Origin of the sequence: Undibacterium sp. 5I2, assembly GCF_035019605.1 — a bacterium.
In the GTDB taxonomy this organism is placed as follows: Bacteria; Pseudomonadota; Gammaproteobacteria; order Burkholderiales; family Burkholderiaceae_D; genus Undibacterium.
Genome location: NZ_JASJVS010000012.1, coordinates 1 through 83,837, shown reverse-complemented (window position 1 = coordinate 83,837; position 83,837 = coordinate 1). Strand labels below are relative to the sequence as shown.

Below are 83,837 nucleotides of genomic sequence, written 5' to 3'. Positions count from 1 at the left end.
GACGAAGGTTAACAGCATGCCGTAACGTTTACAACCACTAAATAAAAATGCCGTTCAGTCTTAACTGAACGGCATTACGCGCGATGCGGGCATTTTTGTTTGGGGCGGGAGTACAGCTTCCCGTTAACGCTCCCAAGCTCACGTGCTGCCTGGTATAGAAACAATCAGGACAGGTGGCCGGAAATGAGTTTAGTCATTTCGAACATCGAGACTTGCGGCTTGCCATCAAAAACGGCTTTCAGCTTGTCATCGGCGTTGATGTTGCGTTTGTTTGCAGCATCTTGCAGGTTGTGCTTCTTGATGTATTCCCATACTTTTTTGGTTACTTCAGTACGCGGAATCGGTGCGGCACCGATGACTGCTGCCAGAGTTGGGGAAATCGTCATCGGCTTCATGAACGCGGCATTCGGCTTGCGTTCGGCTGCCGGTTTTGCAGCGGCTTTCTTAGGTGCTGCTGCGGCTGCAGTTGTTGCTTTTGCTGCGACAGGTTTTTTTGCTGCTGCTGGTTTTGCTGCCTGGGTCTTTGGTGCTGTTGCCATAAATAGCCTCCTTCACAAATTTCGTGGACGGAGCTTTGATCATTTTGAAAAGCTCCTGCATTGCGTCACTTCACGCATCGCTAATAGTGGTGGGGTTTTTACAGTCATGCAAGTGTTTTTTGCCAGTTTTTACAGAAAAAGCCCCTGAATTTGCGCTTCGTTGGATTCCAGACCAAAAAAATGCCGGATCAGAGGGGGAATCTCTGCGCTCCGGCATTTTTTATCGCTCTTGCTGTGCGCTGAAATTCAGCGTTTTCCGGGCATCATGCCCTTCATTCCGCGCAACATTTTCATCATCCCGCCGCCGCGCAATTTTTTCATCATCGTTTGCATTTGCTCGAATTGATTGAGCATACGATTGACTTCCTGGATCTGTACTCCCGCACCGGTGGCGATGCGGCGCTTGCGCGAAGCTTTGATCAATTCCGGTTTGGCGCGCTCGAGTGCGGTCATGGAATTGATCATTCCTTCCATACGGCGCACTTGTTTCTCGGCATTGTCCATATTGGCACCGGCAGCCGCTTGCTGCATTTGTGCCGGCAGTTTATCCATCAGGTTAGACAAGCCGCCCATGTTTTTCATCTGCGAGATTTGCATCTTGAAATCATTGAGGTCAAATTTTCCGCCATCTTTGATCTTGTGCGCCAAATTTTGAGCTGCCGCAACGTCCATGCCTTTCTGTGCCGATTCTACCAAGGCCAGAATATCGCCCATGCCGAGTACGCGATTGGCCATGCGGGTGGCATCGAAAGCTTCGAGGCCATCGAGTTTTTCTGCCACACCGACGAATTTGATCGGCTTGCCGGTGACATAGCGCACCGACAGGGCGGCACCACCACGGGCGTCACCATCGAGCTTGGTCAGCACCACGCCGGTCAGCGGCAGGGCATCATTGAAGGCCTTGGCGGTATTGACGGCATCTTGACCGAGCATGGCATCGACCACGAACAGGGTTTCGATGGGATTGAGAGCCGCATGCACCGCGGCGATTTCTTGCATCATCGCTGCATCGATACCCAAACGGCCGGCGGTATCGACGATCAGCACTTCATGATGGTGTTTCTTGGCGTAATCGAGTGCGGCCAAGGCAATATCGACCGGCTTTTGCTGCGCTTGCGAGGGGAAGAAGTCGGCCCCGACTTGTTCGGTCACCGATTGCAGCTGCGCGATCGCGGCTGGACGGTAGACGTCGACTGAGACCGTCAAGACTTTTTTCTTTTTTTGCTCGCGCAAGTATTTGGCCAGCTTACCGACCGTGGTGGTTTTACCGGCACCCTGCAAACCAGCCATCAGGATGATGGCTGGCGGTTGACAGGCAAAGCTCAGCAGTGAGGCTTCGGGGCCGAGATCGGCACCCATCAGGGCCGCCAATTCTTTTTGCACCACGCCGACCAGTGCCTGGCCCGGTGTCAGCGAGGCCATGACTTCTTCGCCCAGGGCTTTTTCTTTGACGCGGGCGATCAGTTCGCGCACGGCCGGCAAGGCCACATCGGCCTCCAGCAGTGCCATCCTTACTTCGCGCAGCATGTCGGCGGTATTGGATTCGGTCAGACGGGCTTCGCCGCGCATGGTCTTGACCACTTTGGCGAGACGTTGGGTGAGATTATCGAGCATAGTGAGAATTTCTGTGAAAGATGCAGTGTATGCAGCGACCAGAGCGGCCGGGTATCCGGCATTTTAACCGATTCGAGCCGATCATAAATTGCCGTTTTGTCTGATGTGCGGTGATATTTTTCATTCCGATCGGGCAGAAAGCAGGTATATTCACAGCATGTTTTGCCCGCCGCGATCGGCGCGCCGGCAGCGTATTGCAGCCCACTGCAGACACCCAGAGGAGACGTGAATGTTTAAAAAAATATTACTGGTATGGCTAGCCTGTGCCGGTGCCGCCCAAGCCGATGAGACGATACGGCTGGGTAATCTGAAATTTGCCCACTATGGTGCGGTGTCATATATCAAAGAAATCGCGCCGAAATGCGGTATCAAGGTCGATGAACGGGTGTTCCCCAAAGGCCTCGATGCGATGCAGGCGGTGATTGCCGGTGAACTCGATATCGCGGCGGTGTCGTCGGAAGCGGTGATTTCAGCGCGCGCCTCTGGTACGCCGATCTTTTTGGTAGCCGGTTTTGCCCGAGGTGGCGTGCGTTTAGTCGGGCGCAGCGATCTCGGTATGAAAACGGTGAACGATTTAAAGGGTAAAAAAGTCGGCGTTACGCGCGGCGGCATTCAAGATATTTTGCTGGCGGCCGAATTGGCCGGTGCCGGTTTGACGTATTCCGACCAGGCCGGCAAAGATGTACAAATCATTTATCTCGGTTTTCCCGATCTGAACCAAGCTTTGATGGGGAAAAACATCGATGCGATGATGCAGTCGGAACCGTATTCTTCGCAATCCTTGAGCAAGGGCTATGGCCAGGAAATCATCAAACCGTATGATACGCCGATCGGCGAGCCGGTGCGCACGATGGTGATGACGGAGAAATTTTACAAAGATCATCGACCGGCGGCGGAGAAATTCATGCGCTGTTTCGTTGAGGCGACCAAGTTGTTCATCGATAATCCAGCCTTGGCCGAGAAATACGTGCGCGAAAATATGTTCAAGGGCCAAGTCAGTCATGAAGACTTCGTTAATGCCATCGGTAACTCGCCGTACACTTACGATATCACGGCCGAGCATATACAAATCACCACCGATTTGATGCAAAAATACGGCGTCGGTAAAATGCTCAAGCCACCGCTGGCGAAAGACTGGGTCAAGACCGATTTACTGGAACAGGCTAAACGCAGCCTCAACGTTAAATGAGCGCAGCGGTGCGGCAGAAATGGCGCGGCGCGGCGACCGGCTTGATTGTCCCGGTGCTGCTGATCGCGCTGTGGCAGAGCGTTACCACGCTAGGCTGGGTGAATCCGCAAATCTTACCGTCACCCTGGGCGGTGCTGTTGAAATGGCTGGAATATGCCGCCCCGAGCGCGCCCTACGACGCGGCGAACTCGAGCTGGTTAGCGTGGGCCGTGTCGGGTGAACTGATCGGCGACACCATAGGCAGTATGGGGCGCGTGTTGTCGGGCTTTTTCATCGGCGCGGCGCTGGCGCTGCCGCTGGGTTTGGGGATGGGCGCGAGTGCGCGCGTGTATGCCTGGCTCAATCCCTTATTGCAGGTGCTAAGGCCGATTCCGCCGATTGCGTATATCCCTTTATCGATACTGTGGTTCGGACTCGGCAATCCACCGGCGATTTTTCTCATCGCCATCGGGGCTTTTTTTCCAGTGCTGATGAATACGGTTGCCGGTGTGCGGCAAGTTGACAGTATTTATATCCGCGCTGCCCGTAATCTTGGTGCCGGACCAGCCACGCTGTTTCTGCGCGTGATGTTGCCAGCAGCGGTGCCGTATATTTTGGCCGGCGTGCGCATCGGCATCGGCACCTCTTTTATCGTGGTGATCGTGTCAGAAATGATCGCGGTCAATAATGGTCTCGGTTTCCGTATTCTGGAAGCACGTGAGTACTTCTGGTCCGATAAAATCATTGCTGGGATGTTAAGCATAGGCATGCTTGGTTTGGCGATTGATTTGGCGGTGAATCGACTCAATAACTATCTGTTGCGTTGGCATCGCGGCTTGGAGCACTAATATGACAGCCTCTCCGATACAAATTACCGCCGTCAACAAGGTGTTCGGCACGGCAGAGTCGGCCGTGGTGGCACTGCGTGACATCAACCTCACGATCGCCGCGGGTCAGTTCGTTTGCCTGCTCGGCCCATCGGGCTGTGGCAAATCGACTCTACTCAATGCGATTGCCGGGTTTTCCTTGCCGAGCACGGGCCAGATCGTCGTCAACGGCGTCACGGTGAGCGAGCCGGGGCCTGATCGCGGCATGGTGTTTCAGGAATATGCCTTGTTTCCATGGATGACGGTGGCACAGAATATTGCCTTCGGCCTCGAGATCAAAGGGATAGCTGCGCGCACGATTGCCGCTCGCGTGGCCGAACTGGCAACGATGCTCGGCTTGTCTGACTTTTTACAACGTTTCCCGAAAGATTTGTCGGGCGGCATGCGCCAACGCGTCGCGATCGCGCGCGTGCTGGCACTCGATGCGCCGGTGATGTTGATGGATGAACCCTTCGGTGCTCTCGATGCTTTGACACGTAGAAACCTGCAGGATGAATTATTGCGTATTTGGGTAGAGTTGAAGAAAACCATTATTTTCGTCACGCACAGCATCGAAGAGGCGATTTATCTGGCGGATCGGGTGATTGTGATGACGTATCGTCCCGGTACCGTGAAACGCGATGTCTTGATCGATTTGCCGCGCTTGCGCGACCCTTCTGCGCCGGAATTCAATCAGTTGAAGCGCGAATTGGGTCAGTTGGTCATGGAAGAGCAGCAACGTCATCATCAAGATGAGTTGAAGATGGCGGCGCTGGATTAAGGAAGCGCTTGCTTGCTCGTTTTGCCAAAAAAGTGAGCAAGTCTTGCACTTACTTGCTACTATGAAGAAAACTATCGCGACCAAAAGGAGCCAATGATGGAGATTGATCAACTGACGAGTACTGTTGCTTCGACGTCATTGAACGCATTCAGTACCAGCAAGCTGGCTGCTGGCAATGGGGCCGCTGACTCAGCCATTGTCGCGCCAACCGCGCCGCCACCGGCGGCAACGACACAAAGCGCGGCCAGCGACGCCGCTTCACTCAAGCAATCAGCCGCGAGCCTGAATAAAAATGCACAGCCGCAGTTTGGTCGCATCGAGTTCAGTGTCGATACGCAATCGGACAAGATGGTCTTGCAAGTCGTCGACCAAGAAACCAAGCAAGTGTTGTTGCAAATTCCATCTAAAGAAGCGCTGGCACTGTCACGCAGCGTGGCTGACGGCGGCAGTTTGATCCGCGCCTCGGCCTGAGTGTGAACTCGCGTCGATTAAGCTGACCAAGCGATCGAGCGCCGCCAAGGCGGCCGCGATCAGGGCCTCGGCCGGTAGCGGATCTTGCGCGGCGACCAGCATCGCTGCACTGACACATAAGCGCAGCGCACTGACTGGCACACCAACGCGCTGGCCGCACAACACCGGTTGACCAAGTGTGTAGCAATCGGCCGCGCTGGTATGTTCCGCAATTCCCTCCATCCCTTCAATCCCTTGCAGGCGTCGATACAAGATGGCCGTTTCGTGGCGTGCCAAGGGGCGGCGTTGACCATCGTTGGCGACGGCATACAGCACAAAGGGGAAAATACTCGGCTCTTGATCCCAGCTCCTTGCTGTAGCGAGCGCTTGGCGATCGAGATTGGGGTTGGCCAGCGCTTCGAAATGCGGGTCTTGCGCCAGACGGTTGGAAACGGCGGCTTGGAAACGACGCAGGAAGGGAATGACAGCGGCATCGTCGAGCGCGGCGAAACGACGTAGTTCGGCCAACGCAGCTTCCCAGCGCAACAGCAGCCCGAAGTTACTGCCTTGTGCCAAGCTGGACGCGGCTGGCCAGTTGGCCGGCCAGTCTGCGGCCCAAGAATAGGCGCGCGCGCCGGGTGGTAGGGCGCGAAAGCTGGCGGCTTGGCCCGGTGGTATCAGTAAGGCACCGGAGAAAGTTGGGCCGGCGAGAAATTTCGAACCGGTCAGCGCGACGCAGAAATCTAATTCGAGGTAGGCGCGCAAACTGGCGCGCGACAAGCGAAATTGGCAGGCATCGACCAGTACTTGGATATGCTGCGGCCAAGTTTGCTGAAAACGGCGCACGCTGGCGATGGCGGGGAAAATCATGCCGGTCTTGCAAACATCGGTCAGAATTAACAGCACGCGTTGTCCGGCCGCAACGGCGCTGCTTAAAATTTGCTCCAATTCGGCATCGACCTCTGCTACGGTGCGCGGATTGCCGGCCGCGTCGCGTGCCGCCACAGTCTGCAGGCGACCTTGCCAGGCGCTGACCGCGCGGTCGCTGGCCATGCCAGCCGCACAACTGGCATCGGCGCTGAAATGTTGACCTTGCAAGGCGGCCGCTAAGCCACTGCCGGTTTCGGCCAAGTCTATCATGACGGTCAACTCTGGCTGTACCGCTTGCGCCAACAATAAATGGATGTCGGTGCCGGAGGCGGCGATCAGCATTTCTACCCCCGGATAGTCCGACACGCCGCATAAGCTCAACAGTTCCGTGCGCAGTCGCTTGACTTCGCGCTGGTACACGGTGGGCTCATCACTGATGGCGATTTGCTCGGCGCAGCGCTGGCGCAGTGCCATCGCCGCTGCCATGCCGGCGCTGGAAATGGTCGAGGCCGTCGATGAGCCGAAGGCATGTAAGTCGCTGCTCGGGCTGCTGCTGCAGCCGTATTTGTTGCGCCCTGTTTGCGGGTCAGGAACAATGCGCGCATCACCACCGCTATGCAGCAGCGTGCCGGTGTCGGGGAAGGTGCTCACTGTATTGCGATGGTATTGGGGGCCGGCTGCCGGCTGGCGTTACCCAGCATTGCACGAAATGCCCGGAATAATTTTTTCATCACGGCTTGCTTATACTCGTACATATCGAGCGGATCCATCGCATGCACCACCATGGCATTGTCGACTTCAAAGATGAGTAAGTCGCCGCTGGCGCTGACGGCGCAATCGATGCCGATGTAGGGTAAGCCCATGCGTTGATCGATCAATTTCAGGGCGGCGGCATGGGTGACGGCGAAGTCTTCATCAAACTGCGCCATGCACAGGGCTTCTTGCTCGCGCTTATTGCCATCCTCATTCATGCCGGCATTGAGATAGTGAATCATCCAATGTTTGGACACTGCCATGTGGCACAGGAAGGGACGGCCTTCGATGAGGGCGATGCGGTATTTGCGGAACCAGCCGTCGGCGCTGCGATAGTCGACAAAGCGCGATAAGTAAAAGTCGGCGGCGTCGACGCGGCTCAGATAGCCGGCCAGTTGGGCGCGGTCGTCTACCTTGTCGAGATTGGTTCCGGCATGCGAGCCCAGTGGTCGGATGATGAGTGGAAAATCATCGCCGGGTAAGAGTTGGCTGAGCGTGAGTTCGTTGGCGGCCAGCGATAGCAAAGTGGCACGCTTGGCTCGCACGGTGCGCGGCATATCGATGCCGGCGCAATCGGCGAGTGTCGCGCAGACACCGTCGCGCGTCAATTTGGCGATGTATTGCGGTAAATTGATGACTGGACGCGGCCAGGTGGCGGTCAGTTGTGCCAATTGTGCCAGCAAGGCTTGGTTGCTTTCTGATTCAGCCATCGCCACCATCATCACATCATGCTCGGGAACGATGTCGGGCCAGGCCGCATCACGTGTCAGGTAGAGAATATCGAAACTGACATCGGATTCTTCCAGCAAAAATTCAATCGGCGTATTGGCCATCAAATCGCCCGGCCCCATGATCACCAACAGGCGCAAACCGGGGCCGTCTTGGGTGGCGGGAAAATGATAGAGCGGCTGGGTTTTGATGGCTTGGGCTTGCATGGCCAAAGCCAGATCGTGGTGGCCGGTGATTTGCAAATAGACCGAGCAATCCATCAAAGCATGGGCATCATCGATATGTTCTTCGGCACGCTTGAGCAGCGCCATCCCGAGTGCTTGCATATCTTGTTTGGCAAACGCGCGCCGCAGCAGCGGGGCTACCCCGATCAAGGGTGAGAAAGCTTGTCCGGCCATGTCGGTCATTGGGTCATTCATTAAATTTCCTATGCAAAATGCGCCGTGTTCAATGGTCAGCGCTGTCAAGACGCCGTGTATCAGTTGCTGCGAGCGGCACCGAATGCCAGTACCGCCTTGAGCAGCCGATCGATATCGACCCGCGTGCTGCGGTGATTGACGATGGCCGCGCGGATCGCTACTTGCCCCAGTATCGTCGTGCTCGATGGAGCGGCTAGCCCGGACTCGTGCAAATCGGCGACGATGTCGCGATTGACCTGATCGGCATCGCGGCAGCGGTAGCGAAAACATACGATATTGAGGCTGACCGGTGCCAGCAATTCCAACTCGCTGGATTGGCCGATCTGTTGTTTCAGGTACTGTGCCAGCTCACAGGTATGCGCAATCATCTGGCCGAGCTTTTCTGTGCCATACACTTGGATGGTGAACCAAGTTTTGAGGGCGCGAAAGCCGCGCGACAGGTCGGGGCCGAAGTCGCAAGGCCAGGGCGAACCGCCGGCCAAGCCGCGCACTTCGCGGCGCAGATAGGCGGCCGGTGCGGCGAAGGCGGCTTGGTGGATGCCGCCATCACGAACTAACAAGAAGCCGGCGTCATACGGTACTTGACCCCATTTATGGAAATCAAAGGCGATCGAATCGGCGCTTTGTATTCCGCTCAGCAGTGGGGCGATACTCGGTGCCAGCATACCCAGCGCCGCATAGGCACCGTCGATGTGAAACCAGATTTTTTCACGCGCAGCGATCGCGGCCAGTTCCTGCAAGGGGTCGATGGCACCGACATCAACACTGCCGGCGGTGCCGACGATGAGGAAGGGTTGCAGTCCGGCGGCGCGGTCGGCGGCGATGGCGGCAGTCAGTGCTGCCGTATCGATGCGATGCGCGGCATCGCTGGGAATACGGCGCAAAAAGCGGCTGCCGATACCGGCCAGATCGATGGCTTGGGCGATGCAACCATGCGCTTCCACTGAGGTATACGCGCACAACTGGCGCGCTGCCGCATGTAAGCCATCTTGGCGGACGGCGGTGCCGAGCGCAGTGGTACGGGCGATGAGCACACTCATCAGGTTCGCCATCGAGGTGCCGGTGACGAAAATACCGCTGGCGCTGGCTGGGAAGCTGAATAATTCGCGCATCCAGTGGACGATTTGGCGCTCCACTTCGAGCGGCATTTGATCGCGCCCACCGAGATTGGCATTCAGACCGGCCGCCAGCATTTCGGCTAACATGCCGACCGGTGTGCCGCCACCCTGCACCCAACCCATGAAACCGGGATGGGTATTCCCTGCCGCGTAAGGCAAGATATCGTGCATGAATGTGCTGTGGGTCTCGGCCACGCTGTGCGGCTGCGTCGGCAGTGCTTGTGAAAAACCGGCACGTACTGCCGTCGGAATCGCTTGCCACACTGGGCGCGTGCGTAGGTGTTCAAGGTAATCGAACATATCATCGAGCATCAGATGGCCTTGTGCACGCAAAGCGCCCCAGTCATCCGGATCGAGGCTGGTGGAGCAGTCCGGGTCGGTGTGTCTAGCCTTAGGCAGCGTATCCATTTGATCATTGTAAAAAGTCAATGTCTGATTATCGCACCACGGGCAGAACTTGGGCAAATATAAAAACGCCGCCACCGCGTCCTGCTTGGTGCAGGCGCGGTGGCGGCGTACTTTTACTTAATTACTTAATTACTTATTTACTCAGCGCCCATTTCACGAATCAGCGCATCGGCGTGGTCGACATGTTTCATGACCCATAAAATGTAACGCAGATCGACTTGAATCGAACGTGTATTGGCCGGGTTGTAATCCCAGTCGGAGATGATGGAATCGAGCGTGCCGTCGAAGGCCAGGCCGATCAGTTCACCGCGCGCATTCAAGGCCGCTGAACCGGAATTGCCGCCGGTGATATCGAGCGTGGCCAGATACGCGACCGGTACTGCTTTCAGGTAAGGGTCGACATACTTGCCAAAGTCTTTGGCTTTGATGGCGGCCAATTCCGCGGCCGGGGCATTGAATTCGCCGCTGCCGGTGGCTTTGGCGCTGATGCCGGCCAGCGTCGTGAAGGCCGACCAAGCCATGCCATCGGCACCGCCGTGGCCGCGTCCGGCCACGCGGCCGAAGGTGACGCGCAGCGTGCTGTTGGCATCGGGGTAAATGGCTTGTCCTTGGCTTTCCATGTAAGCGATTTTGGCTTGCATGTAGTTGGCATAGGCTTGCTGAATTTTCCCGGCCAGTTCTTCCTCGGCAGCTTCGCGTTTGAGATGGCCGGCATACATGGCCACGGCGGTTTGGATGAAGGGGTCGTGGCTGGCGCGGAATTGTTCCGGCGTTTTAGTGAGCCAGGCGCGGCGCAGTGCCGGGTCATTGAGCTCGCTGGCGGCATACAAGCGATCGAGGCGCGCACTCAGGGCGGCGTCCGACATACCGGCTTGGATGCCGAGGGCGGCATCGAAAGCGGCATCGTGTTGCGCTGCCGGGGCGGCGGCGTAGTGTTTCAAATTATTGAACACCAAGGCTTGATCGACCTTGGCCACATAGCTGCGTTCGATTGCATCGAGCGAGGCTTGGATGCGCGGTAAATCGCGTACTTGGTAGCCGGCTTTGCGTGCGCTGTCGGGTTGGCGGCTTTCATTGGCCAAGCGGTACAGGTCATGCGCGCGTGCGAGCAGGCGTGGGAATGAGCGATCGAGGTAAAAATCGCGTTGCTCGCTGGCATCGCGTTCGCTGATCAATTGCTCGATCCGGGCGATGTCGGCACCATAGGTTTGGCGGCGCGTGGCATCGCTGTTGACCCAGCTTTTGAGGGCTTCATGTTGGCTGGTTTTCCGGGCCAGGAAATCGCTGTTGGCATAACTCTCGAGCATGCCTTGGCGATTTTTATAGTAATTATTGATGCCGGCAACTTGGCTGGCATACTTGAGCTTGGCATCGGGGTCGCTGGCTGTTTCGCGCGCGATGATGGCCAGTGCTTCGGCCGAGGAACTGACATAGCTCGGATAGCTCCAACTGAAGGTATGCGCGACTTCCGATGGTAAGCGATGGCGATTGGTGCGGCCCGGGTAGCCCAGCGCCATCACGAAATCGCCTTCTTTGAGGCCGTCTTTGGCCAGTTTCAGGAAGTGCTGCGGTAGGTAAGGGACGTTGTCTTTATTGTAGTCGGCGGCCTTGCCGTCTTTGCTGACGTAGGCGCGATAAAAACCATAGTCGCCGGTATGACGCGGCCACATCCAGTTATCGGTGTCGCCACCGAATTTACCTATGCCTTCGGCCGGCGCATGGACCAGACGGACATCGCGAATTTCCAGCTGCTTGATCAGATAATAGTCGAGCCCACCATAGTAAGGGTAGACCGTGCAGCGATGGCCAACATCGGCTTCGCACGCGGCCACCAAGGCTTTGCTGTTTTTTTCGATGGCATCGAGGCGGGCTTTGCCGCTCAGTGTGGCGACCTGCGCATCGATGACTTTGCTACTGACCTTATTAACTTCTTTGGTGACGAAAATACGTGCGCCCGGCGCGGCTGGCAATTCTTCGCTCAATTGATGTGCCAAAAAACCATTGGCCAGCAAATTGTTAGCCGGCGTGGAATTGTGCGCCACGCTGCCATAGACGCAATGATGATTGGTGATCACCAAACCTTGCGGTGAGACGAAGGAGGCCGAACAACCGCCGAGGCTGACGATGGCACCCATAGGGAATTCAGTCAGCTTGGTGAGCGTGGCGGGGTCGAGCTGCAAACCGGCGGCGCGCAATTGCGCGCTGACTTGCGGTAATTGTTGTGGCATCCACATGCCTTCATCGGCTTGGGCAACACTGCTGATGACTTGCAGGGCCAGAGGAATTAATATCTTTTTCATCATTATCCAAAGGTAAGGAGGGTCAACATGGCATGCATGATGCCGGCTTGTGGCCAGCAAGTCATTGCCAATCATATATCTTTTTTCATTGGTGCGAAGGGTAGAGACCACTAGCTTGCTTGGAAAGTTCAAAAAAATATCACTAGAATGCTACGGCGGCCAGCCGGCGCACGCTCAAGCCATCTCTACGCAGCGCAATAGTATGATGCAAACGTCAAAAAAAAACACCGAGATAGTGTAAACTCGAATGATGCAAATTTATTCAGCGCTTTTGGCTGCCGGATCGTATCTGGCCTTGCTTTTCATTCCTGCTTCGCGGCCTCGCTTGGTACTCGGGCTGAGCCTGTGCGCGTGGTTGCTGCACGGAAGCTCTCTGGTTTTGAATGTGTTTGCCGACAGCGCCTTGCGCATTGGCTTTGCCGCGATGTTGTCGTCGGCGCTATGGATCACGGTCGCCGTGTATTTGCTGGAAAACCGTAATTTCTCTTTGGTGGCGATGAAGTGGCTGATCTTTCCGCCGGCAATCGTGTTTGTCGTCTTGCCGGTGTTTTTCCCCGGACAACTGATCTCGCTCAGCGGTAAAACCTGGATGTTTCCTTGGCATGTAGCGGTGGCCTTGCTGGCTTACAGTACCTTAACCATCGCCGCCTTTCACGCCGTTATCATGCGCCTGCAAGATAAGCACTTGCATAAATTGCGCGTGCGCCCGCTGCCGGTTTGGCTCGTTGCGGTGATCGATACCTTGCCGGCGCTGCTGACCATGGAAAAAATTTTGTTTCGTTTGATTTTCCTCGGATTTTGTTTGCTGACGTTGACGGTACTGACCGGCGTCGTATTTTCCGAGCAATTTCTTGGCGTTGCCTTCAAGTGGGACCATAAAACTATCTTGTCCTTATTGTCTTGGCTGCTGTTTGCTATTCTGTTGGCAGGTCGGCACTGGCGTGGTTGGCGCGGTAAGACTGTACTCAGTTTTACGCTAACCGGCTTTCTGAGTTTGCTGCTGGCGTATGTGGGAAGTCGTTTTGTTTTGGAAGTATTGCTGCACAGGAGTTTGGTATGAGATTATTGGTTTGGTTGGCCTTGGCCTTCCTGGTGATTTTAGCGTTGCGCAAAAAAGGTCGTGGTAAGCCTGAAGCCGACCCGGTTCAAGCAGCGCCTGCGCCGCCGGTCGGTCGGCCAGCGGCTGGGGCCGAGGCCGAGGATATGGTGTGCTGCGCGCATTGCCATATTTATTTGCCGACTTCGGAAGCCGTGTTTCGTCATCAAGAAACTTACTGTTCATCGGCGCATGCCGAACTGCATTGACAGCGCGCGCGCCTGAGCCCATGTCGGCTCTGTTGGCGGAGTTTTTGCGGCCGACGCCATCGTTCTGGCGTTCGCTGCAAACCCTCAATATCTCGCGCATCATCGTAGCATTGTGCCTATTGTTTTTGTTGAATTTGCGCAGCGGTCGGGAAGTCTGGGCGTTTGCTCATATGGCCGCTCGCGACATCTGTTTTTTTTACTTATTCAGCAGTATCGGCTATACCGTCCTCAAATTGCTGCATACGCGGCATTTCATTATCCAGCTCTTCAGTCAGATCGCCCTCGATATTATCGTCATCGCTTCGCTGTATCTGGCTTCCGGCGGTGCCAAAGGCGGTTTGAGCATTTTGTTTTTATTTCCACTGGCTGGGGTGGCGATCTTATCGCCCTTGGTCTGGGCCTTCTTTTTTTGTTCCCTCGTCAGCCTGCTGTTATTGATCGTCGCGCTGTATCAGTCGTTTGAATTCGATGACGGCAATCTGCTGTCGCAAGCCGGTTTGTTCGGCGCTTCATATTTTGCTGTTATCTACGTGGTCAATCGTTTGGCCAGTAATTTGATACGCCAGGAACAATTGGCCGATCAGCGCGGTGCCGAATTGGCAGTACAGCAGGAAATTAACCGAGTGGTGATCGCCGATATGGGCGATGGTATTTTGGTGCTCGATCAGGGTGGTGCCATGTTCGAAATCAATCCGGCTGCCGAGCGCATGCTGGGGGGGAATTTGCACCAGCAAATGGTTGGGGTCAAGTTGCTCGATGTGCCGGCTTTGCGGCCGATGGTCGATGCACTCACTGATCTCAAAACTGCAGGTATGGCGGGAGCGGCTGGCCGGATATCTTTTGTGTCGATTTCGTGTTCCCCGGATGAAGCGAAAGCTTCACTGCGTTCCGGTCTGACTCTGCCTGGCACGGCCGGGCGCCCCGAGCATGTGCAATTTGTTACGCATCTCAAATTACGCTTCATCGGCGTCGCCGAGCTTGGCAAGCGTGTCGATGTCGGCACTGGCCATATTATTATATTCATGCAGGATGTGTCGGATATTGAAAATCAGGCACAGCAATTGAAATTGGCATCGATGGGCCGGCTGACGGCCAGCATTGCGCATGAAGTCAGAAACCCCTTATCATCGATCTCGTATGCTGCGGCACTGCTCGGCGAGGATATCGCCCAACTGCCGACGCCGCAGTTGCAGGCCATGCGCTTGCTTAAAATTATCGATGACAATGTGGCACGTTTAAATCAATTGATCGAAGATATACTGAGGTTGTCGCGCAAAGCACGCAATGATGTCGCACCCTACTGGCTCATGCAAGTGGTGCGCGAATGTGTCGACGATTTCATCGAAACCAAGCAGGTATCGGTGGCCTTGGTTCAGATCGGCAGCGCGGCGGATTTTCAAGTTAATTTTGATCCCGGACATTTATTCGAGATCGTCGCCAATCTGTTGTCGAATGCGCTACGCTATGCCAGCGGCAAACCAGGCAGCATCTGCCTGTATGCCACGGTCAACGCCAGCGGACGCCAAGAGTTACATATTCAAGACGACGGCCCGACCATCAGCTATGATGTACGGGCGCATTTATTCGAGCCTTTTTACACTACCTCGCGCATGGGTACCGGTTTGGGCTTGTATATGGCACGTGAATTATGTCTCAATAATCAGGCACTGCTGGACTACGAATACAGGGTTGACTCGGACAAGCTTGAGCCGAGCGGGCGGTTTGTCATCACTTTTTCGGGAATGAACGCATGAGCATGATTGGCACCACAAACTGCCCGCGTATTTTGGTGGTGGATGATGAGGCGCATCTGCGCGAACTGCTGGAAATTACTCTCATCAAGATGGGGCTCGACGTCGACAGCGCCGCAACGGTCGGCGCGGCGCGTGTGTTTCTGGCCAAAAATACTTATGCGCTGGTATTGACTGATATGCGTTTGCCCGATGGGCACGGCATGGAATTGGTCGATGAGGTCAATGCGCTGTATAAAAACACGCCGATCGCCGTGATTACCGCCTTCGGCAGCGCCGACAATGCCGTTGTGGCGCTCAAGGCCGGGGCCTTCGATTACGTCTCCAAACCGGTAGCATTGGAACATTTGCGCAAGCTGGTACGTTCGGCGCTGGAACTGCACACCGCGGTAGCGACGCCGGCACCAAGTAATCCGGTTGCCGCTTCATTTTTGATCGGCCAATCGGCCGGCATGCAGCAAGTTCGCGCGCAGATCGTGCGGCTGGCACGCAGCATGGCACCGGTCATCATTACCGGCGAATCGGGCAGCGGCAAGGAACTGGCAGCGCGAGAAATTCATGGCAGCAGCGCGCGCGCGGCGCAAGCTTTCATCGCCGTCAATTGCGGTGCGATTCCGGAAATGCTGATGGAAGCAGAATTTTTCGGCTACCGCAAAGGCGCGTTCACGGGAGCCACGGAAGACCGCGAAGGGTTTTTTCAAGCGGCTAACGGCGGCACCTTGATGCTCGATGAAGTGGCCGATTTACCGTTGGCGATGCAAGTCAAATTATTACGCGCGATACAGCAGCGCAGCATACGTAAGGTCGGCGCGACGGCCGAAGAAGCGGTCGATGTGCGTATCATCAGCGCCACCCATCAGGATTTGGCCAGTTGCGTTACCCAAGGGCGCTTTCGCCAAGATTTGTATTACCGTCTCAATGTGATCGAGCTGCATCTGCCGCCTTTACGCGAGCGCCTGGAAGATGTGGGCGAATTGGCTGCTGCCATCTTAGGTAAGTTCGGCGGCAGCGAGGTGGCGATTTCCGCTGCGGCCTTACAGCGCCTGGGCACCTACGGATTCCCGGGTAATGTGCGCGAGTTGGAAAATATTCTGGAACGGGCGATTGCTTTTGCCGATGATGCCTGCATCGAGGTCGATGATCTGGTGTTGCGGACGGTCGCGCCGGCCGGGTTGGAAAATCTGTTCTGTGCGCCGACTTTACCCTGCATGTTACCGGATTTTTTAAGCAATTTGGAACGCGAGATGATACGCCGCGCCTTGGTACAAACCAATCATAACCGCACTCAAGCGGCCGATTTACTCGGTGTCAGTTTCCGGCAGTTGCGCTATCAAATACAAAAACTCAAAATTGACGAGTAAGGCGCGCCAGCGGCAGCAACACACTTCCACGAAATCATCGTTCTCCATCGTTTGCCCTGACTTGTTAGCGCTTACTTACCCAATGCGCCCGAGTTTTCTGGACGCTCTCGAAAGTCAATTACCAAATAGGAATTTTTAATAAAATATAATTCCTTTCTTGGGCGGAAAATTGGTTGCATAGGCGGAGGGTTGGGTACTACAATTAGGGCTATTCGAAAATTGTGTACTACATGTAGTGGTTTGGTTTTTGTTTCAGCTTGTTTAACCATGCCTACTTGTTGGCGATTTCAATTGAATTCAACATCCTGACACTACCTGATTTTTCCCGTGATCAGCGGTCCGTACTGATGCGTAATACCCGAACTAACCCCGAGCGCCGCCTTGGTCTGTGATGCAGATATGAGGCAGCAAGAACTAACCGATTCCGGAGGCATAATGCACCCTTCCACAGAAACATCGATTCCTACTTCATTGAGCGGCGCTGCAGGCAGCGCTGTAGCGACTGCTGCAACTGCCGGCGGCAGTTACAGCGAATTTCGCGTGATACGACGCAATGGTGCGGTGGTTGGATTTGAACCGTCGAAAATTGCGATCGCCATGACCAAGGCCTTTTTAGCCGTCAATGGCGGCCAAGGCGCGGCCTCGGCGCGCGTGCGCGAATTGGTCGAGCAGTTGAGTGCGGCAGTCGTGACGGCGCTGTTGCGTCGCCAACCAAGCGGTGGCACCTTCCATATTGAAGATATCCAGGATCAGGTCGAATTAGCCTTGATGCGTTCGGGTGAGCATGATGTGGCGCGCTCTTACGTGTTGTATCGTGCCAAGCACCAGGAAGAACGCCGCTTGCAGCGCGCGGCGCAGCAAGCTTCGCAAGCGCAATTGCCGCAGATTCATGTGCTCATCGATGGCCAACGTGCCGCGCTCGATATCGAACAAGTGCGTGCCTTGATCACGGCAGCCTGCGTCGGTCTAGATAAATTGGCCGATCCGGAAGCGATACTGACGGAAACCCTGAAAAATCTGTACGACGGTGTACCGGTGGAAGAATTGCATAAGTCAGCGATTCTGGCCGCGCGCGCATTGATGGAAAAAGAGCCGGCCTACAGCCAAGTGACGGCGCGTCTGTTGCTGCATACGATTCGTAAAGAAGTGTTCGGTAAAGAGGTTGCTCAACAGCATGCAGCGGGCGAATACCTGACTTATTTTCCGCAATTCATACAAAAAGGCATTGCTGCCGAATTACTCGATACCAAGTTGGCCGAGTTTGATCTGGCGCGCTTGGCACAAGCCTTGGTCGCTGATCGCGATCTGCAATTCAGTTACATCGGTTTGCAAACCCTGTATGACCGTTATTTCCTGCACATGCGCGGTACCCGCATCGAAATGCCACAGGCGTTTTACATGCGGGTGGCGATGGGCTTGGCATTGGAGGAACAAGACCGCAATGGCCGTGCCATCGAGTTCTATAATTTGTTGTCTAGCTTCGACTTCATGAGTTCGACGCCGACTTTGTTCAATGCCGGCACCTTGCGCTCGCAATTGTCGTCTTGCTATCTGACCACCGTGGCCGATGATCTCGGCGGTATCTATGATGCGATCAAGGAAAATGCCTTGCTGGCGAAGTATGCCGGCGGTCTCGGTAACGACTGGACACCGGTGCGTTCGCTCGGTGCCCATATTAAAGGTACCAATGGCAAATCGCAGGGTGTGGTGCCATTCCTGAAAGTAGTCAATGACACGGCGGTCGCGGTAAACCAAGGTGGCAAGCGCAAGGGTGCGGTCTGCGCCTACCTCGAAACCTGGCATATGGATATCGAGGAATTTCTCGATCTGCGCAAAAACACTGGCGATGACCGTCGGCGTACGCATGATATGAATACGGCGAACTGGATTCCCGATCTGTTCATGAAACGCGTCATGGAAAAAGGCGACTGGACTCTGTTCTCGCCTTCCGATGTGCCGGATTTGCATGATAAATTCGGTAAGTCCTTCGAAAGCGCCTACCTCGCTTACGAAGCGCAAGCCGCCAGCGGTGAGTTGGAACTGTCGAAAAAAATCCCGGCCTTGGATTTGTGGCGCAAGATGCTATCGATGCTGTTCGAAACCGGGCATCCTTGGATCACGTTCAAAGATCCTTGCAATATTCGTTCTCCGCAACAACACGTCGGCGTGGTTCACTCGTCCAACCTGTGTACTGAAATCACGCTCAATACCAATGACAGCGAGATCGCGGTCTGCAATTTGGGTTCCGTGAATATGCCGGCGCATATGAAAAACGGCCAGCTCGATCACGTCAAGCTGCAAAAGACCATACGTACTGCCATGCGCATGCTCGATAACGTCATCGACATCAACTACTATGCGGTGCAAAAAGCGCGTGATTCGAATTTGCGTCATCGTCCAGTTGGTTTGGGCATCATGGGTTTCCAAGACTGCCTGCACATGATGCGTGTGCCGTACGCCACGATGGAAGCGGTACAGTTCGCCGACACCTCGATGGAAGCAGTGTGCTACTACGCTTATTTGGCTTCGACTGAATTGGCGGAAGAGCGCGGCACCTACAGCTCTTACCCTGGTTCCTTGTGGGATCGTGGCATTCTGCCGCAAGATTCGCTGCAATTATTGGCCGATGAACGCGGTGGCTATCTGGAAGTTGATTTTTCTTCGAGTATGGATTGGTCGCTGGTGCGCAATCGCATCAAGCAATATGGCATGCGTAATTCGAACTGCGTTGCCATTGCACCGACGGCGACTATTTCGAATATCATCGGCGTCTCGGCCTGTATCGAGCCAACTTATCAGAACTTGTATGTCAAGTCTAACCTCTCGGGCGAATTCACCGAGATCAATGAACACTTGGTGCGCGATTTGAAAGTGCGTGGCTTGTGGGATGAAGTCATGATTGCCGATCTCAAGTATTTTGACGGCAGCTTGGCCAGAATCGACCGCATCCCTGAAGATTTGCGCCAATTGTATGCGACCGCGTTTGAAATCAGCCCATCGTGGTTGGTGGAAGCCGCTTCGCGTCGCCAGAAGTGGATCGATCAGGCCCAGTCGCTCAATATTTACATGGCCGGCGCTTCCGGTAAAAAACTCGACGAAACCTATAAGCTGGCTTGGTTGCGCGGTTTGAAAACGACTTACTACTTGCGCACTATCGGTGCCACCCATACCGAAAAATCGACCTCGAAAACCGGTGCACTCAATGCCGTTAGCGTGGATGGTGCCAGCAGCAGTTACCACGCTGCGCCGGCAGTAACGGCGGCAGCGGAACCGGATGGTCCGGCCTGTATGTTACGTCCAGGCGACAGCGGTTTCGAAGAATGCGAAGCTTGTCAGTAATTGTTTTGCTACGTTGCAGTGCAACGTAGTGCCTCTCTCAATTGAAGGAATGAAGAAATGTTATCTTGGGACGAAGAAGTAACGCCAGCCACGCTACCCCAACCGGCCGTGCGTATCGATACCACGCCAGCGGCACCGGTTGCGCCGCTGGTCGAGCAAGTCAGTACGGAAGATGTGGCGCGGCGCGTGAATGCGGCTGATAAACGTATCATCAATGGTCAGACCGACGTCAATCAGTTAGTACCATTCAAATACAAATGGGCTTGGGATAAGTATCTGGCCGGTTGCGCTAACCATTGGATGCCGCAAGAAATCAATATGCAGCGTGATATTGAACTTTGGAAAAGCCCGAATGGTCTGACCGACGATGAGCGCCGCTTGGTTAAGCGTAACCTCGGTTTCTTTGTGACGGCCGATTCCTTGGCAGCAAATAATATTGTGTTGGGTACTTATCGTCACATTACTGCGCCGGAATGCCGCCAGTATTTGTTGCGCCAAGCTTTTGAAGAAGCCATTCATACGCACGCGTATCAATACATTGTCGAATCGCTGGGGCTTGATGAGGGCGAAATTTTCAATGCTTACAATGAAGTCGAATCGATTCGTGATAAAGATCAGTTCCTGATTCCTTTCATCGATGTCTTGACCGATCCGGAATTCAAGACCGGCACGACGGAAACCGATCAGACTTTATTGCGTTCGTTGATCGTCTTCGCTTGTCTGATGGAAGGCTTGTTTTTCTATGTCGGCTTCACGCAGATTTTAGCGCTCGGTCGGCAGAATAAAATGATGGGCGCGGCTGAGCAGTATCAATATATTTTGCGCGATGAATCGATGCATTGTAATTTTGGGATCGATCTGATCAATACGATTAAGATGGAAAATCCGCATTTGTGGACCGCTGAATTTCGCGATGAAATTAAATCGTTGTTTTTGCGTGCGGTGGAGTTGGAATATCGCTACGCAGAGGATACAATGCCGCGTGGAGTGTTAGGATTGAACGCTCCCATGTTCAAAGGATATCTGCGCTTCATTGCAAATCGACGCGCACAACAAATCGGTCTGGATGCGATGTTCCCTCATGAGGAAAATCCATTTCCGTGGATGAGCGAAATGATAGACCTGAAAAAAGAGCGCAACTTTTTTGAAACACGCGTGATTGAGTATCAAACCGGTGGAGCCCTCAACTGGGAGTAGCAGCTGATAATACACAGCGCCCCCGGTTCCCTGCAAAGGAATGCTCATGGTTTGCACAAGATGTAAAACCCGAGAGGCCTGACCAAACTGAATGGACAGTCAAAGATTACATTACTCTGAACTGTTAGTGCCGCAATACCTGGCAAGGCCGGGTCTTGCGGTTTTTGGCTTTGTACCCGGGGTTTTTCAGCCAGCATAGTAACAGCAGCGTTTTTTTAAGCTGCGTTTTTTAAATTGATTAATGGGTTGAAAGCGGACAGATTTGCGCCTGCCGCTGGACTCGACAGTAATAGTAAGGGCAGCGCACGAGCTGTCGTGATGCGGGCGCGGGTGAGGGCGGATGTTGCGCCGCACACTGTGCCGCACACGGCTTCGGCCTTGCCACCCATATGGCTCAAGTGCTGCATTGAAAGAGGGGATGCAGCAGTTGAGCCGGTTCCGGATTCATTAGCGCAAACAGCATGCATGTTTGTGCCGATGAATAATTCGCTTGAAAGGATAGAGCGGATTTAATTTTTATATGATTTTTTCCATCTCGATCGAAGGAGAAACAAAATGGCAACAGCACCGAAAATGTCGGCAAGCGAAGCTGCAGTGAAGAAACCTGTAGCAAAAAAAGTCGCAGCAAAACCTGCTGCGGTAGTTAAACCAGTTAAAGCAGTGAAAGTCGCTGCGAAAGCTGTCAAACCGACGAAAGTCTTAGCCAAGCCGGTTAAAGCAGTCGCTAAGCCAGCGCTTAAAAAAGTGCTCGCTAAAGTCGCCGCTAAGCCGGCTGCTAAAGCTGCAGTGAAACCTGTCAAGGCAGTCAAGGCTGTGAAAGCAGTCGCCAAGCCAGTGAAAGCAGTGAAAGCAGTGAAAGCAGCTAAGCCAGTAAAAGCTGTGAAAGCTGTAAAAGTTGTGAAAGCAGCCAAGCCAGTCAAAGCAGTCAAAGCAGTCAAAGCAGTCAAAGCAGCAAAACCAGCAAAACCAGTCAAGGCTGTGAAAGCGCTCAAAGCAGCCAAGCCTGTGAAAGCAGTTAAAGCCGTCGCGAAGCCAGTGGCTAAAAAGGCGCTGGCAAAAGCCGCAGCAAAACCAACTGCCAAAGCAGTCGCCAAAAAAGCGCTCGCGAAAGTAGTCGCCAAACCAGCAGTGAAAAAAGCAGTCGTCAAACCGGTCGCTAAAAAAGCGATCGCTAAAGTCGCCGCCAAACCTGTTGCTGCGGCAAAAAAAGTAGCGGCAGTTGCTAAAACAGCCGTGAAAAAAGTCGCCGTCGTTAAGAAAGCCGTTGCTAAACCAGCGGTCGTTGCTAAAGCCGCCCCAGCTGCCAAACCGGCAGTCAAGAAAGCCGTAGCCAAACCAGCCGTTAAAAAGCCGGTAGCAAAAAAAGCCGCGACATCTGACGTCAAAACTGTTGTCAGTGCGAACGCCGCATGGCCTTTCCCAACCGGAATTCGTCCGGCGTAATTCGTTATGCTTGGATGCCCGGACGGTTTGAGGCACAATACCCACTGCGTGATTCTGTCACCCGGTGGGTTTTTTTTAATAAAGGCTATGTGTGTTGCAAGATATTTTCAGCTTTATCATTGATGCGGTGACCGGCTTGTTAGCTGGTTTTTTACTCTTGCGCTTCTGGATACAGGCGCAGCGTTTGCGGCCGCCAGCACCCTTGGCACAGGCAATTTTTCAGATGACGGATTGGTTGGTGCATCCGATGCGCCGCCTGGTGCCGGGTTTTCGCGGTTACGATTGGGCCAGTTTGATCGCGGCGCTGTTGGTCGCGCTGGTGTCGGTGGCGCTGTCGTTTGCCTTGCGTGCGCAGTTTCCGCCGCTGCTCATCGCCAGCTTGGCTTTCTTTCGCATTGTGCAGTGGGGTTTGTACGGCTTGATGGCCTTGCTTGTGCTTGAGGCGATTTTCAGTTGGGTCAATCCGGCTGCACCCTTGGCACCATTCATCCGTGCCCTCAATGCGCCGCTGCTCGCGCCGCTGCGCCGGGTCTTGCCGGCCTTAGGCGGTCTCGATTTTTCGCCTATGGTGGCTTTGTTGCTATTGCAAGTTGGCTTGCGTATTGTCAGTGAGTTGCAAAACACTTGGCTCTTGCAACTCGTCGCTCGGTAATCGCCTTAATCGCTGCTTGTTATTGGTGCGGCACCGCTTGATTGCCGCACGACTAATGTCGATGGCAGCATTTCACGTCGTAACGGGGTTTCCGGGTAGGCGATGCGGTCGACTAAAATTTGCGCCGTCAATTGGCCTATGGCATGTTTGGGCTGGGCAATCGTGGTCAGCGGCGGCGTACTGAATGAAGCCAAAGCAATATCATCATAACCAACCACAGACAGTTGTTGCGGAATGCTAAAGCCAGCTTGCGTGGCGGCGCAGATACCACCGATGGCCATCAAATCATTACTGGCAAAAATAGCCGTTGGCCGTTCCGGCAGGGCTAATAGTGTTTGAAAGGCGAGAAATCCGCCTTGGCTGGTGAAGTCGCTGTGGACCAAATAGCTGTCGCGATGGGCAATGCCGGCTTCGCTCAGTGCACGTTGGTAACCGGCCACCCGCCCGCCGCTCGGCAGCAGCGTATCGGGTCCGGCGACGCAGGCGATACGGCGATGTCCGAGACCAAGCAGATAGCGCGTCGCATCGTAGCCACCCTGTACATGATCGGCTTCAATAAAGTCGGCCAGCACACCGCTTACTTCGCGATCGACCAAGACTTTCGGTATCCCTTCATCGGCTAGCAATTGCGTTAACTCTTCATCGCTACCGGACGAAACCAGAATCAAGCCATCAATCCGTTTTTCCATGAGCACGCGCACATAGGCGGCTTGCTTCTTGGGATCATCGTCAGAATTACACAAAATAATGTTATAGCCGAGTTTGAACGACGCCGCTTCGATTCCCTGTATCACTTCGGCAAAATACGGGTTAGAGTTGTTCGGAATCATCATGCCGAAGGTATGGGTGCGATCGTTCTTGAGGCTGCGCGCAACAGCACTGGGAATATAACGCAACTCCTTGATCACCGCCAGCACGCGCGCGCGCGCTTCGTCGCTGACAACGCGGGTATTATTGATCACATGAGATACGGTAGTGGTGGAGACGCGCGCTTTGAGCGCGACCTGCTTCATGGTTGCCATAACATTCCTGCCTTTCTGTTGTCGGATTATGCCGTAGGATAGGTATCGGAGTGCGGGGTTTTTGTAACTTTAATGAAAAGGATCAAACATGTCTGAATTGGTGATTCGCAATGCCACCCTGCCCGATGGGCAACACGGCATCGACATCTTGGTGCGCGACGGCCGCATTGCCGCTATCGGCCCGGCACTGGCGGTATCTGATTGTCCTGAACTCGATGCCGCTGGCGATTTACTCAGTCCACCATTTGTCGATGCGCATTTCCACCTCGATGCGGTGCTCAGCCTCGGCTTGCCGCGGCATAATCAATCCGGCACCTTGCTGGAGGGCATAGAATTATGGGGCGAATTGAAGCCGACTCTGACGCAAGATGCCTTGATTGCGCGCGCGCTGCGTTACTGTGATTGGGCCGTCGGCAAAGGCTTGCTGGCGATTCGTTCGCATGTCGATATTTGCGATGATCGTTTGCTGGCCGTCGAAGCGATGTTGGAGGTGCGGCGCTTGGTTGCACCCTATCTCGATTTGCAATTAGTAGCGTTTCCCCAAGATGGACTGTTGCGCAGTAAAAATGCCATGACGAATTTGCGTCGTGCGATTGCGCTGGGAGTCGATGTGGTTGGCGGCATTCCGCATTTCGAACGCAGCATGGCTGAGGGGGCAGAATCGGTACGCTTGCTGTGCGAGTTCGCGGCGGAACAAGGCTTGCGTGTCGACATGCATTGCGATGAGTCGGATGATCCACAATCGCGCCATATTGAAAGCTTGGCCTTTCACAGCCATCGACTCGGCATGCAGGGTAGGGTGGCGGCATCGCATCTGACCTCGATGCATTCGATGGATAATTATTATGTCAGTAAATTACTGCCGCTGATACGTGAGGCTGGCGTCGCTGCGATCGCCAACCCGCTCATCAATATCACACTGCAAGGGCGGCACGACAGCTATCCGAAACGACGTGGCATGACGCGAGTACCGGAATTGATGGCGGCCGGAATAGATGTCGCGTTTGGTCATGATTGCGTGATGGATCCGTGGTACAGCCTCGGCAGCGCCGATATGTTGGAAGTGGCGCAGATGGGTTTGCATGTAGCGCAGATGACCGGGCGTGCCGCCATGCGTGCCTGCTTTGCCGCGATCACGACGACACCGGCGCGTATCCTCGGGCTCGAAGGCTATGGTTTGCAGCTCGGCTGCCACGCTGATTTTGTCATTCTCGATGCCGGCGATACGATCGAAGCCTTACGTTTGCGGCCGGTACGCCGTTACGTGATACGGCGCGGCGTCGTGATCAGCGCAACGCCGCGCGTGCAAACGCAATTGCATTTGCCGCAGCGGCCAGGGCAGGTGAATTTTCGCGTGTAAGCGTGCTTTGCTTATGCTGCCATCTGCGCAAAAGCTGTCGCCGCAATCGCGATGGTGGCGTCGATGATGGCTTCATCATGCGCAATCGAGACGAAGCCGGCTTCGAAGGCTGAGGGGGCCAGATAGACGCCGGCGTCGAGCATGAGATGGAAGAAGCGATTGAATTTTTCTTTGTCGCTGGCCATCATGGCGGCATACGAGTCTGGAATGCTGGCGGCGAAATACAGGCCGAACATGCCACCGACGGCATCGGCGCAAAATGTGACGCCAGCGGCGGCGGCCGCTGCCGATAAGCCATCGACCAAGCGCCGTGTGCGTTGGCTCAGCAGTTCATGGAAGCCCGCTTGCTGTATGATTTTCAGCGTGGTCATGCCAGCCGCCACCGCCACCGGATTGCCGGACAAGGTACCGGCTTGATACACGCCGCCCAGCGGTGCCATATGCCCCATCAATGCGGCGCTGCCGCCGAAGGCCGCCACCGGCAAACCGCCGCCGATGACTTTGCCCATGCATACCAGATCGGCGACCACACCATACAGCGCTTGTGCACCGTGTAAGTCGACGCGAAAGCCGCACATGACTTCATCGAAAATCAGAATACTTTTATGTTCGGTACATAAACGGCGCATGGTGGCGATGAATGCTGCGCTCGCGCGTATCAGGTTCATATTACCGGCGATAGGCTCGACGATGATGCAGGCGATTTGGTCGCCGATGCGGGCGAATACTTCTTCGAGTTGCTCGCAATTGTTATAGTCGAGCACCAGCGTGTGTTTGCTGAAATCTTCCGGCACCCCGGCCGAGGTAGGATTGCCGAAGGTGAGTAAGCCGCTGCCGGCTTTCACCAACAAGGCGTCGGCATGGCCGTGGTAGCAGCCTTCGAATTTAATGATTTTGTCGCGTTTGGTGGCGCCACGTGCCAAACGCAGCGCGCTCATGGTCGCTTCCGTACCGCTCGAGACCAAGCGCACTTGTTCTATGCCCGGTACCAGTCGGCAAATTTCTTCGGCCATCAAGACTTCGCCTTCGGTCGGCGCACCGAAACTCAGGCCGCGTGCCGCCGCCTCTTGTACCGCTGCGACTACCTCAGGATGGGCATGGCCGACGATGGCCGGGCCCCAGGAACCGATGTAGTCGATGTAACGTCGATCTTCGGCATCCCAGAAGTAGGCACCTTCGGCACGGCGGATGAAACGCGGTGTGCCGCCGACTGAACGAAACGCTCGTACCGGCGAGTTGACGCCGCCCGGAGTGGTTTTCTGGGCACGGGCAAACAGGATTTCATTATTGTTCATGGTAATCACTTTGGATAAAATAAGGAGTGGCAAGCGCAGGTCGCCTGAGCGCGCGCTTGGCTTAGTCGCTTTCGCGGGCCCAGAAATACCGGTCGGGAATCATTTTTCCCATACCCAGTTGTTGCGCATGGCTGACTGCAGCTTGGGTGAATTCTTGTGCTTCGAGTACTGCTTCGGGAATTTCCAAGCCATTGGCCAGTAAAGCCGTGATGGCAGCCGATAAGGTTGACCCGGCCCCGGCAAACGAACCGGGGATGCGCGGCCATACGTCTCTGCGTACTTGGCCGGTTTCGCCAAAGAGGGTGTTGGCGACCTCGCCGGTCGCACCGGGCGTGCCGGTGACGAGCACAAATTGGCAGCCGGATTCGATCAGGGTCATGGCATCAACGCTTAAGTCGTCGGCTTCGGCTTCGGCATTGTCTTTCCAAGTTTCGGACAGGCGCGCCAGCTCGACCGCCGAAATCAGCAACAGACCGGCCTGAGGGATCAGTAATTCGCGTATCGCCAGCGCCAAGTCTTCGGCTTCTGGGATTTGTTCGGTCAAGGCGGTATTGAAGGGATCGAGAACCATGGGAAAATCGGGGTAATCAGAAACGATTTCGGCGATCACCGTGACATTCTCGACGCTGCCGACTTGCCCGACCTTGAAGGCGGTGACGACCATGTCTTCGAGTATGGTGCGTGCCTGTTCATCGACCAAATCGGCTTCCATGCCGTGAATGCTGTCGATCTGCGCGGTGTCACCGGTGAGAATGGCGGTGACGATGGGCAGGCCATGACAGCCCATGGCTGCGAATGTGGCTAAATCGGCGAATAAACCGGTGGCGGCAACCGGATCGGCGGCGCCGAAGCTGACAATAAGCGGAGAAATTTGGTTTTGCACGTTGGGTAGATTACTATAGCCGGTTGGGTTGATTTGCATCTGCGCGTCAGATGGGGACTTGGTAAGTTGAATATTTTACTTGATTGAAGGGTTTTAGTCGTGATTGATAATATAAGCACAAGCGTAAGCACCAGCGCAAACGCCGGCGGGGAATGGAAAACGTGGATGTGCCTGATCTGTGGCTGGGTCTATTCCGAAGAGCAAGGTTTGGTCGATGAAGGCATCGCTGCCGGTACCCGTTGGGAAGATGTGCCGATGAATTGGACCTGTCCGGAATGCGGTGCACGCAAAGAAGATTTTGAAATGGTGGTAATTTAACCGCGTTTTTGTATTTTTTTGGTTGGCTTTAAAAGTTTATTGTTGGAAAAACAGGCGCTACGGCAACTTTCTTTGTTAGAGTGGCAGCTTGCTACTACTCAATGTGAAGAGATGATTTTATGTCAATTTCGGCTAGCGATGAAAACTTGAAGATCATGGTGATCGACGACAGCAGTACGATACGTCGGTCGGCCGAGATCTTTCTCGGGCAAGCCGGATATAAGATTGTGCTGGCCGAAGATGGCTTCGATGCTTTGGCAAAGATCAATGACTCGCATCCGGATTTGATCTTTTGCGACATCCTCATGCCGCGGCTCGATGGCTATCAAACCTGCGCCTTGATTAAAAAAAGCGCCAAGTTTCGCGATACGCCGGTGATCATGCTGTCGTCTAAAGATGGGCTGTTCGATCGCGCCCGCGGTGCCATGGTCGGTTCGGACGAATATTTGACCAAACCGTTTACCAAAGACAGCTTGTTGAAAACGGTAAGGAATTACACCTCTGCATCGAACACGAAGTAAGCTTTCAAACATGGCGCTGCCACTTGGCGGCGTCGATTATTCCAGTTTTAAGTAAGGTAAGACATATGGCTATTCAGAAAATTTTAGTAGTGGATGACTCGCCGACAGAGCGCTATTTTCTGACCGACGTGCTGGTCAAGCACGGTTTTTCCGTTTCGACTGCAGAAAACGGCGAAGAGGCCCTGGCTAAAATCAAGGCTGATAAACCGCAACTGATCTTGATGGATGTGGTCATGCCAGGTCAAAACGGTTTCCAAATCACGCGCGCGATCGCCAAAGATCCGGAAACACAAGATGTGCCGGTGATTATCTGCACGAGTAAAAATCAAGAAACAGACCGTATTTGGGGGTTGCGCCAAGGTGCACGCGATTATTTGGTTAAGCCTATCGATCCGCAAGAATTGTTGGCCAAAATAGCCGCGCTCGGTTAAGCGCTGCGGTGTAGATCAGCGGTCTGACCTACACCGATTTCTTATCAGTCAGACCCTCTCGGATCCGTTCATGCCCCAGAATTTGAATGACCCTGTCGTTGTTCCTGTAGAAACGAAACAAGCTCCCCGTGGTTTGCGGCGCACGCGCTTGCGTGAATTTCAGGCGCAGTTGGTCGAGCGTATGCAGGCAGCACAACGTGGCGACTTTACCCAGGTTAATCAGTTGGGTATCTTGGTCGGGCCCTTGCGCTACTTGTTGGATTTGCGCGAATCCGGCGAAATCGTCAGTACCGGTTCGCTGATGTCGGTTCCTCTGACTAAAGACTGGTATGTCGGTTTGTCGAATATTCGCGGTAATTTGACCAGCGTCGTCGATTTGCCACGTTTTCAAGGACATGATGTGACCAATCGCGATGCCAGTTCGCGCATTGTCGCTTTTGCTCCCGCTTTGGCGTTCAACAGTGGCTTGTTGGTTTCGCAGGTGTTGGGCTTGCGTAATATTGCTGATATGGAAGAAGTCGTCTTCGACCAGCATGGAAACGATCAGCGGGCGTGGTTATCGCGCAAATTCCGCGATCGGGATGGAAATTTTTGGTACGCACTGAGTCTGTCGGTCTTGCTACAAGATCAGGATTTTTTGCACATAGGCTTATAGGGAAGCGCGGCGCAGATTCCAGCGGGCAAGGCCCACCGGGATTTATGCGGCGTCTGGTGCAAAAGTGATTTTGCAACTGTTGCGGTTTATCACATTCAGTTTGTATTTCAAGCAAAACTGAAAGTTTGTCCATCGTTTAGGAGACTCAGTAATGGCATTTAATCTACCGTTCTTGTCCAAAAGAAAAGAAAATCCGACAATCGACGGAGCAGAAGTGGTGGCACGATCTTTTGCGAATGCGAATGCGAATGCGGATGCCGTCGACGTGGAAGAAGCGAGCAATGTGAAGATGCTCACGCCTGACGCCGCCCCCGCCGCCTCATTCACTCGCCAAGAAAATCGCGCCGATGCGACCTTCATCGGTGATGCGCTGGAAAAAGGCGGCGATCTGCGCTTGCCACTGATCGGTGCGATGAGCTTGCAGCAGCAAATGCGCGTGCTCTCGATTACCATGGCGCTGGCGCTGGTAGCCGGGGCGTTTTTCGTTTGGCTCAATGCCAGTCAGTCGGCCTTGGTGTCGACTCAGGTGCAGATTGCCGGTGACGTGCTGATGCACTCGCAACGTATCGGTAAAGCGGCACCGAATGCGATTCAAGGTAATGTTGAAGCGTTTAAACAGCTGGAAAACAGTCGCAAAGAAATTAATGCCGATTTGAATATTCTGCTCAAAGGCGGTAATTATCAAGGCCGTAACGTCGACAAGGCCGCTGCCGCGTTTGAACCGGTGTTGATGGAAACAGTGAAAAGCTGGCAAAACTCGAACAAGGCCTCGGAAACGATTTTGCTGCGTCGTAAAGAATTGACCGGCTTTGGTCAAACACTGCAAAAGCTCAATGGTCTCTCGCCGGTATTGTTGGAACTGACCGAACAAATTTCCACGCTCAAAGTACAAGGCGGCGGTTCCGCACGTGAAATTTCCGCCTCCGGCCAGTTGGTTATGTTGACTCAGCGTTTAGGTCGGAGTGCCAATGAATTTCTGACTTCCGAGGGTGTCAATCCGGAAACTGCGTTCTTGCTCGGTAAAGATACCAATACCTTCCGCGATTTGGTTGACGGCTTCCTCAAAGGCAGTGAAGTACTGCGTCTGAGTATGAGTAAAGATGCCGATACCCGCGATAAACTGGAAGAATTGCAAAAGACTTTCGTCGATTATCAAGGCTCGGTTTCGAGCATTCTCGGTAACTTGCAAAACTTTATCGCAGCGAAACAATCTGAACAATTGCTGTTTAATGAAAACGAAGAGTTGAAAGATAAGCTGACCAAGTTGCAAAAGGCTTACACGTCCGAGCAAGATTCGGTCAGCACCTCCTTCTGGCTCATGCTGGTGTCGGCCGCCGTTGCCTTGCTGGCTGCGGTCGGGATTGCCTTGGTTTTGCTGCAGGATAGCCGTAACCGCGCCAAAGAAGCGAATGAACGTCAAAAAGACACGGCTGCGCAGATGATGCAAGCGCAGCAACAAGAAGTCGAGGCGAAGGCAGCAAATGATCAGAATCAGGCAGCGATTTTGCGACTGATGAATGAATTGCAAGAAGTAGCTGATGGTGACTTGACGGTGCAAGCGACGGTGTCCGAAGACATTACCGGCGCGATTGCCGACTCGGTTAACTACACGGTGGAAGAGTTGCGCGGTCTGGTAGGGCGGGTAACCAATACGGCTGAGCAAGTGACGGCGGCGTCGAATCAGGCGCAGAATATTTCGAACGATTTGCTTGACGCTTCGGAACAGCAATCGCGTGAAATTTCTGATGCCGGTCAAATCGTTTTGGCCATGGCGGCCGAAATTACCGATGTCTCGCGCTCTGCCAATGAATCGGCCGAAGTAGCGCGGCAGTCGGTGGTAGCGGCGGAACAAGGCGCGCATGCGGTGGAAAATGCGATCTCGGGCATGAATGAAATTCGCGAACAAATTCAGGAAACTTCCAAGCGGATTAAACGTCTCGGTGAATCCTCGCAGGAAATTGGTGAAATCACTGAACTGATTTCCGATATTACCGAACAAACCAACGTCTTGGCCTTGAACGCAGCGATTCAAGCCGCTTCAGCCGGCGAAGCCGGGCGCGGCTTCTCGGTGGTGGCGGAAGAGGTGCAGCGCTTGGCGGAACGTTCGGCCGAAGCGACCAAACAGATCGGTGCGCTGGTTCGTACCATTCAAACCGATACCCATGATGCAGTGGCGGCGATGGAAAAATCCACTCAGGGTGTGGTCGAAGGGGCGAAACTGTCGGATGCGGCCGGTACGGCTTTGTCGGAAATTCGTAGCGTTTCCAACCGTTTGGCCGAGCTGATTCAAGGTATTTCTCTGGCTACTGAACAGCAAGCTACCTCGGCCAATGGTGTGGCGCAAAATATTCAGCATATTCTGACCATTACCGAACAAACCCAAAGCGGCACCCAACAAACGGCGGATTCCATTAAGCAGCTCGCGATGTTAGCGGAAGAATTGAAAAATTCCGTTTCACGTTTCCGCGTCACTGCCTGATTTTTCCATCTGAGAACCGTTGTCAGGTTCTATCACATTTGCCAGGCGGTGACGGCATGTCATCGCCTCTTGAGTTTGCGGAGTACGCATGACAGTCGATTTTTCCAATTCGCCACAACAAGCCCAGGAACAGTTCGATACCGGACCGCTTTCCTGGGTCATGGCGGAAGTGCGTGAAGCAGTGACCCACGCGGGCAAAATGCTCACGCAAGCACTGACGCAAGATGCAGACAGTCGCTCGACTTCGCTGTTGCACGCCAAAAGTTACTTGCATCAAGCGCACGGTGCTTTGCAAATCGTCGATATCGACGGTGTCTCTATGGTGACGGAAACGATAGAAGATGTGATCGATCGTTTGCAAATGGAACAGTTGGAAATGCGTGCCGAGCATGTTGAGGTGATTCTCGATGCTTTCCATGCGGTCTTGCGTTATCTGGAAGATCTGTTGTCGGGCGCGGCACATCAGCCGGTGCGCTTGTTTCCGTATTACCGCGCGCTGTTGGAACTCAAAGGTGCCGACCGGATTCACCCGGCCGATCTGTTTTTCCCTGCCTTATCGATGCGCGAAAAAATTCCGGAACTGACCGTCACGCTGCAAAGCGCACCGGCCGATTACACCGGCTTGCGCGGACGTTTTGAAAAAGCACTGTTAACACTGCTGACCAGTAAAGAACTGGCGCAACAGCAAGAAGCGGCCGCAGCGATTCGCATCGTGCTCAAAGAAATCGAGCAAATGCAGAGTAACCCACAAGCCAAAGCCTTTTGGGTGGTGATGTCGGCGTTTGCCGAAGCGGTGGCGCAGGGTGGGATAGAAAACCAGCAATACGTGAAACAAATTTTCGGTCGCATCAACCTGCAAATTCGCCGTTTGCTCGATGGTGTGCAGGCGATTCCGGAGCGCTTGCTCAGAGATGCCTTGTTTTTCTTGGCACAGGTCAGTGAACCTTCACCATTCGTAGCCAGCATACGCCAGGCCTACTCGCTGGCCAACCAAGTGCCGCTCGATTACAATCAAAAAAATTACGGTCAGATTGCCGCCGGCGTACTCAGTACGGCGAAAGAACAATTGACTACGGTGAAAAATTTGTGGGGCCGTATCGCCAATGGTGAGACCACGCTGGCCGACAAATTTTCGCAAAAAATGAAAGACTTGGCCGAAACCAGTGGCCAGCTCAATGCCCCAGCCTTGGCCAAGCTGCTGCGTGAATTGAGCGGCATCGCACGCCATGTCGCGCACACTGCCGAAAGCAGCAAACTCGGTTTGGAATTGGCCACCAGCCTGTTATTCATCGAAACGGCATTGGACCAAATTACGCGCTTGCCGGCGCATTTTTCTGAGCGTGCCGACGAAATTACGGCGCGTTTGTTGTCGGTGGTATCGGGTGATGAACCGGCTTCACAAGCGCCATGGATGGGCGAAATTTCACGCGAAGCGCAGCAGCGTCAAACCATGGGGGTGTTGGTCGGTGAAATGCAAACCAGCTTGCGCCAGGTTGAAAAGATCCTCGACGATTACTTCCGCGACACTAGCCAGACCGCCACGCTGAGCTCGGTCGACAGCATCTTGCATCAAGTCGGCGGTGCGCTGGCGATGCTCGATCAAGATGTCGCCATGCAAGCGGTGGAACATACCCGTCAATTGATCGCCGGATTGGCCGCCGCCGCCCCCGAGGAGCGCGCTGGCCAAGCCCAGACGCATCAAACGGTGGCACAAAATATCGGTGCCCTGAGTTTTTTCATCGAAACTCTGCAGTCGCAACCCGAGACGGCCAAGAAAAAATTCAGCTTTGATACCGAGGCTGGAGTGTTCCGTTCCAACTTGCTCGAGGCGGTGGCGAACAAGGCATTACTGCCAGCGAATGGACTCGAACTGACGACGGCCTTGCCGGCGGCGGCGACGGCGGAACAAGAATTGACCCAGCAGCAGCAGGAATCGGCGCGTTTGGCGGTATCGCTGGCGGCCCATCCCGATGACCAAAGCTTGCATACGCAATTGATCGATTCGCTCGAATCCGAACGCGCGGTCGCCCATGTGCTCGACGATGCCGATGCCAGCGAACGTGCTGCCACCGCCATCGATTTGCTCGGCCAAGCCGGCCAGCCACACTCAGCCGCCGACTTGCAAGACATCGTGACAGCGACGATCGCTAATCCGGAATCCCAGCCTTTGCTGGCGGTAGTATTGCCGAACAGCGAAGCCGCCGTCGATGCCGAATTACTCGATATTTTTCTCACCGAAGCCGAAGAAGTGCTGGAATTCGTTGAACTTACGTTGCCGAGCGCGCGCAAGGACATCGACAACCAAGCCTATCTGACCAGCTTGCGGCGCTCGTTCCACACCTTGAAAGGCAGCAGCCGCATGGTCGGTTTGCCGGTGTTCGGTGCGGCAGCGTGGAGCGTTGAGCAAGTCATGAATCTGTGGTTGTCGGAGTCGCGTAGTGGCAGCGATGCTTTGTATACTTTGCTCGAACACAGTGCGCTGGAAATGACGCGCTGGGTGGCCGAACTCAAACAAAGCGCTTACTCCTCACGCGATGGCGCGGCCCTGATTGCCGCTGCCGAGCGATTACAAGCCGGCTTGCCGGCGGAGCATAGTGAGATTGCCGAGCTGGCCGAGATTGCCGAAATTACGCCAGTAGCAGAGGCACTGCCTGCGGTGGCGGCGATCGAAGAGCCGACTGTCGCGAAGGCGGATGATCTCGACGAATTGCTGCTGCTCGATTTACCCGTACCAGCAGAGGCCGACGCCGACGCCGATGATTTTGAAGCACTGCTGGCCAGCGATGTCGCGCAGCAGACTGCCAGCGCCACCTTGGCGGCGCTGGCCGAGCCGCAGAGTGAACTCACGCCGATACCAGAGCCGCTGCTCGATCTGTCGCCGACGCCTAGTCTGGAAGATTGGTTGGCCAGTTCGCTGGTGACCGAGTTGGAACCGGCGATGGCCAGCGAGCTCGCTGCCGCCAGCGTAGCCGAAGCCGATCTGGCCGATGAGTTCATCGGCGCAGAAACAGTGAACCAACCAGCAGTGGCAGCAGAAGCAGAGATCGAAGCGGCCGTAGCCGAAGCCGCAGTGGCCGAAGAAACCGTCGAAGCTGCGCCGCTCGAAAGCGTGCTGCCGGAATCCATTGCCGCCTCAAGCAGTGCCCAAATCATCGGTTTTCCCGAGCAAAGCCGCGCAGCCGTTGGTCTCGATGACAATATCAAGCGTATCGGTGAGCTCGAAATCAGCCTGCCGCTGTATTCAATTTATATGGCAGAGACCGATGAAATCGTGCGTTTTCTGTCGCAAGATTTCGCCGAATGGCGGCATGAACCGTATCGGCATGTCACCACCCATGCGATCCATGCCAGCCATACTTTAGCCGGCAGTTCCGCCACCGTCGGTCTCAAGCCGCTGCAAGAATTGGCCCACAGTTTGGAAATGGTATTGCAAAGACTGGAGCGCCATCCGGTGGAGTTGTTGGTGAGTGAATATGATTTACTCGAGCTGGCCTTAGACACCGCGCGCAACATGTTGCAGAAATTTGCCTTGTCAGAAATTGCTGAATTTGCCAGCGAACGGGTGCACCAACTCGAGATCTTACTGGCCGACGTGATCGCCCGTTCCGCTGCCGGTGCCGATGAAGAATTCATTACCTCGACCAATGAAAAACTCGACCTGGCCGATTTGGCCGGGGTGGCTGGCGCCGCTGAACTGGTCGCAGCGTTGCCTGAGGGACGACATGCTGCTGCGTTCGATGCGCCGGCAAGCACGGCGCAGCTGACTGATTCGGCCTTGCAAATCAAGGACGATCTCGATCTCGATTTACTGCCGGTGTTTATCGAAGAAGGCCTCGATCTCTTGCCTATGATTGAGCAATTATTGCGCCGCTCGCAAGAGCAGCCCGATGATGCCGCCACTTTGCAGGCGATCGCCCGGCTCATGCACACCATGAAAGGTAGTGCCCGTATGGCCGGTGCCATGGCACTCGGACAGCATATCCATGACATGGAAACACGGATCGAAAATCTGATGCTCGTCCCTGCTCCGGCACGTGGACCTTTGCTCGAAGATTTGTTGACGCGTCATGATTTGAGCATGCAATTGTTCGATCGCTTGCAACACCCGGAAGTGTATGCCGACGATGGCTTACCCGAAGTATTGACGGCTGCGCAAGAGCTCGACCAATTTCAAGAAGCCCAGGTCGCGGCCGTCAGCGAGCCTGTCGCTGTGCCGACCAGCCTGCCGAGTGGCGTAGTGCAGCCGTTTGCGACGCCGCTCCATGCGGTCGCGGCGCGCGCAGCCGCGGCACCGGCGGCACCGGTGACTTTGGTGCGGGTGCGCGCCGATGTACTCGATCGTTTGGTCAATCAAGCTGGTGAAGTGTCGATTTCACGTTCGCGCTTGGAGAATGAAGTCGGCACCTTGCGCAGTTCTTTAAGCGAATTGACGGAAAACGTCAGCCGCTTGCGCGCCCAATTGCGCGAAGTCGAAATTCAAGCCGAAACCCAGATCACCTCACGCATGGCGCATTCGGCCGATCGTGAATTCGATCCGCTGGAATTTGACCGCTTTACGCGCTTGCAGGAATTGACGCGTATGATGGCCGAAAGCGTCAGCGACGTCGCCACCGTGCAGACCAATCTGACCCGCACCATCGACGGCGCGTCCGGCAATTTACATGTGCAAGCACGCTTGACCCGCGAACTGCAACAGGATTTGATGCGGGTTCGTATGATTCCTTTCGCCAGCGTGACAGAGCGTTTGTATCGCGTCACGCGCCAGACTGCCAAAGAAATCGATAAGCGCGTCAATCTCGATATTCGCGGTGGTAACGTCGAAATGGATCGTGGTGTGTTGGAAAAAATGGTCGGACCATTCGAACATTTACTGCGCAATGCAATTGTCCATGGCATTGAATCACGCCAAGTGCGGCGCGATCATGGCAAGGATGAGACCGGCGAATTACAGATAGAAGTGCGGCAGGAAGGCAATGAAGTGGTGATCCGCTTCAAGGATGACGGCCAGGGTTTGAATCTCGACGACATCCGCGATAAGGCGCACAAGCTCGGCTTGCTCGGATTGGATGAACAGTTAGCCGACTCCGACATGGCCAGTTTGATTTTCGAGCCCGGTTTTTCCACCGCAGTCGAAGTCACCGAACTGGCTGGGCGCGGCGTTGGGATGGACGTGGTCCGTTCCGAAGCGGCCTCGCTCGGCGGTCGGGTGGAAGTCGCCAGCGTGGCCGGCAGCGGTGCCGAATTCACGATACGCTTACCATTGACACTGGCGGTGACCCAAGTGGTACTGCTCAGTTCCGGCGGCCGTACCTTCGCCGTGCCATCAGTCTTGGTGGAACAAGTGCAGCAGTTGAAAGCCCATGCACTGGCGACGGCTTATAATGAGCGCTCGGTGCAGTGGCAAAATCAGCGCGTGCCCATGCATTATTTATCGGCCTTGTTAGGCCAGCGCGATGCCGTGCCGTTGGCACAGCAGTATTCGCCGCTGTTAATCATGAAAAACGGTACCGAGCGGGTCGCCATCCACGTTGACGATATCGTCGGTAATCGTGAGGTGGTGGTAAAAAACATCGGACCGCAACTGGCCCGTATGCCCGGCGTAGCCGGTGCCACCGTGCTCGGTTCCGGTGACATCGTACTGATCATCAATCCGGTACCGCTGGCGCAAAAATGGGAAGCTGAACAATTGCGCCTGCCACAGCTTGGACATGAAATGGGTGCCGTTGCCGATTTGCAAGAACATTCACCACAGTTGCCGGCCGAACCGGTGCAAGGCTTACGTACCCAACATACGGTGATGGTGGTCGATGATTCGCTGACGGTGCGACGCGTCACTCAGCGCTTGCTGGCGCGCGAAGGCTATCAAGTAATCTTGGCGAAAGACGGTATTGATGCGCTTGAACAGTTGCAATCGATTACCCCCGACGTGATGCTGGTCGATATTGAAATGCCGCGTATGGATGGCTTCGATCTGACGCGCAATGTGCGCAGCGATGCGCGTACCGCCCACATTCCCATCATCATGATCACTTCGCGCACAGCCGACAAGCATCGCAACTATGCGCGTGAACTTGGGGTCAATGAATATTTCGGTAAGCCTTACCGCGAAGATGATTTGCTTGAGGCCATCGTTGGCTTCATCGGTGAGAACCGTTAATGATGGGCTGAGACGGTCGAGATTTTCGGCTTGTTGCGTGAAAAAAAAAGAAGGGCCAGCAGAAATTTTTGCTGGCCTTTTTTTAAGAATCTGCGCTTCCCCAGGGTTTGAAACCCCGCACTTCAGAGGCTGTCGCAAACGTCGGACGGACATTTTTTACATCTACCACACCGCATACCTTTGGCGGGAACCTAGTGTCGTTTTCAGCACTGAAAACAGCATCATTTCTGGCATTTTCAGTTAAGCACGAACGTCGCTGGATTCCGGCCACAAGCGCGCAGGAATGGCCTTGTTGGCGATTGGGGTAATGATGCTGACTTGTTGCAAGCGCGCGAAAAATCAGCGCGGCGGCTTACCATCGACAAACAATCAAATTTTTGCCGCCATCGCCAAGCCCAAGGCATCAGTCCAGTTCAGGCACACCCGCTTGCTTCACCACAGCATAACGCGCTAAAGTTGCGTGGCGCGCCGCATCGTGTTCGACCACCGGGTAAGGGTAGTTGTCGCCTAGCCGCACGCCGGCTTGTTGCAACAGTAAAGGCGCGGCTTTCCACGGCGCGTGGATGCTGCGTTTATCCAGTCCGGCTAAGTGCGGCAGGTAGCGCGCGATGAATTTACCATCGGCATCGAATTTTTCCGATTGCATGATGGGATTGAAAATACGGAAATACGGTTGCGCATCGCAACCGGTTGAGGCCGCCCATTGCCAGCCGCCATTATTGGCCGACAAATCGAAGTCATTCAAATGCAAGGCGAAATAAGCTTCGCCGCGGCGCCAGTCTATGCCGAGATCTTTGATCAGAAAGCATGCCGTCACCATGCGCAAGCGGTTATGCATGTAACCGGTTTGATTGAGTTGCAGCATGGCGGCATCGACCAGCGGGTAGCCGGTTTTTCCTTCGCACCAAGCTTGAAACAGCGTGTCAGCCAGTGGGCCTTGTTCCCATACGATGGCCTCATAAGCCGGTTTGAAGGCGCGTTCGCAGACGTGTGGGTGATGATCGAGAATCATGAAATAAAAATCGCGCCAGATCAATTCCGACAGCCAAACTTCGGCACCGGTATTGCTGCCGCGCCGGACTGCCTCAACCGCCGTGCGGACCAAATGGCGTATCGATACCGTACCGAAGCGTAAATGCATCGATAAATACGAGGGTCCTTTGATAGCTGGAAAATTACGCGTTTGGTCGTAGCGTGCCAAACGTGGTAAAAAATCTTCGAGCAACTGAGCCCCGCCCTGCATGCCGCTTGGTATGCCGCTGGGACTCTGTGCTTCGGCAAAGCCCATTTCTGCCAAGCCAGGCAGCGCTGCTAAATCCGGCATTAGCGCGGGTGCATAGTGCTGGGCATAGCGGTCGACGCGATACGGCTGGGTATAAAAATCTTGTTGATGCCCGTGTAATTTTTTCAGCCAAGCGTTTTTATACGGTGTGAACACCGAAAAAGGGGTGCCGGCCAGCGAGCGTACTTCCTCTTTTTCAAAGATGACCTGGTCTTTGAAACTGAACAAGGCGCAGGCTTGCTGCGCTAACGCTGCTGCCACGGCCGTATCGCGCGCCTTGGCGCTCGGTTCATAATCATGATTGACGTATACCGCTTGGCACTGCAGTTGTTTGGCCAGTGCCGTGATCTCGCTGACCGGGTCGCCATAGCGCACCAACAGCGTGCCGCCGGCCGCGGCCAGCGCCGCTTGGAGGGCGCGCACGCTGTCATGAATGAAGGCCAGTCGGCGGTCGTTCTGTGGCAGTGCGGCTAAGATGCGCTGGTCAAAAATGAAGACGCCGGTGACTGCTTTGCTTTGGCGCAGTGCGTGGTAGAGGGCGGCATGGTCGAAATCGCGCAAATCGCGGCGAAACCAGACCAGCGCGTGGTCGAATAAAGGGCTAGTTGAGGGCATGAAAAACGTCGTGAAAGTCGAAAAAGGTCAGTCTTGCACCATAGCACACATCGAAAAAAGCCGTTAAAACTGCTAGAATGTCAGCATGGCGAAGCAAATAAAAACACCCCACTCCGACTTGTATAATGACAAGTCTGTCAGCGCTATGGCCGCAGCAGAGCGTGCCGGCGATAGCATTGATAGTACATTGATAACGACAGAATTGAATCTGACGAATCATTTCCTTATTTCCATGCCGGCAATGCACGACCCTGTCTTCGGTGGCAGCGTGATTTACCTGTGTGAGCATACTCCCCGCGGTGCCATGGGCATGGTGGTCAATCGCGCGACCGATATGACGGTGGCCGACTTATTTGAACGCATCGAGCTGAAACTCGAAAATATCCCCGACTCGCACCCGATGCGCGCGCATTTGGTATTGTTCGGCGGACCGGTGCAAGACGATCGTGGTTTTGTCTTGCATTCACCCGTAGGGGAATACAGTTCCTCGCTGAAGGTGACCGACGATATTGCCTTTACCACCTCGCGCGATGTGCTCGAAGCCATCGCTGCCGGCGATGGCCCGGAACAGGTACTCATGAGCGTAGGCTATGCCGGCTGGGGTGCCGGTCAGTTGGAGCAAGAAATCCTGAGCAACCAATGGTTGACTGTGGCGGCTGATACCGAGGTGTTATTTTCTTTATCACTTGAGCAACGTCTGCATGCCGCCATCAAATTACTCGGCATCGACCCGTTGATGCTGGCTGCCGTCGCTGGGCACGCCTGATGAGCAGCGCTGCCATGCCAGTCGGGGTCGTGCTCGCGTTTGATTTCGGTTTGCAAAGAATCGGTGTCGCAGTCGGCAACAGTGTGTTGCGCCAAGCGACGCCGCTACAGATTATTTCTGCCGCCACGAATGACGCCAAGTTTGCCGAGCTGGCCAGCTTGATCAAGCAATGGCAACCGGCACTGTGCGTGGTCGGCTTGCCGCTGCAACCCGATGGTGCGGCGCATGCGATGACGCAACGCTGTACGCGTTTTGCTCAACAATTGCAGGGACGTTTTGAGGTCGCCACCGTCTTGGTCGATGAGCGTTATTCTTCGGCCGTGCTCAAGGCTGGGCGCGGTGAGCGGATTGACGATCAGGCGGCAGCCTTAATATTGCAACAATATTTTGATGAACATTAACTTGTCGTCTCCAGCGGGATGCGAGCTAACCGTGCCGCCAGTGCACAGGGAAATATGATGACGGCCTTTACCCCCTTGCTTGATGCAGAAGCCTTGTATCAAAGCCTGTTGAATCAAATCCGACCGTATGCGCAAGCGCGTGCGGCAGCCGGACAAGCGCTGGCAGTGGTCGGCATTTATTCCGGCGGGGCATGGATTGCCGCGCGCTTGGTAGCCGACCTTGGTCTCGAAGCGGCTGCCGGCCTGATCGATGTCTCGTTTTATCGCGATGATTATGCCGCCAAAGGCTTGCATGCCGCGGTCAAGCCTAGCCAGATACCGTTTGATGTCAATGGTGCCGAGATCTTGCTGGTCGATGATGTGCTCTATACCGGCCGCACCACGCGCGCGGCCATCAATGAATTGTTCGACTATGGTCGGCCGGCGCGCATCTTGCTGGCGGCCTTGGTCGATCGGGGCGGACGCGAATTACCGGTGGCGGCTGATTTTGTTGCGCATATCGCCAATTTTGAACCCGCTGTCTCTATCAATCTGCAACGTGCAGAAGACGGCACACTGAGTTTTTCCATCGACCATGCATAATCCCCAGCTCAATAAACACGGCGAACTCCAGCATTTGCTGACGATAGAAGGTTTACCGAAGTCCATTATTCATCACATCCTCGATACCGCTTCTTCCTTCGTCAGCGTCAGCGACCGCGAAGTGAAAAAGCTGCCTTTGTTGCGCGGAAAAAGTGTTTTCAATTTGTTTTTTGAAAATTCCACCCGCACCCGTACCACCTTCGAAATCGCGTCCAAGCGTTTGTCGGCCGACGTAATCAATCTCAATATTGCCGCTTCCAGTGCCAGCAAGGGCGAGTCCCTGCTCGATACCATCGATAACTTGGCTGCCATGCATGCTGACATGTTTGTGGTGCGTCATGCCACTTCGGGTGCGCCGTTTTTGATTGCCAAGCATCTCAATGATACGCGCCAGCACCACGTTCATGTGGTCAATGCCGGTGATGGCCGCCATGCTCACCCTACCCAGGGTTTGCTCGACATGTACACGATTCGGCATTACAAAAAAGATTTCAGCAATCTGACCGTTGCCATCGTCGGCGATGTCTTGCACAGCCGCGTGGCGCGCTCCGACATCCATGCCTTGACCACCATCGGTGTGCCGGAAGTGCGCGTGATTGCCCCGCGCACTCTGGTCCCGGGCGGTTTGGAACAGATGGGCGTGCGCGTGTTTTCGGATATGAATGAAGGTTTGAAGGGCGTCGACGTGATCATCATGTTACGCCTGCAAAATGAGCGTATGAGCGGGGCCTTGCTGCCGTCGGCGCAGGAATATTTCAAAAGCTACGGCCTCACGCCGGAACGTTTGGCACTGGCCCATCCGGATGCGATTGTCATGCACCCGGGGCCGATGAACCGCGGCGTGGAAATTGATTCAGCCGTGGCGGATGGTCCGCAAGCGGTGATTTTGCCACAAGTGACTTTCGGCATTGCGGTACGCATGGCCGTCATGAGTATCGTGGCCGGCAATAGCGGCGGCGAGGCCTGAGGATACAGACATGCAAATACAAATAAAAAATGGCCGTGTGATTGATACGGCCAATGCCATCGATGGTCTGCATGACGTCTTCATCCGCGCCGGCCAGATCGCTGCAATCGGTGTGGCGCCGGCCGGTTTCGTGGCCGACCGCATTATCGATGCGACCGGCTTAGTGGTCGCACCCGGCTTGGTCGACCTCAGCGCGCGCTTGCGCGAACCGGGCTTTGAATACAAGGCGACGCTGGAATCGGAATTGAAAGCGGCTATGCGCGGTGGTGTGACCAGCTTGGTGTGTCCACCCGATACCGACCCGGTACTCGATGAAGCCGGTTTGGTGGAAATGCTCAAACAAAGAGCGCGTTCTCACCAGAAAGCCCATGTCTATCCGCTCGGTGCCTTAACGGTAGGCTTGCGTGGTCAGGCCCTGACCGAAATGGTGGCGCTGACCGATGCCGGCTGCATCGGCTTTTCGCAAGCCGAAGTAAGCATCGTCGACACCAATACCCTGCAGCGTGCCTTGCAATATGCCGCCACTTTCGGGTATACGGTCTGGTTGCGGCCGCAGGATGCCTACATCGGCCAAGGTGGTGTGGCCCACAGCGGGCCCTTGGCTTCGCGTATGGGTTTATCGGGTGTGCCGGTGATGGCAGAAACGATTGCGCTGCACACGCTGTTTGAACTCATGCGTGCCACCGGCGCACGCGTCCATGTCTGCCGCATTTCTTCGGCGGCCGGACTGACTTTGATCAAACAGGCGAAAGCCGAAGGTCTGCCGCTCAGTTGTGATGTCGGTGCCCATCACGTGCATTTAACCGATACCGACATCGGCTACTTCGATTCCAATGCCCGCCTCACGCCGCCCTTGCGCAGCGGGCGTGATCGCAGTGCGATTCAAGCCGCTCTGGCCGATGGCACCATCGATGCGATTTGCTCGGATCATACCCCGGTCGACGATGATGAAAAATTACTGCCCTTCGCCGAAGCCTCACCCGGTGCCACCGGTCTGGAACTCTTGCTGTCGCTGGCCTTGAAATGGGCCGAAGACAGCCGCGGCGAAGTCTCGCTGGCACAGGCAATCGCTAAAATCAGCGCGCATGCCGCGCGCGTGGCCGGCTTGGCAGCGGGTACGCTGACGGTTGGCAGCGTCGCCGATGTTTGTGTCTTTGCCGCCGATGAACGCTGGACGGTATCGGCCAAGACCCTGCTGAGCCAAGGTAAGCATACGCTTTTCCTCGGCTATGAATTGCCCGGCGTGGTCAAGCTGACCATGGTGGCCGGACAGATCGCCTATGAAGCGACCGGAACGACTCCGGCAGCATGACAACAGCTGGCCGACCGCAGTGCGGTCGGCCGCAAGAATAATCACAATATCGATACGCCGACGGCGTATCTGGCGGATCTGGCATGATAGTTTGGCACTTGTTTCGAATTTTCCTCCACGTCAGCACAGGCTTGTTGATTTGCTCGTGTGTGTTTCCGTTTGCCTCCGCGGCTAGCCGCGAACAATTGATACGGCGCTGGTCGCTGCAATTGTTGACGATCTGTGCGGTGGACGTGAAGTTTGCCGACGCCAGTGGCGGCCAAATCGGCCCGCAAGCTATCGTTGTATCGAACCATGTTTCCTGGCTCGATATTTTCGTCATCAATACCCTGCATCCCTGTCACTTCGTCGCCAAAGCCGATATTCGCCAGTGGCCGGTGATAGGCTGGTTGTCGGCACAAGCCGGGACGATTTTTTTAGTGCGCGGCAAACAGCGCGAGGTGCGGCGGATTTATCAGGGCTTGGTCGATCAAATCAATGAGGGTAAGCGCATCGCTTTTTTCCCTGAAGGCACCACCGCCGCCCAGGGCATGTTATTGCCCTTCCATGCCAATTTATTCGAAGCGGCAATCGTCGCGCAAGTGCCGATACAGCCTTTGGTCGTACGCTATGTTGACGCGCAAGGGCGCTTGCATACGGCGGCTGATTTCATCGGCGAGATGAGTTTCGTCGAGAGCTTGCAAATCATTTTGAAAGCGCCGCGCATGACGGCAGAATTGGTGCGCTTGCCAGCGATTGTGACTACCGGTGCGCATCGGCGCGAGATTGCTGCGCAAACCAGGGCGGCGATTTTGCAGCAGTTGGTGATGAGCAGCGATGAAACGCCGTGCAGCTATGCTCAAGAGTTGAGCGACACAGAATCAGGCCGCCAAGGGCTGGTCGAGCGCATCGGCTGAGGTCAGCAAGGCTTGCACGGCGCGCTCAAACAGCGGCTCGGCTTCGAGAAAACGCACACGACCATGGGCGATCATGCGGCGGAACATGCGTACGCTGACGATTGCCGGTTGCTCATTGCCTTCCAGGCTGAGCACCAGATTGTTGAGCTTGGGATCGACCCAATTGAGGGTGCCTGTACTCGGTTTGAGCCCCAGTTTAACTTCCAGGCTGACACCGCTGCGCAAACGTTCGCGTATCATTTCAGTACTTATATCCAGTGGTAGTGGCAATGCCATGGCAGCCGATTCATCGCCGAGTTCGGCATCGAGCAGTTGATCGAGCATGTCGACCTTGAGGTCGAGATCGCGAATTGCTTGGGCCAGAATGCGTTGGGTTTCCGGCGCATCTTGTTCTTGTTGTAACTGCTCTGGAGAATCGGTGCTCGGATAGACGAAACTGAAAAAATGCTCGTGGATCGCCGGCAGACTCAGACCGCGGCCGGCCGGCATGCTGCTGGCCACGCGCAGCGCGGTGGTGTGGGCATCAACTAACCAGTCGAGCAAATTTTTCTGTCGTACCGGGTCGTAAGCGATTTCACCTAGCGCTTCGCGCAAGGTGTTGAGAATAATCGGCAAGAGGGCGAATAATTGTGTGCGGTCTTCGGGCTGGCTCTTCGCCACGATGCTCCACAATAAGTCCGGCACCAGCAGGCGATAACGGCGGCCACGGCGCGCTTCTTGGTGTTCGCCAAACTCGATCGCGCGCACCCAAACCGATTGCAAAAATTCGCGCAGATAAGGATCGATGCTGAGTTTTTGTAAAGCTTCGTGCAATTGCGCGCTGATGTGAACCAAGCGCAGCGTGCGGTTTTGTACCTCTTCGACGGCCACCACGGTAGCGTTGATCTGCGTGTCGCTGCCACGTAATTCTTTGGCGATGAAGGCATCGAATTCATCGAGCATGCGGGTAAATAATTGCGCATTCTCGCTGTCATCGTCGAGTAGGGTGGCAACGATACGGCTGATTTCAGTGGCGATATGTACGCCGGTCGGATCGATTTGCTTGAGCCCCAGCGAGATCGAGCCGACCCGATTGATCAACATGCGCGCCGGATGGCCTTTTTGCGTCAACAAAGTCGGGTCGCGCAAAGCCACTTTCAGTACCAGAAATTGTAAACGTCCGAGTTGTGCGCGAATTTCCGCCGGCACTTGCGGGTCGCTGAGAATAAATTCAAATAACATCGCCACCACATCGATGGTCATTTGTTCATCGACATCTGCGGTCAAGGCATTGAGATGATTGCGTTGTTCGAGAATTAAATTACGGATGCTGCCGAAATTGTCGAACATCTGTTCGACCGGGGCGGTAAAACTCTTTTGTAACTGATGGACCGTGGCGATGATGGCCGTGCGCGAACTGCTGGGTTCATTGGCGCTGCTTTCTTCCGTGCTGCCATCTTGGCGCGCTTCGGCATTGCTGCCTGCGATTGCCGTATCATCCGGCGCGCTGGCGGCTTGGTTGGCGGCGGCACCGTAAGCGTGGCTAGCGTAGCTCGGGCTGGCCTGTGTGGCTTGGCTGCCATCAAAAAAACTGCGCAGGGTGGTACCGACCAATTGGTTTGATCCCAACCATTTGAAGGCTGGCTCATCTTGCGTGGCAAATTCTGGTACGCCGGCTTCTTCAGCAGCGCCTGATTCGGCTTGCCGGGCGCTGTCGAAATGCGTCATGACGCCGGTGCCGCCGCGGCTGGCATGGCGTGCTGCGCCTTGCTCGGACCCGCTGCCGGCACTGCCACCGCTGCGTCCCAAGCCGGCCGCCAGGGTGCGCACCGAATGGAATAATTGCTCCAGCTTACCCGGTGTGCGGTCATGCGAGATGTCGCGTCGGCTGGTGTCATAGCGCTGGCCGCCGATTTCAACATAGTCTTGATTTTCTTTCGCCGCCTCGGCTGCTGCTGCTTGCGGTGTTGGCTCGCTGGTCTGGCGTTTTAATTTGAATTGCAATTCGGCCGCCACGCCTTGTTCGGCCAGATAGCTGTTGACGCTGTCGTAAATGCTGCCGACACGCGCTGCCAAACTCGCCGCGAGCTGGTTCGTCAGACGCATGGCCAAGGGCGCTTCCAGGCCATAGGCATCGACTGCCAGTGCGATACTGCGGGCGATCAGATAGGGACGAAACGGATTTTCACGCTCACGGATATGTTCTTGCTTGAATAGCAGGGCGACGCGAATATTGAGGTCGCGAATCTGCTCCTCGGCTTCGGTACGAAAACTGGCCGTGATTTCCTTGAGCATCAGCTCGCTTTCGAGCGCGCTGGAATCGACCAAAGACAGGCTGCCGCCGGACATGTTGAGAACCGAAGCCGGACGGAAGCTGTTGTAGGTAGTTTGAAAACTGCGAGTGAGCAAGGTTTCCAAATGTTCGCGCATGCTTTGTTCGACTTCGGTGGCGCGCCGCAGCATCGCGCCGGCATGTAAATATTGCCCTTGCTCGAGCGGGTTATACGCCGCTTCCGCCATGTTGAACATTGCCGCACTGGCATCGGCCAGAGTCGGGCCTAAGACACGGATAAAGGACCTGAGAAACTCCTTGCGTGCGGCCGGAAGCAGTTCATTCGGATCCATTTGTTATTTCCTTAAATTTGCACAATGTTAAATCAATGCCATTACTTACTTTGGCCTAGCAGTATAGGCATATCTGCTTTGGCGGCAATGATCATTGCTTGGAATTTAAAGATTTTTGACAACTTTTTACAGCTAACAGAGAAAAATGTTGTTTATATATTCAATATAAGCGTCGCGCCGAATAGTTACAGATAGTCTACATTCGTTTGCTGCTTGAATAGTTTCAGAATGACAACGTGGTGCTTTCAAGTCGGGCTTTGCTGCTGCGGGCAACTGATCTGGGTCACGCTGCGGTCTTGCAAGCACACTGCGCTCAATTGTCCGCCCCAAACGCAGCCGGTATCGAGGCTGATCAGCTCGGGGCGATTGAGTAAGCCTAAGGTGGACCAATGACCGAACACGCGCGTGGCGTCGGCACTGGCACCGGTGTGTTCAAACCAAGGAAGGAAACCGGCCGGTGCGGTGGCTTGGCCATCTTTGCTGGCAAACTCCATCTCACCATCGGCACGACAAAAGCGCATGCGTGTAAAGACATTGAGCAGGCAGCGCAGGCGTGCATGGCCGCGTAATTGCGGATCCCAGCGCTCGGGCTGATCGCCATACATATCGCTTAAAAAACTCAGCCATTGCTCACTGCGCAACATGGTTTCGATTTCTTGTGCGTATTGCATGGCATCGGCGACGCTCCAGGCTGGCAAAATACCGGCATGCACCAGTAAGTGTTGTTCGTGCCAGATCGCCAACGGTCGTTGGCGTAACCAAATTAATAATTCGTCCCGGTCCGGCGCTTGCAAGATCTCGTTCAGGGTGTCTTTGCGATGCGGCGCGCGTATGCCTTCGGACACCGCCAGTAAATGCATATCGTGATTGCCGAGCACGCTGTCGGCCCGGCCGCTTTGTTGTAACTGGCGAATTAAGCGCAGGGTGGACAAGGACTTGGGGCCGCGGTTGACCAAATCGCCGGCAAACAAATAGAAATTGTCCTTGCTGCGTTGTTCCAGCAAGGCCAGCAATTGTTCCAATTGGTCGCCGCAGCCTTGAATGTCGCCGATAAAATACGTGGTGCGCATCGCTTGCCGCGCTTAGCGTTCCGCACCGAGGCGCTTGGCTTCGGAGCGACTGGTTAAGGCTTGTTGCTTTTGCTTATCGCGCAAACTCACTGGCAGCATGGTTGGCCAGCCTATCAAGTGTTGTTCGGCAATTTCGGCGAGTGCGCGCAGCCACACCGGTGATTCATTGAGGCAGGGGATGTAATTGAATTCCTTGCCACCTGCGAGCAGAAAATCGGCACGCACTTCCATGGCGATCTCTTCCAAAGTTTCCAGGCAATCGGCGATGAAGCCGGGGCAAATCACGTCTATGCGTTTGACGCCGTCGCGCGCGAGTTGAACGACGCTCGGTGCCGTATATGGTTGCAGCCATTCGGCCCGACCTAAACGCGATTGAAACGTCACCATGTACTGATCTTTGTTTAAACCCAGTTGTTCGGCCAGCAGTCGCGCCGTTTTATAGCATTCACAATGGTAAGGGTCGCCGCGCATCAGAAAGGCTTTCGGCAAGCCATGGAAACTCATCACCAGTTTTTCCGGGCGACCGTGGCTTTGCCAGTGCTGCAAGACCGACTGCTTTAAGGCATCGATGTAGGCATCGTGATCGTGGTAATTTTTTACCAGACGTAATTCCGGGATATTTCTGACTTGTTGATAGTGTTCGAACACCGCATCAAAATTGGCTGCCGTGGTGGTGGCCGAATATTGGGGATAGGCAGACAGAATTAAGATGCGCTCATAGCCCTCGGCTTTTAATTTTTGCAGCACCGAGGGAATCGATGGCGTACCGTAGCGCATGGCATAACTGACCTGCACCTCATGCCCGCGTTCGCCCAGATAACCCTTGAGCAGCAGGGCTTGTTTTTCGGTATGCACTTTCAGCGGTGAACCGTCCTTGGTCCAGATCGAGGCATATTTTTTTGCCGAGACACCGGAGCGAAATGGCAGGATCACGCCGTGCAATATCAGCCACCAAATCGCTCGCGGTACTTCCACCACGCGGCGGTCCCACAGAAATTGTTTTAAGTAGCGCCGCACGGCTGAGCGCGTCGGTGCTTCCGGCGTGCCGAGATTGATCAGGACAACTGCAGTTTTACTGATTTTGCCGTGGGAGTAGTCCGGTTCTTTGAGAAAGCGCATAGGGAGGTTCTGTGACTGTTTTATGAAGCGAGTAATTCGCGTGCGTGTTTACGGGTGGTGGCGGTGATTTCCACACCGCCGAGCATGCGCGCGATTTCTTCCACGCGTTGTTTTTTATCGAGCGCGATGATGTGCGAAACCGTGCGCCCATCGTGGCTGGCTTTGCTGACTTGCAGGTGCTGATTGGCTTGGCTGGCGACTTGCGGTAAGTGTGTCACGCATAAGACTTGGCGCTCTTGTCCCAGGCGGCGCAGCAAACGGCCGACGACTTCGGCGACGGCCCCGCCGATACCGCTGTCGACTTCATCAAAAATCAGTGTCGGGGTAGCGGTGGCGGCCGAAGTAATGACGGAAATCGCCAGCGAAATGCGTGCCAATTCACCGCCCGAGGCGACCTTGGCCAAGGCGCGCGCCGGTACGCCGGCATGACCGGCGACCAAAAATTCTATTTGTTCCAAGCCGTGGGCACTGGCGGCGCAGGGCGTCAGGTCGATGGCGAAACTGCCGCCGCTCATGCTGAGATCTTGCATCGCTGCCGTCACGGCGATAGCCAATTGGCCTGCTACTTGGCGGCGTGCCGCGCTCAATTGCCGGGCCACTTGCAGATAGGCTTGCTCGGCGCGCTCTTCTTCGGCTTTGAGCGTGGCCATATCGCTGGCATGGGCCAGTTGCTGTAACTGGGCCGATAAGCTGCTTAATTCACTATGCAAGGCTTCCGGTGCGACATGAAAACGCCGTGCCGTCGAATGGATGGTCTCGACGCGGGCTTCGACCACACGCAAACGGGCCGGATCGAGTTCGGTGCGGGCCAGGTAATCATTGAGCGCGTAGGTGCTTTCTTGCAGATTGATACAGGCCGATTCGAGTGCATCGGTGACCGGTTTGAGGGCGCTGTCGTAATCGAGTAATTTCAATAAGCGTTGCTGAATGCCAGAGAGCTGCGACAGCAGCGGATGCTCGGATTCGGCAATCAATTCCGCAGCGGCTTGGGCACCTTCGAGCAGGCTGGCAGCATGCGCGAGGCGGCTGTGTTCTTGGCAGATGCTGTCCCATTCGCCGGCTTTGAGTTGTAGTTTATCGAGTTCGCCGACTTGCCACTCCAGCCGTTCGCGCTCTTGGCGTACGTCTTTTTGATTGTTTTCAAATTCGCTGCGCTGCCGGCTCAAGGCCCGCCAGGCTTGATAGCGCGCGCTCACTTCAGCCGTCGCGTCCTGCAAGCCGCCTTGGGTATCGAGCAAAACGCGTTGCGCTTCGCTTTTGAGTAAGGCTTGATGCGCGTGTTGGCCGTGTATATCGACGAGCAAGTCACCGAGTTCGCGCAATTGGCCGGCGGTGGCGGTGATGCCGTTGATCCAGGCTTTCGAGCGGCCGGCATTGTCGATGGTGCGGCGTAAGATCAGGTGTTCTTCCGGGTCGTTCAATTCATGCAGTGCCAACCACGCGGCGACGCAACTGCTGATCGAGAATTCGGCACTGATATCGGCTTTGGCCGCATGTTCACGCACCATGCTGGCGTCGCCGCGGGCCCCGAGTACCAGGCTGAGGGCATCGATGAGTATCGATTTGCCGGCCCCGGTTTCACCGGTCAACACCGATAAGCCGGAACAAAATTCAAGCTCCAGCGTATCGACAATCACAAAATCACGAATGGCAAGCGTGCGCAGCATAGTGGCAGGACCGTAAAGGAAGAAAGTAAGAGTCTGCCATAGTTTCAGCAAACCAGATTAATTGAGCGCGCCTTCGACCGACGGATATTCATTCCAGTGCAGTTTTTCACGCAGCGTATGGTAATAGTTCCAGTCTTGCGGATGCAAGAAGGTGACGGTATGCGGCGAGCGTTGTACGATGATGCGGTCTTGGTGCAGCAGGCTGGCGAAGGTTTGCATGTCGAAATTGACGCTGATATCGCGGCCGGCAACGATTTCAATCACTACTTCGCTGCTGTCGGGCAGTACAATCGGCCGATTCGATAAGGCATGCGGCGCGATCGGAACCATCACGATGCCGTTCAAACTAGGATGTAACAGCGGCCCGCCGGCGGACAGGGCATAGGCGGTCGAGCCGGTTGGGGTGGAGACGATCAAACCGTCGGAGCGTTGGTTGTACATGAATAAACCATCGACTTCCACGCGTAGTTCCACCATGCCGGAACCGGCACCGCGGGCGACGACGATATCATTGAAGGCGGAACCGCTGAAAATCTGCTCGCTGCCGCGCATTACCACTGCTTGCAGCAAACTGCGCTGTTCCGAGACGAATTTCCCGGCCAGCATTTCTGTAATCACCGGCATCATGCGGTCGAGCGGAATATCGGTGATAAAGCCAAGCCGGCCTTGGTTGATGCCTATCAAGGGGACTTTATATGGTGCCAGTTGCCGCGCAATCCCGAGCATGGTGCCGTCACCACCGACGACGATGGCGGCGTCACAGCTCTTGCCGATGTCGGCTACCGAGCGTGCCGTCAGGCCGACCAGCTCAGGATAACGCGCAGTTTCGGTTTCGAGCACCACGTGGTGACCGGCTGCTTGCAAAAAATGCGCGAGTTCGCCGACCGAGGCGGCGATGCCTGCAGCATTGTATTTTCCAACCAGTGCGATGGTTTTAGCCGGTGCAGTCATAGAGAAAGAGTGGTGACATGATGAGCCAGATTAGACCATAATTAGCGCAATAATGAACGAACTGAGTGGCCTCTGTGAAAATTAAAGCTGTATTGCTCGATCTCGATGACACCTTGTGGCCGGTACGGCCGCTGCTGTTGCACGCCGAAGCGGCCTTGTATGAGTGGATGCAAGTCCATGTGCCAAGCGTGGCGGCGGCTTATAGCATCGAAGCGCTGCGCGCCAGGCGACAAGGCTTGATCGCCAGCGATCCACGTTTTCGCTATGATTTATGGGCCTTGCGCCATACCGTATTGAGCCAAGTTTTTGTCGAACATGGTGAAGTGGCGGCCAAGGCCGACTCGGCGATGGCAGTATTTGCGCACGCGCGCAATCAGGTCAGCTTGTATGCTGACGTCGAGCCGGGGCTCACGCAATTGGCCCGGCACGTCCAGCTCGGCACTATTTCCAATGGCTTTGCCGATCTGCGGGCGATCGGTTTGGCGCGGCATTTTCAAGTTTCCTTGGCCGCGCATCAGTTCGGTTGCGCCAAACCCGATGCACGGATTTTCCATGCTGCCTGTGCCGCGCTGGCCCTGGCACCAGCCGAAGTGTTGTATGTTGGTGATGATTTGCTACTCGACGTTGAGGGCGCGCAGCGTGCCGGATTGCCGGCGGCTTGGATGAACCGCAGCGGCATCGTGTCTCAAGAGCGGGCCCATCCGCAGATTCGCCCCGAGCTGGAATGCCGTGATTTATATGACTTACTCCAATTATTCTGATCTTTGCCGCAAATCTTACGCAGTTTCCTGTGTTCAGAGTGCGTGCGCTCGCATAGAATGAAAACATGCAACTTGATATTCGCGCTCAGACCCTCTTGAAAGCCCTCGTGGAACGCTACATCGCTGATGGTCAGCCTGTAGGTTCACGCGCTTTGTCAAAAATTTCCGGACTCGAATTGTCGCCGGCGACCATTCGCAATGTCATGGCCGATCTCGAAGAGATGGGCTTTGTCGCCAGCCCCCATACCTCGGCCGGGCGGGTGCCGACGCCGCGCGGTTATCGCATGTTCGTCGATGAATTATTGACAGTGCAAGAAATCGACGAGGTCGGTTTGGAATCGCGCCTGCAACCGGGCTTGTTGACGCAACCGCCGCAAAAAATTATCGCCAATGCGGCGCAAATTTTATCGTCTTTGTCGCATTTTGCCGGCGTGGTCATGACACCGCGCGTGGCTTCGGTGTTTCAGCAAGTCGAGTTTTTACGTTTATCAGAAAAACGCATCTTGCTCGTCGTTGTGGCACCGGCCGGGGAAGTGCATAATCGGCTGCTGTTGACCGATACCGATTACACGCCGACGCAGTTGGTGCATGCGGCCAATTACCTGAACCAAAATTTCGGTGGCCTCAGTTTTGAGGATGCGCGTTACCGGATTAATAAAGAATTGCGTCAAATACAGACTGATATGTCGCGTCTGATGCAAGCGGCCGTCGAAGCCGGCAGCGATGCCTTGGCAGAGCAGGGCGATGAAGTGGTGATTTCCGGCGAGCGCAATTTGCTCAATGTTGAAGATTGGTCATCGAACATGCATTCGCTGCGCAAGCTGTTTGATATGTTTGAACAAAAAAGCAGTTTGATGCAATTACTCGATGTCTCAGGCAAGGCTACCGGGGTACAGATTTTCATCGGTGGCGATTCGCAACTGGTCCCTTTGGAAGAAATGAGCATCGTGACCGCACCTTATGATGTCAATGGCAAAATTGTCGGTACCTTGGGCGTCATCGGACCGACGCGCATGGCCTATGAACGCGTGATTCCGATCGTTGATATTACGGCAAAATTGCTCTCAAATGCATTGAGCCAGTAGAGCGTTACAAGGGGAAGCAGAATGTTGAATAAAAATGTGTCGATCTTGCTGATCGATGACAATGATATTACCCGCGAAGTGTTGCGGGTGGTGTTGCGCAGCGAGGGCTACAATGTGGTCGGCGAAGCCACCGACGGCGGGACAGGGCTGGATATGGCGCTGAAATTGCGGCCGCATATCATTTTGCTCGACGTCGTCATGCCGAAAGTCAGCGGTCTGGAGATTTTACCGAAATTAAAAGATATGTTGCCCGAGTCGCGGGTGCTGATGGTGACCGCCAGTCACGACCAAGAAACCATAAGTGAAGCCGTTAAAGCCGGCATTCATGGTTTGATACTCAAACCGTTCAATGCGCAAAAAATCATTGACACGGTTGCCGGCGTGGTGAGTAAGCTGGAAAATTAAAGCAGCAAGCTTGCAAGCAGGACTCAGCCCTTGTGTTCGCACTTTTCTTTAGTGCAATTTCCATAGATCGCCAAGGCATGATCGGCGATGCGAAAACCACGTTCTGCGGCGATGTCATGCTGGCGCTGCTCAATTTGGGCGTCAAAAAATTCTTCCACGCGACCGCAATCGAGGCAAACCAGGTGGTCATGGTGTGAGCCTTCATTCAATTCAAAAATGGCTTTGCCGGTTTCGAAATGATTTCTGTGCAGCAAGCCTGCCTGCTCGAATTGGGTCAGTACGCGGTAGACTGTTGCCAGCCCGACATCCATATTCTCATTGAGCAATATTTTGTAGACATCTTCGGCAGTCAGGTGCCTGACCTTGCTACTTTGGAAGATTTCCAGGATTTTCAGGCGGGGTAAAGTGGCTTTAAGGCCGCTGGCTTTGAGATTCGGCGTGCTGTTTGTCATGTTTTCGGTCAAAAGAGGGCTATCTGCTTTATGATATCGGGTTTCAGGGCATGTTGCTCGATTACTGAGGCTACCTATGCGATTGTTGTTTTCAGAAACTATTCAAGCCCAAGCTGGCCGTTTGGTCGGTTTGACGTTGATCTTGAGCATGACTGCCTGTGCTTCCAGTGTGCCGTTGGCTGCTGCGCCGGCGACTGCTACCCCGGTCGAAGCCAGCGCGGCCGGCACGCAAGTGACGGCACCAACCGGTGTGAAAAAGTTCCTCGGCTATATTTCACCATACCGCGTCACTGTGCAACAAGGGAATTTTGTTTCGGAAGAAATGATGTCCCAGATCAAGGAAGGCATGACGCGCGAGCAAGTGCGTTTCGTGCTCGGCAGCGCATTGTTGACCGATATGTTCCATGAAGACCGCTGGGATTATATATTCCGCTTGACCAAACCCAAGGGTGAGCAGGTGCTCAGTCGCGTGACGATTTATTTCAAGAATAATACCGTGGCCAAGTTTGAAGGCGGTGATTTGCCGACCGAGAAAGAATATCTGGCGCGTATTACCGAATCGGCGCTCGGCATCGATAAAGTTGAATCGATTGTCGATATCGACGGTACACCGAAGAAAAAAGAGCGTAAATAATACCTGTGTCGTGACAGGATGCCGAGAGCCGGATTGCATCTGGCTCTCGGGCTTAACCATGAAGTAAGTATGAAGTAAGAGAAAACGTATGACAGGATTAAAAATAGCAGTGGCCGGTGCGTCCGGTCGTATGGGCAAGATGCTCATCGAAGCCATTACCGCAGCCCAAGACTTGCAACTGGCCGGTGCCACCGGCAGCGCCGGTTCGGCGGCACTCGGCAGTGATGCCGGTGCGGCGCTCGGCCAGCATACGGGCGTGTTGATCAGTGCCGATTTGAGCGTGGCCTTGGCCGATGCCGACTTGCTGATCGACTTCACCCGTCCCGAAGGAAGCTTGAAGCACTTGGCGTATTGCGCTGCGCATGGCATCAAGATGGTCATCGGCACGACTGGCTTTGATGCGGCTGGCAAGGCGGCCATCGCTGCTGCAGCAGAACGCACGGCGATCGTGTTCGCACCCAATATGAGTGTCGGCGTCAATGTCACGCTCAAATTATTGGAAATGGCGGCGAAAAGCTTCGCCACCGGCTATGACATCGAAATCGTCGAAGCGCACCACCGCAATAAAGTCGATGCCCCGTCCGGTACGGCGCTGAAAATGGGTGAGGTGATTGCTGAGGCAATCGGGCGCGACCTCAATGAAGTTGGCGTTTATGCGCGCCACGGCGTGACTGGTGCGCGCGATCCTTCCTCAATCGGCTTTGCGACTATCCGTGGCGGCGACATCGTCGGCGACCATACGGTACTGTTTGCCGGTATCGGTGAGCGCGTGGAAATTTCGCATAAATCGTCGAGCCGCGTCACGTATGCAGATGGCAGTCTGCGCGCGGCGCGTTTCTTGGCCGATAAAACCAGCGGTTTCTACGATATGTACGACGTGCTCGGCTTGAACTGAATTTCTGTGTGAGCGCCGCCCAGCGTCCCGCTGTGGCGGCCAATCGGCAGCCTTGAGCGCGCTGCTGCTCCCCTCCTTTGGCCGGCAGCGGTGAAATCCGCGCTTGCTTTGCTTAATAGTGACACTGAAGCAGTTATAATCAAGGACTTTTGAGTCCCCCCTCTTTCCGCCTACGCCATGCAAGAAAAATATACCCCCTCCGACGTCGAACAATCGGCACAAGCCCATTGGAAACAGATCGATGCCTACACCGCGGTTGAGAACGATCCGCGTTTTCCTAAGGGTAAGTACTACGCCTGTTCCATGCTGCCTTATCCTTCTGGCAAGCTGCACATGGGGCATGTGCGTAACTACACGATTAACGACATGCTGGCGCGCCAATTACGCATGAAGGGCTACAACGTCCTCATGCCTATGGGCTGGGATGCGTTCGGCTTGCCGGCGGAAAATGCGGCGATTGCCTACAATAAATCGCCGGCGGAATGGACTTACGCCAATATTGCCGACATGAAGTCGCAAATGCAGCCGCTCGGTTTAGCCTTCGACTGGAGTCGCGAAGTAGCGACTTGTGATCCCGATTACTACCGCTGGAACCAGTGGCTGTTTTTGAAAATGCTGGAAAAAGGCATTGCTTACAAAAAAACCCAAGTCGTGAATTGGGATCCGGTCGACCAGACGGTTCTTGCTAATGAGCAAGTTATCGATGGGCGCGGCTGGCGCTCCGGTGCCTTGGTCGAGAAGCGCGAGATCCCAGGTTATTATTTTGCCATCACCGAGTATGCCGACGAATTGCTCGACAGTATAGATAGTCTCGATGGCTGGCCAGAACAAGTGCGCACCATGCAGCGCAATTGGATAGGCAAGAGCGAGGGCGTGCGCTTTGCATTCACGCACGATATCAAGGATGCCGCCGGCAGCCTGATACAAGACGGCAAAATGTACGTCTTCACCACGCGCGCCGATACCATCATGGGCGTGACTTTCTGCGCCGTCGCAGCCGAGCATCCGCTGGCGACCCTCGCAGCAGAAGATAATCCGGCCTTGGCCGCCTTCATCGAAGTTTGTAAAGCCGGTGGTACCAGCGAAGCCGAAATGGCGACCAAAGAAAAAGAAGGCATGCCGACCGGCTTGTTCGTCACCCATCCGCTGACCGGTGAGTCGGTGGCAGTGTGGGTCGGTAACTATGTGCTGATGACTTACGGCGACGGTGCCGTGATGGGCGTGCCGGCGCATGATGAGCGCGATTTTGCCTTTGCCAAAAAATATCAACTCGCCATTAAACAAGTGGTGGCCGTGACTGGCCATGAATTCAGCGTCGAGGCGTGGGATGAAGCCTATGGCGACAAGCAGCGCGGCGTATTGGTTAACTCCGGTCCTTACGATGGCTTGACATGCAAAGCGGCCGTTGACGCGGTCGCCGCCGACTTGGCCGCGCGCGATGCCGGCGAAAAGAAAACCACCTGGCGCTTGCGCGACTGGGGTATTTCGCGCCAGCGTTATTGGGGCACGCCTATCCCTATCATTCATTGCGCCAGCTGTGGCGATGTACCGGTGCCGTATGCCGATTTGCCGGTCGTATTGCCAACCGATTGCATTCCCGATGGCTCTGGCAATCCGCTCAAAACCCGTGCCGATTTCTTGCACGTCGCTTGCCCGACTTGCGGTCAGCCGGCCGAGCGCGAAACCGACACCATGGATACCTTCGTTGATTCGAGCTGGTATTTCATGCGCTATACCTGCCCCGATGCCGATACCATGGTCGATGCCCGTCAAGAGTATTGGATGGCGATGGATCAGTACATAGGCGGTGTCGAACACGCCGTGCTGCATTTGCTGTATGCGCGTTTTTGGACCAAGGCCATGCGCGATCTGGGCTTGGTCAGTATTTCCGAACCGTTCAAAAACTTGTTCACGCAAGGCATGCTGCTCAACGAATCGTATTTCCGTGAAGATGCCAGCGGTAAAAAAACCTGGTTCTATCCGAATGAAATCGAAGTGCAGCACGATGACAAAGGTCGTCCTGTCGCCGCCATCAAAAAGAGCGATGGCTTGCCGGTGCAGATGGGTGGCATAGAAAAAATGTCGAAGTCGAAGAACAATGTGGTTGAGCCGAAAGACATCATCACCCAGTTCGGTGCCGATACCGCGCGCTTATTCACCATGTTTGCCGGTCCGCCGGACCAAAGTGCGGCGTGGAGCAGCAGCGGTGTCGAAGGGGCTTCGCGTTACCTGCGACGCCTGTGGGCGACCGGTTTGAAATGCGCCGATACCATCGCCGCCGGGCGCGTGGCAGCCGCTGCGTATGCACCGGAGGTGCAGAATTTGCGCCGCGAAGTGCATTTGACGCTGAAACAAATTGACGCCGATTACGAACGTCTGCAATACAACACCGTGGTGTCGGGCGCGATGAAATTGCTCAATGCCATAGAATCGTTCAAGTCGGATGGGGCTGGTCATGCAGCGGCCGTGCGCGACGCCTTCAGTATTTTGCTGCGCGCCTTGTATCCGGTGTGCCCACACATCGCCCATGTGATGTGGCAAGAACTGGGGTTCGCCGGCACCGACGGGGAATTGATCGATGCGGCCTGGCCGATAGTCGATGAATCGGCCCTGATACAGGATGAAATCGAGATGATGATACAGGTCAACGGTAAATTGCGCGGTAGTATCAAAGTTGCCAAAGATGCAGATAAAGCCAGTATCGAAGCGGCCGCCTTGGCACATGAAAGCGTGCAGCGCTTCCTTGAGGGCCCGGTGAAGAAAGTCATCGTGGTACCGGGTAAGCTTATCAACGTCGTGGCTTGATCATGAAAATCGGAGCAGCAACCATGCACCCACTGTTTTTTCTCCGTCGCGGCTGGTTCGTGGCCTTGCTGCTTGCGTTCAGTTTGTCTGCTTGTGGTTTCGCCTTGCGTGGTCCGGTGGCGTTTCCGTTTAAGTCTATCTATATCAGCTTGCCGATCGGCTCGCCGCTCAATGGCGAGTTGCATCGCCAATTACGCGCCAATGGTCAAACGCTGGTGACTGCCGATCCCAAAGACGCCGAGGTGATACTCGATGTGCTGCAAGAGGCGCGTGACAAGCAAATCCTCTCGCTCAACAGTCAAGGGCGTGTGCGCGAATACTCTTTGCTCTACAACTTCAGTTTCCGTTTGCGCAATGCCGCAGGAAAAGAGTATTTGGAGCCGGTGAAAATCCAACTCAAACGTACCATCACTTACAATGAGTCAGTGGTGTTGGCGAAAGAGTCGGAAGAAGCAGCCTTGTACCGCGATATGCAAAGCGACTTGGTGCAGCAGATCATGCGGCGCTTGTCGGTCGTGAAAATGGACGATTAAGATGCAACTACGCTTTGATGCGCTGCCTGGCCATCTCGCGAAAACCCTGGCACCACTCTATGTGATTACCAGTGACGAGCACTTGCTCGCGCTTGAAGCGGCCGATCAAATTCGCCGCGCCGCCAAGGCGCAGGGTTTTCTCGAACGCGAGATCTTGAGCGTCGAGCGCAGTTTCAAATGGGGTGCCTTGTTGGCGGCGAATCAGTCGCAATCGCTGTTCGGTGATAAAAAACTGATCGATTTGCGCATCCCCACCGGTAAGCCGGGTAAAGAGGGTGGGCAGGCTTTGCAAGAGTATATTGCCAAGCTCTCACCCGATAATCTGACCCTGATCAGCTTGCCCAAACTCGATTGGGCCACGCAGAAAGCCGCTTGGGTGAGCAGTTTGCAGCAAGCCGCCGTGTATATCGATATTCCGCTGGTAGAACGGGCGCAATTACCGAATTGGATTAATCAACGTTTGCAAGCACAGCAGCAAACGCTGGACCGGCAAAGTCTTGACTTCATTGCTGATCGGGTGGAGGGGAATTTACTGGCAGCGCATCAGGAAATCCAAAAACTGGCTTTGTTGCATGCGCCGGGCAAGCTCAGTTTTGAGCAAATCCATGATGCCGTGCTCAATGTGGCACGCTACGATGTGTTTAAACTCAATGAAGCCATGCTGGCTGGCGATGTGGCGCGCTTGGCGCGCATGTTGCATGGTTTGCAGGGCGAGGGCGAAGCGCTGCCGCTGGTATTATGGGCCATGGCAGAAGAAATTCGTACCTTGCTCAAGCTCAAGTCGGGCGTGGCGCAAGGGCGGCCGCTGTCGGCTTTGCTGAAAGAATACCGCATCTGGGGCCCGCGCGAAAAACTGATGGAACCGGCCTTACGCCGCGTCAGTTTGCCGAGTTTGCAAAGTGCGCTGCAAGAAGCGGCACAAATCGATAAGATGGTGAAAGGATTACGTGCCAAAGCCTTTGCCGGCGATGCATGGGATGCTTTGTTACAACTTGGATTGAAAGTGGCACGCGCGGCTTGAACGGTGCGGCCTTGAATAGCTGGCTTTTGGAACTGACATGATCGATATTCCTGCTTATATGAACGAGCTCGGCTCGCGTGCCCGTGCTGCTTCGCGCGCTATGGCAAAAGCCGATAGTGCAAAAAAAAATCAAGCCTTGTTGCTGATCGCCGCAGCGATACGGCGCGATGCCGCCTTGCTGCGTGCTGCCAATGAGCACGATTTAGCGGCTGCACGGGCCGCCGGCATGGATGCCGCCATGCTCGATCGGCTGACGCTGTCGGATGCGGCGATCGCCAAAATGGCCGAAGGCTTGACGCAAATTGTCAGCCTTTCTGATCCGATTGGTGAAATTTCAAACATGAAATACCGCCCCAGCGGCATTCAGGTCGGCCAAATGCGTGTGCCGCTAGGCGTGATCGGTATTATTTACGAAGCGCGCCCGAATGTGACAGTCGACGCCGCCGGTTTATGCATCAAGAGTGGCAATGCCACCATCCTGCGCGGTGGTTCTGAAGCGATACACTGTAATCGCGCCCTCGCGATCTTGGTCAAAGAAGGTCTGGCCGGGGCCGGCTTGCCAGCCGATGCCGTACAAATCGTCGAAACCACCGACCGTGCCGCCGTCGGTGCCTTGATCACGATGCCGCAGTATGTCGATGTGATCGTGCCGCGTGGTGGCAAAGGCTTGATCGAACGCTTGATGCGCGAAGCCACGGTGCCGATGATCAAACATCTCGACGGCATTTGTCATGTGTATATCGATGACAAAGCCGATTTGGCGAAAGCGACGGCGATTGCATTCAATGCAAAATGTCATCGTTACGGCACTTGCAATACCATGGAAACTTTATTGGTGGCACGTGGCGTGGCCGAGCGCATCTTGCCGCTCTTGGCGCCGCTGTATCTGAGCGAGTCGGTGGAATTACGCTGTGATCCGGCTGCAGCGGCGATTCTGGCCAGCTATCCGCATCTGCGCGCCGCCACGGAAGAAGACTGGCGCAGCGAATATCTGGCACCGGTATTGGCGATCAAAGTGGTCGACGACATCGATGCGGCCATCGACCATATCAATACCTATTCGTCGAAACATACCGAAGCCATCATCACCGAAGACTACACGCTGGCCCTGCGCTTTTTGCGCGAAGTCGATTCCGCTTCGGTCATAGTGAATGCCTCGACCCGCTTTGCCGATGGCTTCGAATACGGACTCGGTGCTGAAATCGGTATTTCCAACGACAAACTGCATGCGCGCGGCCCGGTCGGCCTCGAAGGGCTGACCTCGCTTAAATATGTCGTGTTTGGTCACGGCGAAATCCGTACTTGAGAAGGCTGAAACGATGTTGGCTCGGGCTTAGTCGGTTCGAGTCGGCTTTGATTAACCAATTTAGAAAGTTCCGCCATGCTTTGGATTAAAGCCCTGCACATCCTGTTCGTCATTTCCTGGTTCGCCGGGCTGTTCTATCTGCCGCGTATCCTCGTCAATCTGGCGATGGAAACGACGCCGGCGGCGACCGAGCGCTTGCTGCTTATGGCGCGCAAGCTGTATCGTTTCATGAATATTCTGGTGCTGCCGGCTTTGTTGTTCGGCCTCTATCTATGGCTGGTGGTCGGCATCGGTAAAGGCCCGGGCAATGGCTGGATGCATGCCAAGCTGCTGTGTGTCTTGCTCTTGCTCGGTTATCATCATGCCTGCGGCAGCTTGCTGAAGAAATTTGAACAAGGCCGCAACCAGCGCAGCCATGTGTGGTTTCGCTGGTTTAATGAAGTGCCGGTGGTATTGTTATTGATTGTGTTGATCCTGGTGGTCGTCAAACCGTTTTAAGGAAGCGCGGACAAACCGCTTGGATTAAATCTGCGCTTCCTTAATCTACGGCCACGCAGGAACGGCGAGTGCGCTCGCCGATTTTTTTTTACTTTGCTATATAACGGATAAAAGGTTCCCCATGACTAAATTGTCGTATTTTTGCCCTTGCCCACGCGGTATGGAAATCGCGCTGGCTGAAGAGCTCAATGAAATCGCTGCCTTCGATCACACCATGGCAGTGCATAACCAAGTACCTGGCGGTGTGCACTGCTCGGGTAGTTTACAAGATGCCTGGCGCATCAATTTACATTCGCGCATCGCTTCGCGCGTGCTGATGCGCGTCGCGCATTCCAGCTACAGCAATGAAAATGATATCTACGACTTGGTCATGGAGCAGCCTTGGGAAGATTGGTTCGGTTACCACCACACCATTCGTGTCGATGTCACGGCGGTCAAGTCGCCGCTCAAGAGTATCGATTTTGCTACACTCAAGATCAAAGATGCCATTTGCGATCGTTTCCGCGACCAATTCACGCAGCGTCCATCGGTCAACACCAAGGCACCGGATATGCGCATCGTCGGCTTTCTCGATGCCCGCAGTTTTACCGTCTACCTCGACACTTCGGGTGAAGCACTGTTCAAACGCGGCTGGCGCATGGAAACCGGCGACGCGCCCTTGCGCGAAAATTTAGCGGCCGGCTTGCTGCGCACCGCTGGCTGGAAAGCCGGCATGCCCCTGCTCGATCCTATGTGCGGCTCCGGTACTATCTTGATCGAAGCGGCGCAGATACTGGCCGGCATTCCACCGGGTTTGAAACGCGATTTTGCGTTTGAAAAATTCCATCAATTCGATGCCGATGCCTGGGCTGCCATCAAAGCCAGCGTCAAACCGAACCCTTTGCCGAGCGAACCAACGATTTTCGGCAGCGATATTTCCGGCGACATGATTGTCATGACGCGCAATAACCTCAATAAGGCCGGGATTCGTTTCGAGGTGCCGCTCAAGCAGATTGAAGCACAGGAAATCAAGGCCCCGACCACCGTACCGGGCATCTTGCTGACCAATCCGCCGTATGGTGAACGGATCGGCGTGCGCGGCGACAGCTCGATGGAATCGGATGAGATGGCGAAAGACTTTTTTGCCAGCTTCAGCACCACGCTCAAGCAGCGCTTTGCCGGTTGGAGCGTGTTTCTGTTTACTGCCGACCTGAGCGTACCGAAAATGTTGCGCCTCAAAGAAGCGCGGAAAACCCCATTTTTCAATGGTGCGCTCGAATGTCGCCTGTTCCGCTTCGACATGGTCGCCGGCTTTAACCGTCGTGAAGAAGCCAAGCCGCAGGCTTGAATCGGTTTTTTTTCCGCATGCTCACAGAGAAAACAACATGTCCACCGCACACCCGATCAGTTCATTGAACTTGCAAGATCCGACGCTGTTGAAGGATGCTGCTTATATTAATGGCCTCTGGGTCGGCAGCAGCGCACGCTTCGCCGTCATCAATCCGGCCAATGGCGCGCGGCTCGCTGAGGTGGCGAATCTCGATGCCAGCCATGCGACTGCCGCGATTGCAGCGGCACAGCTGGCGTTCCCTCTGTGGGCGGCGAAAACTGGTAAAGAACGCGCGGCGCTGATGCGGCGTTGGTTCGATCTGATCATCGCGCATGCCGACGACTTGGCCGCCATCATGACGGCCGAGCAGGGCAAGCCGCTGGCCGAAGCGCGTGGCGAAGTGATGTACGGTGCCAGTTTTATCGAATGGTTTGCCGAAGAAGCGAAGCGGGTTTCGGGCGATGTGATGGCCTCGACTTGGAGCGACAAGCGCATGTTGGTGCTCAAGCAGCCGATTGGGGTGTGCGCCGCGATCACGCCGTGGAACTTTCCGATTGCCATGATCACCCGTAAAGTCGCGCCGGCGCTGGCGGCCGGTTGTGCGATTGTGATCAAACCGGCCGAGCAAACGCCCTTATCGGCGCTGGCCTTGGCTGAATTAGCCCAACGTGCCGGCATTCCGGCCGGCGTCATCAATGTCTTGAGCGCTGACGCAGAACAATCGATCGCGCTCGGCCAAGTCTTGTGCGACAGCCCGGTAGTGCGCCATCTGTCATTTACCGGTTCCACCCCGGTCGGCCGTATCCTGATGCGGCAATCGGCTGCCACGGTAAAAAAACTGGCGCTGGAACTGGGCGGCCATGCGCCCTTCATCGTCTTTGAGGATGCCGACCTCGATGCCGCGGTCGAAGGGGCTTTGTTATCGAAGTTTCGTAACGCCGGCCAAACCTGCGTCTGTACCAACCGCTTTTACGTACACAGTTCGATTTACGATGCCTTTGTTGAAAAACTCGCGGCCGGTGCCGCTGAGATTGTGCTTGGCGATGGCTTTACCGCCGGGGTCCAGCAAGGGCCGCTGATTGATGCTGCCGCTGTATTCAAGGTCGAGCAACATGTGGCCGATGCGCTGGCGCTGGGTGCGAAGCTGGTAACTGGCGGAAAAATTGCTGAGTTTGGCCCTTTATTCTATCAAGCGACCGTGCTCTCGGAAGTCAGCGCCGCCATGTTGATCATGCAAGAAGAAACTTTCGGGCCAGTCGCTGCCGTCATGCGTTTTGAAACCGAAGCCGAAGTGATTGCGGCGGCCAATGCCACCGATTTCGGTTTGGCTGCGTATTTTTACTCACGCGATATCGGCCGCATCTGGCGCGTTGCCGAGCAGCTCGAATACGGCATGGTCGGTATTAATACCGGTGTCATTTCCAATGAAGTCGCGCCGTTCGGTGGCGTCAAGCAATCGGGTCTGGGGCGTGAAGGCTCGCAATATGGCATTGATGAGTATCTCGAAATGAAGTATCTGTGTCTGGGTGGGATCAAGGTATAAGATGAGAACGATCGCTGTGATTCCGCGCGCCGGCTTGGCGACTTTGCTGGCTGGCTTGGCCATGTTGGGCCCTTTTTCCATCGATACCTATTTGCCAGCCTTCCCGGCGATTCAAGCCAACCTGCATGCCAATGCCCTGGAAGTACAGCAAACGCTGACGGCTTACATGCTGTCATTTGCCGTCATGACGCTGTGGCATGGTGCTTTGTCCGATTCTTTCGGTCGGCGTAACGTGATTTTGATCGCCTTGGCGGTGTTTGCCGTGGCCAGTTTCGGCTGCGCCTCGGCACACAGCGTCCATTATCTGTGGGGCTTTCGCATTTTGCAGGGCGTCTCGGCCGGTGCCGGCATGGTGGTTGGTCGCGCTATCATTCGTGATTTGTATGCCGGTGCTCCGGCCGAGCGTTTGTTGTCTTTGGTGACGATGATTTTCTCCATCGCGCCGGCGATTGCGCCTATTCTTGGTGGCTGGGTAGTCGGTGTTTTTAGCTGGCGCGCCATTTTTCTGTTGCTTTTTGCATACACTGTTGTTCTTTGGACTGTTTGTTACAAATATCTGCCGGAATCTTTGCCGCACGAAAAACGCCAAGAATTCAGCCCGCAATTTCTGTGGAGCAGTTACCGTCAGGTATGCCAATCGCCCTTGTTTCATCTCAAGGCTGGCACCATTGCCTTTAACTTTGCCGGCTTGTTTTTATATATTGCGGCCGCCCCGGTGTTTATTACGCAACACTTAAAATTAGGTGCAGATCAATTCGGATGGCAGTTCATCCCTTCCGTAGCCGGAATTTTTCTCGGTGCTTTGACGGCAAATCGGCTCGCTGGCAAGATCACGGTATGGAAACAAGTCAGCATCGGTTTCATATTTTTGCTCGGCGCATCGCTGTTCAATATGGTGTTCCATTTCTTTTCGCCACCGATTTTATTGTGGTCGGTCACACCGTTTTTCTTTTATACCTTTGGCATGTCCTTAGTCGCCCCTGGTGCCACCTTGTTGGTGCTCGATTTGTTCCCTACCATCCGCGGCATCGTCGCTTCTTGCCAAGCTGCCAGTGTGACGCTGCTGGGCGCGATCGTTGCCGGCGTGCTTGCGCCGGCCTTGGATGGCTCGGCTTTCCTGCTGGCTCTAGGGCAATTTAGCTGCGCTGTGATCGCGGCGACGCTCTGGTATACTGGCCGCGTTTATTGGCGTTCGATGACTGCGCAAAAGCAAAATGCATGGGAAACGCTAGGCTGATAAAACTTTTTTTATAAGTATGGCTTGAAAAACAGAGGGATATCCCTCATATCGGTGGTGCTATGCAGCAAATGCAAATATTGCCTATAATGTAGGCTTAAGCCTTGATAAGTCTGTTTTTGTTCGTTGGAACTAATCCCGAATTATCGTGTCTTTAAATTGCAACGTTTGCTAAGGCCTTGTTTATTAAAGCAGTCGTATTTCATCAAAATGTCATAATTCACAGGTATCGTGACATTTGTCATTGAATCGCTTACTGGTTCGAGGCTTTAAATAAACCTGCAATTCAGCTTTTTGCCGCGTTTGTTTTTGTGCTGCAGCAAAATTTAACATTCATTTTTGGATACTAGACAATGAAAAAATCATTCCTCGCACTTGCTCTGATCAGTGCTTTCTCCGGTGCGGCATTCGCGCAATCTTCCGTCACAATCTACGGTATCGCTGATGCTGGCGTTCAAGGTTTGAGCACAGGTTCGGGCAAAGTTTTCTCGCTGCAAAGCGGTCAAGAAAACGGTTCGCGTTTGGGTTTCAAAGGTACTGAAGATCTGGGCAACGGCTTGAAAGCCAACTTCGTACTCGAACAAGGTATCAACATCGACACCGGCGCATCGGGTCAAAGCGCTACGTTCGGTCGTCGTGCTACAGTCGGTCTGTCCAGCGATTTCGGTACAGTCGATCTGGGTCGCGACAAGAGCCCGACTTTCAAATTCTTTGATAACTTCGATCCATTCGCTTCCGGTTTCATCAACAGCGGTAACGGTTTGTCTGGTATCTACACTATCGGTGGCAATGCAACAACAACTGGCGTAACCAGCACTTCACGTGGTCGCGTTACTAACTCGGTTTTCTACGCTACACCAAACACACTGAGCGGTTTCACTGCTCTGGGTCAATATGGTTTCGGCGAAGCCGCTGGTGACAACTCCAATGGCCGTTCCCTTGGCGTCAACCTCGGTTACAAAATCGAAGGTTTGGAACTCGGTTACAGCTACCTGAAAGACAACGCTACTAGCGCAGCATTGGTAACTAACGGCAAAAAAGCCAACACAGTTGCTGCTACTTATGATTTCGGCGTCGCTAAACCAGTCGTTATCTACCAAAAATCGACTGACGATTTGGGTCTGAGCAAAAAGACATACACACTGGGCGTCACAGTTCCAGTGACTACTGCTGGTAAAGTTTTGGCTACTTTCACTAACGTGAAAAACGACACAGCATTCGGTACTAAAGGTGCTACTGTTGGTTCGGCTAAACAATTCGCAGTTGGCTACCAATATGCTTTGTCCAAGCGTACTGATTTGTACACAGCGTATGCTCGTACAAACCAAGATGCTAACTCGGCTGGTTTCGAAGGTCTGAAATCTTCCCTGGGTGCAAACATCAATGAAGTAACTGCTGGCGTTCGTCACCAGTTCTAATTGATGTCAGGCGTAAGCCTGATGCCTGAGCTTGAGTAAAAAAGGAGCGGTCTTCAGACTGCTCCTTTTTTTATGCGTATCGGCGCGCACTCTGATCGATTATTGCTGACCGAGCCGGTGCCGCTTTGTTACAATGTCAGCACCCACTACTATCGTGTACCCCAGCCGGTGCACAAGGACACGCATCATGAAAATTTCCTTCGCTCGTTGCGCCACGCTGCTGTCTGGCTTGTTGTTTGCCATCAGTCTCACCCATGCCCAGACGCCTGCCAAGCCAGCCGCTTTGGCCGTGCCACCGCAGATGGAAAAACTGGAAGAAGGACCGCCGGATTCTGGTCTGTCGGTCGGCAAGCCTGTACCCAAGAACAAGAGCTCGGAAATTCGCGATAATTCCGGCAAAGTCAACGAAGTCAAAGTCGATGCCGGTGCCAGTCATTACACCCTCAAGGCCGATCCCGAAGTCGGCAACGCACCACGCGGTACCGCGCAAGGGCAGGGTAATCGTCCGCCACAATGGACCCTGTTTGAATTCGGCCACAAAAAAGAGAGTAAAGAAGTCGAGCCCTTGCCGGTCTTGCCGTCAGCACCGGAGCAGGCTGCACCTGCGAGTCCTTCCAATAAATAAGTTTTTTTGAATTTGATATCACAATGGCAGTTTTTACCCCAGTGACACTGAGTGATCTCAGTCCGTGGATGGAACAATTTCCACTCGGAAAAGCAACAGCGATCAAGGGCATCGCTTCCGGCATAGAAAACAGTAATTTTTTTATCAGCACCGATGCTGGTGACTATGTCTTGACGATTTTTGAAAATCTCAGTTTTGAACAACTGCCTTTTTATCTTGGTTTGATGCGCCATTTGGCCGCGCATGGCGTGCTGGTGCCGGCACCGGTCGCCAGTGCCGACGGCAGCTTGGTGGTGGCCTTGCTCGGTAAGCCGGCCGCGATCGTCAGTAAGCTGGCAGGCTGTTCGCAAATGTCGCCGCAAGCCAGCCATTGTGCTGAAGTTGGGGCGATGTTGGCGCGCATGCATTTAGCCGGGCAAGATTTCCCTCTGCATCAAGACAATTTGCGCGCGCTCGACTGGTGGCATGCCACCACGCCAAGCGTTTTACCGTTCCTATCCGATGAGCTACAGCACTTATTGCGTGCCGAAGTGCATTTTCAAGATGCCTTCCACAGTACTGCCACTTGGCATGCTTTGCCGCGTGGGCCGGTACATGCCGACTTATTCCGCAATAATGTCATGTTTGACGGTGAGCAACTGACCGGCTTCTTCGATTTTTATTTCGCCGGTTGTGATACTTGGCTGTTTGATGTGGCCGTGACCGTGAATGACTGGTGTATCGATGTGGCCAGCGGCGCACTCGACCCAGTGCGAGTGGCTGCCTTGCTTGAGGCTTATCATCGTGTGCGCCCGTTTACGCTCGATGAAGGCCATGCTTGGCAAGCGATGTTACGGGCGGCGGCGCTGCGGTTCTGGCTCTCGCGTCTGTATGATTACTATCAGCCGCGTGATGCGGAAATGCTCACGCCGCACGATCCGGCGCATTTTGAGCGCATTTTACGGCTGCGCGAAGCGCTGCCGGTGCACGCCTTGCCGGGCACGGTATGACGCCGGCCGTTCCGGTATCGGGGTGGGCTTGGGTGAAGCGCGGCTTTGCACTGTTTCGGCGCCAGCCGGCGGAATTGCTGACACTGTTTTTTGCCTATATGTTTATGAATATGGCCATCGGTCTGATTCCAGTGCTCGGCCAAATTTTGCCGTTCATCCTCATTCCGGTGTTTGCGATGAGTTTCATGGAAGCCTGTGAATGCATAGAGCGCGAGGAAAAAGTCAGCCCTAAGCTGTTGCTGGTGGCGTTTCGTGCACCGGCCCTGCGGCGCTTGCTGGCGCTCGGCGTGTTGTATCTGCCGGCCATTGCCGCGGCGATTTTTATTTCCAGCTGGTTTGATGGCGGCGCACTGTATGAGTTTTTGACCAGTACCGAAGCGTTTGATCCTAAGGATTTGCCAGCTGATCGTTTGTTTTCCGGCATGCTTGCGGCCGCCTTGGCCTATGTGCCGGCCTTGATGGCATTTTGGTTTGCGGCCCCGCTGATCATGTGGAAAAACATGTCGGTCGGTAAAGCCTTGTTTTACAGCTTCTTTTCAGTTTGGCGTGCCGGCAGGACTTTTCTGGCTTTTGCCGGGGTCTGGATGCTCATTGCCGGGATCGTTCCCACCATAGTCAGCGTGATTATCGCCATCATCATCGGTGATCCGCGCTTGGTGGTATTGCTGATGATGCCGGCGTCGGCCTTGCTGACCACGGTCTTGTATTGCTCGTTCTACCCGACTTACCGTGATACCTTCGGTCAGCCGGGTGTCGATACTCACGCCTGAACGGCGTGCTCGGAAGCCAGTTCGAGATCGTCGATGATTTCGAAGCTGTGCGTCATGCTGGCGGTTTTAGCCAGCATGATCGAGGCCGAGCAATACTTCTCATGCGATAACTTGATCGCACGCTCGACCATCGCCGGTTTCAATTGCCGTCCGCGCACGGTGAAGTGAAAGTGCACGGTGGTAAATACCTTGGGTTCGGTGCTGGCGCGCTCTGCCGTCAACTTGACGTCGCAAGCACGGACGTCCTGCTTGCCCTTGCGTAAAATCAGCACCACATCATAGGCGCTGCAGCCACCAGTGCCGAGCAATACCATTTCCATTGGCCGTGGTGCCAGATTATGACCACCACCTTCCGGTGCGCCATCCATCAAGACGGCGTGGCCGGAGCCGGTTTGCGCTAAAAATGCCATGCCACCGGTGCCGGTCCAGCTGACTGTTGCTTCCATCGTGTACTCTTTCTGTTCGTGGTGAATGATGCAAAATTGTACTGCATTCGAGCCTTGTTGGAATATTGCCGCATAGCCCGCCGTTTACCTTGCACTGCACCATTTCTTGTCCTATTATTGACTCGTCGGTCATCAGTACCTCAGCAGCGCTGAAGTGCTGCACATGCCCAAGCAATTGTCTCCTCCACCTACCCCTTTGGTGGATTCAACCCGCAGCCAAGCGCTGCGGGTTTTTTTTAACTGAAACGGCATTTCTGCTTAAATTTTAAACAGTTCTTGCGCTCAGTCTTAGAAAATACTATAATTTCCGATTCTCGATTTGCCCGAGCGAGAAGTTGACAAGGGAGAGTCTGCCGTCACATTGGCAGAACCACCGCATTAGGGCATATTTAACTTTTTAGGATTCAACATGAAAACCTTTTCCGCTAAGGGCCATGAGGTTCAGCGCGACTGGTTCGTGATTGACGCGACAGATAAAGTACTCGGACGTGTTGCCAGCGAAGTGGCACTCCGTTTACGCGGCAAACATAAACCGGAATTTACTCCTCACGTCGACACGGGCGATTTCATCGTCGTTGTCAATGCAGGTAAACTGCGCGTGACAGGCACGAAAGCTCTGAACAAAACATACTACCGTCACACTGGTTATCCAGGCGGTATCTATGAAACAAATTTTACGAAAATGCAACAGCGTTTTCCAGGTCGTGCACTCGAGAAGGCAGTTAAAGGCATGTTGCCTAAAGGCCCACTCGGTTATGCAATGATCAAGAAGCTGAAAGTGTACGCAGATGCAACACATCCGCATGCAGCTCAGCAACCACAAGTACTCGTACTCGACATCTAAGGATAGCCATGATCGGTAATTACAACTACGGAACTGGTCGTCGCAAGAGCGCAGTTGCTCGCGTATTCCTGAAATCCGGCAGCGGCAAGATCGTTGTGAACGGTAAGCCAGCAAACGAATATTTCTCGCGTGAAACAGGTTTGATGGTTATCCGTCAACCACTGGAATTGACTAATAATCTCGAAACATTCGATATCATGGTCAATGTTCACGGCGGCGGCGAATCCGGTCAATCCGGTGCAGTTCGTCACGGTATCACTCGTGCTCTGATCGACTACGATGCAGCATTGAAACCTGAGCTGTCGAAAGCCGGCTTCGTGACTCGTGATGCACGTGAAGTTGAACGTAAAAAAGTTGGTCTGCGCAAAGCTCGTCGCGCAAAACAATTCTCCAAGCGTTAATTTTTTCGCTGGAAATTGGCTCGCAAAAAGCCGTCCGAACTTGGTTCGGACGGCTTTTTTACTTCTTGATCAGGCTTGCTGCGTGTTAGTGAGAATCCGTAGTGAGTCTGCTGGTAGAATAGTGAAAAATTTCTTGCAAGGAAAATTAAATGATTAAAGTTGGTATCGTTGGCGGCACCGGTTACACCGGCGTTGAATTGCTGCGTTTGTTGTCTACTCACCCCGAGGTCGAATTGACCGCGATTACTTCGCGGAAAGAAGATGGCTTGCCGGTTGCAGAGATGTATCCCTCGCTGCGTGGCCGCGTCAAGCTGGCCTTTTCGGCACCGGAAAAAGCCGATCTGCTCGGCTGTGATGTGGTATTTTTTGCCACCCCGCATGGCGTGGCAATGGCTCAGGCGCGCGAATTACTCGCCGCCGGCGTCAAAGTCATCGATCTGGCGGCCGACTTCCGTATGCAGGATGTGGCGCAGTTTGAAAAATGGTATGGCATCCCGCATAGCTGTACCGATGTGTTGAAGCAAGCTGTGTATGGCTTGCCTGAGCTCAATCGTGCTGCAATCAAGACGGCCAAGGTCATCGGCAACCCCGGTTGTTATCCAACGACGATGCAACTCGGTTATCACCCCTTGCTGAAAGCCGGTGTCATCGATGCCGCCAGTTTGATTGCCGATTGTAAATCGGGCGTCTCGGGTGCCGGCCGTAAAGCCGAGATCGGCATCTTGTTTTCCGAAACCAGCGATAGCTTCAAGGCGTATGCCGTGTCTGGTCATCGCCACACGCCTGAAACGGTGGAGCAATTGCAGCGCATGAGTGCCGACAAGGTGGAACTGCTGTTCACGCCGCATTTGGTGCCAATGATACGCGGCATGCATTCGACGCTGTATGCGCGTTTGAAGCAAGAAATCAGCAACGAAGCTTTGCAAGCTCTGTTTGAGCAAGCCTACCAAGACGAGCCCTTTGTCGATGTGATGCCGTTTGGCTCGCATCCTGACACCCGTTCGACGCGGGCCTCGAATATGTTGCGCATCGCCATACATCGGCCGAATAACGGCAATACCGTGGTGGTCTTGGTGGTGCAAGATAATCTGGTCAAAGGTGCATCAGGGCAAGCTGTGCAGTGTATGAATTTGATGTTCGGTCTCGATGAAACTTGCGGTTTGTTGCATGTTCCAGTCTTACCTTAACTGACACATGGCGAAACCCCGATTTTGGCAGCGGCGCCAACTGGCGTCCAAAATGACCATCTCGCATCAACAGCCGTGGCATATCAAATTGATGTTGTCGGCGCTGGTGATCGGGGTCGCTGCGGCGGTGGCTTGGTGGACTTATGACATGGGCCGTAGTTTTGCGTTCGGTCCGCAGATTCAGCCAGATCAGGTGCAAGCCTTGCAAGCTGAATTGAGCGAATTACGCCTTGAGCGCGATAAATTATCGCTCAGTGCCAATACTATCGAGAGCAAACTCAATATCGATCACTCGATGCAAAAGGAATTGGCTGAGCAAGTCAAAACCCTGATGATGGAAAATCAAAAGTTGAAGGATGATTTGGCGTTTTTTGAAGGCTTGATTCCTGCGGTCAATGGTTCTGAGGGGGTGGCGGTGCAAAATCTGAAGGTCGAAATGCAAGCGCCGGGCCAATTACGTTATCGTGCTTTGGTGATGCAAGGTGTCAAAAACCCACACGATTTCAATGGCGAGTTGCAACTTTCCCTGAGTTTGGTACAAGCCGGGAAAGCTGTTACGATGCAGTTTCCCGATCCGAAGTCAGGCGAGGCAGGAAAATTGAAATTATCTTTCAAACATTACCAGCGACTCGAAGGGGTAATTACCCTTCCCGATGGGGCGATTGCCAAGACTGTACAAGTCAAAGTGCTCGATCGTGGGCAAATTCGCGCCCAGCAAGCGGTTAATTTATAAATTCGGGGCGCTGGTTCCCGAAAAGGAAAATCTCATGTTCAACCGTAAAGTTAAAAATACCATAGACAGTTTGATCGGTACCACCACCCGTATCGAGGGCGATTTGCATTTCAAGGGTGGCTTGCGCATCGATGGCCATATTTGTGGCAATGTCATTGCCGATACCGAAGCTTCGAGCATGCTGATCATTTCTGAGCAGGCGGTCATCGATGGCGAAGTCCGCGCCGCGCATGTGGTGGTCAATGGTGCCATCAATGGCCCGGTGTTTTCCACCGAATTATTAGAGTTGCAAGCCAAAGCGCGGATTTCCGGCGATGTGCACTACAAAACACTGGAAATGCTCAGCGGTGCGCTGGTCACGGGTAAGCTGACCCATGAAGTCGCGCAAGAACAAGTGTTGTTCAAGCTGGCGTCGTCGAATGGCTAAGCTTTCCAGTATTGCTGGTCCGCATTGATCGACAGCGGCATAGTTTTGCCAGCAGGTTTATAATAGGCTGATCTTAGATTGAAGGAGTGTGAAATGAACGCTGTTGCCGACGCTGTTGCAGAATTACCTACCCCCATCGTATTTACCGAAAGTGCTGCTTCGAAAGTGGCGCAATTGATAGAAGAAGAGGGCAATCCTGAGCTCAAACTGCGCGTCTTCGTACAAGGCGGCGGTTGTTCCGGGTTTCAGTATGGTTTCACCTTCGATGAAATCACCAATGAAGACGACACCACCATGACCAAAAACGGCGTGCATCTGTTGATCGATGCGATGAGCTACCAGTACTTGGTTGGTGCCGAGATCGATTACAAAGATGACCTCGAAGGCGCACAGTTCGTGATCAAGAATCCGAATGCCAGCACCACTTGTGGCTGCGGTTCTTCGTTCTCGGTGTAAGTTGTCGTAACTTGCTGCGAGCATGAAAAAAATGGGACGCTCAGGCGTCCTTTTTTTATGTCTTGAAAACAATTCAGTGATGTTGCCCAAACTATTCATCCTCAAAACCAGCAAAGCTCATTACACTGAGTCATAAAAATCAATAAGGACCAGCATGGAGCAGATCAGTTCAGGGATTGATGCAGCACGGCAGACGCAGATTGCGCAGGCACTGCGCGAAATCATGCCGGCACATTGCGTGTTGCACAAGGAAAGTGATACCCGGCCCTACGAATGCGATGGCTTGGCGGCGTTTCGTCAGTTGCCGATGATCGTATGCTTGCCTGAAAATGAAGCGCAGATCATCGCCGTCATGGCAGTGTGCCGGCGCTTCAAGGTACCGGTGGTACCACGTGGGGCCGGTACCGGTTTGTCGGGCGGTGCCTTGCCTTTGGCTGACGGCATCGTGCTCTCCACCGCCAAGCTCAATCAAATCATCAAGGTCGATGCTTATGCCAGAACTGCGGTGGTGCAGCCGGGTGTGCGCAACCTGGCCATCTCGGAAGCGGTGGCGGCGCTCGACCTGTATTACGCGCCCGATCCCTCGTCGCAAATCGCCTGCACCATAGGTGGGAATGTCGCGGAGAATTCCGGCGGCGTGCATTGTTTGAAGTATGGCCTGACCGTGCACAATGTGCTGCAGGTACGCGTCGTGACTATCGAGGGTGAGGTGATCGAACTCGGCAGTGGCGCGCTCGATGCGCCCGGTCTTGATTTGTTGGCCGTGTTCGTTGGCTCCGAGGGCATGCTTGGCATCGTCACGCAAGTGACGGTACGCTTGATTCCAAAACCACAGGTAGCGCGCGTGATCATGGCCTCGTTTGACGATATCGTCAAAGGCGGCAATGCGGTGGCTAATGTGATCGCGGCCGGCATCATTCCGGCTGGATTGGAAATGATGGACCAGACTTCCTCGCGCATGGTCGAGCCGTTTGTCAAAGCCGGTTATGACGTCGATGCCGCCGCGATTTTGTTGTGCGAATCGGATGGCACCGTCGAAGAAGTCGAGGAAGAAATCGGCCGGATGACGGCGGTGCTGGAAACTGCCGGCGCGACGGCGATACAGGTGTCACAAAGCGAAGCTGAGCGCTTGCGCTTTTGGTCGGGGCGGAAAAATGCGTTTCCGGCGGCCGGCCGTATTTCGCCCGATTATTACTGCATGGATGGCACGATTCCGCGCAAACGCTTGGCGCAAGTATTGACTGGTATTTCGGCGATGGAACAGAAGTATGGTCTGCGTTGTGCCAATGTTTTTCATGCAGGCGACGGTAATCTGCATCCGCTCATCATGTTTGATGCCAACTTGGCCGGTGAATTCGAACGGGCCGAAGCTTTCGGTGCTGAAATTCTCGAGCTGTGTGTCGAAGTCGGTGGCACCATCACCGGCGAGCACGGTGTTGGCATAGAAAAGATCAATTCGATGTGCGTGCAGTTTTCACGCGCCGAGCTCGATGCTTTCTTTGCTGTCAAACGGGCCTTCGACACGCATTTCCTGCTCAATCCCGACAAGGCGATTCCGACCCTGCACCGGTGTGCCGAATATGGTCGTATGCATGTTCGGAACGGGCAGTTGAAGTTCCCGGATTTACCGCGTTTTTGACACGCTACACAAGCGCGCGTAGTTTCAGTATGACCTCAGGCCCACAGTGGGCATGGCTAGATTTCTCTTGGATACGGCAATGAATACGATCTTACAACAATTCCGCGCGCGCATCGTGGCCGCCGCCGCCGCTGGCGAGGCGCTGCAAATTCGCGGTGGTGGCAGCAAACACTGGTATGGCCAGACGCCGGTCGGGAATGTGCTCGACACCCGGCCCTATGCCGGCATTTTGGCTTATGACCCGACCGAATTGGTGCTGACCGCCAGAGCGGGCACGCCGCTGGCGGAGATCGAGGCGGTGCTGGCGCAAGAGAATCAAATGTTGGCGTTTGAACCGCCCCATTTTGGTTCGACGGCGACCTTGGGTGGCATGCTGGCCAGCGGTCTCTCCGGACCGCGGCGGCCGTATGTCGGCGCGCTGCGCGACTTCATTCTCGGTGTCAGCGTGATGGATGGGCGCGGCGAGATGCTGGAATTCGGCGGCCAGGTAATGAAAAATGTCGCCGGTTATGATGTCTCGCGTTTGATGGCCGGCGCGCTCGGTAGCCTCGGTCTGGTGCTCAATGTGTCGGTCAAGGTGTTACCGCGCCCATTTGATGAACTGACCTTGGTGTTCGCCTTGTCGGAAGCCGATGCCTTGCGCAAGATGAATCAATGGGCCGGGCTGGCTTTGCCGATTTCTGCCAGCAGTTGGCAAGTCGGGCGCTTGATGTTGCGCTTGTCGGGCGCGCGCGCGGCGGTACAAGCGGCCAGACAAAAACTCGGCGGCGAAGTTTTGCATGAGGGGGTGGCTTGGTGGGCTGGCTTGACCGAGCAAACTCATGATTTTTTTGCGCAGGATGAAGAGCATGGCTTATGGCGTTTGTCGTTGCCATCGACGGCCGCCGCATTGACGCTGACCGGGAAAACTTTGATCGAGTGGGGCGGGGCACAGCGTTGGCTGTTTTCCGATGAACCGGCTGCGGCTATCCGCGCGGCGGCGACGGCGGCTGGCGGTCATGCGACTCTGTTTCGCGGCGGTGATAAAGCGCTCGGCGTATTTACTCCCTTGGCGGCACCGTTGGCGCGTATCCATGCGGATCTCAAGCAGTCCTTCGATCCTGCGCATATCTTCAATCCCGGCCGTATGTACAAGGATTATTAATTCATTATGCAAACCAATCTCGCTGATTTCATCAAACACACCCGTGCCGGCGCAGAGGCCGATGAAATTTTACGCAAATGCGTACACTGCGGCTTTTGTAATGCCACTTGCCCGACCTATCAATTACTCGGTGACGAGCTCGATGGCCCACGCGGGCGCATTTACCAAATCAAGCAAGTCTTGGAAGGTACGCCGGCGACGCTGGGTACGCAATTGCATCTCGATCGTTGCCTGACTTGCCGCAATTGTGAAACCACCTGCCCATCGGGCGTGCAGTACAGCCGTTTGCTCGATATCGGCCGCGCCGTGGTGGAACAGCAGATTGGCCGCAGCCCGGGGCAACGATTGCTGCGTGCCGGTTTGCAGGCAGTGTTGCCGCGGCCAGCCATCTTTGGCCCGCTGCTGCGCACTGGACAAGCGCTGCGCGGCTTGCTGCCACAAGCCTTGAAAAACAAACTGCCGGCCAAGCAGGATGCCGGTGTCTGGCCGCGTGTTACGCATGCGCGCAAAATGCTGCTGCTCGATGGCTGCGTACAGCCAGCCATGGCACCGAACATCAATTTTGCCACCGCCCGGGTGTTGTCACATCTCGGTATAGAATTGCAACGGGCACCGAAAGCCGGCTGCTGCGGCGCGCTGCGCCACCACCTCAATGAGCAAGAGGCGGCCTTGCAGGATATGCGTAACAATATCGATGCCTGGTGGCCCTTGGTCGAAGCCGGTGCCGAAGCCATCGTCATGACCGCTTCGGGTTGCGGCGTCACGGTCAAAGAGTATGGCCATTTGCTTGCGCATGACCCGGTCTATGCCGATAAAGCGGCGCGAATTGCGCTGTTGACGCGCGATTTATCGGAAATTCTGCCGCAGTTTGAAGCGCAACTGGTGCAGGCGCTGCAGGGTAAAATCAGCGCCCGCGTGGTCTGGCATCCGCCTTGCACGCTACAGCATGGACAGCAAATCCGCGGTAAGGTCGAAGGCTTGCTCAAAGCGATAGGGGTCGATGTACGTCTGTGCGCAGACAGCCATTTGTGCTGCGGCTCGGCCGGCACCTATTCGGTATTGCAGCCGAAGTTATCGTATCAATTGCGTGACAATAAACTCAAGAATCTGTTGGCCAGCCAACCCGATGTGATCGTTTCGGCCAACATCGGTTGTCTCACGCATTTACAGTCCGGTACCGCGACGCCGGTACGGCATTGGGTAGAGTTGATCGATCAGGTCTTGTCATGATACGGACCTTTTCGGTACTGCTGATTTTTCAGTGCCTCGGTGAAGGCTTGGTGTATTTGTTCGGCTGGCCGGTGCCGGGGCCGGTGATCGGCATGCTGCTGCTGTTTTGTTATTTGTTGTGGCAAAAACAGGAAGCGGCACGGCTGGCACCGGGCGTGCAGGAATTACTGCGACATTTATCCTTGTTATTCATTCCGGCCGGGGTAGGCATCATGGTGCATGGAAAAATGGTGCTAGACCAATGGTTGCCGCTGACGGCCGCACTGGTCATCAGTACTGCGATTTCCATCGTGGTGACAGCGTGCTGCGTGCGGTATTGGCAAAAATGAGCAATCGTCTCGCCGAAGTCTGGGTGTATCTGGCGGCCTCGCCCTTGTTGGGCCTGACCGCCACCCTGCTGGCCTATCAATTCGCTTATGCGTTGTACACGCGTGCCAAATTCAGCCCTTTGGCGAATCCGGTGGCGATCTCGGTGGCGCTGCTGGTGATCGTGCTGCTGGCTACTGGGGTGTCGTATCAAACTTATTTTGCCGGTGCCCAGTTCGTGCACTTCTTGTTAGGGCCGGCGACGGTCGCGCTGGCGCTACCCTTGTATCAACAACTCGATAAATTGCGGCGGCAATGGCGCGCGTTTTTGGCCGGTGCGCTGCTCGGCAGTGCTTCGGCCATCGTCTCGGCCATGCTGATTGCCAAGGCGCTCGGCGCTTCGCAGGTGACGGTCTTGTCCTTGGCGGCGAAGTCGGTGACCATGGCTATCGCCATGGGCATTACTGAAAAAATCGGCGGTTTGCCATCTTTGACGGCGGCACTGGTGATGTTGACCGGTATACTCGGTGCCATGATGGCGGCTTCCATACTCGACCGCTTACATATTCGCGACGCCAGCGTGCGCGGCTTTGCGCTCGGTGTGGCGGCCCATGGCATCGGTACTGCCAGGGCCTTCCAAATCAGTGATGAAATGGGTGCCTTCGCCGGCTTGGCGATGGGCTTGTCGGGTTTGCTGACGGCCTTGGTATTGCCGGTGCTATTGCGTGTTTTTGCAGTGATTTGAGCTCAGCGCGCCAGCAATAACTTCACATCAGCGATCAGATCAGCCGGTGCAGTTTGCGGGGCGTAGCGGCGAAATACGCTGCCGTCTTTCGCGATCAGAAATTTCGTGAAATTCCATTTGATCGCTTGGCTGCCGAGCAGGCCAGGTGCCGCGGCTTTGAGATGGCGGTACAGCGGATGGGCGGCTGCACCGTTGACATCGATTTTCTCAAACAGCGGGAAACTGACGCCATAATTTTTTTCGCAAAAACTGCCGATTTCAGCGGCCGTGCCCGGTTCCTGGTGGCCGAACTGATTGCATGGGAAACCGAGGACTGTGACACCGTGATCCTTGAATTCCTGATAGACGGCTTCGAGGCCTTGATATTGCGGCGTGAAACCGCACTTACTGGCGGTATTGACGACCAATACGACTTGTCCCAGATACTGCTGGAGGTCGACGTCTTGACCGCTTAAATTGTTAACATGGAAATCGAGTGCATGGCTCATGATCAGAGTATCCCTAAATGGTGAGTGCCGGCGCTGAGGTCACGGTCTTTGGAGTCTTTACCTTGCAACATGATGGCCAAGCGCAGTTCATTGACGGAATCGGCGTTGCGCAGGGCATCTTCATAAGTGATTTTGTCGGCTTCATGCAAATCGAACAAAGCTTGATCGAAGGTTTGCATACCGAGTTCGCGCGACTTCTTCATGATTTCTTTCATTTCATGAACTTGGCCTTTGAAAATCATGTCAGAAATTAAAGGCGTATTGAGCAGTACTTCGACCGCAGCGATGCGGCCTTTGCGGCCTTTGACCGGAATCAAGCGTTGCGAAATCACGGCCTTGAGGTTGAGCGACAAGTCCATCAGCAATTGTGCGCGGCGTTCTTCCGGGAAAAAGTTGATGATACGGTCGAGCGCTTGATTCGAGCTGTTGGCATGTAGGGTGGCTAAACACAAGTGCCCGGTTTCGGCAAAGGCGACGGCAAAATCCATGGTTTCGCGGTCGCGAATTTCACCAATCTGTATCACGTCGGGCGCTTGTCGCAGAGAATTTTTCAGTGCCGAGCCCCAGTCTGCGGTGTCGATGCCGACTTCGCGCTGCGTGACGATGCAATTGCCGTGTGGATGCACATATTCGATAGGATCTTCAATCGTGATGATGTGGCCATAGCTGTTTTCATTGCGATAGCCAAGCATGGCCGCCAGCGTGGTCGATTTGCCGGAGCCGGTGGCACCGACCATGATCACCAAGCCGCGCTTGGTCAGCGAGACTTCTTTCAATTGTTCCGGTAAGCCGAGATCGGCTAACTTGGGAATGGCGGTGGTGATGGTGCGCAAGACCAAACCGACCCGGCCCTGTTGCATGAAGGCAGACACCCGAAAGCGTCCCATCCCGGCCGGGTTGATCGCAAAATTACATTCCTTGCTCGATTCGAATTCCGAGGCTTGCTTGTCATTCATGATCGCGCGTGCCAAATCGACCGTGTGCGCGGCCGTCAGCGGCTGATTCGATACCGGTGTGACGCGGCCATCGATCTTGAAAGCCGGCGGGAATTCGGCGGTGATGAATAAATCTGATCCGTTTTTGCTCAGCATCAGTCTGAGCAAGTCATTCATGAATTTGGTAGCCTGATCGCGTTCCATCGTATGCGGGTCCTGTTTGGGTTTAGCCGGGGAAGTTGTCCGGGATTTTCGCCGCGGCGCGTGCCGTGGCGACAGAAATCACATTGCGTCGTACCAGATCGGTCAGATTCTGGTCCAGCGTTTGCATGCCCAGATTACTGCCGGTTTGGATGGCTGAGTACATCTGAGCGATTTTTGATTCGCGTATCAAATTCCGAATCGCCGGTGAGCCAAGCATGATTTCATGGGCGGCGACGCGACCGGAGCCGTCTTTGGTTTTGAGCAGAGTTTGTGAAATCACCGCTTGCAGCGACTCTGACAGCATAGAACGGACCATTTCTTTTTCTTCGGCCGGAAACACGTCGACGATACGGTCGATGGTTTTGGCGGCAGACGAAGTATGCAGGGTGCCGAACACCAGATGGCCGGTTTCGGCCGCCGTCAATGCCAAGCGTATGGTTTCGAGATCGCGCAACTCGCCGACCAGAATGGCATCGGGATCTTCGCGCAAGGCCGAACGCAGCGCATTATTGAACGACATCGTGTGTGGCCCGACTTCGCGCTGGTTGATCAGACATTTTTTCGATTCGTGCACGAATTCGATAGGATCTTCTACCGTCAGAATGTGGCCGTATTCATTTTCATTGAGGTGATTGACCATGGCCGCGAGCGTGGTTGATTTGCCCGAGCCGGTAGGGCCTGTCACCAAAACCAAACCGCGCGGTTTGAGCGCGAGATCGCCGAAAATACGCGGGGCATTGAGTTGCTCAAGTGAGAGAATTTTGGATGGAATCGTGCGCATGACGGCCGCCGCACCACGTTCCTGGTTGAAGGCATTGACGCGAAAGCGCGCCAGTCCAGGAATGGAAAACGAGAAATCGCATTCCAGCGTTTCTTCGTAAGCCTTACGCTGGGAATCATTCATGATGTCATAAATGAGTTCATGCACATCTTTATGTTCCAGCGGCGGCAAATTAATCCGTCGCACATCGCCATGTACCCGTATCATCGGCGGTAAGCCGGAAGATAAGTGCAGATCGGAGGCATTATTCTTGACAGAGAATGCCAGCAGTTCAGAAATGTCCATTTATAATTCCGGTAAAGAGTGCAGTGCGTCGTCGCTGGAACAGCGCCGATGGCAGCGAGGTCAATGATGCATGTAGATACAAGAGTCCCCCGATTATGTCCTTAATTTCTGACAACTTGCAAGCCGTACTTGCTGATATTCAATACGTTGAGCGACAAGCCGAGCGCGAGCCCGGTCAAGTCCGCTTGTTGGCCGTATCGAAAACTTTCGGCACAGATGCCGTACTGGCTGCGGCGCAAGCCGGGCAGCTCGCATTCGGCGAAAATTATTTGCAGGAAGCATTAGATAAAATCACGGCAGTGCGTGAGATGGCACCGCAATTGGCGTTGGAATGGCATTTTATCGGGCCGATACAAAGCAATAAAACCAAACCGATAGCTGAAAATTTTTCTTGGGTGCATTCTGTCGATCGCGCTAAGATTGCCGAGCGTTTGTCAGCACAGCGACCAAGCGATCTGCCAGCATTGAATATTTGTATACAAGTGAATATCAGCGCAGAAGCGAGTAAAAGTGGTGTTTTGCCGGAGCAAGCACTCGCATTGGCGCAAGAAATAGCCGCTCTGCCACATTTACGTTTGCGCGGTTTGATGGCCGTGCCAGCCGCGAGCAATGATATGGAACAACAACGCGCCGCGTTTCGTCAACTGCGCGCCTTGAGCGACACAATACGCCAGCACGGCATCGCCCTCGATACTTTGTCGATGGGAATGAGTGCCGATTTAGCAGCGGCGATCTGGGAAGGCAGCACGATGGTACGTATCGGTACAGCAATTTTTGGGAGCAGACAGTGTCAATTACCCCGGCCTCAAGAGGCTGTCGCAAAAGCCTGATGGACGTTTTTTACACCTGAAACACCGCATACCTCGTCATTCCCGCATGCTTTT

Annotated in this window: 74 protein-coding genes; 54 read left to right on the top strand and 20 right to left on the bottom strand. The window is 54.7% G+C overall.

Features of this window, described 5'->3' with window-relative positions:
- Positions 1-164 precede the first annotated feature (164 nt).
- On the bottom strand, positions 165-539 hold the full coding sequence (locus QN359_RS06660) for an SWIB/MDM2 domain-containing protein (protein ID WP_322250782.1): 375 nt from the start codon (positions 537-539) through the stop codon (positions 165-167).
- A 246-nt stretch (positions 540-785) separates the two neighbouring features.
- Entirely contained in the window at positions 786-2,153 is a 1,368-nt protein-coding gene (gene ffh, locus QN359_RS06655; RefSeq protein WP_322250783.1) for a signal recognition particle protein, read from the bottom strand.
- 229 nt (positions 2,154-2,382) lie between these two features.
- On the opposite strand from ffh, the gene QN359_RS06650 reads away from it, so the two are divergent.
- The 4 genes from QN359_RS06650 (at position 2,383) to QN359_RS06635 (ending at position 5,439) form a co-directional block, all read left to right on the top strand.
- The gene (locus tag QN359_RS06650; protein WP_322250784.1) at positions 2,383-3,342 is read left to right on the top strand and encodes an ABC transporter substrate-binding protein; all 960 of its coding nucleotides are present in this window, start codon (positions 2,383-2,385) and stop codon (positions 3,340-3,342) included.
- Entirely contained in the window at positions 3,339-4,169 is an 831-nt protein-coding gene (locus QN359_RS06645) for an ABC transporter permease (protein ID WP_322250785.1), read from the top strand. The genes QN359_RS06650 and QN359_RS06645 overlap by 4 nt, the downstream gene beginning before the upstream one ends.
- Before the next feature lies 1 nt (position 4,170).
- Positions 4,171-4,968 carry an ABC transporter ATP-binding protein gene (locus tag QN359_RS06640; RefSeq protein WP_322250786.1) on the top strand — a complete coding sequence of 266 codons (798 nt, stop codon included), beginning with the start codon at positions 4,171-4,173 and terminating at the stop codon, positions 4,966-4,968.
- Between the two features lie 96 nt (positions 4,969-5,064).
- On the top strand, positions 5,065-5,439 hold the full coding sequence (locus tag QN359_RS06635; protein WP_322250787.1) for a flagellar protein FlaG: 375 nt from the start codon (positions 5,065-5,067) through the stop codon (positions 5,437-5,439).
- Here the strand turns inward: QN359_RS06635 and QN359_RS06630 are convergent.
- The 4 genes from QN359_RS06630 to QN359_RS06615 all read right to left on the bottom strand — a co-directional run bounded on the left by QN359_RS06630 (position 5,392) and on the right by QN359_RS06615 (position 12,015).
- A complete protein-coding gene (locus tag QN359_RS06630; protein WP_322250788.1) occupies positions 5,392-6,939 on the bottom strand; it encodes a hypothetical protein in 1,548 nt (515 codons plus the stop codon). The two genes, QN359_RS06635 and QN359_RS06630, sit on opposite strands and share 48 nt — an antisense overlap.
- Complete coding sequence (locus tag QN359_RS06625) at positions 6,936-8,189, bottom strand: RimK family alpha-L-glutamate ligase (protein ID WP_322250789.1); 1,254 nt, start codon at positions 8,187-8,189, stop codon at positions 6,936-6,938. Before QN359_RS06625 ends, QN359_RS06630 begins: the two co-directional genes overlap by 4 nt.
- Before the next feature lie 59 nt (positions 8,190-8,248).
- Positions 8,249-9,715: a pyridoxal phosphate-dependent decarboxylase family protein gene (locus tag QN359_RS06620; protein WP_322250790.1), complete on the bottom strand. Its 1,467-nt coding sequence runs from the start codon at positions 9,713-9,715 to the stop codon at positions 8,249-8,251.
- Between the two features lie 137 nt (positions 9,716-9,852).
- Positions 9,853-12,015 carry a S46 family peptidase gene (locus tag QN359_RS06615; protein WP_322250791.1) on the bottom strand — a complete coding sequence of 721 codons (2,163 nt, stop codon included), beginning with the start codon at positions 12,013-12,015 and terminating at the stop codon, positions 9,853-9,855.
- A gap of 250 nt (positions 12,016-12,265) precedes the next feature.
- On the opposite strand from QN359_RS06615, the gene QN359_RS06610 reads away from it, so the two are divergent.
- From QN359_RS06610 to QN359_RS06575, 8 genes are all read left to right on the top strand, one after another.
- A complete protein-coding gene (locus tag QN359_RS06610; RefSeq protein ID WP_322251075.1) occupies positions 12,266-13,075 on the top strand; it encodes a cytochrome C assembly family protein in 810 nt (269 codons plus the stop codon).
- Positions 13,072-13,320: a PP0621 family protein gene (locus tag QN359_RS06605; protein ID WP_322250792.1), complete on the top strand. Its 249-nt coding sequence runs from the start codon at positions 13,072-13,074 to the stop codon at positions 13,318-13,320. The genes QN359_RS06610 and QN359_RS06605 overlap by 4 nt, the downstream gene beginning before the upstream one ends.
- A gap of 20 nt (positions 13,321-13,340) precedes the next feature.
- Positions 13,341-15,074, top strand: coding sequence for a sensor histidine kinase (locus QN359_RS06600; protein ID WP_322250793.1), 1,734 nt, complete (start codon positions 13,341-13,343; stop codon positions 15,072-15,074).
- Positions 15,071-16,432: a sigma-54 dependent transcriptional regulator gene (locus QN359_RS06595; protein ID WP_322250794.1), complete on the top strand. Its 1,362-nt coding sequence runs from the start codon at positions 15,071-15,073 to the stop codon at positions 16,430-16,432. The genes QN359_RS06600 and QN359_RS06595 overlap by 4 nt, the downstream gene beginning before the upstream one ends.
- Before the next feature lie 435 nt (positions 16,433-16,867).
- Positions 16,868-19,771: a ribonucleoside-diphosphate reductase subunit alpha gene (locus QN359_RS06590; protein WP_322250795.1), complete on the top strand. Its 2,904-nt coding sequence runs from the start codon at positions 16,868-16,870 to the stop codon at positions 19,769-19,771.
- Positions 19,772-19,828: 57 nt separating this feature from the next.
- The gene (locus QN359_RS06585; RefSeq protein WP_322250796.1) at positions 19,829-20,968 is read left to right on the top strand and encodes a ribonucleotide-diphosphate reductase subunit beta; all 1,140 of its coding nucleotides are present in this window, start codon (positions 19,829-19,831) and stop codon (positions 20,966-20,968) included.
- 555 nt (positions 20,969-21,523) lie between these two features.
- Entirely contained in the window at positions 21,524-22,411 is an 888-nt protein-coding gene (locus QN359_RS06580; RefSeq protein WP_322250797.1) for a histone, read from the top strand.
- A 91-nt stretch (positions 22,412-22,502) separates the two neighbouring features.
- Entirely contained in the window at positions 22,503-23,063 is a 561-nt protein-coding gene (locus tag QN359_RS06575) for a YggT family protein (protein ID WP_322250798.1), read from the top strand.
- A gap of 5 nt (positions 23,064-23,068) precedes the next feature.
- Here QN359_RS06575 and QN359_RS06570 read toward each other — a convergent pair whose 3' ends face one another.
- Positions 23,069-24,085 carry a LacI family DNA-binding transcriptional regulator gene (locus QN359_RS06570; protein WP_322250799.1) on the bottom strand — a complete coding sequence of 339 codons (1,017 nt, stop codon included), beginning with the start codon at positions 24,083-24,085 and terminating at the stop codon, positions 23,069-23,071.
- A gap of 88 nt (positions 24,086-24,173) precedes the next feature.
- On the opposite strand from QN359_RS06570, the gene QN359_RS06565 reads away from it, so the two are divergent.
- A complete protein-coding gene (locus QN359_RS06565; protein ID WP_323493178.1) occupies positions 24,174-25,445 on the top strand; it encodes an amidohydrolase family protein in 1,272 nt (423 codons plus the stop codon).
- 11 nt (positions 25,446-25,456) lie between these two features.
- On the opposite strand, the gene hemL is transcribed toward QN359_RS06565, so the two are convergent.
- Both hemL and QN359_RS06555 read right to left on the bottom strand, forming a co-directional pair.
- Positions 25,457-26,740, bottom strand: a complete 1,284-nt coding sequence (hemL, locus tag QN359_RS06560; protein ID WP_322250800.1) for a glutamate-1-semialdehyde 2,1-aminomutase — start codon at positions 26,738-26,740, stop codon at positions 25,457-25,459.
- Between the two features lie 61 nt (positions 26,741-26,801).
- Positions 26,802-27,623: a hydroxymethylpyrimidine/phosphomethylpyrimidine kinase gene (locus QN359_RS06555; protein WP_322251076.1), complete on the bottom strand. Its 822-nt coding sequence runs from the start codon at positions 27,621-27,623 to the stop codon at positions 26,802-26,804.
- A 165-nt stretch (positions 27,624-27,788) separates the two neighbouring features.
- On the opposite strand from QN359_RS06555, the gene QN359_RS06550 reads away from it, so the two are divergent.
- The 6 genes from QN359_RS06550 to QN359_RS06525 all read left to right on the top strand — a co-directional run bounded on the left by QN359_RS06550 (position 27,789) and on the right by QN359_RS06525 (position 38,184).
- Positions 27,789-27,941: a rubredoxin gene (locus QN359_RS06550; RefSeq protein WP_322250801.1), complete on the top strand. Its 153-nt coding sequence runs from the start codon at positions 27,789-27,791 to the stop codon at positions 27,939-27,941.
- Positions 27,942-28,060: 119 nt separating this feature from the next.
- Entirely contained in the window at positions 28,061-28,462 is a 402-nt protein-coding gene (locus QN359_RS06545; protein WP_322250802.1) for a response regulator, read from the top strand.
- Between the two features lie 65 nt (positions 28,463-28,527).
- On the top strand, positions 28,528-28,893 hold the full coding sequence (locus QN359_RS06540; RefSeq protein ID WP_322250803.1) for a response regulator transcription factor: 366 nt from the start codon (positions 28,528-28,530) through the stop codon (positions 28,891-28,893).
- Between the two features lie 70 nt (positions 28,894-28,963).
- Complete coding sequence (locus tag QN359_RS06535) at positions 28,964-29,548, top strand: chemotaxis protein CheW (RefSeq protein WP_322250804.1); 585 nt, start codon at positions 28,964-28,966, stop codon at positions 29,546-29,548.
- 289 nt (positions 29,549-29,837) lie between these two features.
- Positions 29,838-32,027, top strand: coding sequence for a methyl-accepting chemotaxis protein (locus tag QN359_RS06530; protein WP_416200231.1), 2,190 nt, complete (start codon positions 29,838-29,840; stop codon positions 32,025-32,027).
- 88 nt (positions 32,028-32,115) lie between these two features.
- Complete coding sequence (locus QN359_RS06525) at positions 32,116-38,184, top strand: Hpt domain-containing protein (RefSeq protein ID WP_322250806.1); 6,069 nt, start codon at positions 32,116-32,118, stop codon at positions 38,182-38,184.
- Between the two features lie 403 nt (positions 38,185-38,587).
- Here QN359_RS06525 and QN359_RS06520 read toward each other — a convergent pair whose 3' ends face one another.
- On the bottom strand, positions 38,588-40,081 hold the full coding sequence (locus QN359_RS06520; RefSeq protein ID WP_322250807.1) for a deoxyribodipyrimidine photo-lyase: 1,494 nt from the start codon (positions 40,079-40,081) through the stop codon (positions 38,588-38,590).
- A 145-nt stretch (positions 40,082-40,226) separates the two neighbouring features.
- On the opposite strand from QN359_RS06520, the gene QN359_RS06515 reads away from it, so the two are divergent.
- The 6 genes from QN359_RS06515 to QN359_RS06490 all read left to right on the top strand — a co-directional run bounded on the left by QN359_RS06515 (position 40,227) and on the right by QN359_RS06490 (position 45,005).
- Positions 40,227-40,847, top strand: a complete 621-nt coding sequence (locus QN359_RS06515; RefSeq protein ID WP_322251077.1) for a YqgE/AlgH family protein — start codon at positions 40,227-40,229, stop codon at positions 40,845-40,847.
- Positions 40,847-41,248, top strand: coding sequence for a Holliday junction resolvase RuvX (ruvX, locus tag QN359_RS06510; protein WP_322250808.1), 402 nt, complete (start codon positions 40,847-40,849; stop codon positions 41,246-41,248). The genes QN359_RS06515 and ruvX overlap by 1 nt, the downstream gene beginning before the upstream one ends.
- Before the next feature lie 57 nt (positions 41,249-41,305).
- Positions 41,306-41,830: a bifunctional pyr operon transcriptional regulator/uracil phosphoribosyltransferase PyrR gene (pyrR, locus tag QN359_RS06505; RefSeq protein ID WP_416200223.1), complete on the top strand. Its 525-nt coding sequence runs from the start codon at positions 41,306-41,308 to the stop codon at positions 41,828-41,830.
- Positions 41,823-42,797, top strand: a complete 975-nt coding sequence (locus tag QN359_RS06500; RefSeq protein ID WP_322250809.1) for an aspartate carbamoyltransferase catalytic subunit — start codon at positions 41,823-41,825, stop codon at positions 42,795-42,797. Before pyrR ends, QN359_RS06500 begins: the two co-directional genes overlap by 8 nt.
- Before the next feature lie 10 nt (positions 42,798-42,807).
- Positions 42,808-44,109, top strand: a complete 1,302-nt coding sequence (locus QN359_RS06495) for a dihydroorotase (protein ID WP_322250810.1) — start codon at positions 42,808-42,810, stop codon at positions 44,107-44,109.
- An 83-nt stretch (positions 44,110-44,192) separates the two neighbouring features.
- Complete coding sequence (locus tag QN359_RS06490; protein ID WP_322250811.1) at positions 44,193-45,005, top strand: lysophospholipid acyltransferase family protein; 813 nt, start codon at positions 44,193-44,195, stop codon at positions 45,003-45,005.
- Here the strand turns inward: QN359_RS06490 and QN359_RS06485 are convergent.
- The 5 genes from QN359_RS06485 to QN359_RS06465 form a co-directional block, all read right to left on the bottom strand.
- Positions 44,970-47,609 (bottom strand): DUF1631 family protein, encoded by a 2,640-nt coding sequence (locus QN359_RS06485; protein ID WP_322250812.1) that lies wholly within the window; start codon positions 47,607-47,609, stop codon positions 44,970-44,972. The genes QN359_RS06490 and QN359_RS06485 overlap by 36 nt on opposite strands.
- 245 nt (positions 47,610-47,854) lie before the next feature.
- Complete coding sequence (locus tag QN359_RS06480) at positions 47,855-48,679, bottom strand: symmetrical bis(5'-nucleosyl)-tetraphosphatase (RefSeq protein WP_322250813.1); 825 nt, start codon at positions 48,677-48,679, stop codon at positions 47,855-47,857.
- Positions 48,680-48,691: 12 nt separating this feature from the next.
- A complete protein-coding gene (hemH, locus tag QN359_RS06475; RefSeq protein ID WP_322250814.1) occupies positions 48,692-49,798 on the bottom strand; it encodes a ferrochelatase in 1,107 nt (368 codons plus the stop codon).
- Between the two features lie 20 nt (positions 49,799-49,818).
- Entirely contained in the window at positions 49,819-51,465 is a 1,647-nt protein-coding gene (gene recN / locus QN359_RS06470) for a DNA repair protein RecN (protein WP_322250815.1), read from the bottom strand.
- Between the two features lie 57 nt (positions 51,466-51,522).
- Positions 51,523-52,416: an NAD kinase gene (locus QN359_RS06465; RefSeq protein WP_322250816.1), complete on the bottom strand. Its 894-nt coding sequence runs from the start codon at positions 52,414-52,416 to the stop codon at positions 51,523-51,525.
- A gap of 74 nt (positions 52,417-52,490) precedes the next feature.
- Between QN359_RS06465 and QN359_RS06460 the strand changes: the two genes are divergently transcribed.
- The 3 genes from QN359_RS06460 to QN359_RS06450 all read left to right on the top strand — a co-directional run bounded on the left by QN359_RS06460 (position 52,491) and on the right by QN359_RS06450 (position 54,667).
- Positions 52,491-53,177 (top strand): HAD-IA family hydrolase, encoded by a 687-nt coding sequence (locus QN359_RS06460; RefSeq protein ID WP_322250817.1) that lies wholly within the window; start codon positions 52,491-52,493, stop codon positions 53,175-53,177.
- Between the two features lie 65 nt (positions 53,178-53,242).
- The gene (gene hrcA, locus QN359_RS06455; protein ID WP_322250818.1) at positions 53,243-54,262 is read left to right on the top strand and encodes a heat-inducible transcriptional repressor HrcA; all 1,020 of its coding nucleotides are present in this window, start codon (positions 53,243-53,245) and stop codon (positions 54,260-54,262) included.
- A gap of 21 nt (positions 54,263-54,283) precedes the next feature.
- Complete coding sequence (locus QN359_RS06450; RefSeq protein WP_322250819.1) at positions 54,284-54,667, top strand: response regulator transcription factor; 384 nt, start codon at positions 54,284-54,286, stop codon at positions 54,665-54,667.
- A gap of 23 nt (positions 54,668-54,690) precedes the next feature.
- Here the strand turns inward: QN359_RS06450 and fur are convergent, their stop codons facing one another.
- Entirely contained in the window at positions 54,691-55,119 is a 429-nt protein-coding gene (gene fur, locus QN359_RS06445) for a ferric iron uptake transcriptional regulator (protein ID WP_322250820.1), read from the bottom strand.
- Positions 55,120-55,195: 76 nt separating this feature from the next.
- Between fur and QN359_RS06440 the strand changes: the two genes are divergently transcribed.
- From QN359_RS06440 to QN359_RS06375, 14 genes are all read left to right on the top strand, one after another.
- Complete coding sequence (locus QN359_RS06440) at positions 55,196-55,753, top strand: outer membrane protein assembly factor BamE (RefSeq protein WP_322250821.1); 558 nt, start codon at positions 55,196-55,198, stop codon at positions 55,751-55,753.
- Positions 55,754-55,841: 88 nt separating this feature from the next.
- Complete coding sequence (gene dapB, locus QN359_RS06435) at positions 55,842-56,648, top strand: 4-hydroxy-tetrahydrodipicolinate reductase (RefSeq protein WP_322250822.1); 807 nt, start codon at positions 55,842-55,844, stop codon at positions 56,646-56,648.
- A gap of 177 nt (positions 56,649-56,825) precedes the next feature.
- Positions 56,826-59,453 carry a leucine--tRNA ligase gene (gene leuS, locus QN359_RS06430; RefSeq protein WP_322250823.1) on the top strand — a complete coding sequence of 876 codons (2,628 nt, stop codon included), beginning with the start codon at positions 56,826-56,828 and terminating at the stop codon, positions 59,451-59,453.
- A gap of 23 nt (positions 59,454-59,476) precedes the next feature.
- Positions 59,477-59,986: an LPS assembly lipoprotein LptE gene (gene lptE, locus QN359_RS06425; RefSeq protein ID WP_322250824.1), complete on the top strand. Its 510-nt coding sequence runs from the start codon at positions 59,477-59,479 to the stop codon at positions 59,984-59,986.
- Position 59,987: 1 nt separating this feature from the next.
- Positions 59,988-61,007 (top strand): DNA polymerase III subunit delta, encoded by a 1,020-nt coding sequence (gene holA / locus QN359_RS06420; protein ID WP_322250825.1) that lies wholly within the window; start codon positions 59,988-59,990, stop codon positions 61,005-61,007.
- A 37-nt stretch (positions 61,008-61,044) separates the two neighbouring features.
- The gene (locus QN359_RS06415; protein ID WP_322250826.1) at positions 61,045-62,313 is read left to right on the top strand and encodes a glutamate-5-semialdehyde dehydrogenase; all 1,269 of its coding nucleotides are present in this window, start codon (positions 61,045-61,047) and stop codon (positions 62,311-62,313) included.
- 75 nt (positions 62,314-62,388) lie between these two features.
- Positions 62,389-62,811 (top strand): CopD family protein, encoded by a 423-nt coding sequence (locus tag QN359_RS06410; protein WP_322250827.1) that lies wholly within the window; start codon positions 62,389-62,391, stop codon positions 62,809-62,811.
- Positions 62,812-62,932: 121 nt separating this feature from the next.
- Positions 62,933-64,138, top strand: coding sequence for a THUMP domain-containing class I SAM-dependent RNA methyltransferase (locus QN359_RS06405; RefSeq protein ID WP_416352100.1), 1,206 nt, complete (start codon positions 62,933-62,935; stop codon positions 64,136-64,138).
- 37 nt (positions 64,139-64,175) lie between these two features.
- Positions 64,176-65,663 carry an NAD-dependent succinate-semialdehyde dehydrogenase gene (locus QN359_RS06400; RefSeq protein ID WP_322250828.1) on the top strand — a complete coding sequence of 496 codons (1,488 nt, stop codon included), beginning with the start codon at positions 64,176-64,178 and terminating at the stop codon, positions 65,661-65,663.
- Between the two features lies 1 nt (position 65,664).
- Entirely contained in the window at positions 65,665-66,900 is a 1,236-nt protein-coding gene (locus QN359_RS06395) for a multidrug effflux MFS transporter (protein ID WP_322250829.1), read from the top strand.
- 353 nt (positions 66,901-67,253) lie between these two features.
- Complete coding sequence (locus QN359_RS06390; protein WP_322250830.1) at positions 67,254-68,318, top strand: porin; 1,065 nt, start codon at positions 67,254-67,256, stop codon at positions 68,316-68,318.
- Positions 68,319-68,505: 187 nt separating this feature from the next.
- Complete coding sequence (locus QN359_RS06385; RefSeq protein WP_322250831.1) at positions 68,506-68,943, top strand: hypothetical protein; 438 nt, start codon at positions 68,506-68,508, stop codon at positions 68,941-68,943.
- 23 nt (positions 68,944-68,966) lie between these two features.
- A complete protein-coding gene (locus QN359_RS06380; RefSeq protein ID WP_322250832.1) occupies positions 68,967-69,932 on the top strand; it encodes a homoserine kinase in 966 nt (321 codons plus the stop codon).
- Entirely contained in the window at positions 69,929-70,702 is a 774-nt protein-coding gene (locus QN359_RS06375; protein WP_322250834.1) for a BPSS1780 family membrane protein, read from the top strand. The genes QN359_RS06380 and QN359_RS06375 overlap by 4 nt, the downstream gene beginning before the upstream one ends.
- Here the strand turns inward: QN359_RS06375 and QN359_RS06370 are convergent.
- Positions 70,693-71,148, bottom strand: coding sequence for an OsmC family protein (locus QN359_RS06370; RefSeq protein ID WP_322250835.1), 456 nt, complete (start codon positions 71,146-71,148; stop codon positions 70,693-70,695). The two genes, QN359_RS06375 and QN359_RS06370, sit on opposite strands and share 10 nt — an antisense overlap.
- Before the next feature lie 409 nt (positions 71,149-71,557).
- Here QN359_RS06370 and rplM point away from each other — a divergent pair, with 409 nt between their 5' ends.
- The 11 genes from rplM to QN359_RS06315 all read left to right on the top strand — a co-directional run bounded on the left by rplM (position 71,558) and on the right by QN359_RS06315 (position 80,260).
- Positions 71,558-71,992, top strand: coding sequence for a 50S ribosomal protein L13 (rplM, locus tag QN359_RS06365; protein WP_322250836.1), 435 nt, complete (start codon positions 71,558-71,560; stop codon positions 71,990-71,992).
- A gap of 8 nt (positions 71,993-72,000) precedes the next feature.
- Positions 72,001-72,393: a 30S ribosomal protein S9 gene (gene rpsI / locus QN359_RS06360; protein WP_110255177.1), complete on the top strand. Its 393-nt coding sequence runs from the start codon at positions 72,001-72,003 to the stop codon at positions 72,391-72,393.
- 149 nt (positions 72,394-72,542) lie between these two features.
- A complete protein-coding gene (gene argC / locus QN359_RS06355) occupies positions 72,543-73,580 on the top strand; it encodes an N-acetyl-gamma-glutamyl-phosphate reductase (protein ID WP_322250837.1) in 1,038 nt (345 codons plus the stop codon).
- 52 nt (positions 73,581-73,632) lie between these two features.
- Positions 73,633-74,313, top strand: a complete 681-nt coding sequence (locus tag QN359_RS06350; protein ID WP_322250838.1) for a DUF6776 family protein — start codon at positions 73,633-73,635, stop codon at positions 74,311-74,313.
- Positions 74,314-74,347: 34 nt separating this feature from the next.
- The gene (locus QN359_RS06345) at positions 74,348-74,740 is read left to right on the top strand and encodes a polymer-forming cytoskeletal protein (protein ID WP_322250839.1); all 393 of its coding nucleotides are present in this window, start codon (positions 74,348-74,350) and stop codon (positions 74,738-74,740) included.
- A gap of 93 nt (positions 74,741-74,833) precedes the next feature.
- Positions 74,834-75,196 (top strand): iron-sulfur cluster insertion protein ErpA, encoded by a 363-nt coding sequence (gene erpA, locus QN359_RS06340; RefSeq protein ID WP_322250840.1) that lies wholly within the window; start codon positions 74,834-74,836, stop codon positions 75,194-75,196.
- 154 nt (positions 75,197-75,350) lie between these two features.
- Positions 75,351-76,835, top strand: a complete 1,485-nt coding sequence (locus QN359_RS06335) for an FAD-linked oxidase C-terminal domain-containing protein (protein WP_322250841.1) — start codon at positions 75,351-75,353, stop codon at positions 76,833-76,835.
- 79 nt (positions 76,836-76,914) lie between these two features.
- The gene (glcE, locus tag QN359_RS06330) at positions 76,915-77,979 is read left to right on the top strand and encodes a glycolate oxidase subunit GlcE (protein WP_322250842.1); all 1,065 of its coding nucleotides are present in this window, start codon (positions 76,915-76,917) and stop codon (positions 77,977-77,979) included.
- A 6-nt stretch (positions 77,980-77,985) separates the two neighbouring features.
- Positions 77,986-79,209, top strand: coding sequence for a glycolate oxidase subunit GlcF (gene glcF / locus QN359_RS06325; RefSeq protein WP_322250843.1), 1,224 nt, complete (start codon positions 77,986-77,988; stop codon positions 79,207-79,209).
- Positions 79,206-79,538, top strand: a complete 333-nt coding sequence (locus tag QN359_RS06320) for a CidA/LrgA family protein (protein ID WP_322250844.1) — start codon at positions 79,206-79,208, stop codon at positions 79,536-79,538. The genes glcF and QN359_RS06320 overlap by 4 nt, the downstream gene beginning before the upstream one ends.
- Positions 79,535-80,260 (top strand): LrgB family protein, encoded by a 726-nt coding sequence (locus QN359_RS06315; protein WP_322250845.1) that lies wholly within the window; start codon positions 79,535-79,537, stop codon positions 80,258-80,260. Before QN359_RS06320 ends, QN359_RS06315 begins: the two co-directional genes overlap by 4 nt.
- Positions 80,261-80,262: 2 nt before the next feature.
- Here QN359_RS06315 and QN359_RS06310 read toward each other — a convergent pair whose 3' ends face one another.
- Genes QN359_RS06310 through QN359_RS06300 form a run of 3 tightly spaced genes read right to left on the bottom strand, consistent with a single transcriptional unit; the run spans position 80,263 to position 82,953 of the window.
- Positions 80,263-80,748 (bottom strand): glutathione peroxidase, encoded by a 486-nt coding sequence (locus tag QN359_RS06310; RefSeq protein ID WP_322250847.1) that lies wholly within the window; start codon positions 80,746-80,748, stop codon positions 80,263-80,265.
- Between the two features lie 2 nt (positions 80,749-80,750).
- Positions 80,751-81,887: a PilT/PilU family type 4a pilus ATPase gene (locus QN359_RS06305; protein ID WP_322250848.1), complete on the bottom strand. Its 1,137-nt coding sequence runs from the start codon at positions 81,885-81,887 to the stop codon at positions 80,751-80,753.
- 22 nt (positions 81,888-81,909) lie between these two features.
- Entirely contained in the window at positions 81,910-82,953 is a 1,044-nt protein-coding gene (locus tag QN359_RS06300) for a type IV pilus twitching motility protein PilT (protein ID WP_322250849.1), read from the bottom strand.
- A 95-nt stretch (positions 82,954-83,048) separates the two neighbouring features.
- Here QN359_RS06300 and QN359_RS06295 point away from each other — a divergent pair, with 95 nt between their 5' ends.
- A complete protein-coding gene (locus tag QN359_RS06295) occupies positions 83,049-83,783 on the top strand; it encodes a YggS family pyridoxal phosphate-dependent enzyme (RefSeq protein WP_322250850.1) in 735 nt (244 codons plus the stop codon).
- The last annotated feature ends 54 nt before the right edge of the window (positions 83,784-83,837 follow it).

Coding starts and splice junctions, on each gene's coding strand:
- QN359_RS06335 (WP_322250841.1), top strand. CDS start 75,351: ATGGAGCAGATCAGTTCAGGGATTGATGCAGCACGGCAGACGCAGATT.
- holA (WP_322250825.1), top strand. CDS start 59,988: ATGCAACTACGCTTTGATGCGCTGCCTGGCCATCTCGCGAAAACCCTG.
- pyrR (WP_416200223.1), top strand. CDS start 41,306: ATGACGGCCTTTACCCCCTTGCTTGATGCAGAAGCCTTGTATCAAAGC.
- QN359_RS06400 (WP_322250828.1), top strand. CDS start 64,176: ATGTCCACCGCACACCCGATCAGTTCATTGAACTTGCAAGATCCGACG.
- QN359_RS06600 (WP_322250793.1), top strand. CDS start 13,341: ATGTCGGCTCTGTTGGCGGAGTTTTTGCGGCCGACGCCATCGTTCTGG.
- leuS (WP_322250823.1), top strand. CDS start 56,826: ATGCAAGAAAAATATACCCCCTCCGACGTCGAACAATCGGCACAAGCC.
- QN359_RS06415 (WP_322250826.1), top strand. CDS start 61,045: ATGATCGATATTCCTGCTTATATGAACGAGCTCGGCTCGCGTGCCCGT.
- fur (WP_322250820.1), bottom strand. CDS start 55,119: ATGACAAACAGCACGCCGAATCTCAAAGCCAGCGGCCTTAAAGCCACT.
- QN359_RS06520 (WP_322250807.1), bottom strand. CDS start 40,081: ATGCCCTCAACTAGCCCTTTATTCGACCACGCGCTGGTCTGGTTTCGC.
- QN359_RS06585 (WP_322250796.1), top strand. CDS start 19,829: ATGTTATCTTGGGACGAAGAAGTAACGCCAGCCACGCTACCCCAACCG.
- glcE (WP_322250842.1), top strand. CDS start 76,915: ATGAATACGATCTTACAACAATTCCGCGCGCGCATCGTGGCCGCCGCC.
- glcF (WP_322250843.1), top strand. CDS start 77,986: ATGCAAACCAATCTCGCTGATTTCATCAAACACACCCGTGCCGGCGCA.
- QN359_RS06570 (WP_322250799.1), bottom strand. CDS start 24,085: ATGGCAACCATGAAGCAGGTCGCGCTCAAAGCGCGCGTCTCCACCACT.
- dapB (WP_322250822.1), top strand. CDS start 55,842: ATGACAGGATTAAAAATAGCAGTGGCCGGTGCGTCCGGTCGTATGGGC.
- QN359_RS06660 (WP_322250782.1), bottom strand. CDS start 539: ATGGCAACAGCACCAAAGACCCAGGCAGCAAAACCAGCAGCAGCAAAA.
- QN359_RS06635 (WP_322250787.1), top strand. CDS start 5,065: ATGGAGATTGATCAACTGACGAGTACTGTTGCTTCGACGTCATTGAAC.
- QN359_RS06440 (WP_322250821.1), top strand. CDS start 55,196: ATGCGATTGTTGTTTTCAGAAACTATTCAAGCCCAAGCTGGCCGTTTG.
- QN359_RS06375 (WP_322250834.1), top strand. CDS start 69,929: ATGACGCCGGCCGTTCCGGTATCGGGGTGGGCTTGGGTGAAGCGCGGC.
- erpA (WP_322250840.1), top strand. CDS start 74,834: ATGAACGCTGTTGCCGACGCTGTTGCAGAATTACCTACCCCCATCGTA.
- QN359_RS06500 (WP_322250809.1), top strand. CDS start 41,823: ATGCATAATCCCCAGCTCAATAAACACGGCGAACTCCAGCATTTGCTG.
- QN359_RS06625 (WP_322250789.1), bottom strand. CDS start 8,189: ATGAATGACCCAATGACCGACATGGCCGGACAAGCTTTCTCACCCTTG.
- QN359_RS06525 (WP_322250806.1), top strand. CDS start 32,116: ATGACAGTCGATTTTTCCAATTCGCCACAACAAGCCCAGGAACAGTTC.
- QN359_RS06370 (WP_322250835.1), bottom strand. CDS start 71,148: ATGGAAGCAACAGTCAGCTGGACCGGCACCGGTGGCATGGCATTTTTA.
- QN359_RS06595 (WP_322250794.1), top strand. CDS start 15,071: ATGAGCATGATTGGCACCACAAACTGCCCGCGTATTTTGGTGGTGGAT.
- QN359_RS06650 (WP_322250784.1), top strand. CDS start 2,383: ATGTTTAAAAAAATATTACTGGTATGGCTAGCCTGTGCCGGTGCCGCC.
- QN359_RS06315 (WP_322250845.1), top strand. CDS start 79,535: ATGAGCAATCGTCTCGCCGAAGTCTGGGTGTATCTGGCGGCCTCGCCC.
- QN359_RS06550 (WP_322250801.1), top strand. CDS start 27,789: ATGTGCCTGATCTGTGGCTGGGTCTATTCCGAAGAGCAAGGTTTGGTC.
- recN (WP_322250815.1), bottom strand. CDS start 51,465: ATGCTGCGCACGCTTGCCATTCGTGATTTTGTGATTGTCGATACGCTG.
- QN359_RS06540 (WP_322250803.1), top strand. CDS start 28,528: ATGGCTATTCAGAAAATTTTAGTAGTGGATGACTCGCCGACAGAGCGC.
- argC (WP_322250837.1), top strand. CDS start 72,543: ATGATTAAAGTTGGTATCGTTGGCGGCACCGGTTACACCGGCGTTGAA.
- QN359_RS06450 (WP_322250819.1), top strand. CDS start 54,284: ATGTTGAATAAAAATGTGTCGATCTTGCTGATCGATGACAATGATATT.
- hrcA (WP_322250818.1), top strand. CDS start 53,243: ATGCAACTTGATATTCGCGCTCAGACCCTCTTGAAAGCCCTCGTGGAA.
- QN359_RS06640 (WP_322250786.1), top strand. CDS start 4,171: ATGACAGCCTCTCCGATACAAATTACCGCCGTCAACAAGGTGTTCGGC.
- lptE (WP_322250824.1), top strand. CDS start 59,477: ATGCACCCACTGTTTTTTCTCCGTCGCGGCTGGTTCGTGGCCTTGCTG.
- QN359_RS06645 (WP_322250785.1), top strand. CDS start 3,339: ATGAGCGCAGCGGTGCGGCAGAAATGGCGCGGCGCGGCGACCGGCTTG.
- QN359_RS06530 (WP_416200231.1), top strand. CDS start 29,838: ATGCTCACGCCTGACGCCGCCCCCGCCGCCTCATTCACTCGCCAAGAA.
- QN359_RS06545 (WP_322250802.1), top strand. CDS start 28,061: ATGTCAATTTCGGCTAGCGATGAAAACTTGAAGATCATGGTGATCGAC.
- QN359_RS06350 (WP_322250838.1), top strand. CDS start 73,633: ATGACCATCTCGCATCAACAGCCGTGGCATATCAAATTGATGTTGTCG.
- QN359_RS06305 (WP_322250848.1), bottom strand. CDS start 81,887: ATGGAACGCGATCAGGCTACCAAATTCATGAATGACTTGCTCAGACTG.
- QN359_RS06610 (WP_322251075.1), top strand. CDS start 12,266: ATGCAAATTTATTCAGCGCTTTTGGCTGCCGGATCGTATCTGGCCTTG.
- QN359_RS06605 (WP_322250792.1), top strand. CDS start 13,072: ATGAGATTATTGGTTTGGTTGGCCTTGGCCTTCCTGGTGATTTTAGCG.
- QN359_RS06405 (WP_416352100.1), top strand. CDS start 62,933: ATGACTAAATTGTCGTATTTTTGCCCTTGCCCACGCGGTATGGAAATC.
- QN359_RS06515 (WP_322251077.1), top strand. CDS start 40,227: ATGGCCGCAGCAGAGCGTGCCGGCGATAGCATTGATAGTACATTGATA.
- QN359_RS06565 (WP_323493178.1), top strand. CDS start 24,174: ATGTCTGAATTGGTGATTCGCAATGCCACCCTGCCCGATGGGCAACAC.
- QN359_RS06380 (WP_322250832.1), top strand. CDS start 68,967: ATGGCAGTTTTTACCCCAGTGACACTGAGTGATCTCAGTCCGTGGATG.
- hemH (WP_322250814.1), bottom strand. CDS start 49,798: ATGCGCTTTCTCAAAGAACCGGACTACTCCCACGGCAAAATCAGTAAA.
- ruvX (WP_322250808.1), top strand. CDS start 40,847: ATGAGCAGCGCTGCCATGCCAGTCGGGGTCGTGCTCGCGTTTGATTTC.
- QN359_RS06495 (WP_322250810.1), top strand. CDS start 42,808: ATGCAAATACAAATAAAAAATGGCCGTGTGATTGATACGGCCAATGCC.
- hemL (WP_322250800.1), bottom strand. CDS start 26,740: ATGAACAATAATGAAATCCTGTTTGCCCGTGCCCAGAAAACCACTCCG.
- QN359_RS06620 (WP_322250790.1), bottom strand. CDS start 9,715: ATGGATACGCTGCCTAAGGCTAGACACACCGACCCGGACTGCTCCACC.
- QN359_RS06465 (WP_322250816.1), bottom strand. CDS start 52,416: ATGACTGCACCGGCTAAAACCATCGCACTGGTTGGAAAATACAATGCT.
- QN359_RS06345 (WP_322250839.1), top strand. CDS start 74,348: ATGTTCAACCGTAAAGTTAAAAATACCATAGACAGTTTGATCGGTACC.
- rplM (WP_322250836.1), top strand. CDS start 71,558: ATGAAAACCTTTTCCGCTAAGGGCCATGAGGTTCAGCGCGACTGGTTC.
- QN359_RS06320 (WP_322250844.1), top strand. CDS start 79,206: ATGATACGGACCTTTTCGGTACTGCTGATTTTTCAGTGCCTCGGTGAA.
- rpsI (WP_110255177.1), top strand. CDS start 72,001: ATGATCGGTAATTACAACTACGGAACTGGTCGTCGCAAGAGCGCAGTT.
- QN359_RS06310 (WP_322250847.1), bottom strand. CDS start 80,748: ATGAGCCATGCACTCGATTTCCATGTTAACAATTTAAGCGGTCAAGAC.
- QN359_RS06390 (WP_322250830.1), top strand. CDS start 67,254: ATGAAAAAATCATTCCTCGCACTTGCTCTGATCAGTGCTTTCTCCGGT.
- QN359_RS06490 (WP_322250811.1), top strand. CDS start 44,193: ATGATAGTTTGGCACTTGTTTCGAATTTTCCTCCACGTCAGCACAGGC.
- QN359_RS06410 (WP_322250827.1), top strand. CDS start 62,389: ATGCTTTGGATTAAAGCCCTGCACATCCTGTTCGTCATTTCCTGGTTC.
- QN359_RS06395 (WP_322250829.1), top strand. CDS start 65,665: ATGAGAACGATCGCTGTGATTCCGCGCGCCGGCTTGGCGACTTTGCTG.
- QN359_RS06295 (WP_322250850.1), top strand. CDS start 83,049: ATGTCCTTAATTTCTGACAACTTGCAAGCCGTACTTGCTGATATTCAA.
- QN359_RS06485 (WP_322250812.1), bottom strand. CDS start 47,609: ATGGATCCGAATGAACTGCTTCCGGCCGCACGCAAGGAGTTTCTCAGG.
- QN359_RS06480 (WP_322250813.1), bottom strand. CDS start 48,679: ATGCGCACCACGTATTTTATCGGCGACATTCAAGGCTGCGGCGACCAA.
- QN359_RS06590 (WP_322250795.1), top strand. CDS start 16,868: ATGCACCCTTCCACAGAAACATCGATTCCTACTTCATTGAGCGGCGCT.
- QN359_RS06535 (WP_322250804.1), top strand. CDS start 28,964: ATGCCCCAGAATTTGAATGACCCTGTCGTTGTTCCTGTAGAAACGAAA.
- ffh (WP_322250783.1), bottom strand. CDS start 2,153: ATGCTCGATAATCTCACCCAACGTCTCGCCAAAGTGGTCAAGACCATG.
- QN359_RS06300 (WP_322250849.1), bottom strand. CDS start 82,953: ATGGACATTTCTGAACTGCTGGCATTCTCTGTCAAGAATAATGCCTCC.
- QN359_RS06385 (WP_322250831.1), top strand. CDS start 68,506: ATGAAAATTTCCTTCGCTCGTTGCGCCACGCTGCTGTCTGGCTTGTTG.
- QN359_RS06615 (WP_322250791.1), bottom strand. CDS start 12,015: ATGAAAAAGATATTAATTCCTCTGGCCCTGCAAGTCATCAGCAGTGTT.
- QN359_RS06580 (WP_322250797.1), top strand. CDS start 21,524: ATGGCAACAGCACCGAAAATGTCGGCAAGCGAAGCTGCAGTGAAGAAA.